The organism is Pedobacter frigiditerrae (assembly GCF_004331645.1).
Classification (GTDB): domain Bacteria; phylum Bacteroidota; class Bacteroidia; order Sphingobacteriales; family Sphingobacteriaceae; genus Pedobacter; species Pedobacter frigiditerrae.
In genome coordinates this window covers 230,687-346,029 of the sequence record NZ_SJSK01000003.1, presented here as the reverse complement: position 1 = coordinate 346,029, position 115,343 = coordinate 230,687, and the positions used below count along the sequence as shown (strand labels likewise).

Annotated in this window: 72 protein-coding genes (2 of these 72 running past the window's edge); 13 read left to right on the top strand and 59 right to left on the bottom strand. The window is 37.1% G+C overall.

Features of this window, described 5'->3' with window-relative positions; all coding sequences use genetic code 11:
* On the bottom strand, positions 1-876 hold the 5' portion of the coding sequence (locus EZ428_RS13085) for a hybrid sensor histidine kinase/response regulator (RefSeq protein ID WP_131553616.1). The gene continues 366 nt to the left of window position 1, outside the view; the window shows 876 of its 1,242 coding nt (coding positions 1-876); its start codon is at positions 874-876; its stop codon lies off the left edge, out of view.
* 6 nt (positions 877-882) lie between these two features.
* On the bottom strand, positions 883-6,531 hold the full coding sequence (locus EZ428_RS13080; RefSeq protein WP_131553615.1) for a HAMP domain-containing protein: 5,649 nt from the start codon (positions 6,529-6,531) through the stop codon (positions 883-885).
* Between the two features lie 571 nt (positions 6,532-7,102).
* On the opposite strand from EZ428_RS13080, the gene EZ428_RS13075 reads away from it, so the two are divergent.
* The gene (locus EZ428_RS13075; protein ID WP_131553614.1) at positions 7,103-7,894 is read left to right on the top strand and encodes a hypothetical protein; all 792 of its coding nucleotides are present in this window, start codon (positions 7,103-7,105) and stop codon (positions 7,892-7,894) included.
* 514 nt (positions 7,895-8,408) lie between these two features.
* Here EZ428_RS13075 and EZ428_RS13070 read toward each other — a convergent pair.
* On the bottom strand, positions 8,409-9,059 hold the full coding sequence (locus tag EZ428_RS13070) for a hypothetical protein (protein ID WP_131553613.1): 651 nt from the start codon (positions 9,057-9,059) through the stop codon (positions 8,409-8,411).
* A 229-nt stretch (positions 9,060-9,288) separates the two neighbouring features.
* On the opposite strand from EZ428_RS13070, the gene EZ428_RS13065 reads away from it, so the two are divergent.
* Entirely contained in the window at positions 9,289-10,710 is a 1,422-nt protein-coding gene (locus EZ428_RS13065; RefSeq protein ID WP_131553612.1) for a sensor histidine kinase, read from the top strand.
* Positions 10,707-11,459, top strand: a complete 753-nt coding sequence (locus tag EZ428_RS13060; protein ID WP_131553611.1) for a LytR/AlgR family response regulator transcription factor — start codon at positions 10,707-10,709, stop codon at positions 11,457-11,459. Before EZ428_RS13065 ends, EZ428_RS13060 begins: the two co-directional genes overlap by 4 nt.
* Positions 11,460-11,681: 222 nt before the next feature.
* On the opposite strand, the gene EZ428_RS13055 is transcribed toward EZ428_RS13060, so the two are convergent.
* The 27 genes from EZ428_RS13055 to EZ428_RS12925 form a co-directional block, all read right to left on the bottom strand.
* On the bottom strand, positions 11,682-11,876 hold the full coding sequence (locus tag EZ428_RS13055; RefSeq protein WP_131553610.1) for a YtxH domain-containing protein: 195 nt from the start codon (positions 11,874-11,876) through the stop codon (positions 11,682-11,684).
* A 258-nt stretch (positions 11,877-12,134) separates the two neighbouring features.
* Entirely contained in the window at positions 12,135-15,056 is a 2,922-nt protein-coding gene (locus EZ428_RS13050) for a DEAD/DEAH box helicase (RefSeq protein WP_131553609.1), read from the bottom strand.
* Between the two features lie 738 nt (positions 15,057-15,794).
* On the bottom strand, positions 15,795-17,291 hold the full coding sequence (locus EZ428_RS13045) for a pectate lyase family protein (RefSeq protein WP_131553608.1): 1,497 nt from the start codon (positions 17,289-17,291) through the stop codon (positions 15,795-15,797).
* Positions 17,292-17,308: 17 nt separating this feature from the next.
* Positions 17,309-19,939 carry a glycoside hydrolase family 3 C-terminal domain-containing protein gene (locus EZ428_RS13040; protein WP_131553607.1) on the bottom strand — a complete coding sequence of 877 codons (2,631 nt, stop codon included), beginning with the start codon at positions 19,937-19,939 and terminating at the stop codon, positions 17,309-17,311.
* Positions 19,940-20,101: 162 nt separating this feature from the next.
* Positions 20,102-21,118 carry a LacI family DNA-binding transcriptional regulator gene (locus EZ428_RS13035; protein ID WP_131553606.1) on the bottom strand — a complete coding sequence of 339 codons (1,017 nt, stop codon included), beginning with the start codon at positions 21,116-21,118 and terminating at the stop codon, positions 20,102-20,104.
* Positions 21,111-25,490, bottom strand: a complete 4,380-nt coding sequence (locus EZ428_RS13030) for a hybrid sensor histidine kinase/response regulator transcription factor (protein ID WP_131553605.1) — start codon at positions 25,488-25,490, stop codon at positions 21,111-21,113. The genes EZ428_RS13035 and EZ428_RS13030 overlap by 8 nt, the downstream gene beginning before the upstream one ends.
* Before the next feature lie 316 nt (positions 25,491-25,806).
* On the bottom strand, positions 25,807-27,447 hold the full coding sequence (locus tag EZ428_RS13025; RefSeq protein ID WP_165501771.1) for a DUF4957 domain-containing protein: 1,641 nt from the start codon (positions 27,445-27,447) through the stop codon (positions 25,807-25,809).
* 10 nt (positions 27,448-27,457) lie between these two features.
* Positions 27,458-29,284 (bottom strand): RagB/SusD family nutrient uptake outer membrane protein, encoded by a 1,827-nt coding sequence (locus tag EZ428_RS13020; protein ID WP_131553603.1) that lies wholly within the window; start codon positions 29,282-29,284, stop codon positions 27,458-27,460.
* A gap of 18 nt (positions 29,285-29,302) precedes the next feature.
* Entirely contained in the window at positions 29,303-32,542 is a 3,240-nt protein-coding gene (locus tag EZ428_RS13015; RefSeq protein WP_131553602.1) for a SusC/RagA family TonB-linked outer membrane protein, read from the bottom strand.
* Between the two features lie 622 nt (positions 32,543-33,164).
* Positions 33,165-34,808: a glycoside hydrolase family 28 protein gene (locus EZ428_RS13010; protein ID WP_131553601.1), complete on the bottom strand. Its 1,644-nt coding sequence runs from the start codon at positions 34,806-34,808 to the stop codon at positions 33,165-33,167.
* A gap of 18 nt (positions 34,809-34,826) precedes the next feature.
* Positions 34,827-35,744, bottom strand: a complete 918-nt coding sequence (locus tag EZ428_RS13005) for an alpha/beta hydrolase (protein ID WP_131553600.1) — start codon at positions 35,742-35,744, stop codon at positions 34,827-34,829.
* A gap of 15 nt (positions 35,745-35,759) precedes the next feature.
* Positions 35,760-36,749 carry a pectinesterase family protein gene (locus tag EZ428_RS13000; protein ID WP_205945701.1) on the bottom strand — a complete coding sequence of 330 codons (990 nt, stop codon included), beginning with the start codon at positions 36,747-36,749 and terminating at the stop codon, positions 35,760-35,762.
* 56 nt (positions 36,750-36,805) lie between these two features.
* Positions 36,806-37,783 carry an alpha/beta hydrolase gene (locus tag EZ428_RS12995; protein WP_131553599.1) on the bottom strand — a complete coding sequence of 326 codons (978 nt, stop codon included), beginning with the start codon at positions 37,781-37,783 and terminating at the stop codon, positions 36,806-36,808.
* Between the two features lie 97 nt (positions 37,784-37,880).
* Positions 37,881-39,230 (bottom strand): TolB-like translocation protein, encoded by a 1,350-nt coding sequence (locus EZ428_RS12990; protein ID WP_165501770.1) that lies wholly within the window; start codon positions 39,228-39,230, stop codon positions 37,881-37,883.
* Positions 39,231-39,515: 285 nt separating this feature from the next.
* Positions 39,516-42,383: a glycoside hydrolase family 2 protein gene (locus EZ428_RS12985; RefSeq protein WP_131553598.1), complete on the bottom strand. Its 2,868-nt coding sequence runs from the start codon at positions 42,381-42,383 to the stop codon at positions 39,516-39,518.
* 36 nt (positions 42,384-42,419) lie between these two features.
* On the bottom strand, positions 42,420-43,868 hold the full coding sequence (locus EZ428_RS12980) for a glycoside hydrolase family 88/105 protein (protein ID WP_225871061.1): 1,449 nt from the start codon (positions 43,866-43,868) through the stop codon (positions 42,420-42,422).
* Positions 43,869-44,526: 658 nt separating this feature from the next.
* Positions 44,527-44,787 (bottom strand): hypothetical protein, encoded by a 261-nt coding sequence (locus EZ428_RS12975; protein ID WP_131553597.1) that lies wholly within the window; start codon positions 44,785-44,787, stop codon positions 44,527-44,529.
* A gap of 26 nt (positions 44,788-44,813) precedes the next feature.
* Complete coding sequence (locus EZ428_RS12970) at positions 44,814-45,305, bottom strand: hypothetical protein (RefSeq protein WP_131553596.1); 492 nt, start codon at positions 45,303-45,305, stop codon at positions 44,814-44,816.
* 709 nt (positions 45,306-46,014) lie between these two features.
* Complete coding sequence (locus tag EZ428_RS12965; RefSeq protein ID WP_131553595.1) at positions 46,015-48,078, bottom strand: glycoside hydrolase family 2 protein; 2,064 nt, start codon at positions 48,076-48,078, stop codon at positions 46,015-46,017.
* A gap of 24 nt (positions 48,079-48,102) precedes the next feature.
* A complete protein-coding gene (locus EZ428_RS12960) occupies positions 48,103-49,545 on the bottom strand; it encodes a sulfatase family protein (RefSeq protein ID WP_205945699.1) in 1,443 nt (480 codons plus the stop codon).
* The gene (locus EZ428_RS12955) at positions 49,546-51,027 is read right to left on the bottom strand and encodes an alpha-L-fucosidase (RefSeq protein ID WP_131553594.1); all 1,482 of its coding nucleotides are present in this window, start codon (positions 51,025-51,027) and stop codon (positions 49,546-49,548) included.
* A 45-nt stretch (positions 51,028-51,072) separates the two neighbouring features.
* Positions 51,073-52,266, bottom strand: coding sequence for a glycoside hydrolase family 88 protein (locus EZ428_RS12950; RefSeq protein ID WP_225871060.1), 1,194 nt, complete (start codon positions 52,264-52,266; stop codon positions 51,073-51,075).
* Position 52,267: 1 nt separating this feature from the next.
* The gene (locus EZ428_RS12945; protein WP_131553592.1) at positions 52,268-53,875 is read right to left on the bottom strand and encodes a beta-N-acetylhexosaminidase; all 1,608 of its coding nucleotides are present in this window, start codon (positions 53,873-53,875) and stop codon (positions 52,268-52,270) included.
* Positions 53,876-54,030: 155 nt separating this feature from the next.
* Positions 54,031-55,779: a RagB/SusD family nutrient uptake outer membrane protein gene (locus EZ428_RS12940; RefSeq protein ID WP_131553591.1), complete on the bottom strand. Its 1,749-nt coding sequence runs from the start codon at positions 55,777-55,779 to the stop codon at positions 54,031-54,033.
* A 20-nt stretch (positions 55,780-55,799) separates the two neighbouring features.
* A complete protein-coding gene (locus tag EZ428_RS12935) occupies positions 55,800-58,874 on the bottom strand; it encodes a SusC/RagA family TonB-linked outer membrane protein (protein ID WP_131553590.1) in 3,075 nt (1,024 codons plus the stop codon).
* Positions 58,875-58,895: 21 nt separating this feature from the next.
* Positions 58,896-60,527, bottom strand: a complete 1,632-nt coding sequence (locus EZ428_RS12930; protein ID WP_131553589.1) for a RagB/SusD family nutrient uptake outer membrane protein — start codon at positions 60,525-60,527, stop codon at positions 58,896-58,898.
* A 9-nt stretch (positions 60,528-60,536) separates the two neighbouring features.
* Positions 60,537-63,443 carry a SusC/RagA family TonB-linked outer membrane protein gene (locus EZ428_RS12925; RefSeq protein WP_131553588.1) on the bottom strand — a complete coding sequence of 969 codons (2,907 nt, stop codon included), beginning with the start codon at positions 63,441-63,443 and terminating at the stop codon, positions 60,537-60,539.
* A 568-nt stretch (positions 63,444-64,011) separates the two neighbouring features.
* Here EZ428_RS12925 and EZ428_RS12920 point away from each other — a divergent pair.
* The 3 genes from EZ428_RS12920 to EZ428_RS12910 all read left to right on the top strand — a co-directional run bounded on the left by EZ428_RS12920 (position 64,012) and on the right by EZ428_RS12910 (position 70,898).
* Positions 64,012-68,106, top strand: a complete 4,095-nt coding sequence (locus tag EZ428_RS12920; protein ID WP_131553587.1) for a hybrid sensor histidine kinase/response regulator transcription factor — start codon at positions 64,012-64,014, stop codon at positions 68,104-68,106.
* Positions 68,107-68,227: 121 nt separating this feature from the next.
* The gene (locus tag EZ428_RS12915) at positions 68,228-68,449 is read left to right on the top strand and encodes a DNA-directed RNA polymerase subunit alpha C-terminal domain-containing protein (protein WP_131553586.1); all 222 of its coding nucleotides are present in this window, start codon (positions 68,228-68,230) and stop codon (positions 68,447-68,449) included.
* A 250-nt stretch (positions 68,450-68,699) separates the two neighbouring features.
* A complete protein-coding gene (locus EZ428_RS12910; protein WP_165501769.1) occupies positions 68,700-70,898 on the top strand; it encodes a PAS domain-containing sensor histidine kinase in 2,199 nt (732 codons plus the stop codon).
* 57 nt (positions 70,899-70,955) lie between these two features.
* Here the strand turns inward: EZ428_RS12910 and EZ428_RS12905 are convergent, their stop codons facing one another.
* Genes EZ428_RS12905 through EZ428_RS12895 form a run of 3 tightly spaced genes read right to left on the bottom strand, consistent with a single transcriptional unit; the run spans position 70,956 to position 73,582 of the window.
* Entirely contained in the window at positions 70,956-71,549 is a 594-nt protein-coding gene (locus EZ428_RS12905; protein WP_131553584.1) for a YceI family protein, read from the bottom strand.
* Between the two features lie 54 nt (positions 71,550-71,603).
* Entirely contained in the window at positions 71,604-72,926 is a 1,323-nt protein-coding gene (locus EZ428_RS12900) for a hypothetical protein (RefSeq protein WP_225871059.1), read from the bottom strand.
* 29 nt (positions 72,927-72,955) lie between these two features.
* Complete coding sequence (locus EZ428_RS12895; RefSeq protein WP_131553583.1) at positions 72,956-73,582, bottom strand: YceI family protein; 627 nt, start codon at positions 73,580-73,582, stop codon at positions 72,956-72,958.
* 211 nt (positions 73,583-73,793) lie between these two features.
* Here EZ428_RS12895 and EZ428_RS12890 point away from each other — a divergent pair, with 211 nt between their 5' ends.
* The gene (locus EZ428_RS12890) at positions 73,794-74,666 is read left to right on the top strand and encodes a universal stress protein (protein ID WP_131553582.1); all 873 of its coding nucleotides are present in this window, start codon (positions 73,794-73,796) and stop codon (positions 74,664-74,666) included.
* 78 nt (positions 74,667-74,744) lie between these two features.
* Here the strand turns inward: EZ428_RS12890 and EZ428_RS12885 are convergent, their stop codons facing one another.
* The 16 genes from EZ428_RS12885 to EZ428_RS12810 all read right to left on the bottom strand — a co-directional run bounded on the left by EZ428_RS12885 (position 74,745) and on the right by EZ428_RS12810 (position 92,197).
* Entirely contained in the window at positions 74,745-75,143 is a 399-nt protein-coding gene (locus EZ428_RS12885; protein ID WP_131553581.1) for a hypothetical protein, read from the bottom strand.
* Between the two features lie 21 nt (positions 75,144-75,164).
* Positions 75,165-76,199 (bottom strand): alcohol dehydrogenase AdhP, encoded by a 1,035-nt coding sequence (adhP, locus tag EZ428_RS12880; RefSeq protein WP_131553580.1) that lies wholly within the window; start codon positions 76,197-76,199, stop codon positions 75,165-75,167.
* A gap of 30 nt (positions 76,200-76,229) precedes the next feature.
* Complete coding sequence (locus EZ428_RS12875; protein WP_131553579.1) at positions 76,230-77,507, bottom strand: acetyl-CoA hydrolase/transferase family protein; 1,278 nt, start codon at positions 77,505-77,507, stop codon at positions 76,230-76,232.
* Positions 77,508-77,626: 119 nt separating this feature from the next.
* Complete coding sequence (locus EZ428_RS12870; RefSeq protein ID WP_131553578.1) at positions 77,627-78,328, bottom strand: sulfite exporter TauE/SafE family protein; 702 nt, start codon at positions 78,326-78,328, stop codon at positions 77,627-77,629.
* Positions 78,325-78,753, bottom strand: a complete 429-nt coding sequence (locus EZ428_RS12865; protein ID WP_131553577.1) for a FixH family protein — start codon at positions 78,751-78,753, stop codon at positions 78,325-78,327. The genes EZ428_RS12870 and EZ428_RS12865 overlap by 4 nt, the downstream gene beginning before the upstream one ends.
* Positions 78,754-78,840: 87 nt before the next feature.
* Positions 78,841-80,208, bottom strand: coding sequence for a cytochrome c oxidase accessory protein CcoG (gene ccoG, locus EZ428_RS12860; protein WP_131553576.1), 1,368 nt, complete (start codon positions 80,206-80,208; stop codon positions 78,841-78,843).
* Positions 80,186-81,115, bottom strand: coding sequence for a cbb3-type cytochrome c oxidase N-terminal domain-containing protein (locus tag EZ428_RS12855; protein WP_225871058.1), 930 nt, complete (start codon positions 81,113-81,115; stop codon positions 80,186-80,188). The genes ccoG and EZ428_RS12855 overlap by 23 nt, the downstream gene beginning before the upstream one ends.
* Entirely contained in the window at positions 81,102-81,284 is a 183-nt protein-coding gene (locus EZ428_RS12850; RefSeq protein WP_131553575.1) for a hypothetical protein, read from the bottom strand. Before EZ428_RS12850 ends, EZ428_RS12855 begins: the two co-directional genes overlap by 14 nt.
* Positions 81,285-81,286: 2 nt before the next feature.
* The gene (gene ccoN / locus EZ428_RS12845; RefSeq protein ID WP_131553574.1) at positions 81,287-83,425 is read right to left on the bottom strand and encodes a cytochrome-c oxidase, cbb3-type subunit I; all 2,139 of its coding nucleotides are present in this window, start codon (positions 83,423-83,425) and stop codon (positions 81,287-81,289) included.
* Positions 83,426-83,606: 181 nt separating this feature from the next.
* Positions 83,607-83,759: a cbb3-type cytochrome oxidase assembly protein CcoS gene (gene ccoS / locus EZ428_RS12840; RefSeq protein WP_131553573.1), complete on the bottom strand. Its 153-nt coding sequence runs from the start codon at positions 83,757-83,759 to the stop codon at positions 83,607-83,609.
* Positions 83,756-86,137, bottom strand: a complete 2,382-nt coding sequence (locus tag EZ428_RS12835) for a heavy metal translocating P-type ATPase (RefSeq protein ID WP_131553572.1) — start codon at positions 86,135-86,137, stop codon at positions 83,756-83,758. The genes ccoS and EZ428_RS12835 overlap by 4 nt, the downstream gene beginning before the upstream one ends.
* Positions 86,138-86,145: 8 nt before the next feature.
* A complete protein-coding gene (gene hemN / locus EZ428_RS12830; protein ID WP_131553571.1) occupies positions 86,146-87,486 on the bottom strand; it encodes an oxygen-independent coproporphyrinogen III oxidase in 1,341 nt (446 codons plus the stop codon).
* Positions 87,473-87,910, bottom strand: coding sequence for a Rossmann-fold NAD(P)-binding domain-containing protein (locus tag EZ428_RS12825; RefSeq protein WP_131553570.1), 438 nt, complete (start codon positions 87,908-87,910; stop codon positions 87,473-87,475). Before EZ428_RS12825 ends, hemN begins: the two co-directional genes overlap by 14 nt.
* A gap of 252 nt (positions 87,911-88,162) precedes the next feature.
* The gene (locus EZ428_RS12820) at positions 88,163-89,191 is read right to left on the bottom strand and encodes a response regulator (RefSeq protein ID WP_131553569.1); all 1,029 of its coding nucleotides are present in this window, start codon (positions 89,189-89,191) and stop codon (positions 88,163-88,165) included.
* A gap of 5 nt (positions 89,192-89,196) precedes the next feature.
* Complete coding sequence (locus tag EZ428_RS12815; protein ID WP_131554019.1) at positions 89,197-90,384, bottom strand: PAS domain-containing sensor histidine kinase; 1,188 nt, start codon at positions 90,382-90,384, stop codon at positions 89,197-89,199.
* Positions 90,385-90,421: 37 nt separating this feature from the next.
* Complete coding sequence (locus tag EZ428_RS12810) at positions 90,422-92,197, bottom strand: hypothetical protein (RefSeq protein ID WP_131553568.1); 1,776 nt, start codon at positions 92,195-92,197, stop codon at positions 90,422-90,424.
* A 365-nt stretch (positions 92,198-92,562) separates the two neighbouring features.
* Here EZ428_RS12810 and EZ428_RS12805 point away from each other — a divergent pair, with 365 nt between their 5' ends.
* Complete coding sequence (locus tag EZ428_RS12805) at positions 92,563-93,330, top strand: DUF6920 family protein (protein ID WP_131553567.1); 768 nt, start codon at positions 92,563-92,565, stop codon at positions 93,328-93,330.
* 11 nt (positions 93,331-93,341) lie between these two features.
* On the opposite strand, the gene EZ428_RS12800 is transcribed toward EZ428_RS12805, so the two are convergent.
* Positions 93,342-93,854, bottom strand: coding sequence for a hypothetical protein (locus tag EZ428_RS12800; protein WP_131553566.1), 513 nt, complete (start codon positions 93,852-93,854; stop codon positions 93,342-93,344).
* A gap of 138 nt (positions 93,855-93,992) precedes the next feature.
* On the opposite strand from EZ428_RS12800, the gene EZ428_RS12795 reads away from it, so the two are divergent.
* Positions 93,993-94,250: a hypothetical protein gene (locus tag EZ428_RS12795; RefSeq protein ID WP_131553565.1), complete on the top strand. Its 258-nt coding sequence runs from the start codon at positions 93,993-93,995 to the stop codon at positions 94,248-94,250.
* 116 nt (positions 94,251-94,366) lie between these two features.
* Here the strand turns inward: EZ428_RS12795 and EZ428_RS12790 are convergent, their stop codons facing one another.
* The 4 genes from EZ428_RS12790 to EZ428_RS12775 are packed head-to-tail and all read right to left on the bottom strand — an operon-like array spanning position 94,367 to position 101,454.
* Positions 94,367-96,739, bottom strand: coding sequence for a hypothetical protein (locus EZ428_RS12790; protein ID WP_131553564.1), 2,373 nt, complete (start codon positions 96,737-96,739; stop codon positions 94,367-94,369).
* An 11-nt stretch (positions 96,740-96,750) separates the two neighbouring features.
* Positions 96,751-97,941 carry a DUF4249 domain-containing protein gene (locus EZ428_RS12785; protein WP_131553563.1) on the bottom strand — a complete coding sequence of 397 codons (1,191 nt, stop codon included), beginning with the start codon at positions 97,939-97,941 and terminating at the stop codon, positions 96,751-96,753.
* 2 nt (positions 97,942-97,943) lie between these two features.
* Positions 97,944-100,703, bottom strand: coding sequence for a TonB-dependent receptor (locus EZ428_RS12780; RefSeq protein ID WP_131553562.1), 2,760 nt, complete (start codon positions 100,701-100,703; stop codon positions 97,944-97,946).
* Position 100,704: 1 nt separating this feature from the next.
* Complete coding sequence (locus EZ428_RS12775; RefSeq protein ID WP_131553561.1) at positions 100,705-101,454, bottom strand: hypothetical protein; 750 nt, start codon at positions 101,452-101,454, stop codon at positions 100,705-100,707.
* Positions 101,455-101,611: 157 nt separating this feature from the next.
* Between EZ428_RS12775 and EZ428_RS12770 the strand changes: the two genes are divergently transcribed.
* On the top strand, positions 101,612-103,459 hold the full coding sequence (locus tag EZ428_RS12770) for a Xaa-Pro dipeptidyl-peptidase (RefSeq protein ID WP_131553560.1): 1,848 nt from the start codon (positions 101,612-101,614) through the stop codon (positions 103,457-103,459).
* 70 nt (positions 103,460-103,529) lie between these two features.
* On the top strand, positions 103,530-104,669 hold the full coding sequence (locus EZ428_RS12765) for a hypothetical protein (RefSeq protein WP_205945697.1): 1,140 nt from the start codon (positions 103,530-103,532) through the stop codon (positions 104,667-104,669).
* Between the two features lie 268 nt (positions 104,670-104,937).
* Here EZ428_RS12765 and EZ428_RS12760 read toward each other — a convergent pair whose 3' ends face one another.
* On the bottom strand, positions 104,938-105,684 hold the full coding sequence (locus tag EZ428_RS12760; RefSeq protein ID WP_131553559.1) for an alpha/beta fold hydrolase: 747 nt from the start codon (positions 105,682-105,684) through the stop codon (positions 104,938-104,940).
* Positions 105,685-105,999: 315 nt separating this feature from the next.
* Here EZ428_RS12760 and EZ428_RS12755 point away from each other — a divergent pair, with 315 nt between their 5' ends.
* Complete coding sequence (locus tag EZ428_RS12755) at positions 106,000-107,181, top strand: erythromycin esterase family protein (protein WP_131553558.1); 1,182 nt, start codon at positions 106,000-106,002, stop codon at positions 107,179-107,181.
* A 564-nt stretch (positions 107,182-107,745) separates the two neighbouring features.
* On the opposite strand, the gene EZ428_RS12745 is transcribed toward EZ428_RS12755, so the two are convergent.
* Positions 107,746-108,885: a PepSY-associated TM helix domain-containing protein gene (locus tag EZ428_RS12745; RefSeq protein ID WP_131553556.1), complete on the bottom strand. Its 1,140-nt coding sequence runs from the start codon at positions 108,883-108,885 to the stop codon at positions 107,746-107,748.
* A 3-nt stretch (positions 108,886-108,888) separates the two neighbouring features.
* The gene (locus EZ428_RS12740) at positions 108,889-111,348 is read right to left on the bottom strand and encodes a TonB-dependent receptor (RefSeq protein WP_131553555.1); all 2,460 of its coding nucleotides are present in this window, start codon (positions 111,346-111,348) and stop codon (positions 108,889-108,891) included.
* A gap of 883 nt (positions 111,349-112,231) precedes the next feature.
* Here EZ428_RS12740 and EZ428_RS12735 point away from each other — a divergent pair.
* On the top strand, positions 112,232-113,224 hold the full coding sequence (locus tag EZ428_RS12735; protein ID WP_131553554.1) for a S41 family peptidase: 993 nt from the start codon (positions 112,232-112,234) through the stop codon (positions 113,222-113,224).
* Between the two features lie 61 nt (positions 113,225-113,285).
* Here the strand turns inward: EZ428_RS12735 and EZ428_RS12730 are convergent, their stop codons facing one another.
* Together EZ428_RS12730 and EZ428_RS12725 are read right to left on the bottom strand one after the other, a co-directional pair.
* Positions 113,286-114,614, bottom strand: a complete 1,329-nt coding sequence (locus tag EZ428_RS12730; protein WP_131553553.1) for a TlpA family protein disulfide reductase — start codon at positions 114,612-114,614, stop codon at positions 113,286-113,288.
* Between the two features lie 547 nt (positions 114,615-115,161).
* A protein-coding gene (locus EZ428_RS12725; protein WP_131553552.1) for a PA2169 family four-helix-bundle protein crosses the window boundary here: on the bottom strand, positions 115,162-115,343 show its end. 277 nt of this gene lie beyond the right edge of the window; 182 of the gene's 459 nt are visible here — the last part of the coding sequence; its start codon lies off the right edge, out of view; the stop codon is at positions 115,162-115,164.

The window sequence follows — 115,343 nt, the reverse complement described above, 5'->3', positions numbered from 1 at the left end:
ATTTACGCAGATATCTGCTTTTACATCATTAATTAAATTGATCTTTTTTTGATTTGCAAAGGAGTTTAACAATTCGAATGATTGGTCTATTACATTTCCGAGATCTAGCTTGCATGGAGTAAATTTAGACTTTTCTCGTTGCTTTAAGGCCCAATCTACTAAATCGTTCAATTGTTGGAGAATCTCTTTTGCTGTTTTGTGTATAATGCCTGATAGGCTAAGTATTTGCTTTTCAGTAATCTTTTCTGCCTGTTTATTCATAAATTCAGCAGAAATGAGAATGCTACTTAATGGGTTTCTCAAGTCATGAGAGATTACTGAAAGAAACCTATCTTTAGAGAGATTCAGCGCCCTCAATTCTGTATTTAGGTCTTGGAGTTCGGCCGTACGTTCCATTACCCTGTTTTCTAGCTCCGCATTTAACATTACTAGTTTTTCATTACTCGCTTTTAATCGCTCTTCTTGTTTTTTAAGCAGCTGGTTTTTTCTAAAAATCTCTGCAAACACAGCTACTTTAGTCCTTAACATCTCTGGATTAAAAGGTTTACGGATAAAATCAACCGCACCAGCGCTATAACCTTTAAACATGGCTGCCTCTTCGTAGTCATGCGCAGTAATAAAAATGATGGGAATATCCTTAAGGCTATCTCGCTCATAGATTAGTTCCGCAGTTTCGTAACCATCCATGATTGGCATTTTTACATCTAAAAGAATTAGAGAAAAGTCTTGATCATGAAGTAACACTCTTAAAGCCTCACGCCCAGACAATGCACGTGAAAAGCTATAACCCCCACCTTCCAATGCTACTTCAATAGACAATAAATTGTTCTCGTTGTCGTCTACGATCAGAATTTTAATATTTTTATCAACGTTCATCCTTAATTACTTAATCAACCATATTTTCATTAATGATTGTAACTGGTCTGTTTTTACTGGTTTGGTAATATAGTCTGACGCACCAGAAGCAATACATTTTTGTCTATCGCCAATCATTGCCTTTGCAGTAACGGCAATAATTGGAAGGTTTTTATGCTTTGGATCTTTCCTAATCATCTGAATAGTTTCGTATCCATCCATTTCTGGCATCATGATGTCCATGAGCACAATATCTATTTTCTTACTACCCTTTAATATTTCGATGGCATCTCTACCACTTTCTGCTGTTAGCACATCGATATTTGATCTTTCAAATGCAGCAGTCAGCGCAAAGAGGTTTCTTACATCATCATCTACCACTAAAACCCTTTTTGCATTTAGAATATCACTTCCGGTCTGTAGTTTCTGGATGAGCTTAATTTTTTGCTCATTGAGTTGATTCTTGTTGATATGCAACAGGGTCAACATGGCTTCCAATAGATCTATGTTAGAATTAGGTGTCTTAGTAATTATCCTATGATTAAGCCTTTTGAGTTGTGTAAGTTCATCATGGGTAAACTCCCTGGCAGAATGGATAATGATGGTGGTTTGCGGACGTTTCAATAGGTTAATTTTGTTCAGCAATTCCATTCCTTTCACATCTGGTAACATGTAATCTAAAATGATACAGTCGAATATTTCATCCTTGAGCATAGAAAGTCCCTTTTTCGCCGTACTTGAGGAGTAAATTACCGTCCCATCATTTTTCAATAGCTCCGTAATCCTATCCAGCTCAGCTTCATTATCCTCTATAACCAACACCTTTCTAAGCTTCTGTTCGCTAAAAGCGATAATTCCAGAAATGAGATCATCCAATGTCTTATTCGATAATGGTTTGAGGCTAAAACTCTTAGCACCTAATTTTAGTGCAAAGGCTTTGTTATCCTCTCCAGAAATCAAGTGAACTGGGATATGTCTTAATGAAATATCACTTTTAAGTAGTTTTAATATTTTCCATCCATTTGAATCAGGCATGTTAACATCTAAGGTGATGGCAATTGGATTGTATTTCTGGATACTTTCAAAAATTTCAAAATAACCTATGGCTACTACTACCTTTAGATTCATGTCATGTGCCTTATCCATTACAATTTTTGTAAATCGAATATCATCCTCAATTACAATAATTACTTTGTCTTCTGCTACAATATGATGACGGTCATCTTCTACTTGGTGTTCAGCAACATCAATTAGATTAGTGCGAGGATGGTTAGTATTAAAGATTTCTTTCACCAAACCCTCAGGTGCCACTGAGGCACCCTCTTTGTACTTCATTGGAAGCAATAACGTAAATACACTTCCTTTTCCAAGCTCACTGCCAACCGTAATTGTTCCACCTAATAATTCGGCAAAACCCTTGCTAATGGATAGCCCAAGTCCGGTACCGCCATATTTCCTACTCGTAGAGCCCTCAGCTTGCTGAAAAGCCTCAAAGATAATCCCTTGGGTATTTCTGGAAATGCCTATCCCAGTATCTTCGATTGAAAAGGCGATAACTTCCTCATTCTTTTTCAAAGTACCATCAGCAGTGATAAACTGCTTAAAGATATTTAACTTTACACTACCTTTTTCGGTAAACTTAAATGCATTTGATAATAAGTTTTTCAAAATCTGGTTCAAACGTTGTATATCTGTTTCAATCATTTCAGGCAAACCATTTTCTATATTGATTTCGAATTTTAGGTTTTTAGTTTCTGAGATTGGTTTAAAGGTAGATTCAACGAACGAGGCTATTTCCTTAAAGCTTACAGGAAGTACATCTGCTGAAATTACGCCAGATTCGATTTTTGAAAGATCGAGGATATCATTGATCAGTTGAATCAAATCGTCTCCACATGAGTGGATCGTTTTTGCATATTTGATTTGCTTTTCGGTTAAATTGCCATCATGGTTTTCAAAGAGTTGTTGCGCTAGAATCAGTAAGCTATTGAGTGGTGTCCTCAACTCATGAGACATGTTCGCCAAAAACTCTGATTTATATTTAGAGGTAAGTGTTAATTGTTCTGCTTTTTCCTCTAATGACCTTCCTTTATCATGTAATTCATCATTTGCCCTTCTTAATTCTTCTTGTTGTGCCGAAAGTTCTCCTGCTAAAGATTGCGATTGGGTTAACAATTCTTCTGTACGTGTATTAGTCTCAATATTATTTAGTACAATACCAATACTCTCTGTTAATTGATCTAAGAAATCGATGTGAGTATCACTAAAAGTATCAAAAGAGGCCAATTCGATTACTGCCTTCACATTGTTCTCAAATAATACAGGAAGGATCACGAGATCTAATGGTGTAGCACTACCAATTCCTGAGCTGATTTGTAGGTTATCATTGGGGAAATTAGTGATCCTAATTTGTTCTTTGTCTATGGCGCACTGCCCAACAAGCCCTTCGCTTAATGAAAATTCTTGGTTAATCTTCTTTGTAGTTTTATGGGCGTAACCCGCAAACAATTTAAGTTTAGGCTCATCTAAAGGCTCTAACTGTTCTAAGATATAAAAAGCACCATATCGGGCATTTACAAGCTCGGCCAATTCAGATAATACTTTATTGGCTACTGCATTTCGATCACGCTGTCCTTGCAACATCTGTGCAAATTTGGCCAAGTTAGATTTTAACCAATCTTGCTCATGGTTCCTCAAGGTAGTGCCTTTTAGGTTGGCAATCATTTGGTTAATGGTATCCTTTAATGCCTCCAATTCCCCTTTTGCGTCTACCCTAATGGTTCGTGTTAAATCTCCTTTTGTTACTGCAGATGCTACCTCAGAAATAGAACGTACTTGCGTAGTTAGATTTTGTGCTAGCTGATTTACATTTTCCGTTAAATCTTTCCAAGTTCCAGAAGCCCCTGGTACACTAGCCTGCCCCCCTAATCTTCCTTGTACACCCACCTCACGTGCCACGGTGGTTACCTGATCGGCAAATACGGCAAGTGTATCAATCATCTCATTAATGGTGTCTGTTAATTGAGCAACCTCACCTAATGCATTAATGGATAATCGTTGCTTCAAATTCCCCTTTGCAATGCCTGTTGCTACTTTTGCAATACCACGTATCTGTCCGGTAAGGTTAGATGCCATCTGATTTACTGAATCGGTAAGATCCTTCCATGTTCCACCTACACCTTTTACTTGTGCTTGTCCACCAAGCTTACCTTCGGTTCCTACCTCTCTTGCCACACGGGTTACCTCAGATGCAAATGAATTGAGCTGATCTACCATCGTATTGATGGTATTCTTCAAATCCATCATTTCTCCCTTTACGTCGATGATAACCGTTTTGGATAAATCTCCACTGGCAACAGCCTTGGTTACCTCGGCAATGTTTCGTACCTGAGAAGTAAGGTTACTAGACATTTGATTTACAGAGTCAGTTAAATCTTTCCACGTTCCGGCAACCCCAGGTACAAAGGCCTGTCCACCAAGGTTACCATCGGTTCCCACCTCACGTGCCACACGAGTTACCTCAGATGCAAATCCCCTCAACTGATCTACCATCGTGTTGATGGTTTCTTTTAATTGCAAAATTTCTCCCCTTACATCTACCGTAATTTTTTTAGATAAATCTCCATTAGCTACCGCGATAGCCACATCAGCTATATTTCTTAGTTGGGCGGTTAAGTTACCCGCCATTTTGTTTACACTATCGGTTAAATCTTTCCATGTACCATCTACGCCTGGTACATTTGCCTGACCACCCAATTGTCCTTCAGAACCTACCTCCCTTGCCACACGGGTTACCTCAGATGCAAATCCCCTCAACTGATCTACCATCGTATTAATGGTGTTTTTCAGTTCCAAAAGTTCACCCTTTGCATTTACGGTAATCTTCCTAGAAAGATCACCTTTGGCTACAGCTGTGGTTACCTCTGCAATGTTACGCACCTGAGAGGTCAGGTTATCTGCCATCTTATTTACAGAATCTGTTAAATCTTTCCAAGTACCACCTACACCAGGCACGTTCGCCTGCCCACCTAACTGACCCTCTGAACCAACCTCACGAGCCACACGTGTTACCTCCGAACCAAACGAATTCAATTGATCTACCATCGTGTTAATGGTGATTTTGAGTTCTAACATCTCTCCCTGTACATCTACTGTGATTTTTTTAGAAAGGTCTCCCTTGGCCACAGCAGTAGTTACTTCTGCAATATTTCTTACTTGTCCGGTTAGGTTACCCGCCATTTGGTTTACCGAATCCGTTAAATCTTTCCAAGTACCACCCACACCAGGAACATTGGCTTGTCCACCTAATTGCCCTTCAGACCCTACCTCTCTAGCTACCCGGGTTACCTCAGAAGAAAATGAATTTAACTGATCTACCATTGTATTAATGGTGTTCTTTAATTCCAATAGCTCGCCTTTTGCGTCTACCGTTATTTTTCTAGATAAATCTCCCTTAGCTACCGCAGTAGTTACCCCTGCAATATTCCTCACCTGATCGGTCAGGTTACTACCCATTTGATTTACCGAATCAGTTAAATCTTTCCAAACCCCTCCAACACCTTTTACCTTTGCTTGCCCTCCTAATTTACCCTCGGTACCTACCTCCAAAGCTACACGTGTTACCTCTGAGGCAAATGAATTCAGCTGATCTACCATGGTGTTAATGGTTTTCTTCAGCTCTAACATCTCTCCTTTTACATCTACTGTGATTTTTTTAGAAAGGTCACCGTTGGCCACCGCCGTGGTTACCCCTGCGATGTTCCTTACCTGCGAGGTAAGGTTCCCAGCCATCCTATTCACCGAATCTGTTAAATCTTTCCATGTTCCTGCAACCCCAGGTACTTCGGCCTGTCCGCCCAGTTTACCTTCTGTTCCTACCTCTAGGGCTACACGAGTTACTTCAGAAGAAAAAGAGTTGAGCTGATCTACCATCGTATTGATTGTATTTTTAAGCTCTAAGATCTCGCCCTTCGCCTCCACCGTGATTTTCCTTGATAAATCTCCTTTGGCTACCGCTGTTGTTACTGCTGCAACATTCCTTACTTGAGCAGTTAAGTTACCTGCCATTTGGTTTACAGAGTCGGTCAATTCGGCCCAAACCCCAGCAACTCCTTTAATCTTAGCCTGTTCACCTAGCTTACCTTCAGAACCTACCTGACGAGCAACCCGGGTAACTTCCATTGAAAAAAGCCTCAGTTTAGATAACATCTGATTTGACTCCTTTGCAATTCGAAGAAATTCGCCCTTCAATGGTTGTCCATTTATTTCTAAGGGAATATGTTTAGAAAGATCACCATTGGCAACGGAGTTAATCATGTTGGCGATTTCCAATGTTGGCGAAGTAAGATCGGTAATTAAGGTATTTAATGAACTTACACCATCTGCCCACTCTCCCTTTGCTTCGGGAAGTTCTATCCTTTTAGAAAGATTTCCTTTCTTTCCAATGTTTTTTTCAGCAGAAGACAATTCAGCCACAAGTCGCTGGTTCATGTCTATGATATCATTGAGTACCTCACAAATTCTACCTTCAATACCTGCTTGCGTAACCGGCATCCGAATGTTCAATCTGCCACTCTTTACAGAGGATAGTACGTTTAACAATTCTTTTAGGTCGAGAGACCCATTAATGGTTTTTTTTGAATTTGGTACTGCAACTGTGAGCTCTTTGCTGTTCATTGGTTAATTAGATAAAGATCGCGTTGCTCAAGAGCAACCAATTGGAAAACATATAGGAAAATTATAAAGAAATTTTTATTAAATCAATAGCTTGCCTCCAAATTTTATATTGCTTACTTTATCAAAAAAGTGGTTTTCCTTCATCTACGGCTATTTTACCTTAGTGAGGATCAGTTAGTACAATGCTTTTTTTTATAAGGGCTTGCATATGCGTTAGCTAAAGAAAGGATGGCACAATTCTATTAAATAATTTACTTAACAAAAAAGAGGTCCTCTTTTATCTTTTCAAACTATTTTATTTCACTAAATCATCGGAATTTATTCATACCAACATCGCTTCTGGGTCGTATCAGAATCGTATCTGCGTCGTAACAGAAATGCAATGAGTCCAATATGAGTCCAATATAAGTCCAATATGTGTCCAAGTATTTCAATAAAAACTTGGACTTTTTATGTTTATGTATTACATTTACTATTGTAACACTACAACTCTGATACGACGTTGGTACGATGCTGTACATAAGCAGTAGCGACGACGTCACGACTGGATAACGAACAAAAGACAAAGGATATGGGAACAATTAAGGGAAAATTTATAAAGGGCAAGGCTGGCAGCCTGGTATTTCGTGAGTACAGGGGCACCCAAGTTGTTTCAGGCTTGCCAAAGGTTATCAAGAGCCACCGTACCGAGGGCACAAAAAAAGCGGCAACGCTCTTCGGTAAATCGAGCAAGCTAGCCGGGGGAATCAGGCGGGGGCTTGGCTATATCTGTGGAAAGTTCTATGACGGGACAATGATCTATAGGTCCAATACCGAAATACTGCGTTGTTTAACAGCTGCGAGGGATCCAGAAAAGCAATTTGATTTTAATGCCGACAGTTTCCGTACACTTGCTGGTTTTGAGTTCAATGTTGGCTCTATGGTCAAGAATCATTTTTATGTGCAGCCCCAAGTTACTATTGAAGGCAACACCCTGAAGGTTACCGTACCCGAGATAAAGATACCCACCGACCTTAAGTGGCCAATTGACCGACTTAAAACCTGCAAGCTATTGATTGCCACCATTGGCATAGACCTGAAAAGGGGAAGCACAAAATTTGCCGAACCACAGGTGATGGATATCCCCTACACCTATAAGCCCAGCCTTGTGGCCTCCCAGACCTTTGAGTTTGAGATGATACCGGGATGCTTGTACGTTACAGCCATCTCGCTTCAGTATGTGGAGGAGACCTTTATCGGTGAGACCACCATTAATACCAAGGACTTTAATCCGGCGGCCATATTGCATGCCCACATAGCGGATGGAATTACTGACCCAGCGCTTACCAAGGGATGGCATCAATTTGATGAAAAGGGGTATTAGTACGTTGAGCGTTGAGCGTTTTTCGTTGGGATGACGTAACCAGAAATGATTCGTCATGCTCAGCTTGTCCCGATAGCTATCGGGAGGGCATCCTAATGCTGTAGCAGGCAGAGTAAGCATTCATAATGCCGTAGGATTCCCACCTGCGTGGGAATGACGTAACGAGAAATGATTCGTCATGCTCAGCTTGTCCCGATAGCTATCGGGAGGGCATCCTAATGCTGTAGCAGGCAGAGTAGGCATACATAACGCCTTAGGATTCCCACCTGCCTGGGAATGACGTAACCAGAAATGATTCGTCATTGCCAGCTTGACTGGCAATCTTAATGCTATAGCAGGCAGAGTAAGCATTCATAATGCCTTAAGATTCCCACCTGCGTGGGAATGACGTAACGAGAAAAGATTCGTCATGCTCAGCTTGACTGGGCATCCTAATGCTTTAGCAGGCAGAGTAGGCATACATAACGCCTTAGGATTCCCACCTGCCTGGGAATGACGGCCGATTTCAAATCATCTACTTCCCCAAACAATCTTTATTTCCCTTATCCTTAAAAGACACCAAAGCATCAAAATCTTTCAATAATCCATTTACCGGTTTACAGTTTACAACCTTGTTGGGCACATTCTCCGCTTTAGGGTTATCCTTGGCGTTTTTTCTGATTGTGAATTTCTTCTCTAAACAAAGTATAGCGTGGTTATCTACCACATACAACCGTGATTCTGTAATGTCATCTTTGGTAGCTCCATCCCCTTCTCCAGCAACAAAACTCCATACTAAGCTATTCAAATGTGCAAAATACAGCTGATTGTCATTTACAAAATACTGGTCTGTGGCCTCAAAATGGCTGTACTCATTGTAGCTGTGTTTTATCATCATTAATTTACCGTTTTTCGAGAAATAGACAATCTTACCGCTTCGCTCCTGTTGGCAATTGTAATTATAGGATACCGAATCAAGTTGACCTGATTGAATTAGGTTTACGGAAGTAGCATAAGCTTGTTTGATGGCGGCTACAGAATTTGGGTTTGTAGTTTCTGGTTCTTGGCTATTTTCAGCTGCAGCAGCTTGCTTCGTAGTGTCTTTTTCAGTTTTTGTTTCAGTTCTTTCGCCTTGTCCACAGGCAAGCAACAAAAGGCAGATCAATAAACAGCTTATATTTTTCATAATCATCCATTAAGATTATGGTTAACAATTGGAAAGGCTATTAGTTTATTCAAAACTTAACACATCCAAATTCACATCCATAGCTCCTATCCTCACAGTGTTGTTATTTTTTGTGTTGATGGCGTTGTAATTTTGGTTTCAATAAAGCTTTAGAAATTCAATGGCTATATGCTACGATTGCCATTGTTAAAACAATAATTACCCCATAATCTATATATTAGCTACTATTATGATTTCATATTCAACACTTTTTTCAGCAAAAGTCGGTCGGTTTGTAACCGTAATTTTATTGCTCTTGGTGGCAGGGACTAATAGTCGGGCTCAGCAAGCTAATGATTATCTTAGGTTTAATCCTGCTGGCATAGAAGGTAACCAGATTAAAGTTATTCATCAGGGTAAAACGGTAAAGGTTTTAGCAACAGGCGGCTACATAGAAATTGAAGTTAATGAAGCCCTTAAAATAGCAGAAGGGATATTTGTGCGTGCATACTTCAAGAATGGATCGGTTGAAAAAAAAATTGAGAATCCATTTGATGCTGCCATTTATTTAACCCCTGGCAATGATTTTTATATCGATTTACATGACATCAGGTCAAAAAATTTAATCAAAAGGTATATCCTGCAAAGGCCCAAGTTGTTTCCAATCATTTCGTTTTACGACGAAAATGATCATCATCTCTACACTTCAAAAGAAGAGGGAAAAGCAGGCGTTTTTAGATCGCCGCCCGGTAAAAAAGTAACATTAACATTTAAGCAACGTTTGGATTATGAAGCGATGGATATAGAATATACTTTACGCGACTTAAAAACTGGAAGAACGCAACAAGGAACAGACAAATACGCCATAAAAGATTTAGATTTCGAATCCAATACCTATTACGAACTTCGTTTGAATTACGTTGACCAGCGCGAAAGTACGGCTGTAATGTCCATCTATGCAGAGCCCTATTGGTATCAGTCTAGGAACACCCTTGCTTTGCTCATGTTTGCTATATTTGCTTTTTCGATTATTTCATTCGTTAGGAAAATTAATACTTCCAGGAAAGAACAGCGCAAGTTAGAACAGGCAGCTATTCGCTTACAATCCTTACTTAATCCGCATTTTACCTTTAATGCCTTGAGTTCTATACAGGGCTTAATGAATACCGATCGCATAGATGAAGCTAACCAGTACCTGGAAGAATTTAGTTCTTTATTGAGGCAAACACTGGCTACCAGCCAACAAGTTTATACCACGTTGGATAAGGACTTAGAGATGATGCGCTTATACATCAAACTAGAAGCCTTTAGGTTTAATTTTTCTTGGGCCATAGAAATTGCTGATGAGTTAAACCTTTCGCTGATAGAAATACCAACTTTGTTGTTGCAACCATTGATTGAGAATGCCATTAAACACGGAATTGGCAATTTGGGAGATCAAGGCAGATTGTTGATTATATGCAAGGAAGGCACTAAAGAAGATACTTTTGTAATTGTGATAAAAGATAATGGCACATGGGTGGATGATAAACAGAATGATGGTTATGGTCTTTCTTTAACCGCAGAGCGAATACAAACCATTAATAAAATGGAAAAAGAACGATCTATTGTGTTAACTTTTAATAAGGTAGCCGGTACAGAAGCCATTTTAACATTTAAAAACTGGATATGATTACGGCTATACTTGTAGATGATGAGCTGATCAATAACAGCAACCTAAAGGCCTTGCTTAATAGGCATTGCACATCAATTAATGTATTAGCTACAGCCACCAATGCTGATGAGGCTAAAATTCAAATTATCGAATTAAAGCCTGATGTGGTGTTTTTAGATATCGAGATACCAGGTAAAAATGGTTTCGATTTATTAAAATCTATAAATGAACCAGATTTTGACGTGGTTTTTGTAACGGCATACGACAGTTATGGAATCATGGCCATTAAATTTTCGGCATTAGATTATTTACTGAAACCCATTAACATTACAGAACTCACAAGAACTGTAGAGAGAATTGAACAATCAGTTCAAGCTAAAAAGCAAAATGCTCGACTAGATAATCTCCTCCAACTATTAGATAAAAAGCAAAATAATGATAGTCAAAAAATAGCTTTGCCTACACAAAAAGAAACCTATTTAGTTCCCGTTAAAGATATAGTTAGGTGCGAGTCTTCTAATAATTACACCACATTTTTTTTGATTAATGGCTCATCACACCTCATTTCCAAGCCGCTTTATGAATATGATGAATTATTAAGTCCGTATGGTTTTGTGCGTTGCCACCAATCTCATTTGGTAAATAAAACACATGTTACCAGTATTTTAAATGAAGATGCTGGTTATTTGATTTTGGATCATACTGCACAAAAGATACCCATTGCTAAACAACGAAAAAGCGAGGTTAAGTCTTTGCTGAAATTGTAATTTATGTTGTTTCGGTTGGTGAAAATTGGTTCAATTTGCGCTTTAACCCTATCTATTCAGCCTTCTATCGCTTTAAGATTGCCAGTCAAGCTGGCAATGACGTATATTTTCAAAGAAAATCCTGCTTTTGAAGCATTTCATTTCCCTGTTCCTATATATGTTTGTTTTATGGCACAAAAAAAGAGGTTGCTTTCACAACCTCTTTTATCTTTTTAAGCTAGCTTATCTCGCTAAATCATCATTCATGTACTTAGCTTCTAGATCGTCTTTATAGGCTTTTGCTTTGTCCATCCATTCTGGTGCTTTTTCTTTCAAATCATCTACAATTGATTTTCCAGTTATTTCATCAGGTTTAGTGATGTATTTATAGGCGCCATAGATGGCCGCTCCAATTATTGCTGTTCTTAGTAATCCCATGGTTTCTGTTTTTTTAGGTTTAACATTTATGTTATTAAAATGTTTGGAGCATGAGAATTTATTTTTGTTACAGGTAATTAAGCAATTAGGTACTCATAAAAAAAGAGATACCAGTTGGGTATCTCTTTTTTTAATTTACGTCATTTCGACTTTAGGAGAAATCTATAAGTTATTTACTATCTGTTTATTTAGTAAGAGATCTCTCGTCGCTAGCTGTCTGCCGGACAGACAAGCGCCCTGTCGAGGTGACGGATTTCCTTATATCAACTCCAACAAATCCTTCTTGGTTAACGATTTGAAGATAGATTCTTCGGTTTTAATTAAATCACTGGCTAAGTCTTTTTTGGTTTCTTGCATCAGCATGATCTTTTCTTCGATGGTATCTGGACAAATTAATCGCACTGCCATTACATTTTGATGTTGCCCAATTCTGTAAGCTCTGTCTATGGCTTGGTTTTCAACTGCAGGATTCCACCAAGGATCGATGAGGTAAACATAATCGGCTTTGGTTAGGTTTAGGCCTACCCCACCCGCTTTTAAGCTAATTAAAAACACCCTAACTTCTGAGTCATTTTGAAAAGAATCTACAACGCTCTCTCTATTTTTCGTTTGTCCGGTTAAATAAGCAAATTGAATTTGACGTTGTTCTAGTGCTGCCTTTACCAATTCTAGCATGCTTACAAACTGAGAAAAGACCAATATTTTATGATGTGGTGATTTAGTTTCAATTTGTTCTAACAGCACATCCATTTTGGCCGAAGCATCACCATAATACTTCTCCTTACTTAAAATGGCTGGGGAATTACAGATTTGCCTCAATTTGGTAATGCCTTGCAGTACGTGCATGCTACTTCGTTTAAGTTCGTCTTCGGCTGTGCCCATTAAATAATCCCTGATCTCTGTGCGACAACTTTCGTAAATTTCACGCTGTTGCGTACCCATTTCGCAATAGATGACCATTTCGGTTTTATCTGGCAATTCTTGTGCTACCTGTTCTTTGGTGCGCCTTAATAAAAAAGGATTAATGCGTTTTTGTAGTTCGGCAGCACGTTTGGCATCTTTAAACTGATCTATGGGAACAGAATAAATCTGCCTAAAATGTTCTCTACTGCCTAATAAACCTGGACAGGCGAAAGATAACTGTCCGTATAAATCGAAAGTATTGTTCTCTATTGGCGTTCCGGTCATCACTACCTTATTTCTCGATTGTAATAATCGCACTGCCTTGTAACGTTGTGAATCGGGGTTTTTAATGGTTTGCGATTCATCTAAAAAGATATAGTTGAAACGGTAATCTTTTAAGAACCTTACATCAGCCAATAATGTTCCGTAAGAAGTTAGGATCACTTCATATTGATCAAAATCGGCTACAATCCTTGCTCGGTCGGCACCATAAATAGTTAGCACCTTTAACGTTGGGGCAAACTTCTTAATCTCTTGTTGCCAGTTAAACACCAAAGAAGCTGGCACCACCACCAAATTGGTATTGTGTCCCATTTTTTCCTTTTGAGAAAGGATGAATGCCAGTACTTGAACCGTTTTGCCCAAGCCCATGTCATCTGCTAAACAACCTCCAAAGTTGAAACCGTCTAAGAAGTTGAGCCAGTTTAAGCCTTCTTTTTGGTAACCACGTAAGGTTGCGTTTAACGCAGCAGGTACTTGGATCTCTTCTATATTCTCGAATGCCGAAAGTTTAGCGCGATACAATTCCAGTCGTTGCTTGGTTTCGATATCTAACAATTCATCTTCGTACAATTCTTCAACCGTTGCATAATTGATGTTGGGTGTATGTAAGCTCTCCCTTACAACTTCTGCTGCGCCAAAATAACCTTCAAACTTTTGCAACCATTCATCGGGCAAGATGCCCATGGTTCCATCGTCTAATTGCACAAACTTATTTTTGTTTCTAATGGATTTGTGCAAGTGTTTAAGGGAAACGGTTTGTTTGTTGAATTTAACCCTAATGGCTGTTTCAAACCAATCTATCCCACTTATTACGTTAATGGCTATTTCGGCTTTATATTGACTGATTTTATTATCCTTTAACTCATTGAAACCTAGAATGGCAATCCCTTTACTTCGCCAAGATTCGAAAGCCTCTAGAAACCAGCCTGGTTCTAAGAAATGTTTGCGATGCATCCAAAAACAATCGGCGTGGCGTTGATCGCCAAACTCTTTTGCTTGCTCCATGAAATAAGGATGCATTTTAGCGATGTTGGTAATGAACTGCAGCTCCTTTTCATCATCCCGATCAAGGGTAAAAATCTTTCCTCTTTTATCTTTTGCCTGAATTTGTTTTTGAGAGATGACAGGAATTTCTAGTCCGCCATAACGCATGACCGGTGTAAGCAATACAAAATCTTCAGACTCTGTTAAATAAATGATTTGCTCATTCTCTAAATCAAAACCTTGCTCTTCTATTTGTTTTTTGGTAGCAGGTTTGAGGTAGGCATAGTTGATTTTGATTTTCTCTTCTATCTTCGATAAAATATCCTCTTGGAATACCTCATATTCAGCACGCTCAATCACCAAGTTATTTTGATGTTGCTTAAAGAAGTCGATCACACTGAGCACATAAGGATTAGCTATCAAATGCAGTTGATCCTTAATCTCCACAAAATAATGGAAACGAAGTTTGATATCTTCTAAATCGTAGGTTTTACCGTTAAGGTGTAATAAACCAGAAATCGCAAAGCTATCACCTCTTTCATCTACACTCAGCTCCAAATTTACTTTGAGGATAGAGAGTTTGATTTTTATTACCGAACTGGCATTTACGATGGAATTTATCTTTTCATCATGCAGGTAAAACTCTAAATGAAGTGGGTTTGTAGCAATTGCTTTTAGCGCTTCTAAATCAGAGCCGTTTCTACTTTCGTTGTAATTGTTCTTGAAACGAGAAATACCCGTATAAAACTTAAGTTCAGTTTGTTTTTCTGTTTTCCAAACCAGGTCTAGTGGATCGAGAACTTGAATGGGATTTTTGAGTTTACCATTTTTGCTTACTTCTACATTCGCCAGTTCTACCACCAAATGCCTATAGTACTTATGGCGACTGAAAATAACGACCATTTTCTTGGGAAGATGAGCTGATAGGTTTAACTGCGAAGTTTTGTCGGCCTTTAATATTGGCGCCAGTTTTCCATAGTCAAGCTTATTTGAATCTTCTTTATCGGTCATAGAGTGGGTTAAAGATAAGAGAAAATGGAGAGATATTGATGTTTAAAAACCTTTTACCATCTAAGACAGCTTAGAAAATCTAAGATTTTGAACCACATAAGAAACAAAAGAAATGCTAAAGAGGTAAGGGACTTTAACAGTTCGTTTAGGGCGTCATTGCCAGCTTCCCGAAGATCCCGATAGCTTTCGGGACGGGACAGGCATCTGGCAATCCTAATGCGATAAGAAGGCCAGATAGCTATGCATAACGCTTTAAGGTTCCCTCCCGATAGCTATCGGAATAAGGCCAGTCCTCGTGCTTAGGGAAGGATTGTAAGATTTTGAGGGGTTGCAAGCTGCCTAGCAAACCACGTACGTCATTGCCAGCTCGACTGGCAATCGTAATGCGGTGGGTCGGTTATACAAGCATGCTTAACGCATTAAGATTCTCGTTTGCATGAGAATGATGCATATTCTACATCATAAACAGCATACACTACCATCCAACTGTGGGACTTTGAGGGGTTGCAAGCTGCCTAGCAAACCACGTCCGTCATTGCCAGCTCGACTGGCAATCGTAATGCGATAAGAAGGCCAGATAGCTATGCATAATGCTTTAAGGTTCCCTCCCAATAGCTATCTGGATGCAAGGGAATGACGCCCGTTTTATATCATAATAGCAAAGGCTACCCATCCAGGTAGCCTTTAACCAAATATATGTTACCTGTATGAAAGAGTAACAAGATCTTATAGAATTATCTATTTTTTGTACTGTTGTGCTGTAAGCTGCTTAACCAAAGAATTTACATAAACCTCAATATTATCATAACCCGTACTTAAATCCCTTCCATTTGCATTGGCTTTATTTGGATCGAGTTTATTGGCTTTCTCCCAATCATCAGGTATCCCATCCAAATCTGTATCTGTTAAAACGGTTCCAGTATTTAAAAATGGCCAGCCACCAACATCACTCTGCTTATCTATAATTCCATTGGTACTGTTAGTCTCTCCACTAGATCCATTTGCAGTGAAAGTTCCCTTTCTGGTGTGCTCAATTATACGATGATCTATGGCATCTCTTTTTAGGGATGCTCCTGCAAAATCAAGCACCACTTGATACGCCATTATTGCGGTATGAGTGGTTACATTGTTATTTATTTCTAGCGGATTGGCTAGTTTCATCGCGTCTTTATCCGCTTGCGAAACTGTTCCATAGCTGCCATGAAACTGATTGTAAACTCCATGATTCCAATTGTCATTTGTTGGCGCAGTTCTTCCATCTACATGGTTACCCGCAATGTAAAACTTACCCCATTGGTTATAAATTGGCGAGGCAGTTGACTTCATGTATTTGTCAATGGAAAAGATGCGATCCTTATTTTTAGTTGCTGGTCCGGGTTTGTAATAATTGTTAATGAGATTGATGTTCATCGCTTCGCCACCATAAGCACTATTACTGCCCCAGTTATAGAAAACATTATTTCTTACATCAACCAAATCTGTTAATGCATAAGCTGTGCCTTCTCGCTCTCCAAACCTTGGATTGCGACTATCATGGTTTGCCATTAAGTTATGATGAAAGGAGGCATTCTTCCCACCCCAAATGCCGCCATAACCATGAGCACCTTTGCCATGGGCAGAAACTCTTAGGCTTTCTGAAATGATACACCACTGCAGCGTGAGATTATCATTGTTATAAAATGAAACACATTCGTCTGTAGACCAACTCATGGAGCAATGGTCTACCATGATATCCCTCGATTCGAAACCCCCTATCGCATCTGCCTCTACCGCTTTTTCATCGCCCATCCTAAACCTCATGAAGCGAATAATCACATTGGCCGTTTTCACATTCAGTGGATAGTTTTTTAAGGTAATCCCATCTCCAGGTGCAGTTTGTCCGGCAATGCTGATGTCTTTATTTTTTAATTCTATGGCGCTGTTTAGTTCAATTGTTCCTGATACATCAAATACGATAATTCTTGCTCCAGTTGCATCAACTGCTGCTCTAAAACTACCGATACCATTATCATTCAGATTGGTAACCTTAATTACCTTACCACCTCTCCCGCCAGTTACTTCTTTTCCAAAACCCTCTGCACCCGGAAAAGCAATCGCTGTTTCATTCACTTGAACAGGCTTTTCCGTATTGGTTTTTACCTCTTCAGTTTGAACAGTTTTTGTTTTTTTACAATTGATGGCGAGAAAGGCTAATGAAATTATCATTGTACTTCTCCAAAAGGTATTTTCAATCATCTTTAAATGAGATTAAGCTAGTTAATATTGATGATGCTTTTTAATACGTTGCCACTTGTTTGGTTTGGTTCATCTGGCTGACTACCGCCTATGGTGATTTGCAGGTTTCCTTTAAATCGTTGTTTCAAACCATTAGCATCTACGTATGATAAATCGTCTGGCGTTAATAGAAACTTAACCACTTTACTTTCGCCAGCTTTTAAGTTAATTCTCTCGAAACCCTTTAAAGCCTTAATAGCTGTTTTAATGGATTTATTCTGATTAACGATGTAAAGTTGGGTCACTTCATCACCCGCCATTTTACCATTATTGGTTACCGTTACGGCAATAGGTACATTTTTGCCTCTCACAACTGTTGCAGGAATACTTTGTTTAGCATAGCTGAAACTGGTATAACTTAATCCGTAGCCAAAGCCATAAAGTGGTTTATTCTTGAAATAACGATAAGTACGATTTTCCATGTTGTAGTCGTTAAAATCGGCTAAATCGCTATCGCTTTTATAAAATGTAATTGGCAATCGCCCTGATGGGTTATAATCGCCAAAAAGAATATCGGCAGCTGCCTTACCTGCAGATTGACCACCATACCAAGTATTAAGAATGGCAGGAATGTTTTCAGACTCCCAAGGTGTTGCAATGGCGCTACCTGTCATCATGACAAATACAACAGGTTTACCACTCGTTTTTAAAGCTTTCATTAACGCGGTTTGCACTGCTGGCAATAATATTGAAGTACGGTCTCCCCCAGTAAATCCAGGTTCATCAACTTTCATTTGTTCGCCTTCTAGCTGTGGCGAAATACCACCCACAAATATGAAAGCATCAGCATCCTTATGTTTGGCAACTAGGGCATTAAAATCAGTTTGTACGTAATTGCCCACGTCCATCCTCACATTAGACTGACCGTCTCCTTGCCAAAACTCTACAACCAAGTTATAAATGGTATCTTTTTTTGTCTCCAGCTCGAAACGTTTAATCTCTTTTTTCTTATTTACCCATTCATCTAAAACTATTTTGCCGTTTAAGATTAAACGATAGCCATTATCGGCTTCTAGTTCAAAAGCCAATTTCTGACTTGCCTTTGCTTTAAAATTAGTGGTATAGCGGGCAGAAAAGTCGTTTGCGGCTAAATTGCCAATTACATTTTCTCCTTCTTGCCAAGCGTGGTTAACTTTTGTTTCTTGACGAATGGCTACCGGTTTACCCGTTAAGGCAATATTATTGAAATATTCAGCTTTAAAGCCTTGTTTGCCTTCAAATGTACATTGGCTTTCTACATCTTGAAAAACCAACATGTTGGCATTGGTAAAGTTGATGGCTTTTTCATAAACCACTTGGGTGCCTTTGCCAACCTTTTGCTTGATACCATCTAACACAGTACTCAACTCTGTTGGATTGCAATTATAGTTACCCAGTATAGAAACTGAATTGGCTGCATTTGGCCCTAGTACAACTATCTTTTTTAAGTCTTTACGAAGCGGAAGTGTATTGTTTTCATTTTTAAGCAACACCATGGATTGTTGTGCCATTTTTAAGGCATGGGCTTTATGTGCCGCACTTTCTAATACCGAAGCAGGCGTTTGCGCATATTTAACCATTTCTTTTGGATCAAACAAACCAAGCTGAAAGCGAATCATGAATAATCGATGTAAAGAAACATCCAGCTGTTTTTCGGTGATGTTGCCATTTTTAACTGCTTGTACCAAGGCAAAATAAGCTTCCTTGCCACAATCTACATCTGTGCCATGAAATACAGCATCAACAGCTGCAGATTCTGCATCCTTATGGGTTTTGTGTTTTTTATAAAAATCGTCTATTGCACCACAATCCGATGTCACATAACCTTTAAAGCCCCATTGTTTTCTTAATATATCTGTTAAAAGCACATCGCTTGCACAACAAGGTTGAGTTCTAAATGCATTATAAGCACACATAACTCCTGCAACCTTAGAATCAACTACCAGTTTTTGGAACGCAGGTAAATAGGTATCCCAAAGGTCGTAAGCACTCACATCTACATTAAAAACATGACGAAGCGGTTCTGGACCACTATGTACAGCAAAATGTTTAGCACAAGCGGCAGCTTTTAGGTATTTCGGATCATTGCCTTGCAAACCTTTTACAAAAGCATCGCCAAGCATGGCTGTTAAAAAAGGATCTTCACCATAAGTTTCTTGCCCTCTTCCCCAGCGTGGATCACGGAAGATATTTACATTGGGTGTCCAATAAGTTAAACCCACATATTTAGATCCTTCTTTTCCATCTTGCACCGCCTTGTTATAAACAGCCCTCCCTTCTAGTGCCGAATAATCGGCCATTTTATACAGCGAATTCTTATCAAAACCAGCTGCCATTGCAATTGCCTGCGGAAATACGGTAACTTTATATGGTGTTCTGGCAACGCCATGTAATACTTCGTTCCACCAATCATGCGCAGGTACACCTAGCCTTGGAATTGCAGGTGCGGAATTTAGCATTTGTGCTACTTTTTCTTCAACGGTTAATCTACTCACCAAATCCTTAACCCTAACTTCAAAGCTTAATTTATAATCTTGAAAAGGATATTTTTGAACTTGACTGTAGGTAGGTTGTGAGATAAAACATACAATAGCTAGTGCAATGATATAAGTGGTCTTTTTAATGTTCATACAAAGAGATGGACGAATCCTTGGTTTATAATATTTGGTTTATTGGTTGTAGTAACACAACAAACATAGGTAGCAACTCACATTTAGAGGTCTAAAAATTAATCGAACTGGTTTAAAATACGGTATATATAGAAGGCTATGCTCTTATTTTGGCAGATTAGCTCAAGGTTTGTAATTAGAAGAGGCTCTAATCACTAATTCAGACTTCATGGTAATGAGTGGAGACGAATGTAGGTCTGATTTATGACTCAAATGATCAAGCAATTTAGCTGCGATGACCTTCCCCATTTCGAAACCAGGATAATTAATGGTGGTAAGGGCTGGATCGATATTTCTTGAGATCAGGTCATTATTAAATCCTGCAAATTTTACGTCTTGGGGTATCTTAAAACCCTGCAATTTTAACTCATTCATACAAGTTGCGGCACAACTATCATTAGCTGCAAAAACACCATCGCCTTTTAGTTCTGCTATTAATTTTGCAGCAGCTATTCCAGCCTTTTCACTTAAATCGGTAACAATAAGCTGATTTTCATTAAAAGGTAAGCCAGCAGCCAGAAGTGCCCTTTTAAAACCGCTAGTTCGCTCCTTATAAACACTAACAGATTGGTGCCCTGTAATGTGAAAGATGTTTTTTGCACCCATCTCAATTAAATGTTGAGTAATTAAAAAGGCAGCATTTTCGTTATCAATAGTAACCGATGGAACGGTTAATCCATGTGGTGCACGATCAAAAAAAAGAACAGGTATTTTACGGTCTCTAAAAATATCAAAACCCGTTAAGCCATTACTGCCAGCAGCAACCGATACCAATAAACCATCAACCCTGTTGTTAAACATTGTTTTGAGGTTACTGATTTCTTTATCTACATTTTCCATGGATTGGCTAATGATTAAATTATAGCCTGCATCGTTTGTTACGCTTTCTATCCCTGAAATAACCTCAGACATGAAATAGCTATTTAACCGTGGCACAATTAAACCTATTGTATTGCTCCGTTGCATGCGCAAGTTTGCCGCAAAGGTATTGCTACGATACCCCATTGAAGTTGCCATTGCAATTATCTTTTGCTGTGTCTTTTTACTAACAAGCGAGTTTGCATTTAATGCTCTACTAACCGTTGAAGCGGAAATAGAAAGCTTTTCGGCAATGTCATATATGGTAACTTCTTTATGCATTATCTTTCTCGTCTAGATGAATTGATTTCAGGTAGTCTGATGGCGATATACCATATAGGGTCCTAAAACAGGTACTGAAATATTTTGCACTACTAAAACCAACGGTGTAAGCAATTTCGGTAATGTTACCCATACCTGCATCAAGGTATTGTTTTGCTCGTTTTAACCTCATGTCTCTAATAAATTCTACTGGGGCTTGTTGTGTAAGGCTTTTGAACTTTTTAAAGAAAGTAGCCCTAGCCATGTTTACGGTTTCGGCAACCGCATCTATATTAAATTTTGGATCGGTCATGTGCTCTTCTACAATTGTTATAATCTTTTGCAGGAAGAGTTCATCTTTAGAGGTTACCACAATTTGGCTAGGACCAAGATCCATTACCTTTTGCTTGGAAACAAACTGACCAAATACACGCTTGCGCTGATCGAGTATGTTTTCCATTGCAGCAAATAACAATTCATTATCAAAAGGTTTACTGATGTAATAGTCGGCGCCATATTTTAATCCTGTGATCTGACTTTCTAAGGCACTTTTAGCAGAAAGTAAAATCACTGGGATATGGCTAGTTTCTTGGTCATTTTTTAATTGATCTAACATTTCTATACCATCCATTTTTGGCATCATGATGTCACTTAAAATAAGGTCTGGTTGTATTTTCTTAGCCATTGCCAAGCCTTGCAAACCATCCTCAGCTGTTTTTACCCTATAAGTAGAACTGAGGTTAATGGCCAAAAACGAACGCATGTCTTCATTATCTTCTACTAAAAGGATGAGCTGTTTCTCATTTTCCTTTATCTCCTCTGCAGGTTCATTGTTGTTTTGAACTTGTAATCCAATGCTTGTTGTAGTAGATATTTTGACCTTCTCTTTTTCTGCTTTCGCCACATGGCTTGCTATCAATGGTAAACTAATAGTGATAGAAAGTCCTTGTTGCTCGCGATTTACAGCGCTAATGGTTCCATTATGGAGTTCTACCAACTCTTTTGCTAAAGCCAGACCAATTCCAGATCCTTTAAGCTGTTGCGTGTCTGGATGTTCGCTTTCATGATACAATAAGAAAATGTTTTCTAAATCATCCTCATTTACGCCACAGCCTTCATCGTTAACTACAATTTGAATGGCATTGGCCGCTTTAACCATGTTTACCTCAATTCGTTTTCCTGCCGGTGAAAACTTAAAAGAATTGCTCAACAGGTTGTAAATCACTGTCTCCATCTTATCAGCATCTGCTAAAACTTCAATTGACTCATCGCTAATTACCTCAAGCGTGATATGGTTAGCCCTAGCGGCTTCTTGAAAGTTTTCAGCCACTTCTTGTATAAAACTTTTCAGTTCAATTTTACTCAAGTTAAGTTTCGACTGTCCACTTTGTGCTTTTCTGAGGTCTAACAACTGATTTACAAAACGAACCATTCTTGTGGCATTTCTACTTACAATGGTTGCATATTCCCTACCCTGTTCAGTTAATTTTTCTTGTTGCAACAACTCTTCAATCGGATTTACAATTAAGGTAAGTGGGGTACGTAATTCATGAGATACGTTGGTAAAAAAAGTCATCTTTAAGGCCGTCATTTTTTGCTCAATGGCAATGCCTTGCCTTAAACGCAACATGGTAAACACAATTCTTCTGGTTACTGCTATAGCAATACAGAAAAGCAAGAAATAAATTAGGTAGGCCCACCATGTTTTCCAAGGTGGTGGTAATATGGTAATTTTTAATTCCTTGGCAGGAATGGTAGTATAGTTATCTAAATCGGGGCTTTTTACTTCTAAAAGATACTCTCCTGGTGGAAGATTGGTATAAGTTGCCCTTCTTTGGTTTTTGTTATCGTGCCAAGTGGTATCTAAACCCTTCATCCTGTACATGTAACTCTGCCTGTCTACTGAGCGAAAATCTAGAACTGTATAATCTACACTGATGGTATTTTCATTATATCTTAGTTTCAGTTCTTTGGTGTAATTGATGTTTTTTTGAAGTAAGCTTTCCTCACCTCCGATAGTTACATCTTCATTATTAACCTGTAAACCTGTAAAAGCAAGATTTGCATGAATGGCATGGTATTTAATTTGCGTCGGATCAAAACTGAGTATGCCTTTAATTGTTCCAAAAACAAGTTTACCATCTCTTGTTAGTTGACATGAAGCCTCTGAGAAACCATCTGTTGGCACCCCATCATAAGAATTGAAATTATCAAATTTACCTTTTGTGGGATCAAACCTGGTTAATGTACTTTTGGTAGCTATCCAAATTCTATTCTGGTTATCTTCTATACAACTTAAAATGTAATTGTTTCCTAAACCATTTTTGGTCGAATAAACGTTAAATTTAAGCGATTGTGAACCAGTCTTTTCAATAGCAAGATTTAAACCTCCACCTGATGTGGCTAACCACATTCTGTTTAAATGATCTTTAAGGATAAATTGGATGTCATTGTTGCCTAGGCTGTGCAAATCATCAGATTGTTTGGTATAGGTACTGAACTTCATGTTGTTTGTACCAACGGGTGTACCAATCACTAAGCCATCTGTTGAGCCAATCCACAACCTACCTCTTGCATCAAAAGCTAAATGCCTAATTTTATGAAAGAGAGTCGGATAACCATTTGACTTATCGTAAAACCTTTTAAAAATACGATCTCCTTTTTGAGGATCAATCATGTTTAATCCATAGTCAAAGGTACCTACCCATATTTTTCCCTGGTTGTCTTCGGCAATTGAATAAACTTGATTACTGCTAATTGAATTTGGGTTATTTTGTTCGGTTGCATAGTGCGTAAGGCGATAATTGGTATGCGAAGCATTCAAAGGTTCGGCCTTAAAAAGCCCATTTTCTTTAGTTCCAAGCCATATTACACCATTTCTTGCCTGGATAACCGTATACACCATTCCAATGCGATCTTTTGATCCATTTTCGAAAGTAATATTGGCAGGCATACCATTTTCATAAATGTAAAGCAGACCACTTTTTGCACCAACCCATAACCTATTGTGGTTATCACTCAACAATCCCCTAACCTCATTTTGAGATTTAAATAGACCTGGGTTAACTACTAAACTTTGCTTAAAATCATTTGGATGAAAGATTATTTTTTCTAGTCCACGTTGATCGGTATGTAGCCATATAATTCCGGCCGAGTCGTAAAAAGAACCAAAAGTAATGTTAGAGATGCGACGTTGAGCAGTCCCGGGCTCGTTATAGAAGTAATTGAACTTATTTGTTTTATGATCGAAATAACCAAAACCGCCATCTCTTAAAATAGACCAAACTGTTCCATTTTTATCTTCAAAAACCCTGTAATGATTATTGGGGATTGTACTGTTAAAAGTATCATTTCTCTGCAAAAACGTACTAAAGGTCTTATTTTGAATATCAAAACGAATTACTCCTTTTTGCTGAGGCTCAATCCACAAATCGCCTCTTCTATCTTCAAAAATGGAGAACAACCCCACTTGTTGACCATAATTATAACTACTCATCGACCCATGCCTAGGATCAAAGCTGATTAATTCTCCTAAGGCTGTGGTAACATGAACATCGCCAGTCTTTTTTGCCAGTAACATTCCATTGATTCTGCCATTGCTTACCCTTACACGATGATGGCTACCCGATCTTTTATCTAATACAACCAAATCTCCATTCGCAGTACCAAAATAAAGCTCCCCTTGGTTGGCCGCTACTGCAGAAAATTCTTCACCAGGTTTACCTCCAGTGTTCATTACTTGGGAACTAAACCTGGTGTTTCCCTTGCTAAAAATATGCAATAAGCCGTTCGAAGATCCAACCCAATAACTCAATTTATTTTCCCTAAAAATGAATTTAATCTTATCTGACGAAAGCCGTGTTTTAGGATCAATAACATTTGCAAAAATTTGACAAGTTGAATAAGCTAGGCTTACATCATCTACAACTAAAACACCTTTATTAATCGTACTCACCCAAAGTTTGCCATCCGCTACCATTAAAATTCGATCGAAGATCATCTTCTTTTGAAGTGACAGAATACTAGATAAAGAGGTAAAACGTTCTGTTCCTTTATCAAATCGATAAACCTCGCCATCATAAGATTTAACCCAAAGGTGATTTGCCTGATCTTCAAAAATCTGTTCTATCCTAACATTCTTGATTTGGGAAACTTGACCGGGAGAAGAAGTAAAAGAAGTAAAGTTATGTCCGTCAAAACGATTAATCCCGTTCCAAGTGCCAAACCACATGTAACCTTGACTATCCTTGTACATACAGGTAATGATGTCATGAGAAAGGCCATCTTCTGTAGAATAATGTTCTATCTTAACTGGGGGTTGAGCAAAGGCCTCGCCCATCAACATCAATAAGATCAAAGTAAACTTTAGCTTAAGAAAATATTTTAGTTTCATTCGATTCTTCTTCAATCAGGTAGGCATTACTTTAATCTTGCGTTAAAATAGCATTAAATTCTTCATCAGACACTATTATCTTCATTATGCAACGAACAGAAAATCATCATATAAATTCAAGTATATATGATTTACAGGTGCGTTAGGATGCCCTCCCGATAGCTATCGGGACAAGCTGAGCATGACGTGCCACTAAAGGTTTATTAGTCCAAAATTAATAAACCCATCCTTAATAGATAGGTTTTTATGAGTTCTTGTCTACAATTTTTATAATAAGATAGGCTCAACATCGGCCGAGCCTAATCTTATTATTATTTTAATAGGTCCATCTTGGATCGCCTATTGGTGCACTTGCACTACTTGCAGTCCTTAAAGGGGAATTAACAGGAAGTGTAAAAACATTCGTTGTTGCTGTCCAATCTAAAACTATAGCCAGATTACCCGCTTGAGAAGTATTGGTAGTTGGCAATGTAAGCGCAGTACCTGTTCCATTGGTAAAATTAAACGTATTGTTATAACTAAACACCATTGTTGTGCCTGCTCCGTTCGCCCTCATGACCACACCATTTACAGTACCAGCTGGTCTTGGCACATTGGCTATAATGCTATTTGTCATAGCAAACTTAACCGGGTTGGCATTGGCATCCATGAAAATATAATTGTTACTTGCACCAAAATTATTCAAGGTGCAATAATCTACGGTAATGGTTGGAGGCGTACTTGCAATTACGGTAGAACAAGTTAAAAAAGCCCTACCGATATTGTAAAAGGTAGATTTGGTTACCGTAAGCGAATTAAATTGCAACTTGTCTAAGTGGAAAAATGTATAACCCAGTGTAGAAGCCATATCATATACAATAGTGTTTTTTACTACAATTTGGTCCATCTTATAATCACTTGCTGCAGCCCCCCTATTTGCTCTCATGAAACTTGTGGTTGCACCATGAATAATACAGTTATTGATTTTCACATTTGCAAAATCTGCCTTTTCTGCATCTGCAGCAACACCTGTTGGATTAATGAAATACAATGACCCAGAAGCTGTTCCATCTAATTCTATACCATCAAGGCTGATGCCGGCGCCAGTTCCTCTTAAGGTAAACTCCCTAAAATTAACCTTGGTGTTTAATGGGTTGCCAGAAGTAGATTTTAAGGTAACCGATTTTTGCAAGAGCGTAAATACTGCCGAACCAGCGCTATATGTACCCGGATTAAGACCTATTATGGAATTGTTGGCAGCTGAATTAATTGCGGCAACCAAGTCGGCACCTGAATTAAGGATAACCGAATAAACGGTTACTGCCAGTGTAGAAATCTCCAATAATCCTTTGCTTTTTGCCCCAAGAAATAGCTCTGTACTGTACTTTACATCTGGTGTTAGGCCAGTAATTACTTTTACGCCAGCCAATGCATCTGCTACCGAAAGGCTAACCACAATTGGAGCACCCGTGGTAGGTGTTAAAGTGATTTTATCTAATCCAACAGTAGGTTTCCAACGAACGGTGATTTGAGTCTCCATGATTTCCAATTCGCGAACCGGTAAAAACAATTGCTCACCTGTTACGGTAAAACCATTACTTCTTTGCCATTGAGATTCAGGCTGATCTGCCGTAGCCAATGCCTTAACACGAGCATAATACTTTTTACGAACGGTTAGTTTCTCATCGGTTACGGTAACGCCCATTGTATCTGTTTTAACAGCAAATTCTGTAGTGGCAAAAGTAGTATCCTGAGAGAATTCTGTTAAATAAGAAAGTTTAAGATTTGAACTTAAAATTGGTGCTGCCCAAGTTAATTTTGCAGAAGTTTGATCTGTTTTAATTGATATAGCTCCCGGTTTAAACAAGCGAGGTGCCGCTAGTCCTTCATTTGGATCTTCTTTCTGGCAAGCCAGTATGGTAAACAACATGACCATTATCGGTAATACTGCTTTTAATGAAAATTTTGTTGTTTTCATGTTGATAGGTTTAATAGCCATAGTTCTGAACAATTTTAGTATTGTAGAGCCTTACATCGTTATGGAAAGGAAATACTTCTGCTCTATTTGATTCAAAATAGGTAGCAAAACCTGATGATTTTCCCGTGATGTACTCTTCGTTAATTGATGCTCTCCAATTTTTGGTGGTATAACCCGTTGGCGCACCTGATGTACCTAATCCTGGTTGAAATAAGGTAACAGAAGGAGAACCTCCGTAAGTATCTAACGTGTTAAACTCTTGTTGAGAAGGTATTACATTATAAACTGCCGGTTTTGCATAAACATATTTAGGCACATTTACATAAGCACCTTCACCGCTCATCAACTGACGAAGCTTAATACGAACTTCTGCGAACTTAGCGCCCATGATATTCCATCTGATCAAGTCATATTTACGAACTGCTTCTCCACCAAACTCTAACAAACGTTCTTTAACGATGGCATCAAAAAAGCCAGCATAATCTGTAGGCATTATAGGTATACGGCTTTCAAAACCCACAAAAGCACGACTTCTTACCTCTAAGAGTGCGGCTTGCGCTGCAGCAGAAGGGCCACTATTCAATTCATTATCTGCTTCTGCAAACATCAATAATACATCTGCAAAGCGAAGCACCGGCCAGTTTACCGCTAGGGTTTGTGTTGTACCAGCGATATTGGTCCATGACCTTCTAAATTTCGCATCAGTCATGTTATTAAGCGTATTCATTACTTTCTGAGAGTTTGCATCAATTTCATAAGACCCAATTGTTACATCTCTACGGCAATCTCCTAACTGATCAAATTCATAGAAGTAAGTTGCAATGGCAGTAACACCACCGCCTGTGCCACCAAAACGCGAAGAAGCATTAAATCTCATTCCGTCGTAGTAGCCAAGTTTGGTATCTGTTCTTGAGCCAGCACCAAAAGCACCAACTTCAAACATCAGCTCGTAGGTTGGATCAAAACGTGTACTGGTATGCAATGATTTAAATACATTCTCATACACTGGATTAAGGTTATGCTCTCCTCTTTTAGCCATGATGTCTTTACATTCATCCAAAGCAATTTGATAGTATTTTTTATAATCAGCACTGCGCACCATGGTATGACTTTCTTTATCCATCATGTAACCCCCACGGAAAAGCGCTATCCTAGCTCTAAGGGCTTTAACGGCTCCTTTAGTCCATCTTGTGCTGCCATAACCAGACTCGCTACGCCAAGGCACTAAATCCTCTGCTAGTTTTAGGTCTGCTAATAGTCTATCAAGGATAGCTGTTCCTGCTGTAACCGGAGCATCTAATTCTTTCACATCAAGAGAAGGTTCCCATTGTGCAACAACACTACCCCAGTTTCTTACCAAGGTAAAATAGAATAATGCCCTTAATGTCATCGCCTCTCCTAGATACTTACCCATTGTTGCTTTACTAGCGCCAGCATTAACATAAATAGGCGAATTATTAATGCCTTTGATACAGATGTTTGCTCTTTCTATTCCTGTATAAAGCTGGTTAAACGCTCCTAAAAGCTCGCCATTTGCACTACTGGCTAAGTGCATGCTGATACCTCTGCGGTCTTCGGGGCTATAACTTCCAGAAGTCTTAAAATCGTCTGTTGATAAGGACCAGATGGTACCTTCCTTGGTTAAGCCATTGTCTCCAGGTAAGAGGTTATATACCCCAATAAGGGCAGTATTTGCATATGAGGTGCTTTCAAAGGCTACTTCTTGTGAGATAGTTGAAGGGTTTTCAATATCTAAATATTTTTTACACGAACTACCAGCAAGGATAAAAGCCCCTATGCTTAACAGTACGATTGATTTTTTATATGTTGATTTCATTTTCAAATGAGCTAATGGTTAAAAACTGATATCTAGACCTGCCAATACATAACGGCTTCTAGGATAAGCTGCATAATCTACTCCTGGAGTTAATGGCCCTCTACGAGTATTCGCTTCTGGATCGTAACCAGTATATTTTGTGAAAGTATACAAGTTGTTAACTGTAGCGTAAATTCTGAATTTTGAGAACACTTTCGTTTTACTCAATAAAGATTGAGGAAGCGAATAACCAAGGGTGATGTTACTTACACGAAGGAAAGATCCATCTTCAATTGCATAAGAAGTTAAAATATATTGACCTCCTGCTGGCGTCCAAAACGTTGTATTTTGATTCATTGCAGCTAGTTGTGTAGGGTCAGTAACCCTGTTTCCATTGTCATCAAAAGATTTCCAACGATTGGCCACTACAGCTAACATGTTGTTGTCTTTATAAAGATATTGCCCAGTAAACTCAGTTTTGTTGGCATTGTAAGTTTTATTACCAACCGAGAAGTTCATGAAAACACTGGCATCAAAGTTTTTGTAGCTAAACTGTTGATTAATACCACCGGCAAACTTTGGAAACGCATTACCTAATACGGTTCTGTCATCTGTAGAAATGGGATCACCAGGATTTCCTGTCAGTTTTTTCAATTTCATGTCTCCAGGTTGTGGGTCTCTATTACCCAGTGCAATTGCCCTAGCACTCGGAATACCAGCTTTTAGAACGTACGAGTAAGTATTTGCCGTGGCATTAAAGGTGACGTCGAAATCACTTAATTCATAACGACCATCACTAACATATCCATAAAACTGGCCAATTGGCCCACCCACTTGTGCTAAGAAATCGAAGCCATTAATTCCGCCCGATGCAACAGCGTAAGAACTGTTAGGATTACCATACTGGTCGTTACCTAAACTAACAATCCTGTTTTTGTTGGTGTAAATATTGAAATTAATATTATAGCTAAAGTTTTTGGTATTAGCCACCACACCACTTAATTGCAATTCTATACCTTTATTTGAGGTTTTACCAATATTCTGTTGTTGATCTGTCCACCCAGAAGTAACTGGAACTTTCGCTAATAATAAGAGATCGTCTGTTGTGTTGTTATAGATATCTAAAGTCGCATTAAGCCTGCTATTGAAAAAAGCAAGGTCTAATCCAAGGTTTCTTGACACTGTAGTTTCCCATCTAATGTTTGGATTAGCCAATGCATTTGGGGCAAAACCTGGCGTTACAGATTCGTCAATTGCATAACCATAATTACTTCCTCCTAAGTACAATACTTTCCAAAGATCAGTTGCAATACGGTTATTTCCACCTGCACCATAACTAGCTCTAATTTTTGCACTACCCAACCATTTAAGATCAAGGTTTTTCATGAACTCTTCTTCACTTAAACGCCAAGCCAATTGCCCTGAAGGGAACAGCGCATTGCGATTTTCTGGGGCAAAAAGAGAAGATGCATCATTACGAACAATAAATGAAGCAAGGTACTTTCCTTTGTAGTTGTAAGAAGCACGACCAAACAAAGAGAAAAGCCTGTTCTGACCTTCTGAAGTAGTTGGGGCATCTTGCACACCTCCAGTTGGTGGTGTTGCTTTTTGTATACCTGCAAAAGCTTGTTCTGCTGTTAAATCTACTGGCAACCACTTCGTGGTACTTGCTGCATTACGTGTTCTACTTTGGTTAATTTCCTGACCAGCTAACAAACCTATTTTATGTGATTTACCTAAGACAAAATCATAGGTAACAGTATTGGTGTTGATTAAAGTAAGTGTAGAGGCATTACTTAAATTTACTACAGGTAAATTAGCATTTTGCCTTGCAATACCCGTAACCGCACTATTAAATTGATCTGTTCTACGTTCGGCATTGGTAACCCCAAAAAGAGATTTAATAGTTAACCCTTTAATTGGTGTAAACTGAGCATTCCCACTGGTAACCAATTGATTATTGTAATCGTTTTTAGTAACCGAATAGGCACTTAAAACTGGACTTGTTAAATTAGTTAAGTTAGCATAGTCTGGATCGAACTCATCAATATCTGTGCTTTGACCCGGTTCATCATAAGGACGGTAACGTACGCCGTTTCTTAAGCTGTTGTTACTTTGGCTACCCGTATTGGATGTTCCTGCACCGTACACCTTCTGACGGCTATACCTAGCATTAAAGCCAAAACGAAACTTATCAGAACTAGAGTTATCAAAACGGAAAGAAACAAAAGTACGAGCAGCTCCTGAGTTGAGCATGATACCATCTTCTTTGTAGTTATTAACGTTTAAGTTGTAACTCGAAGTTTTTGTACCTCCATTGATGGTCATGTTTTCTGTATGAGAAAAAGCCTCACGACCAAATACCCTATCTTGCCAATCTGTAAAAGGAACATTTTTATAAATATCTAAATCTGAGTAAGCACCAAATCTCTTTACAAACGCTTCTCTATCGGCTATGCTACCATTATAAAGTTGGTATTGATACATCACATAATCATAAGGTTTCATTACGTCTAACACATTGGTAATCTGACGAACACCAGCATAGCTACTTAAAGAAACAACAGTACGCGAGTTTCTACCCGATTTAGTAGTGATTAAAACAACACCGTTAGCACCCCTTGCACCATAAATTGCGGTAGAGGCCACATCTTTTAATACATCTATCGACTCAATCTCTTGTGGAGATACAACTGAAAGCGCATTTTCTAGTTGTACACCATCTACAATGTATAGTGGAGAGTTGTCTTGCGTAATAGAACTACCCGCTCTTACACGTACCGTAATCTCAGCACCTGGTTTTCCTTCTGAAGTAACCACAGAAACACCAGCTAATTTTCCGGCAAGGGCTTCGGCTGCTGTTGCTACGGGGAAATCTTTTAAGTCTTTGGCGCTTACTGACGATACCGCTCCAGTGATGGCGTCTTTTGAGACTTTGCCATAACCAATGTTAATCACTTGAACTTCGGCAAGTGTACTTTCATCATCTTGGTTCATTTCAAAAAGAAGTTCTTTTTTGTCGCCAACACTAAGCTCTACAGATTTAGAGCCAATGTAACTTGCAACCAATGTGGTATTGCCTGTTGTTGGGATGTTGATCTTGAATTTTCCACCGGCATCTGTGATAACTTGGGTTTGAGTGCCTTTAATGGTAATGGTTACGCCGACCAGGATTTGATCATCTTTGTCGACCACCTTTCCTGTTACCGTTCGAGTTTGGGCCCATACAGACGCACAACAGCACAACAGCAACAGTGTTTGAAGTAAAATTTTTTTCATATTTGGTTGGTTGTTTTTCTTGACCATTTGTGGTTTTGGCTTCCACAAGTGACCGATTATAAATATTTGGTTATTGTATCTTGGTCATCCTTTTAATTCTTGCGCTTGAATTTCGGGATGAATGATTTAGATACCATACAAACTTAGTTCATGGCACCATAAATGAGGGTTCACTAATTGATATAATAGGTTCAAATATTGATTTAGAAGCGCATTTAACGCTACGTTCAACCGATTGCATTAATATTGCATTTTTTAGCGTGATTAGCTAAAATAGCAGTGATTTTCAGTAAATATGGGCGTCATTGCCAACTCGTCCGCTAACTATCAGAAGGTAATCCTATTGCTTTGCAACGCAGAATAGCTAATTGCAGTTTTTTGAAAATATACGGCGTCATTGCCAGCTTGACTGGCAATCCTAATGCTTTGGAAGGCAGGAAGAGCTATTCGTAGTGCTTTACGATACCTCCCTTATCGGGAGCGAGGAGATATCTGTTCGCCAATAAACTACTGACCTCAGCATCGCACAGGCTAATTCAGTGTCCAAGAAAAATAGAGACTTCTCCTCAATGAAGAATTGAGTTCGAAGTAACGGTAATTATATACTTAACAAGAAAACTTACTACTTATAAATAACCGCACTCTCACTAGCACCCCCTTTAAGTTCAAGCGTTTTACCTGTAGATTTTAAATCCGTACCCTGAACTTGAATGCGCTCATTCCCTACTCCATTTACCTGCAATAAACTAGGAAGGCCATTGTTATATTGCACCTTATTTATACTGATATCCTTACTGCCAGTAAGTGAGAAAACTGGCACCTGATTTTTAACAACGAAACGAACATTATCAAATTTAATCTGAGTGGCATCCGTCAATTCAACACCCTTATCGGCAGCGATGGTAGAGTTGCTAAGCGTAATATTTTGCACATTCATTTCAGACAAACCCCTTATAAAAACCGCAATCTTAGCGCCGTTGCAAATGATGTTATCGAAAACCATGTTACGGAATATTGGGGTTCCTTCATTCACTACAGGCGTTTCATCACGTTTGCCGTCGGTAGCAAACTTTACAAAATAAAACATGTCAAAAAAGATAGCTTCTTGAAGAATATCTTTCATTGTTAAGTTCCTGGCATAAATATTTTCTACCACTCCGCCTCTTCCTCTAGTCGATTTAAACCTTAAACCCTTATCTGTTCCCATAAAAGTACAGTTCTCGATAAAGATGTTATTCGCACCTCCACTCATCTCGCTACCAATTACCACAGCACCATGGCCGCTATAAACCAGATTACCCCTAATGATTCCTTGAGCAGAAGGAATGCCTCTTTTCCTACCCTCTTCATCTTTTCCAGATTTAATGCAAATGGCATCATCTCCCACATCTAACACGCTATTTTCTACGATAAAACGAGTACATGATTCGATATCAATACCATCGCCGTTTTGCGCATAATGCGGATTTTTAACCCTAATACCAGAAATAGTTAAATCTTCACACATCAATGGATGAAGGCACCAAGCCGGAGAATTTTGAAAGGTAATGCCTTCAATTAATACCTTTTTACAGTTTTTAAGCACTAAAAGGTTTGGTCTAAGGAAATCTTTCATGTCAGCAAATGCACTCAAATCCATTCCTGGCTGTATGAGCATGCTTTTGCCTTTTACTTGCGCTTGCTTAAACTGTTCGCTCGGATACCAAGTCTTTCCGTCATCGCTTAACACACCTCCAGAAGCTATTTTTTCTTTCCATTGCGATGCGGTAAGTGGCCCTTGACCAACAGCACGCCATACATCACCACTGCCATCAATAACACCTTTACCTGTTATGGCTATGTTTTGTAGATTTTTTCCATTAATGGGCGATTCATTTCTTGCCGCACTTTTCCCTTCATAATCTCCTTCTACAATTTTATACTTGCTTTTATCAGTTGTAAAAACCAAATGTGCTCCTTGTTTAAGGTGCAAGTTCACTCCGCTTTTTAAATATATTGGTCCAGATAACCATAGCCCTGCTGGGATAAGCACCACACCACCACCTTTTTTGCTGCAATCGTTAATGGCGTTATTAATAGCTTCAGTATTTAAATAAATTCCGTCTGCAACTGCACTATATTTAACGATATTAAAAGTATCCTTCTTAAATACTGGTTTGCTGATTACAGGAAGGTTGTTCCAAGAAAATGTTTTTGTTTTAGCTGTTTGTCCGTAAACCAACGAAGAAACAGTTAACATGAAGGCAGTAAAAATTGTAGTTTTCATCTATAAATATTTGGAAGGTTATTTTTTTAAGGTTGAAGGAATAATAGACATTTCTACCATCCATTCTTCGCAGAGTTTTGTCCACATTTCTGTAGAACCTGGGTTATTACGTAAAGCGATAGCGTGACCACCTTGCGGAAATACGTGCAAAGTGCTAGTCACCTTATTTTCTAGCAACGCTTGATAAAACAACAGGCTATTGTGTGGGTCTACGGTTTTATCATCAAACGCATCAGCAATAAAACACATTGGTGTATTTTTAGTAACCTGCAATTGAGTAGAATACTGCTTTATGATTTCTGGTGTAGGGTTTTCGCCCAATAAATTTTTCTTACTTCCCTTGTGTGCATATGCGCCCATGTCAATTACAGGAGAAACCAATATCATGAAATTAGCAAGAGCAGAGACAGTATCTAACTGGTCGCCTATTTTAACGATATCGGCCGGTGCCGTACCCACTAAGCTTGCCAAATGCCCACCAGCAGACGAACCCTGTATGCCTATTTTATCGGGCTTGATACCCCATTTAACGGCATTATTACGAATTACTTTTATAGCACGTTGTGCATCTTGCAAAGGTGCTTTTTCTCGTTCTACTAAATCAGGGTCGTTTGGCAACCTATAGTTTAATACAAAAGCAGAAATACCCAGCGTATTAAACCATTTAGCTAACTGTGTACCACTAATCACATAAGCTAATCGTTCGTAACCACCACCCGGACAAATAACTACTGCAGCACCCTTATTTTCTTGTGTACCAGGAAAAAAGCAATACATTCCAGGTGTAGCCACTCTGTATACTCTCTCATTGGCAATACTGTCTTTTCGCTTGGTACCTTTTGAATTTGGAATTTTATTTACAGGGTACAGCGGCAAAAACTCTTGTGCTTTGGCAAAATACGTGGTAAACAATAAGAGGAAAAGTACTTTTTTCATGATTGATCCAGTGGTTTAGAATTCAGGATTCCAAGACCCGAAGATGTTTTTTAGGGTATAAGCTTTTGCCTGTTTACCTGTTAACTGTTTAGACCAAGGCACACGCTCCGTAGTTTTGGCTCCTTCTCCTGTATTTGCATATTCAGCGTAAAAGGCGGTTTTATCCTTATCAGCAAACATCGGGTCGCCTGCCCAGGCATTCCATCCAACTGGGATAATATGTGAGCCTAAATTGCACCTGATAAATACGGTTTTTGCAAATGGTCGCCATGGTCTGCCCAAGAAAACTTTGGTTGCTGTTGGCGCTGCAATTAAATCGCAATCTAAAAAGACGTAGCCAAAACGTTGTTCTTTTGTGGTAGATGCTGCCGTGATATAAGAATTAGATAAACTTTTGATGGTGCATTTACTAAACACCACAGTCGCCTCACCGAAAATAAAATCTGTTGTACCTACAATAAGGCAAGATTCAAAATAATTCCTTCCATCCTTAGAAGTATAAAGTGTATCCTGATTACCTAAAAAAGCACAATTTCTAGCGGCAAAACGATCAGCTTCCACTGTTAATGCAACTGCTTGACCTACTGTTCCAGCTGTATTTTCTATGGTTAAATTTTCTAATCTACAGTCGTTTCCCTGAACTAAAACGGTGTAAGAAGTGTAGGTGCTGTATTTCGCATTACCCGTAAAATCCTTTGTCGGAAAAACTTTACCAGAATAATCTGCATTGGTAATAATGGTGTTTTCCTTGCTTTCGCCAATGATGGTAATGTTCTTTTTCCAAGCTGGTATAACTAACTTTTCTTGGTACTTACCTGCTTTAACTTCAATGGTGATCCTTGTTTGCATGTGATCTCTAACGGAGTTTACGGCCTCTTGAATGGACTTGAAGTTACCAGTTCCATCTTGTGCTACAGTTATTTTTTTGATGTTAGCTTGTTGTGCAATGGCATTGGGTAGCGATAAAATGCTAATTAACATTGCAATAAGTATTCTTGATATCATGTGTTTTATTTAATATTTGGTCGTGTTAATATCTAATTAATGAGTGTAACCTGTTTTTATTTAAAAACCTTCTCTACAAAAGCAGTAATATGATTTACCGTCAAATCAAACCAAGGTTGGTATAAACAGAAGGAATGGGGCGAATCTTTAAAGCTTACAATTTCGGTATAAATTCCTTTGTTATCCATAAGTTTCTTAAAATCATCACGACCTGCATGCATTCTTTCTACCGAGCTATTCAAAAACAGGAATGGAACTTTATTCTCGTTTGCATAAGTAAAAGGTGACGCCTCCTTCCATACATCTAATCTTTCATTACCTGCATAACCAAGCCACATCGCAGAAGCACCGTTTTTATTGGTGTTAATGTTTTGTGCTTCAGAAGATGCTGGATGAACAAAGGAAAGTGTGCCATCAATATCTATCACGGCATTTACCTTACTTGAGTATTTGATGTTGCCGATATCACCCTCCAATTTTTCAACATTCTCTGTTACCCCAACCAAAGAAGCCAAGTGACCACCTGAAGAAAAACCAAGTAATGCAATTTTATTGGTATCTACATTAAATTTTTTAGCATTTGCTTTTAACCATCGCACAGCAGATTTAACATCAAAAACACTAGCTGGGTAAAGTGCTTCTGTTGATAAGCGATACTCAACAGTAAAAGATGCCACTCCTTTTGCAGCCAAATGTTGGGCCAAGGGAATATGCTGACTCCTATCTCCAGACCGCCAACCACCACCATGTATAATCAATATTGCAGCCGTTTTATTTTTTACCTTGGGGATAAAAGCATCTATAAGCAAGCTACGTTTACCGAGATTTACATAAGTTAGATTGCGTTTCTCGGTCACACTGGGCATTTGTTGCTCGCTAACGAGTTTTATGAAAGGATATTTTTTAAGGTTATTGCGAAAATCACGTTGACTGTTATAGCTGGTGTCTCGAACTCCCGTAAGCCACTCTTTATGCTGTTCTTGCGCATTTGCGACACTTGAAATTGCAAGAATAAAAAGCAGGTACTTGAGCATAATTGGTTTGATAAATCACAAACTTAATTGAAACCAAACAATAAGTTGGTTCAGAAATCGGTATAATAGGTTCAAAGACTGGTCTTTTTAAGCGCAACTACTTCGCATTAATCCATTCTTGAGGAATATTGATCACACAAATATTCATAGACCTATTATCTGCAGCTAACATTGCCGATTGGATTTGGATTTTTGTGCCATCAGGATTCATTGTAGGGTGAGGGTGATCAGAAGCGGTTTGTTTGTGACCAGCAGACAACAACCTCATCTCGTGTGTATTTCTATCAATCAGGTAAATACTTCTCGAAAAATCATCTCCCACTGCCCATCTGCCATCTGACGATCCGCTTACATGCCAAAGACCACTACCGCTAGTCGTTTGTCCCACAATAGTCATTTGCCTGGTTCTTAAATTAACAATACCTAATCCTGTAGGTTTTTCACGAGTGCCAGATGGACCCCAAGCTGTTTCTTGCCCTGGATTGGCACCACCAACACCTGTTTGAGGAGCTGCAGTACCATCTGTTCCTGCTATTTTTCGATGCCCCATGATGGCTATCGCCACTTCATCACGAGAAATTACGGCTTCATGCGTAACCCATTCATGATCTGCCTCAGGATATAACGGTCGTAAGCCGGTACCATCTGCTAAAACGGTCCAAGTGCGTTGTGGAGACTTGCCTCCTGTTTCCCAACAGAAAACGATCTCTCCTGCCACCCAAGGATTGGTTTGAATATGACCAACTTGAAAAGGTACAGAAATAACATATTTAATTTCACCAGTATTGATATTCATTGCTGCAATACCTGATGGTCCTGCTCCCATTTTCCTTGGACCAAAACTTGGTTCTAACTTAGTGCCGGCTTTAAGATGTCGAGCTGCTTCCTCCTTACCTACTCTAAAATAAGCCCAATCTTCTGCTCCATCTAGTGCCATGTCTCCCCCAGCACCTATTGTCGCAGGCGTTGTACCGCAAATACGCTGATAAGAGCTAGCGGCTTTCATTTTGCCAGCTTTGCTATCGACAAACACCTTAGCTAAATCTACTTCAATGATTTGTACTGCACCGCCACGTTTGGTTGTATCTACATTTCTCATGAAATACAGCTTCATCGACTTTCTAGCAATATTTAACATTCCAGTATAACCACCTTCAGTTACTTGAACCATCTCTCCTGTTTGCTCATTTACCGCCATTGCCTCGCCACGAACCCTGCCAGAACGAAATATTAACCATTGCCCATCTGCAGTCCACTGGTTATGTGTTTGATAAATCTTCGAATCGCCAACAGGTGTGCTGGTTAAAAACACAAGCTCAACTCCTGTTAAGGGGTCTTTAATTACCTTTCGCTCTGAAGGAAAACGCCTACCAATTTGAGCATTAGCTATATTAGCAATCAGCACAACTAAAGCTGTAACAAGAAATAAATAGGGTTTACGTTTCATGGTTTATTGAAATTAATTTATCTATTCTCCCGCTGATTTTGCAGATTGCGCAGATCATATCCATTCTTTATCTGCCTAATCTCCGTTATCTGCGGGAAGTTATTTTTATCATCCATTTCCCCGCTGATTTGGCAGATTGCACAGATCATATCCATTCTTTATCTGCGTAATTCCCGTTATCTGCGGGAGTTATTTTGGTCATCCATTTCTCCCGCTGATTTAGCAGATTGCACAGATCATATCCATTCTTTATCTGCCTAATCCCCGTTATCTGCGGGAAATATTTTAGTTGGTTAAAATGTTCTCTTTAGGCATGGCAAACTGTTGTGGTGCATCAGATTTCGGCAAACCAAAATAAAACAGTAACGTTCTTTTCTTTGTGGTATTGATGTGGTTTAACTCTCCCAACGGACCTAAATTCTTCGCATCAGGTGTTACATTTAAAGCCAGTTTACTTCCAATTGGAGGTATTGCATCTAAAAAGGAAATATCGCCCAATGGCAAAGCCGGATAAGAAGCAACGCCACTTAAACCATAAAAATTAAACAGCCTTACATATAAATCATTCTCTGGCGAAGCGATGGTAAACTTACCTTGTACCGTATTCATCTCTAACCAAACCACATCAGAAAAATAGCCTTTAAACTCTGGATAGATCCAAGGTGCGCTTCCTGTATGTGTATTGTTATTCCTGTTTTCCCAAACATTATAAACCCCACCCTGTGTACGGTTTTTCCATACTCTTGATGGACCTTTACCCAACCATTTTGCACCTAGCACAAAGTTCTCAGGATAGTTAAAACTAATTCCCGCAAACCTATAGTCGCCATTAAGTGCATATTCATAAGTCATTTCTAACCAGCCATTAGCATTCATTTTCCATTTAACAGATTTCATATCGCCGGTATAACTTGATTCTACCACATAGCCATCTCCCTCTTTGTATGCTTTCAAATCCGTAAACGTTGCATTTCCAGAAACGAGAACTGGACCATTATTGAAAGATAGGGCTGCACTGGTTTCATTGGCCAATTGGATTAATTTACCTGATTTTTTGCTTAATGTTACTGATATTCCGCTTGCTTTCATGGTTATCGTTGTATCACCTTCGGTGGTTACTACGCCTGTTGCGTTTGCAGGTTTTCTATCTAATGATTTTATAAATAAGGCTGTATTAGATTTTATTTTCCAAACCCATCTATAAACTTCGTTTCCAGTAGGATCATAAGCCATTAAAGCTAAGCCATCATGGTTTTTCCAATCTTGAGGTAAATCTATTTTTAACTTCCCTTTAGCTACTGGAGCTATTGATGGTGCCGTAGCGCTTCCTTGTTTTACAACAACATAGCCATTGTTTCTATCTTCTTGCCCTTTAAAATTAATTAATTCCCATTTAAACCTACACTGATTGATATTGGTAAAATGGTATCTGTTTTCTACTTCAATCTCACCATTAAACGCTGTTGGTAAAACTTTTAGATCTATTTTAACGGGGCTATAAATTTCGCGAATGGCATAAGCACTGCCTTCTTTTTCTCGGTGCGGACCAACCAATCCGTCTGGTGCGTTAACTCCATTTACATCTATGATGTTATTTTGATCTGTGCGAACAATACCTTCATCAGCTAAATCCCAAATAAAACCACCTGCTCCTTTTTTTTCATTCCAATGCAAATCCCAAAAGTCAGCTAAAGAGGCAGCTCCACCACCATCATCCTGTGCATGTAAAAACTCTGTTGGCATATAGATATTCGTATCTGCCAGTATTTTCTTAGAACTGTAAAAATCCTCGTAATGGTTACAATCTATGCCGTTAAAAGCATTACCTGGTTTATGGTGAGCGTGAATTACAGTTCGTTTTGACAGGTCGTATTTTCCGTATTCGGCATCTAAATCAAAATTATGCCCACCTTCGTTTCCATTGCTCCAAAAAATAATTGATGGATGGTTTACATCTCTGATCACCATTTCTTTTACCAAAGGGATACCTGCTTTTGTGCTGTATGCCTTTTGCCAGCCTGCCAATTCATCCAAAACATAAAGTCCAAGCGAATCACATAAATTTAAAAAACTCTGATCTGGCGGATAATGAGAACAACGTACCGCATTCATGTTCATTTCCTTAATTAGTTTTACATCCATTAAATCTATAGCCGGATTAATGGCTCTCCCAGTTTCTGGCCACCAAACATGTCGGTTAACACCCTTCATTTTTATTTTGGTTCCGTTCAGGTAAATACCATCGCTTTTTCTAATCTCCAAGGTTCTAAAGCCAAATTTTTCTTTAGTCTGATAAATACTTTGACCAGCATTTTGAACCGAAATATTAACCTGGTAACGATTTGGTGTTTCAGCTGTCCACAGCTTTGGATTTTTAACAGTGGCTTTTACATTAGCTAAAGAATCTGATGTGGTGGTTGTTTTTCCAGTTGCTACAACTTTACCTTTATCGTCTACAATTTCAGCCAAGATAGTACGACCAGCCTTTACATTTTTTAGATGGACATTCATGTTGAATGTGCCATCGGCCTTGGCATCAATAGCTATCCATTCGATGTGTTCTTTCGGGAAAGCTTCTAGATATACAGGTCTAAATATGCCACCAAAAATCCAGTAATCGGCCAAACGTTCTGCATTGTTAACCGAATTATCGGATGACATTTTACTAACGGTAGCTTCTAGTTGATTGAGTTTACCAAAGTTTAGCTTATCACTAATGTTGTATCTAAATCTATAAAATGCACCCTTATGAGTTGGTCCGGCAGATTTACCATTAATCTTCAATTCCGTATCAGTCATCGAGCCCTCAAAAACAATGAAAACATCTTTGCCCTTCCAACTTAAGGGAATATTAAAACTATGTCTGTAAATTCCTTTCTCGTCTGCAAAGCGAAAGTTTTTTCCGTAGGTTACATAATCACGACCGTAATTGTACGAACCAAAGCCTTGTTGTTCCCAGTGTGAGGGCACTTCTATTTTAGACCAAACACCGCTTTTCCTGCCACCAGTAGCCCAAAAATCCCAGGTTTTAGTGTGTATATTATCTGTACCCGAAAGATATTGAACTTGTTTTACAGGTTTAGTTTGTGAAAAAGCTTGTAAGTTGATTAACATGAATACGGCTAAGCCAAAACCGCTTATTTTTAAATTCATATGATGATATTAGAAATTGAAATTTGATAAAAAAGATTATTTATACATCTGAACAGCACTGTCGTTTATTTCGAAAGGATGTTGTTGCAACATTCTATAAGTTTCTGCACCTGCCAACAATACTGGTCCATAACTATGGGCGGCAAATACGTTAATTGGTCGGTAGTAGTAAAACGCAGGATCAAAGCCCATTCCTGTACCCACGCAAGTACCTTCTACCTGTCCATTTGCGTTAATCTTAGTGCTTACAGCATTCCACGCCAATAAGGCCATTGGCCCATACGCTTTAGCGTCTAACCAGCCTTTGTTAACAGCTCGAGCAATGCAATAAGTATAAATCGCAGTAGCGGAAGTTTCTAAGTAAGAATCATTGCGATCTAAGAGCTGATGCCAAAAACCTGTTCCATCTTGTAAGGCAGCTAAGCCCTTTACATGGGCTTTTAACATTTTTAGAATAATCGGTCTACCAGGATGATTGGCTGGTAAAGCATCCAACAATTCTATTTTAGTCATTAAACCCCAGCCATTTGCCCTTGCCCAATGAAACTGCGGATGTGGGTCCATATCTTGTACCCAACCATGCATATATAATCCTTTTTCGGTATTAAACATTCTGTCTGCAAATAATTGATATTGTTTTACCGCTTCATCAAAATACTTTGTATCGCCTGTTAAAACACCCATTTGCACAACAGCGGGTAAACTCATGTATAAATCATCTAACCAAAGGGTATTGGGTTGAGGCCTGTTTCTTGCCAATGTTCCGTCTTTTAAACGAAACTCCTTTGTCATGATGTAGTTTAAATAGTTATCTATAATTGGCCGAAGGTTCGATTTGATCTCTCCTGTTTTTTGCGCCTTGATCATTGATGCAGCTATAGAACCTGCATCATCTAAAGCGTGAGGATCTAAAACCGAACGTACTGGCGTTACGGCACCAGTGTTTGTTTTTAAATAATTTTGGTAGGCATTCACCACATCGGCCAAAAAATTGAAACGTTTAACGGTATAATCACTATACTTTTTATCGCCGGTGGCAGCGGCAACTTCAAGCATACCGGTATAGGTAACGCCCCATTCGTAACTGGTTAGGCGATAATCGCCAGGTTTAAATATCGAATTTGAATTGGCTTTTTTTAAATCTAAAATTACCTCATTGCTTGTTTTATCAACCAATTGCGCTGGCGTAGTTTGATCTAGGTATTTAAAAACCCGATCTAAAGAAACTTTAATATCTGCGGGTTTTGTTTGACCATAAGGTGTAACATAAGCTGGTTTTAATAAGTGCAGCGGCGTAGTTACATCATTACCCTTATGCTCTACGTATTGCGCAAATGATGTTGTTGCGATAAGTACAAGTCCGCAGATACAAAATGTCCTAAAGCCAGAAATTCTTATAGATTGAGTGGAAACAAACATAAATAACAAGGTAAGATACATTATCTTATCTCTTTGAATTAGAGCAAAATATATGTACGGGTTCATAAATGGTTTTAATCTACCTAAACTAATACATTATATATCTTCGGGCAACCTGTGCCGTCCTGCTTTTGGCGTAAAGAAGTCATTACAATTGGAGCCAATAATCCCGTAATCTCGAGTGAGCATAGCAACAACCCTTTACGTCATTTCGACGCAGCGCCTGCCTACCGCAGGCAGGCAGCGAGGAGAAATCTGTTAGTTAATCTAATTCTTAGATCTCTCCTATCGTCGAGATGACGTAACTTTACAAAACTCGTTATAGCGAGCTTTTCGCGAGGAGATATCTCCTATCGTCGAATAACCTATGCTCGTCCTTTCGAACGAACGCAGTGAGGAGAAATCTATAAGGAGAAGTAACTAGCAGATCTCTTACCGATAAATCGGTACAGGCTCTGTCGTCGAGATGACGTGACTTCCTAATCAAACTTGTCATTTCGACGCAGCGCACCTGCCCAGACTTCTTCGGGAGCGAGGAAATCTTTAACTTATTAATAAAGCAAATAGGTTTAAAGAAATGGGTTAGAAAATGAGGAGACAGTGCCAAAGGCTAATGCAGCCCCGCCAACGTTTCAATCTTTTTTGTTTATCACAATGAAATACAAAAACAAAAAACGATTTCCACTAATGTCGGGTTTAGGGAACAGAGGCTTGTCATAAATATTTAATAGGAATCTATATTATCTCTTGTAAGTGTTAGAAATGCAACTGGATCGTTTCCATATATTCCACATTCTATATCATTTCTTTCTGAGATAATTGATTTGGCAAATTTTATAGCAGAATCTATATTATCAAAAACTGTATATACCTCCTGAACTTCCGTTGTCGCATAGATATAATCTTTATCCAATACAATACCCGTATTAATATCTGCTCTCAACAAAGCAACCTGTTCATTTTTCAAATGTGGAAATTTCTCCATAACCTTATCAATTTATGGCTTTGGCATCATAAAAAAGCTATAAACTTCTTTTCAATTTCGAATTTAACACCTTTAATCTTAAAATCATTGGTCATTAATGAAGTAATAACAATACATGGATCATTTTTAAAATAAATTCTAAAATAAAAAAACTCATCAGTTGCTAACCAAGGGGTTCTATTTTCACCAATAGGATAAGAACAAACTTTTGTTATTTTTTCTATTTCGGAAATTTCAAAAACTTTAGTAAAACCCGATTTTTCAACTTTTATTTGATCTATTCTTTCGGTTAAAATTATAGTTGTTTTTTTATTGATCATCAAATATTGAAAACATAAGACCAATGATGGAAGAATAAATATTAAGCATATAATTAATACTCCAAAAATCATATCTCTTGCAATTGATCCTCTTGTTAGCATATCAAAAACAAAAAAAACAATAACACCAATTATTAAAAATAATGTGTGCGAGAAAGTCCGCTTAAAATCTACTTTATTCAAAAAAAAATTCTTCATTTAATATTTAATGGAGCCTGCTTGTGCCTACAACAGAAAACCAAAATACAATAATTAATCTAATTAGCTCAAGAGAAAATTCAGTGTATGTGGAATGATTATTCAACTCAATCACAAGTGGAACACTTGCGCTAGCTAGGGTGCTTTAGCTGACGGATCGAGTAAGGTTTAGTTTGGCGAGGGGTTTAGAGGCTCCAACTTACATTTATATTTCTTTTCTCATTCCCCATTTCCTATTCTCTATTTCCCCTCTTAATTAATGCAAAAGGTAAAGACAATGTAAAATTACTGGCCGGAAAGCTGAAGAATTGCAGGTGTTTTCTCCCACATTCCTCCCAGATTCCTTCGGAGAATTGGCCTTTAAAGCAACGTTTCTCGAACAACACTGGGAGAAGTCTCGAACAAACCACGCTCAAACTATCCAAAAGCAGTCTAACTCCGTCAAATGCATCAAGTTGCATTATTTAAGGTTTTCTTAGTATATTTAGTTCATTGGTTCATTGGTGTTTGCTTTAGCTGACGATTTTTTTAGAATTATTGGGACAGAAGGATTTTAGAGGCAGTAGCTTTTTAGTGGGGGACCTCTCCTCGCTTCGCTTCGTTCGAGGTGACGATAGTATGAAGGGAGCTGTGCAATAACTTTCGTTCTTCGTTTCTCGTTGTTCGAATCAGTCGGCTTCACAACTCAACAACTTAACACCTTACCCCACTACTTCAAATTCCAAGTAATCGTATCCGTATATTCTTGCTTGTTTTGGCTTGATATCACTTTTAGGATATTTTTTCCTTTTTTAAGTTGGATGTTTTCGAACACATAATGTACAGGAACATCTTTTACCAAAGGTTTAGCGGTTACTTTTTTGCCATTTAAATAAAGGGTTGGTTCTCCGACATTAGAGTAAACAGTTACTGGGGTAATGGCATTTACTCGATCTAAAGTTCTACGTTCGGTTAAATACAAAACAGGTTCTTTGCTCCAATTTGCTTTGTACCAGTAAAAGCCATCTTTTTTAAGTTTTCTATCAAAAGTGACCAAACCTTTCATGTTACGAGCGGGCATACTTCCCCTATTCCACATTGGTGTAGCAAAATCAAATGTATTCCAAATATAAGAGGCAGCAATGATAGGGTGTTTAGCGATGATTGGCCATTGCACTTCATGGGTTTTAGTTGCAAAGTTTTCTGGGTATTGAGGTAAAGTATAATTCCAGCTTTCCTTTAAAGTCGCTTGTTCTTGTTGTTGCAAAACATTGGCATCAGCACCATATTCTGCCAGCATCATTAAATTGTTAGGGTATTTTTGCGTTAAGCCATTTGCCCACTTCTCTATGTCTCCTATTTTCCCTTCATACCAACCATAATAACGATTCATCCCTTGTATGTCTGCATTTAAATTGGTTGGCCTATCCATTTCTCCATAACCACTTACTGATGCCGTATAACGATAGGGATCTAAGGTTTTGGCTAGATCATTTAAGTCGCGGGTAAGTACCGCTGGAAAATCTGCAGGTGTTTTTCCATAAACCTCGTTGTGTAAACCCCATACATAAATAGAGGGGTGATTATAGTTTTGTTTAACCAATTCTTCCAACTGTTGTTTGGCATTATCGCCTTCTTCTCCTGAAAAAGTATTTACAAAAGGGATTTCTGCCCAAATTACAAAACCCATGGTATCACATTGCGAGTACAAATATTCTGATTGCTGGTAATGCGCAAAACGGATGGTAGTTGCCCCCATTTCTTTAATGATATCTAAATCTTCTTTGTGTTGTGCATTGCTCAAGGCACTACCATAACCCCATCTATCTTGATGACGAGCAACACCATACATGTGATAAGGTTTGCCATTTAGCATCATTCCTTTGCCAGCCACTAACTCAAATTTCCTTAAACCTAAAGATTGTGTCACTTCATCAATCACCATGTTATCTTTTAAGATCCTCGTAACCACCTTGTAGAGGTATGGATTATTAAAACCATCCCAAAGTGTGGGATTAGTGATATTTATATCTTGCACAAATTGTTGGCGGCCTTGTGTAGTGAGATGATGTGGGCTCTTTTTTTCTACTATACTTTTACCTGATTTATCATAAACAGTACTGTTAATCACTATATCTTCTGCTTGTGGACTGCTATTTTCAACCTTAACAGCGATACTTAAATCGGCATTTGTTGCACTTACATTTTTTTGAGAAATGTAAATACCAGGAGAAGCATAATCTGTTGTGGTAATGTTAATTTTGTTGGTTACAATTAAGCTAACAGGCCTGTAAATACCTCCGTAAACACCAAAAAGAAAATGATTGATGGGAATAATATCTTTCCTTGCCTTGTTATTGGCTTTTACCAAGATGGTATTTGAACTACCTAATTTAACGGCATAAGTGATATCAAAACAAAAAGCACTGTATCCTCCTTTGTGTGTACCTACCAGTTTATCGTTCACATAAACTTGGGCAACTTGCCCTACCCCTTCAAAACGCAGAAATAGACGTTTATCTTTATATTCATTACCAAAGGTAATTTCCTTTTTATACTGTCCTTCTCCTTCGTAAAAATGCTTGGTTAGTTGCATATCTGTTGCATTCCAAGTATGGGGTAAGGTAACTTTCTCCCAATCTTTTTTGCTTGCAGTTGTATCATTTGTTTTCTTAAATATCCACCCCGTGTTAAAACTGGATACCATACGTGAGGTTTGTGCTTTGGTAAATTGATTAAGGCTTAATAGTAAAATGGTATAAATTATAACTTCAATTGTTTTTGGGCTTCTCATTGTGTGTTTTTAGTAATTGTTTTTTTATTTGTTAACCACTGCGGGTTTTCTTCTATTAGCTCCTTTATTCTTTGTCAGGTCATCACCCAGATCTGCTCTCGCTTCTTCTACATATACCATGATCTTTTTAACCATTGCTGGGTATTGATTTTGTACATCATAAACCTCTCCTGGATCATGGGCTAAATCGTATAATGCCATTGGTGCATTTACTGTAAGCGTTGTTCCATTCTGACCATCTTTTCCTAATACCCCTGCTGCGTATGATTGTGTTGGGTGTGGCAATACCAATTTCCAGTTCTGGTAACGTACTGCCTTGAGGTTGTTTGTGTCATAATAGTAATAAAAGACTTCTCTAGGGCTTTTAAGGGTTTTCCCCAATAAAACCGAACTAAAATCTATTCCATCTATTCGTTCTTTTGGCAAAGTGCTACCACTTAATTTCATTACAGTAGGTAAAATATCCATATTGGTTAACAAGCCGCTAAAAATACTACCTGCTTGTACTTTACCCTTCCATCTAATTAAGCATGGCACACGAGTACCGCCCTCCCAAGCAGTTCCTTTTCCTTCTCTAAATCCGCCAGAAGAACCTGCATGATTGCCGAAACGAACCCAGGGTCCGTTATCACTTGTAACTATTAAGATGGTATTTTCTGATAGTTTATACTGGTCTAGGGTTTTAATGATCTCGCCAATTGTCCAATCCAATTCCATGATCACATCGCCAAATAGACCCAAACTACTTTTACCCTTAAACTTTGCAGACACTGCCAAGGGAACATGCGGCATAGGTTGTGCAAAATACAAGAAGAAAGGTTTTTGCTGATTTTTAGTGATAAATTCTACGGCTCTTTTGGTCAACTTGCCACCCAATTCTCCCTGGTCAGCTAATGTTTGAATATTTGCTACCGTACGATCTCCTTCCAATATCGGCAAAATGGGATATTTGATTTGTGGTGTTCCAGCTTTAGCAGGATTTCCATCATAATCTACTGGCCACATGTCATGTGAATACGGAATACCATAAAAGCTATCAAAGCCATAATTTGTGGGGAAGTAAGGTGCTTTTGAACCTAAATGCCATTTACCTAACATTCCTGTAACGTATCCATTCTTTTTTAAGAGCGAGGCAATGGTTTCTTCGGCGGGATTCAAAGCTACCTCTGACCAAGGCATTAGCGCACCCGCCAAGCCCAATCTATTTGGATATGTACCAGTTAACAATGCAGCCCTTGAAGGGCTACAAACCGCTTGCGCCACATTAAAATGGGTTAACCGCATTCCTTCTTGCGCCATTTTATTAAAATTTGGCGTAGCAATGCCTGTCATTCCATAAGGCTCAGTATCGCCATAGCCCATGTCATCCATATTAATGATGATGATGTTAGGTTTTGTAGCTGAGCGTTGGGCTAAAGCGACCTGTGCAAACAAGCATAAAAAGATGACCAAATATTTCATTTTCATTTAGGTTTTAGCATCGCCAAAAGACTTACCATTAGTTTTGGTTTCATTCAATTCTATGGTAACTACAAAAGGACTAGTTGTATTTAAACTAACTGGCAATTGGATGTCGAAATAAACATTCGCATCTCCACTCATTCCCATATCTACCGTTGTGATTTGAAGTTGGCTTTTACCATTTAACAAGAATGCACTGGTTGGTTTCTGCTTGAAACTATTTGGAATGGTAAGCCTTAAGACGTTATTTACGGGCTTATTGAGTATCGTGAGATAGAGTTTGTTGTCTTTTTTGGTATAATAGCCATAGTCTGGTTTTGGCAAGCCTGAATACCTTACCCCATAAATTGCTTCGCCGTTTAGTTTAGTCCACTCGCCAAGTTTAGCGGCTGTATGGGCTTCTTCTGAGCGGATATTTCCATTACCATCTGGACCGAAGTTAACGACCAAATTGCCGTTCATAGATACCGCATTTAACAACATATCTGTTAAATCATTGGCTGTTTTAATGTATGATGATTTCCAATCTGAATTATATCCCCACTGGTTAGGTGGAATAGTCATTACGCAATCCCAATCGCGACCATTTAACACTTCAATATTAGTTGGCAATTTACGTTCCCAACCTTGTTCGTAATCGCCCATCATTTTACCATTGCTATCAAAATGGCGTTTCCCATTTTCATCTGCACGAAAACGGCTTCCTATAATTAATCCAGGATGTAATGCCCTTAACTCTTTTTCTAGGTCATCGGCAAATTTGCTTTGTTTAACCCAGGCAGCATCCCAAGTACCATCGAACCATAGACCTTTAGCTTTTGGATAGTTTTTTAATAATTCTATCAATTGGTTTCTGGTAAATTGCTTAAAATCTTCATAAGCAACACTATCTGCTTCTGTTTTTGGTACAGCACTTACATAACCTTTATGGTTCCAATCTATGATAGAAAAATAGAGATAAACATCAATTCCTTGGGCATCATAAGCATCAACCACTTGTTTTACGATATCTTTTTTATATGGTGTGTTGGCGATGTTATAATCGGTATATTTACTAGGCCATAAGGAGAAGCCATCATGATGTTTGGTGGTAAAAATTACATATTTTGCACCCATGTCTTTAGCTTGGCTAGCCCATTTGTTGGCATCAAAATCTGTGGGATTAAACTGTTTGTACAGGTTATCATAAGTTGTTCTCCAGTTTGCAGGAGCTGAGACACCAGACCATGAACGAATCCATTCTGCTGCACCATTATAACTCTTTCCCTCCCAATGTCCGCCAGGAATGGCATAAACACCCCAATGTATAAACTGACCAAGACCATAACTGCGCCAACGTTCCATATCTGCATCAGTTCGGTTACCTGTTCTATGTGAACCATATTTTAAGGGGATGGTATCGGTTTTACTTTTTGTTGCTTGTTGTGCATAAGTAGAAATTGATGTAATTGTTATCAAAATTCCAAGTAGCAAGTTTCTCTTTTTCATGGTTTGTATTTAGGGATAATCATTTGTGGCTGCTGTTAAATAGGACTACAAGTACCATTTTTTATATCTCAACAAAGCTTCAAGAAAATAGTAATCTGCATAAGTTAAAGGCACATCTACTTCAGATTTCCCCGGTAAGGAACCTGTGCTGTGCATTAATAAAAAGCCACCATTTTCGCCAAGTTTTGCTCTATAATTTGGGGTAGAGAGTGATTTTAACATCTGCCCTGCTGCAGCTACATAGGTTGTTTGCTCTTTTTTTGTGCTGTATTGCCCTAATTCTAGCAAGGCTGATGCGATTAAACTTGCCGAAGAAGCATCTCTAATCTCATTAGGGATTTGAGGCGCATTAAAATCCCAATAAGGAACCTTATCTTTTGGAAGGTTTGGATGGTTTAAAATAAACTGTGCAATGTTTTTTGCTTGGTCTAAATAACGTTTGTCTTTAGTAAAGCGATACATCATGGCATAACCATACAATGCCCAACCTTGTCCTCGGCTCCAAGCAGATTCATTTGCAGCACCTTGAGCGGTTTCTCTTTTAATTACACGCCCATCAGCCATGTTATAATCTACTACGTGGTAAGAACTATAATCTGCGCGAAAATGATTTTTAAGTGTTTGGTCTGCGTGTGAAATGGCAATTTGTTTATAAAGCTGATTTGTACCGTTTGCGCTTACCCAATTTAACAATTCCAAATTCATCATGTTATCGATGATCACTGGACCTGCCCATTTCTTACTCGAATTCCACGATTGAATTACTTTGGCGTTTGGACGATAACGTGTGCTTAAGGATGCCGCAGCAGTATCGATAGTTGTTTTATAACTGGGATCTTTTAGCAACCTGTAGGCATTGCCGAAACTACAGTACATCATGAAACCTAAATCATGATTGCCTTTGTAGTGTTTCTCCTTTTCTAAAATAGCTAATCTGCTTTTCGCTTCATTTAATATTTCTTGATCACCTGTGTATTCGTAGATATAAAGTAAAGTACCGGGAAAAAAACCACTGCACCACCATTTCGTATCACTAGTTTCTACCTTTTTACTGTCGTCATGATAAGTTTTGGGCATTACATTAGGCGCTACATTTTTTGCCAAGATTTTATACTGTTGTGCCGCAAATTGAAACTGTTGTTCAATTAACAACTTCATTTCTTTCTTCGAAGTATTTTGAGCATTTGTTGTATTAAAAGCCATGCAAAGTAAAATTGCAGCGATTATGGTCTTCATCATTTTAATCTATATAACTAATTGGTTGTTTTCTTTCTGTTGGTGGTTCAGGCGTTTTTATTGGTGCAAACGGATCATAATAATATACCCCTGTTTGTTTGTATAGCGGTAAGTGAATTTTCATTCGTTCCATGAAAGCATTTGTATTTTTGTTAGCGGTTGTTGTCCACGCGGCTTCTGCTAAGGCACTTATACGAGGAAACAGAAGATAATCTAATCTTTGAATGGTTGGTACTGTCTCGGTCCACAGATTTGCTTGTATACCCAATATGTTTTTAGCTTGTTCTGCATTTTCAGCTAGTTTGCTAGCATCAAATTCATATACATTTTGGATTGGGTTATAGAGCTTGCTCCATTTACGACCATATTGATGGGTACTGTCTTGTACAAAATCAAAATACAATGGTAAACGAGGGCACAAAACTGTTTGGTATTTATTACTTAATGCTGTTTGAAGCTGTTTAGGTTGATCATGTCTCCACCAGAAAACAATAGTCTTATAGGCAGGCAAACCAGCATCAGCCATTTCATCCCATACCAAAACCTTGGCATTCATTTGATAAACTGAATCGGCCATTCTTTTCATGAAATACAGCTCAACAGCCTTATCATCTTTTAAATTCTCTTTTTGTTTTAAGCTGGAAATCTCAGGATCCGTTTTCCATTGTTCATTTCCGTAACTCACTTCATCACCTCCTAAGTGTATCAATCCTGCGGGGAAAAGCACATTTGTTTCTTTTACGATATTGGTTAAATATTGATACGTACTTTCTTTACCAGGATTAAATGTAAACTCTGGATGAGCCTTTGAACCACCACCAGAATAAGCTGGATATGCCATGTTAGCTGCAGTAGCGTGTCCGGGCATGTCAATTTCTGGGATTACTGTAATGTACCTTTCGGCTGCGTAAGAAATGATTTCCTTCACATCGTTTTGCGTATAATATTGTGCAGGTGCATTAGGGTTTAAATAATTACCAATACCGCCTACTAATGTTAGTTTAGGATACTTTTTTATCTCTAAACGCCAAGCTGGTTCATCTGTTAAATGCCAATGGAAACGATTAAGTTTATAAAATGCCATCCAATCTAAAATGGCTTTTACTTTCACCTTACCATAAAATGCTCGAGATTCGTCTAACATGATACCACGCCAAGCATAAGCAGGTTGATCTTCGATTACTAAATTTGGGATTGATAAAGCATAATTTGTCGTTTTAGCCGTTCTAACCAATTGCAAAAAGGTAGTTATTCCATAAAAAAGACCACTTTCTGTTGCTGCTGAAATTGTTATTTTGTTGGTATTGATGGTTAAAGTGTAGGCCTCATCACTTACCTTATTTTTACCCTTATTTGTTAACTGCAGATAAATACTTGGTTTATCTGATTGATTAACTGCAACTAAACTTGATTTGGTAAAGGTTAACAATTCATTTTTTAAGTACCAACTTAGTTTTTGTAATTGCTGGTTTGCAACAATTAATGTCGTTTGACTTAAAGTAAAACTACCCTCCTTTTGTACCAACGAATTAGGCATAGGTATGAGTGATGGCTGCTGTTGAGCCACAGCGTTAATTGCAATAAAGAGCAACAGGAATAAAATCTTCTTCATATACTAATTTAGTGCAATTACTTTTGTAGATGAAACTTTGTTGTTAAATGTATACGAAAGGCTAATTGATGAATATTTTCCATTGATTAGTTGTTGGCATCCCAAATAGGGATAACCAACACTAACCAAATTATTAATCAACACAAACATTATTTTTACCAACCTGGGTTTTGTATCAGCACTTGGCTCTTATTAATTTCTGATTGCGGTATAGGGAAATAATACATTTGAGGGTTTGTAAACTTTCTTGTTTCAAAAGTAAAACGAGCTCCCGTGGTAGTAGACCCATTACGTGTCCACCTCATTCCAGTTGCAGGTCCATTGATTAGGGTTTCTGCCAATTTCCATCTTTTGATATCGAAAAATCTTGTAGCTTCTTCATAGGTTAATTCTACTCTTCTTTCATTTCTAATTACTTCTCTCATTTGCTCTTTAGTTAGCAATAAAGGCAACTTGAACGGATTTAAACCTGCTCTTTCTCTAATTTGCTCTACTGCTTGATAAACTTCTGCGCTTGGCCCGCCAAATTCATTAAGTGCTTCTGCATAGTTGAGCAATATTTCTGCATATCTTATTGCTACTAAACCAATGTTATTTGATATACCAAAATTCCCACCCGAACCTTCATGGCAAAACTTCCGATATAAATAGCCAGTTTTAGTAGAGCCAGAAGTACCTAAACCGTCACCTGGAGCATTTGCGTAAAGGTTAACTACTGTTTTGGTGTTGGTGGTATTATTTAACCACAAACTTCCATCATATAATATCGAATAATAAAAGCGGGGATCTCTGTCTTTGTACATATTTGCCTCAACGTAACCAGAGCCTGCTTCATTGATATTCTTTCCATTTTTCATCGCATAAGTATCTACCAATTCTTGAGTTGGATAAGAGTAGGCTTGTCCGCCTCTAGAAACCGGCAAGAGATAAGTCTCGTACCATCTATTAGTAGATTTCATCACTTGAAAAATATGTTCTTCTGTATTTCTAGTAATCATCATTTGGTAATAACCATAACCAGGCGCTGTGGTATTATCTTTAACCAAATTGTAAGTTCCTAAATCCATTACGGCTTTTGCGGCATCAGCGGCAACTTTCCATCTGTTATTGTCTAAATTATCATAACCGGCCAAGCTTTTATTTGAACCTGTACCAGGGTTCTGCCCATTAAACAATGGACTTGCCGCTAATAACAGCACTTTAGATTTTAGGCCCATTGCAGCACCCTGCGTAGGGCGACCAAAATCTTCAATCTTTGTAGTTTTTGGCAAGGCAGCACAAGCATCTAATTCAGCAACAATATAATTTACAGTTTCAGCGAATGTAGATCGTGGTAAACCAAAATCATCAGTTATGGCATAAACTTTATCACCAATAATTGGAACACCACTGTAATTCCTTAATAAATGCCAGTAATAATAGGCTCTTAAAAATCGAGCTTCTAACTTTAAACTTGCTCTTCTTGCGGCAGAAATTGGAGACCTATCTACATTGGCTAAAAAAACATTTGCCCTCCTTATGTTATTGTAACAATTGTTCCAATGATTTTTGAATCTTGAAAAGTCTGCCAGAGACGCAAATGTTGCTGAATTAAAAGCAGGCGCTGCTTGTGCGGTTGCTCCGCCCCAAACAATATCTGAATCGTCCGATGCATCACTATATGACCATAAGCCACCCCCAGTTAATCCGTTGTCTAAATAATAGGTTGTTGCCAAACCAGTGTAAACACCAGTTAAAAACCTAAAGGTTAATAAGCTATCTGCAAAAACTGTAGCTTCATTTAACTGGCCAACGTCTGTTTTGTCCAAAAAACTACTGTCATCAACCTTTTTACAGGCACCCAATCCTATGGCAAGAAGGACGATTAATGCTAAAGTTTTAAAATGGTTTATATTTTTCATCATTATATGATTTGTGTTATTTATTAAAATGTTACCTGTAAGCCAAAATTTACAATCTTCTGTTGAGGGTAAGATGAATAAGCTTCTACAGTTCCTGTAGAGTTGATTGATTCTGGATCGATATCGTAAATCTTCAATTTAAACCATGTAACTAGGTTAGCAGCATTGGTATAAATCCTTGCATTTTTTAATCCGATTTTACTGACCAGTTTGTTGTTAAAATTGTAACCTAACTCAATATTCTTTAACCTTAAATAATCAGTTGGACGTAACCAAAAGGTAGACATGTCAAAGTTGGGACCACCCAATCGTGGCAATTCTGCGATGTCTTTTGTCTCTGGTGTCCACCTTTTTAAATGTATTTCTGATGGGATACCATTTACGTTACCAATTTGAAACATGGTTGATGCACTTAAACTACCTTTCGCCGCACCTTGAAATAGAACAGAAACATCAAATCCCCTGTAATTTGCACCTAGAGAAAAACCATAATTTATTTGAGGAATATTCGGATTGCCAATTGGACCAACATCACCCTGATCAATCTTTCCATCATTATTAATGTCGGCATATTTTAAGTCCCCAGGCTTAACGCTTCTGCCAACAGAAACTGGACTATTAGCGATATCATTGGCATCATTATAATAACCTATATTGGTATAACCATAAATTTGTCCAATAGGTCTTCCTGTTCTCATTAACAACGGATTACCTTGATTATAAGGTTCGTCTCTTTCGATAATTTTATTTTTGTAAAGCGATATGTTGCCTCTAAAAAAGTAAGAGAAATTTTTAGAGAAATTATCCTGATAAGATAGATCTACTTCGAAACCTTTATTGTTTACGATACCCAAATTAACAGGCGGCAAAGTGATGCCAGAGAAATTAGGAACAGTTTCCCTAACGGTTAAGATATCATACCTCCTATGATCGAAGTAATCAAAAGTAATCCCCAATTTACTATTCAATAATTTGATGTCGGTACCAATATCTAACTTTCTTTCCTGTTCCCATTTAACGTCTGAATTTGCCAAGGCACCAGGCGTTATTCCGTATTGCAAAGTATTGTTATCGCCAAACCAATAGGAGTTAGCAGCAGTTGCAGGTGCATTATAAATTTCTTCATAAATATACCTGTAAGCACTAGGGAAATCATCTGATCCTACTGTACCTAATGAGCCTCTAATCTTCCAGTAATTGATAAAAGGAATAGCTTTTTTAAAGAAAGGTTCTTCGCTGATATTCCATGCCGCACTTACTGCTGGGAACAAACCATTTCTTTTACTGGCTTTAAATCTATCAGTACCATTATAAGCACCATTTAACTCAATTATATACTTAGATTTATAATTATAACCAGCTCTTAATGAATAACCTCTGAAGTTGGCAGGTACAGTTGCACCAGAAATATCTGTTAATTGATTGTAAACCACTAAACCATATAAATTATGATTCCCTAATTGGCGGTTGTAATCGATTATACCCTGTGTATTAATTTTTCTAAACGGAACACCATAGCTGGTTGCTAGTGTTAATGGTTCTATCCTACTTAATTCTGGGAACACTGGATCTAAAACATCAGACCCTGTTAAATAAGCAAAGGTTGGAAAGCGACCCCTAGTTAGCGACCTGCTAAACTCCACATTATTAGTATAAGCTAAAATTACTCTTGCGGCTAAGCCTTTGGTTACAAAATCTAGATTTTGGTTTGCTTTAATATTGGCATTTAAGTTATTGCTATAATCTCTATTGTAACCCGCATATTGCAAAATACCAACGGGATTTAAAGTTGCTGATTTTCTGCCTCCATAACTTCCATCTTCATTTTTCACTGGATAGTTCCAAGGTGTTAAAAGTCCGCTACTTAATCTTCTCCAAAATGAGATAGCGCCACCTGCAAGTACATCTGGCAAGTTTGGTTGATTAATTTCATTAAACCTGGCAGATAAGTCTAATTTTAAAGTAAGCGATTTAGTCACGTTTAAATCGATATTAGACCTGATGTTATATCTCTTTAAATAATAGTTGCTATTAAAGTTCTCTTCCTTCTCTATCTCTTTTAAAATACCGTTTTGAAAAACGCTACCAAGGGCTACAAAATATTTTAAGTTTTGATTACCACCAACAATATCAACGTTATTGCTTTGCTGCAAGGCACTCTTGCGCATCACCTCATCATACCATTTTACGCTTGGATAACGATAAGGATCATCACCCAATTTGAAATGATTTAATGCTTCTTCAGTAACTAAACCAGGATAAGTTAGATTTGGATCTCTACCCTCATTTACTTCTTGTTCCTTTAATAAAGTCAAAGCATCAAAAGCACCTAAAGGTTTCCTTCTAATTGTTGGCATTTGCATACCAAAATCACTTCTAAACGTAATTTTTGGTTCAGAAACCGTACCTCTTCTAGTGGTAATAGCTATAACTCCATTTGCACCCTTTATACCATAAATAGCTGTAGAGGATGCATCTTTTAATAGGGAAACACTCTCAATCTCATTAGAGCTTAATTGGCTCAATTGTTCGTATGGATATTCTACATCATCAACAATTACAAGTGGCCTATTTGATGCACCTGTATATGTACTTATACCCCTGATATAGATATTCGCAGCATCTGCCCCTGGTTGCCCGCTGGTTTGTTGTTGAAATAAACCCGGTAATCTGCCTGCCAGTGCATTCTGAAAACTTGCAGCGGGACTTTGCCTTAACTCTTTACCAGATACCGTACTGGTTGCACCAGCATTCGTAATCTTCTTTTGTGAAGTAAAACCAACTACTACTACCTCATTTAAGTTTGAATTGTCTTCTTTTAAAACAATTTTTAGGGCCTGATTGGTGATTGTTATCACCTTTTTGACATAGCCAATAGAACTAACAATTAAGCTGGTACTTCTATCCCCTACTTTGATGTTAAAATTACCATTGGCATCTGTAATGACAATGTTTTTGGGATTTTCTTGTTCTGTAATTGTTGTAGAAATTAGTGGTGAGCCATTGTCATCTACAACAACACCTCTTACCACCTTTGTTTGTGCATAAACCAAATTAGTTAACAGCACAAATAATATTATACTAAGTAATTTTTTCATTATTCTATTTTATGCTTGTAACTAATTAGACCATCCTGGGTTTTGAACCATTCTATTATTGGCCAACATTTCGGCCTGTGGTATAGGATACCAGTACATTTTAGAAGCATCAAAAGCAGCATTTACCACATTAAAATAATTGTAGGTAAATGCAGTTCCAGTTTTAACAATCTGTACACCTCTAATCGGCTTGTTCAATTCAACTTCTGCCAGTTTCCATCTTCTTAAATCCCATGTTCTATGTTCTTCAAAAGCAAACTCAATGCGGCGTTCATTCTGAATGATGGTTCGTAACTGATCCTTAGTTAAGGTTAAAGACAAGCCATAAAGATTATTCGCACCTGCTGTGATACCTGCTCTTTTTCTGATTAAAACCAGATTATTTACGATATCAGCGACTGCACCACCAGACTCGTTTAAGGCCTCGGCATGATTTAATAAGATTTCTGCATACCTTAATAAAATAACATGGTGGCCTTGGTTTGCGTAAGAAGTTGATGTTTCAAACTTACCCATGAACTTTCTAAGGTAATATCCAGTTCTTGTCTGTGTTCTGTTTCCTCCAGGTTTGTCTTGTCCACCATCAAATGTTTCTACTGGTCTACCTAACCAGTTTTTACCATTGTGCATGATAGTTGCCGTTAACCTTGGGTCTCTATTAGCATAAGGATTGTTTGGGTTATAAATAGAACCGGGATCAGAGATGGCTTTTCCATCAAGCATCAAAAAGGCATCAACCAAGTTTTGCGATGGACTAGTTAAGCCAACACCTTGTAAATATCCTATTGGGCCGTTGTTAACTTCGATACTTGTATTTAAAGCATTCTCTTTAATAAAAATAAACTCCGTGTTTTTTGTGGCGTTGAAATTTGCAATCCAATCCGTTACCAAAGTATAGCCTAAGGCTTTTACATCAGCTGCTGCTTGGGCTGCAAGTACCCATTTTTGGGTATTGTTTGTTGGATTACTTAATGGACTTGCTGCATATAAAAGCACCCTTGATTTTAATGCCAATGCAGCACCTAGGTTCGCTCTACCCCAATCGCCATCAGAAACTGCGTAAGGAAGTAGTAAAGTTTTAATTGCATCTAACTCACCAACTATATATGCGTAACATTCATCTAGTGAGTTTCTAGGGATGTTTATATCATCATCAATGGTATAAACCTTATCGCCGATTAACGGTACACCACCCCAACGCTTCACTAATTCGAAGTAAAAATAGGCTCTTAAGAATCTAGCTTCAGCTTTGAACTGAGTCTTTAATAAATCCGTTGTGGGTACTACATCTATTTTGCTTAAAAATAGATTTGCCTTTCTTATGCCTAAGTAGTTTCTACGCCAAACATCATCTGGTAATGTGCTAGATGAGATTCTTCCAGTACGATAAAAATCTGCTTGCGTTCCTATTCTAGATGGCACTGCATCATCCGTTCCAGCATCTAAAAAAGTACCATCAATTCTATTGTACCAATCTGGCAACAACAAGTAAGTACCATTTAAAAACTGTTTTGCATAATCAGCATTTTTATCTGCTGGATCAAAAATCAAATCCCCAGTTATCCTTTCTAAAGGTTCTGCTTCAAACTTTTTTGTGCAGCCAAGCGCCAAGAATAGGCAGGTGATTGCGAAATATTTTTTATAATTATTCATAGTTACGATTTAAAACTGAAGATTAACACCAAAATTGAATATCCTTTGATTAGGCACGCTTCCTAAGAGTACTTCTGGATCCACGTCCTTTAACTTGGTAGCAGTTAAAAGGTTAAGGCCATTAGCGAATAATCGGACATTAGAAAAGCCAATAAATTTGACCATGTTGCTTGGCAAGCTGTAGCCTACTTCTACATTTCTTAACCTTAAATAACTGCCATCTTTAATCCAGAAAGAAGAAGTTTGGTTATTGTTTGGATTACTGCCGACACTTAAACGTGGGTATTTGGCTTGTGCTGAAGTAGTCGGTGTCCATCTTAACAGGCTGCTTTCTAATGCTTGTCCGTAACCACCCGTTGAACCAGTTGCAGCAAAATTGGTGAAGTTGTAATAAACATTTCTGTTTGCCACGCCATTTAAGGTGAATGAAAAGTCGAACCCTTTATAATTGAACCCAGCAGTAAGTCCGTAATAAAACATGGGTTTAGTACTTCCAATAGCTGTTACATCATTGTTATTGATGATACCATCATTGTTCAAGTCTTTGTATCTTAAATCACCTGGAACAGGTGTATATCCATCTACCTTTGGTCCGTTGTTAATTTCTGTGGTGTTATTGTAAAAACCATCAGCTATGTAGCCAAAAGTTTGACCTATTGGCAAGCCAGTTCTGTATTCGTAAGCGTTATTTTTAAAAGGTTCATCGTTAAACACTACTTTACTAGCACTCCAACTACCATTTGCGGCAATGAAATACTTGAAATTGTTGATTTGGTTTTGATAACCAGCTCCAAGTTCAACACCAGCATATTGACTTTTTCCGATATTTTCTGATGGAAGCACAGCGCCAATTACTGCGCTAGCATTTGTCCTTCTGGTTTGTAGCAAATCATAAAAATTGTTTTTATAATAATCTGCCGTAAACCATAACTTATCATTTAACAATGTGGCATCAAATCCGATGTTAAATTTCTTTGCTTTTTCCCAAGTTATATTCGGGTTTGCAAGCGTTGATTCGTCTTTTGTATTTGAACTAGTTAATGGGTTTCTACTGTAAAAGGTATCTCCGTTTTCGAAATTTTGCAGGTATTGGAAATAACCAGCTGCTGCATTTGTAGCGGTTAAACCATAAGAAGCTCTTATTTTTAATGAGTTAACCGTCTTTTTCAGATTGCTAAAGAAACCTTCATTGGCGATATTCCATCCTAATCCAACTGATGGAAAAATTCCCCATTGGTCTCCTTTTTTATACCTATCATAACCCATGTAAGATGAGCTAAGCTCCAATAGGTATTTGTTATCATAATCGTAATTAAACCTACCACTTATAGATTGGTTAACTTGAGATAAAGCGCCCCCTAAAACATAACTGTCCCTAACATATAAGAGTTGAGCCTGAAACGTATTTTTATCAATAGTTTTATGGTAACCTAAATCGAAACGAGAGAATATCTGTCTATTTTGATCTGCAACGGTAGACGTATTTGCTTGTGTACCATCTCCACCAATGGTATTATAAGTGGTTACCCCTGTAGTTGCGTTAACTACTGGTGTGTATACAGCAAAAGTTTTACTCCTATTGATGCTTTCACTGTAATAAGAATTAAACGATACTGCCCCACTTGCATATAAACCTGTTATAAATTTGTCGAGCTTTTGCGTTAATGAAATGTCTGCTCCTAAATTCCTATTAACCGATGGCCTGTAACCCGATTTAATAGCCATGCCATAAAGGTTGTTTTGAAACTCTGTATTTCCGCCCAATGAGCCATTTTCATTCAACTTTGGATAGGCATTGTTTGGTGTAGTTAAAAAAGCATTATAAATACTAGCCACTGTAGAACCTGGTTGGTTACCATTTCTAATTCTGCCAAATAAGTTTAAGCTAAGTAAAGTGCTCTCCGTTAAATCCACGTCGATATTACTTCTAAAAGAAAATCTTTTGAAGCTATTGTTCGTTTCGTAAGTATTGATGGTTTTATCTGTGATTAAAAACCCATTTTGGTTCAAGTAGTCTAAATCAACAAAGTACCTCGTAGTTTTATTTCCTCCCCTAGCATTAATGTTTTGCCTACTTACGGCCGCTGAGTTCTTTAAAATCTCGTCTGCCCAATTCACATTAGGATGCGTAAATGGATTAGTGCCATTTTTATACTTGTCTAAATCTGACGCGGTATAAATGGGTTGCCTACCATCATTTACCATCGCTTCATTAAATAAGGTGGCGTAGTTAAATGCATCGAGAAACTTGGGTGTATTTATTTGTTGCTGTAAACCGTATTGGCTAGTGACCCTAATCTGCTTAGGTATAATTGCACCTCGTTTTGTGGTAATTAACAATACACCATCTGCGGCTTTCATACCATAAAGTGCTGTTCCAAGCGCATCCTTTATTACGGTTATGCTTTCTATTTGTTCTGGGTTAATACTCAAATACGAGCGAGGAACACCATCAATTACTACCAATGGCGAACGTCCTCTTAAGGAAAGATTTGGTTCATCAGCACCTGCTTGAAAGTTGTTTTGTACTATATACAAACCTGGCAGTTTGCCATAAAGCATTAGTCCAACTTGTGGAGTAGGAAAACTAGTCAATTCTTCGCCATTTACAATAGCCGACGATGAGATTCTTTTCGCATTTTTTTGCTTTCCAAATAATACTGGAACATCGTTGCTGGGTAAAGCTACCGCTACAGAATTCTTTAACTTATTTCTTAATGAATCCCTAACTTTTGATAATGAGTCATTTTGAACTTGTTTAGTTTGTTGTTGCAATGAAAATGTCTCTATATATTCTATCTTCTTTGAGGAAGAATTAATGTTTGAGAACGCCAAAGCATCAACACTATTTGTAAAAAGAAGTACCACTCCAAAAAAAGTGACCAATTTTACAACTGAAGTATATGTTCTATTCATTTAAATTAATTTATTTGGTGATAAATTTGTTTCTTTTTGGCATCTGCAGCTGTATCGAATAAATACATGGCAAGGCCAATGCAATACTTTTTAAGTACTGCCTTTTCCATAAAAATTAGATTTTAAGATTTTATTAATCCACCCTAAATCAACCTTAGATTAAAGGGCGATTAATTACAGGATACCTTATAAATGAATAAGATTTAATGTTAAGCTGAAGCTTTTGTTTAACATTAAGTAAAAATGTTTGATTGTTAAAAGCGGTACTTTTAATTGAAGTAAAATTGTTTTCATGTTTTGGTTAGTTTATGGTTTTGTTGGTTATTTGATTTTGCATTGCGTATAAACTAGTTAACAATAAATGTTGGTTTCATTCATTAACCAACACAATGCTTTCTACTTGTCAAAAATAGACGGGCCGTCTTTCAATAAGGTCGAAAATTGTAAAAGAAAGGGTAGAAAAACTGCAATGTTTCTTCATTTTTAATAAGTTCAAGCTATATTTAACCATTAACTCACGAAGACTCATTTATCTTAACCAAAAGATATGTTTGTCTAAACTTAAATTATGAAACACTGGTTCAAGGCCTTATTGCTTTTCATATTTGTACTGTTTTTTAAGGTAAGCCACGGGCAAAAAAGGATTTCCGTTAACCATTTATCAATGGAAAATGGCTTATCGCAAAATTCTGTCATGGCAATTACTCAGGACAAAAATCAGTTTTTATGGTTTGGTACACGCAGTGGTTTAAACAGGTACGATGGATATAGATTTAAGGTTTATACAAATACAGAAAGTCTCAATAGCATTTCAGACAATGTAATTACTTGTTTACTTACAAGTAGCAATGGATCTACTATAGTTGGAACAGAAAATGGTTTAAATTTCTATGATGAAAAAAATGATCAGTTTTTACGTGTAAACAAACAGTCCTCAGCAAATTCAATAAGCAGCAATGCCATAGAATGTTTATATGAGGATCCTCAAAAAAACATATGGGTTGGTACTTTAGATGGGCTTAATTTACTAGTCGACAAAAAAACACAAAAGTTTAAGACCTTCTATTTTGCCAAAGCTAACTCAGGCAATAGCTTAAACAGCATCATCTCTATATTTAAAGACAATAAACAAAATTTGTGGTTAGGCACGCAAAACGGTGGATTAATAAGAATGTTTGCCAAAAATGGTAAGTATAATCATGAGCTATATAAACATGATGCTAAAAATGCAAACAGTATAAGTTCTAATTACATCACAAGTATTACCAACGACAAGCTGCAGAATTTATGGTTAGGTACAGACAATGGCTTAAACATATTTAACTATAAAGACAAAACCTTTAGTCGGTTACAGAAGAATACATCCAATCAAAATTCGCTTGTAAATAATGACATCAGAAAAATCATTTGTGATAATGCTGGCAATTTATGGATTGGTACACAAGAAGGAATTAGCATTTTAAATCCTTCAACAAAGCAATTTGATAATTACAAACATAACCCAGAGGTAAAAAGTACGCTCAGTCAAAATTCTACCCATAGTATTTTTCAAGATAAACATGGCTCCATCTATATTGGCTCTTATTATAAAGGATTGAGTGTTGTTTACCCCTATTCTACCAATTTTAATATTTACAAAAACACTACATCTGCCAATAGCATCAGTAGCAATATCATTAGTGTAATGATAGAAGATAAAAACAATAACTTATGGATTGGAACTGAGGGAGGTGGACTGAATTATTTCAACAGAAGCAATAACACCTTTAACCATTATTTCGCTAACCCAAACAATCCAACAGCTTTAAAAACAAACTTGATTAAAACACTCTACTTAGACAAGGCTGGGCAGTTAATTGTAGGTACACATAGAGGTGGATTATATGTCTTTAATGAGCTTACGAAGCAATTCAAAAAGATAGCCAATGTTAAAGACGATAAGAACAACATAGGCACAGCCGAAATTATCGCCATTACACAAGATAGTTATGGTACGGTTTGGGTGGGCTCAAAAAATGGACTTTCAACGCTGGTTAAACAAAATGGAGAATACCTCGATAAAACCATTAAAAGCCCGTTAGAAAAGAAGCTGAAGAACAAATACATTCAGGTTATATTTGAAGACCAATCTAAAAATCTTTGGATTGGAACCACTGCTGGTCTTTATACCTACTTACCTCAAACTGGAAAAGTCAACTCCTATTATAAAAACACAGATTCGAACAGTTTAAAATCTGATCGTATCAATTGCATTATACAAACAAAAACCGGAAGTATTTGTATGGGAACCTATTTGGGTGGTTTAAGTATTTTTAATCCAAAGAGCAGAACTTTTAAAACCTATACTCAAAAAGATGGCCTGCCTAACAATAACATTTTAGGCATTATTGAGGATGACAATAACAACCTTTGGATAAGTACCGATAAAGGACTATCCAAAATGGAAATCTCCACTAAAAAATTCAATAACTATACTAAAAGTGATGGTTTAGCTGGCAACGATTTTAATTTAAGGTCTTTTCTTAAGGATCGTAATGGCAAACTGTTTTTTGGTGGGTATGATGGCATCACCTCATTTTATGCTAACCAAATAGAAGTTAACCCCAACGTTGCTAAAATCAGTTTTACCGGTTTAAGACTGTTTAACGAACCTGTATTGGTAAATGGCGTAGACAAATTACTAAGTCAAGATATTAAAGAAACAAAACAACTGGTATTTAAGCATAGCGATAATAACTTCAGTTTAGAATTTGCATTGTTAAACTATATTAAGCCAGAGAAAAACAATTATAGTTACAAACTAATAGGTTACCATAAAAACTGGGTAAACACTAATGTGCCAATTGCAACATACGCCAATCTAACACCTGGCAATTACACATTTGTTGTAAAAGGGATTAATAATGATGGTAAACCTGGTGGAGAACCAGTACAGTTAGACATTAAGATCCTCCCTCCATTTTGGGCAACTTGGTGGGCTTATTTATTATATACTTCACTTTTTTCTGGCATACTATTCTTAATTATACGTTATCTTTTTGTACGTGAGCGATTGAAACAAACTGAAGAGGTACAAAGAATGAAATTGAATTTCTTTACCTACATTGCTCATGAGATTAGAACGCCACTTACGCTAATTATTGGCCCCTTAGAAAACCTATTAAGTAATTCTCATCACAATCCAGAACTTCATAAACAGGTGGTTCCTATTAAACACAATGCTGATCGCTTAATAAGATTGATTACCGAGTTGATGGATTTTAGAAAAGCCGAAACCCACCATCTTAAACTTCACGTTAGTGAAGAAAACATAATTGATTTTGTGAATGAAATTTTTCTTTCATTTGCCCACATTGCTCAGGATAAAAACATTAAATATGAATTTGTTCATCAGGTAAACAAGATCAACTTGTTCTTCGACAAAATTCAGCTAGAAAAAGTAATGTTTAATCTGCTTTCAAATGCCTTTAAATTTAGTGCTTATGGTGGGGAAATTACCTTAACTGTAATTGAAAATGAGAAAGAAATTGAAATTAGCGTTGTAGATAATGGCAAAGGCATACCATTGGAAAGCCAGAAAAATCTTTTTAGCGATTTCTTTCAGGTAGATGAACAAGATACCAGTCAAATTGGTTCTGGCATTGGTTTAGCTTTATCTAAAATGATCATTAAGGCGCATCATGGAGAAATTGGCTTTGTGAGTAATCCTACACAAAATGGACAAGAAGGATTTACCAAATTTACCATTCAGCTAAAAAAGGGAAAATCTCATTTTAAACAAGAAGAATTTGAGAACGTTAAAGATCATAAACAACTGGCCAATACCTATGCTTATAATTATGATGAAAGTCAAGTAAACGAACTCATCAAAACTGAGCATACAACCGCTAAAGAAACCATCTTATTAGTTGAAGACAATACCGAGATCATACAATTTATTTCAAAGCTCGTTTCCAATCATTATCAGGTAAAAGAGAGTCTAGATGGACTTAGTGGATGGGAAACAGCTGTTAAAATACTACCAGATTTAATTATTTGCGATGTGATGATGCCCAAAATAGATGGTTTAGAGCTTTGTCGTCGACTTAAAGCAGATGAGCGCACCAGTCATATCCCAATTATTATTCTTACTGCTCGTTCTTCACATATACACCATGTTGATGGGCTTGAAACTGGTGCAGATTTATACATCACAAAACCATTTAGTCCAGAATTGTTATTATTAAGCGTTCGTAATTTATTGTCATCAAGAGCAGCAGTTAGACAACGTTATTTAAAGTATTCGAACCTAGAACCAGGAGATGTCGTTTTAAACTCTACTGATGAAGTCTTTATGTCGAAGTTATTAAATTATATAGATGAGCATATTGCTGATGAAAATTTTGGTGTATCAGAATTAGCTTCAAAAATTGGCATGAGTCGTCCGGTTTTATATAAAAAAATTAGAATGTTGACAGACTTATCCGTTAATGATTTTGTGAAATCTGTTCGTTTAAAAAAAGCTAGGCAATTGTTTTTACAAAATAGGTATACCATCTATGAAGTTGCCTACCAAGTGGGCTTTAACGATCCGAAATACTTTAGCAGAGAGTTTAAAAAACAATTTGGCGAAAGCCCCCGTGAAGTAATGAACAATACCACAGATAGTGGCAAATTGGAGTAATTATCGATAAATACAGTCCTATTAGCGCAAAGATTGCGAATTTTCTACCTCTTCTTTTACAATAATCAACCCTGGTCTAGCTTATCTGAGCTTAAATTAGCTAAGCTGAAAAATATAGAAAATGGAAGATTATTTAATCGAGGATATTAAAGAATTTCAAGTTAGAACCAAGAATTCTTTAATAATGATAGGCATTACCCATATCAGTAATTTGGCTTGTTTAAGTCCAAGAGACTTACGATTTATTTATGGGATTGGCAAAAAGGGCAGAAAGACAATTTTAGAATTTTGCCTTAAAAACGGCATACAGCTTAGCGAAAAAGATTATTATTTGGATGTATAGTATTCATCAACAGGTTGTAGTATTCAAAAAAGCCATTTAATATTGGTGAATTCTCCTGGATCTCATTCATAGGTTACTTAATATCGTTACTTTAGAAAAACAACACATCCTTTTGCATAAAACAACTGGAAATAGATCATAATTATTCTTTCTGTTCTTTGCCTTTGGCACACTGCTTCACCCAATTGATTTTGCTATATTTGTTTCGAGCCAATATAATCCAATCCCTATGGAGCAACTTTCATCCCTAATGAAGAATATCATTTCCGTATCGCCTTTGCCAACAGCAATTGTAGATACGAACATGTGTTACTTAGCGGTATCAGAAAAATGGATCTCTTTTTATAATCTTCAAAACTTTCCATTAATTGGCAGGTCGCATTATGATGTTTTCCCAGAGATTAATGATACTTGGAAGGAAATACACGCATCATGTTTAAAAGGAAATGATCAAACCTGTGATAACGATAGATTTGAACGTGCAGATGGCACTGTAATGTATATTAAATGGGAAGTAAGGCATTTTTTAGGAAGTGATGGCAACATTGCAGGGATGATGATGACAAGTGAAGATGTGACGAAAAGTACAGGCACATTGATCAACGAAAATCGTTTCCAACTTTTCATGGAGAATTTCCCTGGGCTTTGTTGGATATCTGGAGAAGACCTAACGCTTAAATATGCAAATAAATGTTTTTACGAAACGCTACACCTTACCGAAGAGATTATAGGAAAGAATAGTGAGGTAATATTTGGCCATGGCATTGCTGTAATTGCAAGCGAACAGAATAAACAAGTATTATCAAGCGGTAAAGTAATTGAGTTTCAGCAAACGCTTAGGAACGAACAAGGACACCCACAAGTTTACAAAGTATATAAATTTCCTTTCTCAGACTTAAAATGGGAAGGAAGAATGGTAGGTGCTATTGCATTTGATATCACTAAGAGTACCTTACTTCGTCAGGAACTAGATAAGAGTGAAGCGCAGTTCAAGCTCGCCTTTGAATATTCTCTTATCGGCATGGCTTTAATTAATCCAGATGGACGCTTAAAACGAGTAAATAGAAGCCTTTGTCAAATGTTAGGCTATACAGAAAAGGAGATAAAAAAACTTTCGGTACAAGAACTTACTCATCCTGACGACCAAGAAAAGACTTTTTCTATGCTTGAAGATTTTGCTAGTGGTAAAATGGAGCAAATCAAATATGAAAAACGCTATATTCATAGAAATGGAAATATCATTTGGGTTATTATTGCCGCAACCATGCTCCATGATCACAATGGATTACCATTATACTATGTTTCGCAGATTGAAGACATCACCAAAAGAAAAGAAATAGAAAACGACTTAGTACTTAGCGAGAAAAAATACCGAACCATCTTTGAGAATGTACAAGATGTATTCTATCAAACCGATCATCAAGGATTGGTAATTGAAATAAGTCCTTCCATAGAACAATATTCAGGCTATTTACGTAGTGAAATTATTGGTAAACCTGTATCTAATTTCTATTTCTATCCACAAGACAGGGAACGTATCATGGAAAGCCTAAGTACAAATGGCTTTGTAATTGACTTTGAAGTTAGACTAAAAACAAAAGACCATGAACTTCGCTATGCCTCCATCAATGCAAGATTGGTTATAGAAAACGGCTCTGTAGTGGCCACTGAAGGCAGCATAAGAGATGTAACGACGAGAAAATATCAAGAAAATGCGCTAAAAGCATTAAATTCTGAGCTTACTGCATCCAATCAACAAAAGAACAAGCTACTCTCTATTATTGGCCATGATTTACGCAATCCAATATCGGGCAGTTTACAATTGCTTGGTTTAACAATCGATAGCTTATCGGAAATAAATACTGATGAACTTAAGGAGTACCTTTCAGCGATGAAACAAGGCCTCTCTAGTGCCAATAACTTGTTAGAAGATTTATTGGACTGGGCAAAATCTCAATTTAATGCAGCAATCTTTACCCCAGTAGTGATTAATGATGTAAGGGATCTATTGGATAGGGCTATACAAACTATTGGCCCCTTAGCTGCTAAAAAGAGTATTGAGCTTAAGATCGACCTTGGTGAACCTATTTCTTTAAAGGCTGACAGAGCCATGCTCGAAACCATTATTCGTAATTTACTTACCAATGCTATTAAATTCACATCCCCCAATGGCATCGTAACGCTAAGTGTTACCTCCCAAGAGCTTGCTACTAAATTTTGTATTAGTGATACTGGCATTGGAATTCCGAAAGAAAGAATTTCATTGCTCTTTGGTCAAACTACCTTTAGTACATTTGGTACTGCCGACGAAAAAGGAACAGGGATGGGTTTAGGTCTCTGTTATGATTTCGTTACTAGACACAAGGGACAGATTTGGGCAGAAAGTGAAATAGGAAAAGGAAGCTGTTTCTGTTTCACTATTCCGAAAATTGAAGATTTCGATGAATAATTTTTTAAATGAACTCTTTAGAAGGAATAAAGAATGAGTTGAAGGGATAATTTCATATTAACTAACCAATTCCATCTTCAATAAGAAAGCAACAATTAACTGGTCTTTTGCCTGTATTAATTTACCTATTTTTTTTGGCGGTATTAGATTAAAATCTGAGAAATTAATAGGTTGATGCCCAATTAATTCCAAAGAGTTGTTCTTCATTTTTATCTGATAGCATATTTCAAACCTTTTGGTTACTCCTGCTATTACTATTTCTACATTACCTTTTATATAACTCTTACCTTGATCTAAACTTGGTGTTTCTTTTAGTGATAAAAACTTGATTCGGAGCATTGGAAACTTATCATCCTGAAGGGTTTTTCGCAATTGTTTAGTCATCATCATGCTATTGCAATCGAAGTTTTTCACTTCAATATTCAGCAAACCAGAAAGCATAATCTTATTGGTTTTGTCTTGAGAAACAATAACGGTATCTGTTTTGGGATACTGTAAAATAGCACAGGAAAACTTATTGATATTGGTACTGCCATTTACAATTAGGCTACTATTTTCACTAATAACCCATCTAGAAGCACGATAATATGAAGTGTTAGTTTTGAAACTAGTTAATAGAAAGAAAAAAAGAAGGGCTAATAGCGTTTTCATAATTTATAAAAAAAGGCAGAAACGAAATTGTTTCTGCCCATGGTTTTTTACTGGTTAAAATCCTACTACTGCTTGGATTACATATCCTTTAAATTTCCCTGCACTGCGGTAATCTGCTGTTGGAAAATCTTTGTATTTCTGAGTTACATATTCGCCTTTTAACAAGATGTTTTTTGTCATGAACCATCCCGCAGCAAAAGCAATACGATCTACTTTTACGTCGCCTGTATAAACAATTGCAGGTGTAGTTCCCACTGCTGCAACATTAGCCATTGCAGCTGTAACCACATTATATTTAGCGCCTATGAAGAAGTTTTCTGTTTCTCCAAATCTGTAAACACCATCTATTGCCATTTGCTCTGCTCCTCTTACACTGGTTTCAGTTTTAGATCTTCCCTTTGCATTTTCATAGGTTGCAAATAGTTCTAATCCTTGTAATTTTACAAAAGCATTTAATTGCAGTGCATTTACTTTTTTGCTAAAACCAGGGTTAAATCGTCCTGAAAAGGCATTTGCTGCTGTTGTACCACCAGCTTTCTCTATCACCATGAAATAGTTTGAACCGGTACGGTCGCCACCATATAAGGTTTGTCCACCAGAGCTGTTATTGCTATAATATGAAGCTGCAACACGAAATCTTAAGTCTTTGTTTAGTTGTTTATCGAACCCACCTTTTAAATAAATGGCTGGAGATTTATGCACATTTGCATCTTGTTTGGTTGCAATTAAACTATCAATGTTACCTTTGATCATTCCGTTAGAAACACCAACCATACCAAACAGATTGTTTTTTCTCACCAATATCTCTCCACCTATTTCTGTAGTAAAACCATCCATGATGTAATTTTCTATAAATGGATTATAAAGTGTTTGTCCACCATCTGATCTACGAAAATGCTGATCGCCATAATTAATTTCCATGTGGCCAATTTTAATGGTTGTTACCGACATGATATCTTCCCATAACTGACCTTTGAATGGTAATTTATCAAACTGGATGTAACCACCTTTTACCCATGTTTCGTTATGGTGACGAGAAGAAAGATAACTAGTTAAGTTTAATCTAATTCCATCAGCTAGTTGCACATCCATAAATAAATTGGCATTTGCTGTGTTAAAACCAGGAGTTATTTTATATAATCCACCGGATGTATTTTCATGTTTTAAACCTTGGAAAGACTGTGTAAAACCAGCACCAAAATTCACCTTCAATTTATCGAATACGGCATTGCTGTCTTTTGGCGCTTCAAATACATTGATACCGGATTTATCGTATGGACGGAGGTTTGAAACTTGAGCATTGGTACTTAAGCTAAAGAGAACGATTAATGCAGTAGCGATTAAAGATACTCGCATATTTGTAAATGTATTTTTCATGATTTCTATTTTTTAGAGATGTGTATTTATTATTTAGCTAGGGTTGTTTTACCGTAGGTTAAATCAAATTGAATGGTTAAATCGTTACCTACTTTCATGGCACCTAGCATAAAACTTGGTGGCTCGATACCATAATCAGTTAGCATTAATTTTTCGGTACCATGACAGCTGATAGAGCGGTCTGCATTAACCAAAGCCATTACTTTCATTGCTATGCTTTGTGTTTTACCTGCTATAGTTAGCGTTCCAGTTGTTTGTATTGAATACTTATTGGCCTGTATCATTGTAACTGTGGCAAATGTGAGTTGATAGCTTATTTTTGGAAATTCACTTTCTCTAATGCTCTTGTAAGTACGAGTATCCATTGAAGATTTTCCGCTTTTTAAACTTTTTGCTACCACTGTAAATTTGAGTGAGGTTAAATCAATAAGTTCCTCACGACTATTAAACTTAAAAGTGCCAGTGCTTTCTAAATCTTTTGCAGTCATTGTCCAATCATGAACATTAGATGTGCCCGAAACCTTAATGTTATTGTCTTTTGAAGAAGCTAACTTATATGTAGTTTGAGCCATAGTCACCTGTGGTGAAAGTATGAACATTACGATAGCGATTTTTAAAATGTTCCAGCCGTACTGGAGTTTTTGATTTGTTTTCATGGGTGTGATTGTTGAGTTTTAATTGTTAATCAAATGTAGCTTGATAGTTAGCTTGCGATAATGATTAGCAATAGGCATAAAACTGATACTCATCACTTTTTAAACACATAATTATTTGAAAATCAATATGTAATGACAATCATTTTTTAATATGCTTTAACTCATAATTAGCACTAAAGTCACCTCTTAATTTTGAGCAAAACAATTACCAATGAAAAAGATTCTTATACCTGTAGATTTTTCTGTTTGCGCAGATAACGCAGTTCATTATGCCATTCAGTTAGCAAGAGTAGCAAAAGCTGATATTCATATTTGCCACGCCATTGTTCCTATAGAAAGTAACATCATGTACGGCATCGCTATTTCTACACAAAGTGAAAATCAAGACTTCGCTGCTAAAACCGAGCAATACCTTAAAACATATGCAGATAAAATTATTCAGGAGGAAAACCTTAATACCATTGACTCCCCTACTTTAACTCACAGTTTTGCTAATGGTACTGTAAAAGATGTTATTAATCATTTGATAGATCACCATGATATAGACTTAATTATAATGGGCTTATCTGGGGCTGGCGAGATTAAACGATTCATGATGGGAAGTAATAGCAGAGACCTAATTGAACAGACTAAAGTTCCAATTCTATTGATTCCTAGAAAAGCACATTTTTCAGCTATTAAAAAAATTGCATTTGCAACAGACCTTAATTTAGGCGATATCAATTCAATCCAAAATATTGCTAGGCTTTTCTGTAGGTTTGAACCCGAAATTTTACTGACACATATTGATGGCTTAGGCTCAGATATCCATAATCCAGATAGCCCATCGAACAAATTTTTGAAAAGTGTAACTGGAAAAATAAATTATTCTAAGATCTATTATCGCCACGTGCAGCAGAAAAAAATCAACGATGGATTAATGTGGCTTGTAGAAAAAGGGCAAATAGAAATCCTGGCAATGATTCATCGCCATAAAGGTATGTTTGCAGAATTTGCTTATGGCAGTCACACGCAACAGATGTCAAAAAGCATAACATTACCACTTTTAGTATTGCCTGAAGAAAATGAAATTAATGGTTGGTAGTAAACAAATTATAAAAAACTAACCCCTTATCTCAAAAAGATAAGGGGTTTCTGTTTTCTATTAGTAAATGATTCTTTTCTAGTTTCCCTCAACCATCATAAAAAGCTTGCTCTTCATTAACCTATCAGCTAATAAAAGTTCTTGCACTTCTGCTGTAATAGTTGCATGTTCTTCAATTAAATTAAGTCCTATTGTATGCTCAGCATCTTTTAAAATATCCTCCAGCAAATGCTGATGCTTGATTATTAAGTTTTTTAATTTAACAGTTCTTTCATATAAACTCGCTAGGCTTTCACTAATTAGGTTAATTTGTCTTGTAGTGTGGCTTTTTCCGATTATAAATAATTTTTGGCCAAAAAGCTTTTGGAAGAACCTGTTTTCATCCTCCAAAAAAGACACGTGAGACATCCATTCTTTATTTTGCAAGTAAAGCTCTTGCAATTCTGTTGATAATCGTGATTCTGATAAAACGTCCATTTCTTTAAATTTAAGTAAGTATTAAGGGTTTGAAATTTCAAGTACAATACGGCCTTCAATTTCTCCCTTTTTCATTTGTTCTAAAATTTCATTGATATCCTCTAGTTTTGCAGCATGCACTGTGGCTTTTACTTTTCCTTCTACTGCAAAGCCAATTGCTTCTTGCATGTCTTTTCTTGTACCAACTATCGAACCCCTAACTGTATAACGATTTAATACGGTGTCAAAAATCGGCAAGTCGAAACTACCTGGAGGTAATCCATTTAAAGAGATAGTACCTTTTCTTCTCAAGGCAGTTAACGCTTGTTTAAAAGCAATTGGAGAAACTGCAGTAACCAAAACACCGTGCATACCACCAGTTTGCTTTTTTAAGTAACTACCTGGATCATCATTTAAAGCATTAACTGTTAAATCAGCTCCTAATTTTTTAGCAAGCGCTAGTTTATCATCTGACACATCTATTGCGGCCACATGCAAACCCATCGCTTTTGCGTACTGAACGGCTAAATGCCCTAGTCCTCCAATACCTGATATGGCTACCCACTCACCTGGTTTAGCTTCAGTTTCTTTTAAACCTTTATAAACTGTAACACCTGCACAGGTAATTGGAGCCATCTCCAAAAAGTTTATTCCTTTTGGGAAATGAGCTACATACCTAGCATCAGCCACTACATATTCTGCATAACCACCATCAACACTGTAACCACCATTTTGCTGACTCTCACATAGGGTTTCCCAACCGGTAATACAAAATTCACAATGCCCACAAGCACTAAATAGCCAAGGTGCACCAACTACGTCGCCCTCTTTTACATTTTCTACACCTCTGCCCAATGCTACCACATAACCTACAGCTTCGTGGCCAGGAATTAATGGCAATTTTGGCTTAACAGGCCAGTCGCCCATGCAAGCATGCAAATCTGTATGGCAAACGCCACTTGTTACAACTTTAATTAAAACCTGATTTTCGCCAGGCATTTTTACGGGTACTTGTTCTATGGTAAGTGGCTTGCCGAATTCACGCAGCACAGCGGCTTTCATTGTTTTTGGTATCATATTATTTATTTTAACAGTATGAAAATTCTATTATTTGAACCTCTTTTGATAAGCCATTTCTAACATTTCTTTATGGTTTGGATGAGCAATGCTGATTAGCGCTTTGGCTCTTTGCTTTAAACTCAAACCAAATAAGTTTACTTTACCATATTCGGTAACTATCCAATGCACATGGCCTCTTGTAGTTACTACTCCAGCGCCTTCTTTTAGAAATGGAACTATCCTACTTATCCCTTTATTGGTTTGCGATGGAATAGCGATGATGGGTTTACCACCTTCAGAAAGGGATGCACCATGAATAAAATCCATTTGACCACCAATACCCGAATATTGAAGCGTACCAATAGAATCTGAGCAAACTTGTCCAGTAATATCTATTTCTATTGCGCTGTTAATGGCAGTAACTTTGGGGTTTTGCCTAATGATGCTCGTATCGTTTACATAAGCAATATCCATAACCCTAATTGCAGGATTATCGTTTACAAAGTCATAAAGCTTACGTGTTCCCGTAATAAATGAAGTAACTGACCTACCAATATTTAATTTCTTTTTACTATTGTTAATAACACCACTTTCAAGTAAAGGAATGATCCCATCAGAAAACATTTCTGTATGAATACCTAAGTTCTGATGTGTAGTTAGGTTTTTAAGCACCTGGTCTGGAATACTGCCAATTCCCATTTGCAAAGTTGCTCCATCTTCAATTAAAGAAGCCACGTTATAACCTATTTTTTGAACAACTTCATTTACCTGACCAGCATAGTTTACTTCTGGCAGGTCTGTATTATACCAAACCATTGAGTCTATTTGGTTAACATGAACAAATCCATCACCATGTGTTCTTGGCATTAAAGGATTTACTTGTGCAATTACATGCCTTGCTACCTCTACCGCCGATTTAGCAATATCAACCGATGTACCCAATGAGCAATAACCATGTAAATCTGGTGGCGAAACCTGTATCAAAGCTACATCTATAGGTAAAATGCTTTTGCGAAATAGTTGAGGAATTTGACTTAAAAATATCGGCACATAATCGCCATTTTCGCTGTTTACGATATTTCTGGTTGTAGATGAAACAAAAAGTGAATTGAAATAAAATGCGTCCCTTAACTCTGGTGCATCAAAATTCACATTACCCAAAGTTGTTATGCTTACCAGTTCAACTGCTTTAAGTTGATGATGCCTTCTTTGTAGCGCATTAACCAAACAAATTGGAGTCGCTGCACCACCGTGTATAAATACCCTATCACCAGATTTTACAATGGCTAAGGCTTGGTCTTCATTAATGTAAGTATGTAATGTCATTATGCTTTGTCTAGTATTCAAAAATACCCTACATCGCTAGTTAAATTAATGACAACCAAAAGGTTAAAAACTGATATTAATCAGTTTCTGAAATAAAACTAAACAAGAAAGATGTTAAGCTATAAACACTCAGCAACGTGGCTATTGTTTTGCAAATGATTGGCTGGAGATATAAATGGAATACCCAATTCTGCGCTTCGCATGATAAACAAAACTCCTAAAAATAGCATAAACCAGGGAATAAGCTTATTTGGATTAAAACGAATGTATTTCTTCAGGTAAATTCCGCCTAAGGATATCATTAACATTAAAGGAGTTGTTCCTAAACCAAACAAAAACATAAAACTTGCAGCATCTTTTATTGAGGCCGTATTTAAAGCAGTTGCCAAGGCCAGGTATACCATTCCACAGGGAATTAATCCATTAAGTATTCCGGCAAAAAATCCCCAAAAAGGTAAGCCGTAAATTTTGCCCATTAGTTTGCTTATGGGTGCTATGAGTTTAGATTGAAAGTTGCTAAAAACCTTTAGGTATCGTTTACTAAAATACAATACCGTAAAAAGTATCATCAACACACCAACTATTAAACTTAAAGTTTGCTGGCTCACCATCAAACTAATGCTATTGCCTATTAGGCCAACTAAAAGTCCAAGGATCGTGTAAACTAAAACCCTACCAAATTGGTAGAGCAATAATTGTAAAGCAGCTTTAAAATAGTTTTGCTTTGGTAAAGGCAAACTCAGCATTAATGGTCCGCACATGACAGCACAATGCAAGCTGCCCAATAGGCCAAGTAAAAATGCTAAAGGTAATCCGTTCACAATGTGATGCTTTTTTTAAATTGATATTCCTTACCATTACTTTTCCACTTTAGCTCTAAAAACCAAAGACCTATATGCATGTTTTTTGTGTTTACCAAAATGAGGTGATCATCACTTACAGTAAAACCTTTATCCTTAATATCGTCTTTAACAGTAGAAGGCCTCATGAGCTTTAGTTCATAAGTAGCACTGTCTTTTAAGTCGATGATCAGTTGACCGTCTTTTAAGGTTATTTTTGGCTCAGCATGATCTATAACCATATTTTTTGTGGCATTATACTCCTGATTATAATTGATTCCCTTTTCATAATAATCCTCATCAACCAAAGCATCGTTACCATGTACACTAAACATGTAAACCACCATTGCCACAATGAAAAGCATAAAGGCAACCATTCCCAAGACTATTTTTGTTCCCCAATTCATTTTGTTAGTATTTAGTAATTAGTATATAGTAGTTAGATAGTATTGATAAATTGCTAACCGTACAGGTAAACTGAAACTGTTAACTGACTAATGTTGCGAAAAAAATGAGGTAGTAGCAGTGCTGATTACCTTTCCGTCGGCCACAATTTCAAAAACGACATCAGATTTATATTCCTGAATATTTACTGGATTTTTTATCAGGAAAAAAGTAAGATGAGTGGTTCCTTCTTTTGGTAATACTTCTGGTGCCTGTATAAACTTGATTTTGTCTTTTTGATCACTAGACCTAAATTTAAACTTAATAGCCTTATTGGTTTTATTAATTAGCTCTGCGTTGTAAAGATTACTTATTGTACCATCATCATTATTTTGATATAATGTACCACTTGCCCTCAAAACTGTGGTTTGCACATCTTGTCTTTTATATATTAAACTCGAGAAAACGAGCATCACCACAAATAATACCGCTGCATAACCATAAGCTTTTATGCCAAGTTTATAGGGCTTTTGTTGTTGGATGAAATCTTGAGTGTAAAAACCAATGAGGTTTTTAGGTTTATTTATCTTCAGCATAACCTCGTTACAGCTATCTATGCAAGCTGTGCAGTTTACACATTCCAACTGTGTGCCTTTGCGAATATCAATTCCTGTTGGACAAACCTGTACACATAAACCACAATCTATGCAATCACCGTTGGTTAAGTCGATATTGTTTTTTTGGAGATGCGCCCTTGGCTCACCTCGTTTTTCATTATAGGCAACAATTAAACTCTGGTTATCTAACAATACGCCTTGTAAACGACCATAAGGACAAATTACCGTACAAACTACCTCACGTACATAAGCAAAAACACCATAAAAAATAAACGTAAATAACCAGATAGATAAAAATCCCGAAACGTGTTGGCTAATTGGCTCTGTAATTATTTTATACAATACATCAGACCCAATTAAATAAGCTAAAAAGGTATTGGCAATTGCAAAAGAGATTAACAGAAACAAGAAATGTTTGAAGCTTTTTTTAATGATTTTTTCTCTTGTCCATTCCTGTGCATCTAGTTTTTTCTGCTGATTGGCATCACCTTCAATCCAATATTCAATTCGCCTAAAAACCATTTCCATAAAAATAGTTTGCGGACAAACCCAACCACACCATAACCTACCTAAAACCACTGTAAAACAAACAATGAAAATGAGCATGATTAACATGGCCAGCGCAAAAAGATAGAAATCTTGTGGAGTAAAGATTAATCCGAAAAAGACAAACTTGCGCGCTATAAAATTCAATAAAACTAACTGTTCGTCATTATATTTAACAAAAGGAAAAGAGAAAAGACAGGCAAGCAAAACATAACTTACCCATTTCCGGTAATTATATAATTTGCCAGAAGGTTTTTTTGGATAGAGAAAATCCCTACCCTTTTTTACTTCGTTAACCTTTTGGAGTATTTTCATTTTTTACGGTATCGGTTTCCTTAGCTACATATTTTTCTCCTTGTGGAGCTTTTGCATTAGCAGGATTAGTTCCTTTTAACGACTCGATAAAATTTACAACCTCAGCAATATTTTTAGCGCTTAGGTTTTTCTCCCAACTTGCCATCCCTTTCGCAGGGACACCATATTTAACAGTCTTGAAAACATCATTAACGCTTCCTCCATGTAACCAATATTCGTCTGCTAAATTTGGCCCAACAATACCCTGCCCCTTTTCGCCATGGCAAGCCACACAATTAGCCAAAAACACAGCTTTCCCATTTGCAACTAGTGTAGCATCAACTTTTATAGAGTTCTCATCAAACTTCTCTCCTGCCTTAGCCAAAAACAATCTTTTATCTTCCGTGGCTTTTACCATTTCGGTTTCATATTCCTGGTCTTGTCTTGGCCCATCAGCAAAATGATAGTAATAGATATACCCCACAGCAAAAATTACGCTTCCATAGAAAAGTACATTGAACCATCTCGGCACTGGATTATCTAGTTCATGAATCCCATCATAAGCGTGTGGAATAATCATATCAGCCTCTTGCTCTATTGGTTTTAGACTGAGTAATTTTGTCCAAATATTCGGTTTGGTATTTTTCTGCTTTAACCACTCTTCATAATCCAAGGCTTCTGGGGCTTCATATTTTTTAAAGAGCGATGGATCTGCCTGAACTTTTATCATTACTTTAAAAGCATTAAAAAGTATAACGGTAACCAAAAGCAAAACAGCAGCAAATAACAATAAAGCTATAATCAATACCTCGGTAGTACTTAATCCTATTGAAGGACTAGGAATTACAGGTACCACCTTTTCAGCTGCGCTTCCAAACACTTGCATGCTGATTATTAAAATTCCAATAGTTAAGTTAAGCTTTCTCATCTCCTTGTATTTGATTGTCTTCAATTGGTAAATTGCTCATTAAGCCGATGTAGTTTTTATTTAGCTTAAGTAGATATACACCTACTAGAATAAAGAAAACCATAAATATGAATAATGAGGTAATCAGGTATATTTCACCTCCAGCTAGGTCTTTAATTTGTTTAAACATGATTATTGATTTGATGGAATAGTTGATTTATTTGCTTTGATATCTGTACCCAGTCTTTGTAGATAGGCTATTACTGCTATGATTTCCTTATCGCTAGTTACCTTGATGTTATTCTGCCTAAGGTCTTTGGCTATGGTATCTGCTTGTTTTTTCAATGAGCTATTTGCAATTTGATCAAAGCCCTCCTCATAAGGCACACCGAGTGTTTGCATTGCCCTAATCTTGCTAGCTGTTGTTGTGGTATCCAGTTTCTGACTAATTAACCATTGATAAGAAGGCATGATACTACCAGGCGACATTGAGGTAGGATCAAGTAGGTGATTAAAATGCCAAGCATTACTGTATTTACCACCAATCCTGTGCAAATCTGGTCCGGTACGTTTGCTACCCCATAAAAATGGATGGTCGTATACAAATTCTCCAGCCTTACTATATTCGCCATAACGTTCTGTTTCTGAGCGAAAAGGACGAACTGTTTGAGAGTGACAGTTTACACAACCCTCACGGATATAAACATCTCTACCTTGTAGCTCAAGTGCCGAATATGGTTTTACACTTGCAATGGTTGGTATATTAGATTGAATGGTAAAAGTTGGCATCATCTCTACCATGCCACCAATTAAAATAACAATGAGCGCCAATACCATGAATTTGATAGGTTTACGTTCTAACTTTCTATGCCATTTTTTATCTGAGGTATGCTCTACCATTACTTCAGCTAAAGGCATTGCCTCGGCTGGTTCATTGGCTACCAACTTTGCCCTTAGCATGGTTTTGGCAAGGTTTATCGTCATTACAATTACACCAGCTAAATAAAGTGCCCCACCAATTCCCCTCAATACATGCATTGGAATAATTTGCAAGGTTGTGGTTAGAAAATTAGGGTATTTCAGTAAGCCTTCTGGTGTAAACTCTTTCCACATTAAACCTTGTGTAAAACCAGCCCAATACATCGGCACTGCATAAAACAGAATACCTAAGGTGCCAATCCAGAAATGGAATGAGGCCATTTTTTTAGAGTAAAGTTCTGTTTTATAAATACGAGGGATGATCCAATACAGCACTCCAAAAGTTAAGAAACCATTCCATCCTAACGCACCAACATGAACATGGGCTACAATCCAATCGGTAAAATGGGCTACACCATTAATTTGCTTTAAAGAAAGTAAGGGCCCTTCAAAAGTGGCCATACCATAAGCTGTTAAGGCAACAACCATGAACTTTAAGGTCACATCTTCACGAACTTTATCCCAAGCACCACGTAAGGTTAACAAACCATTAATCATACCTCCCCAGCTTGGTGCAATAAGCATAATTGAAAAAGCAACACCTAAAGATTGCGCCCATCCTGGTAAGGAAGTATATAACAAATGGTGCGGACCAGCCCAGATATAAATAAAGATTAACGACCAAAAATGCAGGATACTTAACTTATAAGAATATACTGGCCTGTTTGCCATTTTTGGCAAAAAGTAATACATCATTCCCAAATACGGCGTAGTTAAGAAAAATGCAACCGCATTGTGCCCATACCACCACTGCACCAAGGCATCTTGTACCCCTGCATACACATAATAACTTTTAAAAGCTGAAATTGGTAACTCGAAAGAGTTAACAATGTGCAACACTGCAATGGTTACAAACGTGGCAATGTAAAACCAAATGGCTACATACAAATGCCTTTCTCTGCGTTTAATAATTGTACCAAACATATTGATACCAAAAACCACCCAAATTAAGGTAATGGCAATATCTATTGGCCATTCTAGTTCGGCATATTCATGTGATGTAGTTAAACCAAGTGGCAATGTGATTACAGCAGAAACAATGATCAATTGCCACCCCCAAAAGTGAATTTTGCTCAATACATCGCTAAACATTCTTGCTTTTAAAAGGCGTTGCAAGGAATAATAAACACCCATAAAAATGGCGTTGCCTACAAAGGCGAAGATAACCGCATTGGTATGCAGTGGTCTAATCCTGCCAAATGTGGTGTATTGGTTACCTAAATTCATCGCCGGTTTAAACAATTGCATGGCAACGAGTAAACCAACCGTCATTCCGATGATGCCCCAAACTATGGTGGCAAGCCCAAAATTCCGGACAATCTTGTTATCGTAAGTAAATTTTTCTAACTGCATAAAAAATAGAAATTATTTGTTTTGTGATACAACAAAAGTATTTACTGAGCCAAGCTTGTAGGATGATAAGGCTTAGTTGAAAAAGTGATGTTCGTCAGAAAATCGTTGTGCGTTATCCGTTGGACGAAAGACGATAAATGAAAAACGATGGACTAGAAACGATAGACGAAAAACGAAAAAACTAACTCTCCACTTCCTCTTCATCAAACAACATTCTCATTGCTGGCGTAACCACATCATCATGTTGGCCACTTTTGAGCGACCAAATAAATGCACCCAAGAATATCAGCGCCATTACAACGCTGCAACCCACCAGAAAATATAGTATGTTCATCTCAAGTTGTTTTTACGTGCAAAAAATCTAGTGGCTATGGTTGTAAAACTGATAATAGTAATTGTACTTAATGGCATCAGCACTGCTGCAACTAGTGGATAAAGAGTGCCTTGCACTGCATAATATAAACCAACGCAATTGTAAGCAATGGCTATAGCAAAGCTGATTTTAATGATCTTTAATCCATCTTTACTTAATTGATGAAAGTTGGGAAGTAAACCCATTGAAGTTCCTTTTAAAATAGCATCGCATCCTGGTGTAAAATTGTTAATGTTGTCTGTAATGGCAATTCCAAAATCACTCTGTTTCAATGCACCGGCATCATTTAACCCATCGCCAAGCATCATTACCTTTTCTCCGTTCTGTTGCTGTTGCAAGATGGCGGCTAACTTTTGCTGCGGACTTTGCTCAAACTTTAGTGTGGTTAATGTTGGAAAAAGTGATTGTAAAGCTTTTTCATCTTTGTTGGTATCGCCAGATAAAACTTTTAAACTAAACTGCTTGCCTAAGGCTGCAATGAGCCAAGGTAAATTTGAACGCCATTGTTGAGACACCATAAAAGTACCTTTGTAGGTACTGTTAATTACAATATGTACACCTGAAACTTGATCTGGCTTAATCTCAAAAGGTAAAACAGATTGATTACCTGCATAAACCATTTGGTTATTTATCAAACCTCTAATTCCCTTACCCGGTATTTCCTTATAGTTTGAAATTGGGTAGAATTTACCATAAGATAAATTGTTTAAAATTTGCCTGCTTAATGGGTGTGAAGAATGATTGAGTAACGAAACCAGCAATTTCTTCTCCTCATCTGTAAGTGTTCCCGTAAAACTGATTCTTGCATTTTCTGTAGTGGTTAACGTTCCAGTCTTATCAAAAACAATCGAATTACAGTGTGCTAATTCTTCAACAGCATCTGTATTTTTCACATAGAAACCCTTCTTATCAAATACAGATAAAATAGCCGATAAGGTAAAAGGTGTACTTAAAGCCAATACGCAAGGACAAGCCACAATAATCACGGCAGTAAATGCTGCCCATGCCTTTGTAGAATCGTTATTAAAAAACCAATAAGCCAAGGCGCCAAAAGCAATTACAAAAACAGCTATGCTGAAATATTTGGCTACGCTATCATTAAAATTCTGTTTGAAATTGCTGGTGTAATTTTCCTTATTCCACAACCCAGTAAGGTAACTTTGGGAAGCATTTTTTACCACTTCTATTTCAATGCCCTCTCCCATTTGTTTACCGCCTGCATAAATGATTTCGCCCAATACTTTTTGCTGAGGTTCTGTTTCGCCAGTCACAAAACTCATGTCTAACCACGCATCTCCTCTCATTAAAATAGAATCTGCCGGTACCAATTCGCCATTTCTAATCCATAAGCGGTCGCCAATTGCCAATTCATTTATGGCCTTTTGCTTTTCTTGTCTATTTTGTAAAGTAGTAATGGCTATTGGAAAATAAGAGCGGTAATCTCTATCAAAAGAAATATGATGATAAGTGCGTTGTTGAACCCACTTGCCCATTAGCAACAGAAAAACCAATCCCGTTAAGGTATCGGCAAAGCCTACTCCACTATTAAAAACTACAGCAAATGCTGTTCTTAAAAACAGTACTGCAATAATTAATGCCAAAGGTGTATCTAAATTAATGTGTTTGTGTTTTAAACTGGCAAAGGCCGATAAAAAGTAATCCTTACCACAATACAACACCACAGGAATAGAGAATGTTAAGTTTAACCAGCCAAACAATGCCTTAAACTGAGGTTCTAGATTAGACAAGCCGAAATATTCTGGAAAGCTGAATAACATCACATTTCCCATGCAAAAACCTGCAACACCAATTTTTAAAATGAGACTTTTATGTATGGTATTGCTATTCTCCTTCACCACATCTTGCAAATTAATAGCAGGCTCATAACCAATTTGCGTTAGGATTTCTACAACTTGTTTTAAAGAAATCTCTTGGTGTTTAAAGCTGATGGTAACTTCCCTTTTTAAAAAATCTATCCTTGAACTATAAATAGCGGCATTAATTTTATATAAATGTTCTAAAAGCCAAATGCATGAACTACAATGGATAGCGGGAATATAAAAGGTTATGATACAGTTGTTTTTATCTTGGTAACTAACCAATTGTTTAACAATGTTTGGTTCCTCTAAGTATTCAAAGTGTGTATTTGTCTCATTTCTTTTTCCAGGGGCTTCATTGTAAGCATAATAAGCGCACATGTTATTGGCTGATAATATCTGGTAAACGCCTTTGCAACCTGCACAACAAAAATGTTTATCTGCTATAACCAAATCAATGCCCGAAATTCCTTCACCACAATGGTAGCATAAGTTAGCACTCCATATTTTTTGCTGTTCCATAAACGTAATTAAACTGTGTTGCTAAATAGATTTGTTTCAGGTTGGCGCTCCCATAAATGTTCATCAAATGCCATACATACATTCCTCAAAAAAGATTTCCCAATCTCAGTTACACCCACTTGTCTTCCTGTAATTTGCACTAAGCGATCAGCCACTAAAGGCATTAGCCTTTGCTTAATTAATAAAGGGATTTCAGTATTAAAATAGGTAAAGTCTTTACACATTAAATTAGATATATGTTTACTGATAATGAGATCCATATCACTTAACAAATGACCTTTTTCTACAGCAAAAGAATCATTATTAATCTGGGCTACATAACCTTCAAGTGTTTTGTTATTTTGTGCAAATGCTGTTTCGCAATCGCTGATAGAAGAAACACCCAAACCAATTAATATTTTGGTATGCTGATCGGTATAACCCATGAAATTTCTGTGCAATTCTTGGTTTTCACTTGCCTTAAATAGGCTATCTTTTTGTAGCGCAAAATGGTCCATTCCTATTTCATGGTAGCCAGCACTAAGCAACAAATCTTTACCAATTTGATAGAGCGCAAACTTTTCATTACCCTGCGGAATGTCCTTTTCAGCATAATGCCTTTGCCCTGGTTTCATCCAAGGCACATGTGCATAACTATAAAAAGCGATTCTTTCTGGCCACATGTTAATTACCTCCATTATGGTCTGTTTCAATCCTTTTAGAGTTTGCCCCGGTAAGCCATAAATTAAATCGAAATTGATCGAATCATATCCCAGTTCTCTTGCTTCTTTAGTAATGTGTGCAACTTGTTCGGGTGTCTGGAAACGATTGATCATCAGTTGTACTTTCGAATCAAAATCCTGGATCCCCAAGCTTAAACGTTTAAAACCCAATTGATATAGTACCTGTAAATGGGCTGTGGTTGTGTTATCAGGGTGACCTTCAAACGAACAGGCTATTGCATCATTATCTTCCCCAATTATTGCGGTAATTAAATACTTTAAATTTTGTGGACTAAAAAAAGTTGGTGTTCCGCCTCCTAAATGCAACTCTTTAATCTTAGGTTTTTCGCCTAGTACTTTACAATACATTGCCCATTCCTTAATTAATGCAGTGATGTAAGGAATTTCTACACCGTGGTTTTTAGTAATACGAGTATTACAGCCACAATACGTACAAAGGCTTTCGCAAAACGGCAAATGGATATAAATGCTTATCCCATCTTCTTTATTCGTTGCGTAACTTTTAATTAGAGAATTTAACCATTGTCCTGTTGAAAATTTATCAACTTTCCAATAAGGAACAGTGGGATAACTGGTATAACGTGGCGCTGCTACATTGTACTTTTTAAGCAGTTTAGTGCTGTCCATTTTCTTTCTGAACTAATTTAACAGCACAATTACTTTGGCAACAACACGCCTCACCAATACATTTACCAGCAGCCCAGTTATCAAGATTGGTTATTACTTGCTGCATATTTTCTAAAGCACCGCCATCCTTAAATGGGATGTTTGCAATTTTTATTCCCGATACTTTAGCAGCAGCTAAATCAATATGTTTATAATCGAATGATGAATTGGCGATGTATTTAATGCCCAAATCTTCCAAGCCCTTAATGATAGTTGCATTTATTGGGTCCTCATTAAAAACAATCAATGCCTCCTTACCAGCAGCAAAATTTAACGTATCAATTGTTAAGCTGTTAGCAATAATGGTGATGTCATGTTTTTTATAGTTGGCCAAAATGAGCCATTCTTTTTCTTTCGGATTGATGTTATAGGCGATAGCTTTCATTCTGCATAATTTATATACACAAAACTAGCTTGATTAGACCGGTATGCGGGTGAGATGGATTAGGGGAAAATGTGATATTCGTCAGAAAAGAAGGAAGTAAAATATTGCCGTCATTTCGAAATGAGCTTTTTGCGATTGAGAAATCTCTAAGTTTTTCAATTATCGGGTTAACTAAAAACGGTACTATCCACCAACAGATTTCTCGTCGCTGCGCTCTGTCGAAATGACGTGGTTTATTAAACTGAAAACCGCCTATTGTTTAACGTTCCTCAATTTTTCAATGGAAAGAATATGAATGGCGTTGCCGTTTTTTTCTATTAGTTTTTCTTCTTTAAAATCTGCCAGCATTCTACTTACGGTTTCACTCGCTGTGCCTACCAAAGCAGCTAAATCATCTCGAGAAATCTTTAAGATGCAAGAATCTGCATTGGCTTCACCAAATTTACCTGCCACTTGAACAAGGGCATCAGCAACACGTTTACGTACAGAAAAATAGGCCAACCTTAACATTTGTTCTTCCTTTTCTTGCACACTTCCAGAAAGCAGGCCTATAAAAGCACCCGCTATTTCTTGGTGATTGAGTAGATAGTCCATAAAATCTGCCTTCGCAATCAAGGTAATTTCACAATCACTTAAAGTAGCTGCGTTATCAGTATAGTTAGAGGCTTTACATAAACTTTCATAACCAAAAAAATCGCCATTATGGTACAAAGTAGAGGATAGTTCTCTCCCATCCTTTGCTATTTTATAGCTTTTAACCTGTCCTTTTTTGATGAAATATAAATAAGAAGGTTCATCATTTTCTACGTATATAATTTGTTTATTGGCAAAAGACCTTGTTTTACCTTTGGCTTTCAGCGCTTCAAACAAGGTCGCTTTATCACCACCAGCAGATTTAAAACCTGCAGTTTTATTCCTTTTCTTAAGCCTACTTTCTATGGCGTTAAATAATTCTACATCATCAAAAGGCTTGGTCAAATAATCATCGGCCCCCATTTCCATTCCCTTACGCATATCGGCACGTTCTGCTTTAGCAGTCATGAATATAAATGGGATGTTTGCTGTTTGTGGGTTCTTTTGCAAAAGGTACAATACCCCATAACCATCTAATTCGGGCATCATGATATCGCAAAGAATAATATCTGGCAAATGTTTAATGGCCAAATCAACTCCAATTCTGCCATTTTTTGCGGTAAAAGTTTCGTAACCAGCTAAATCTAATATTTCGGCAGTACCTTCTCTAATATCATCATTATCTTCAATGATCAATGCTTTTTTCATATGATTTAGAATGTAAATTGAAGTCTAAATGTAGTACCAACATTTTGCTCACTCTCGCAGGTACAGCTTCCTTCCATTAGGTCTACGTAACGTTTCACAATGTTTAAGCCTAATCCAGTTCCAGGAATATCGCCAGTATTGTGCGCCCTAAAAAAAGGTTCAAATAAACTATTCATTTCTGTTGCTGGAATGCCTATGCCATTATCTTTAACATCAATGATCAGCTCATGCTCACTAACAGTGCTATTAAACTGGATCATGGTATTTTCGCCAGAATATTTAATGGCATTAGAAATGAGATTGATGATGCAATTTTTAAGCAAGTTCGGATCAATACATACTTGAGCCGTGTTACCACTATGTTCAAAAACAATCAATTGATTCTGTTTGCTCATTAACTGCATTTCACCTGCAATTTCTTCAGCAAAAGGAATAATGTCAAACCAAATGCAAGTAGCTTCTACCTTTCCAGCTTCTAATTTTTCTAGCGATAGAAAGTCATTTAAGATGGTGGTTAGGTTATTAATTGCATTTTTGATCTTGCCAGTATGTTTCTCCACGCTCTCCACATCCTGCTTCTCTACGTACTTGTTAATTAGCGAAGCTGATAATTGGATAGAACTTAAAGGCGTTCTAAACTCGTGAGATGCCATGGAAACAAACCTGGTTTTTAATTGATTAAGTTCCTTTTCTTTTTCGAAGAGCAAACTCATATTTTCTTTAGCCGTTTCTACCTCATTAATTGTTTTAATGAGTTCTTTAGTTCGCTCTTTTATTTTTACCTCTAACTCTTCAGTATAGCTTTTAATTTTAATCTCGTCTTCTTTCTGCCTGCTTAGGTCATGAATAAACCCAGTATAAATTCTTCTATCGGCAAACTTTATTTCACTTACACCAAGCCTAAAAGGGAAAGTAGATCCATCTTTTCGTTGCCCAGTTACTTCACGTCCAATGCCAATGATTTTTTTCTTTCCAGTATGTTCATAGTTTGAAAGGTAACTATCATGCCTGTGTTTATCTGGTTCCGGCATTAATACCGAAACATTTTTTCCTAACAAATCTTCCCTACGCTCAAATCCAAAAAGCTCTAAAGCCGCAGGATTTATATTTTCTATTAGCCCTCTATCATCTATCGTTATAATTCCATCAATAGCATTTTCTATAATGGCAATCAGTAACTTCTCTCTTTCCATACTTAAGTTTTCCATTCAAATATAGTCTAATTTATATTTAAATAATGATGCCATTTAGCTTAGCCTCGGCTAGCATCAATGGTTTATAGAACTTAGTCTTGAAAAGGTTATTTTGACTAGAAAATTGAGCGCATAAGTACTTATAATAGTCGATTCCGTTTAAAAGTTGTGTTTTAAATTTGATCAGCTGTAGCTGTTTTTTTGCATTAACATCTTCTAAAAAAGTTTTTATTTCAGCATTCAAATAATTGATATACAAATCTAACTCCTTAATAAAAAAGTTTGGTCTTTTTACTTTTTCTAATAAATCTACTTTGCCATAAATGTGCCCTACCATTTCATCTAATGAATATATCCTAGAGAAATAAGCTAAATTTGGACCAGGGCAAATGGCCACAGCCTTGCTTTCTTTTGGTTTTAAAATGCCAATTTTTTGATAGGTTGAACTACATAAACCTTCGCACAAGCATACTTTTTCGGTTACTTGCCCTAACCTTCTTTCAAACTCTTCAATAGACAATTCCTTGCCTTTTAACTCGTTTATTTTAAATCTTTGGTATTTCCTAGAAGCTGTACAAATTGGTTCGGCAGTAAATTCTGTATTAGTACAAAGGTATTTTTTAGTGCATGGGCTTCCGGGTTTCCCCTTTTTAACCCTTTCCAATCTTTCAATATCAATCCCGCTATTTCTAAAATTATTAAATAGAATACCCAGTGGCGACGAATTACTTAAAAAGAACGACTCTTCATTTGCATTAGTTAACTTTTGTAGCGTTTCCTTGTCAACATTTGTGGTCTCTGGAACTAATAAAAACGGACTGCCCCAACCAGTTGAATCTAATTTATAATGCTGAAGCAAAAACTCATTCTCCTGGGCTGTTCCAATACCTCCTTGTACGCTCAATTTCTGAGGTTGCATCTTAGTATTCTTAATTCCCCGAGCATTTAAGGCGGTTACATACAAGGTAAAAAGTTCTTCAAGCATATTTCTTTTCATTTGCTTAAACTCTTCCAAAATTGGACCAAGTAAATATCCAGCAGTTGCAAAAGCATGCCCACCACAATTTAAACCACTCTCTACCCTAAATTCTGAAACCCAAATTCCCTTTTTGGCTAAAAACTTAGCCTGTATAAATGCTGATCTGAAATCGCTTACCTTTAAAATTATCTTCTTCTTCAATACATTATTTTCATCGGGATAGAAATCAGCAAACTCTTCAAGGTAACTATACAAGCGTGGGTTCATGCCTGCCGAAAGCACCAAAGATGATTTTAACCTGCTCTTGGCAAAACCACGTAATGCTGCCAATGCATCACTATTTTCATCTCCCGTAAAACCCATTCCTCTCTCATGATTAACTCGGTCTACCTTAGCCATGATATTTACATCAATCGCACCTTTTTCCATTCTTTTAAGGAGGATATTCTGGAAGATTGTTTTGCGCTCGCCATCTGGATATTCCATCATCAACTCATAACCTTGCTTCAATTGAGAATCATCAGGGAGCATTTCGAAATAACGGCAAAGCTCATTACCTTCTACAAAAGGCAGCTTCTTCATATTTTCGAAATCATAGTCAACCATTTTATCTAACATATTTAAGTAACAGGTAATTCTTCTAGCCCTACTATCTTCTGCTTTTTTTGGTATCGGAATATATTCAATTTCCTTACAATGATATTCACGCATCCGTTCAATCAATTCATCATCAACAACTGAAACAACCGACGAAATACCATATTTAGCCACTTTTAATGGAGTGTCTATCGAAAAGCCTAAACCTAAAACCGGAATGTGAAATTTATGAATCATAATAACCCTTTGATTTTTTTATATTTCAAAAGTATTGTGATCAAGAATTTTAGACACTTAGGCAAATCACCTAAAAAAATGATTTTAGTCACTTTTTAAAAGTCTATACTTAGAAAAGCTATCAATTTTCAATGTAAGGCAAGGTTTAATTATTGTTGATCATCAATTCATAAAGTGACAGGCATCAATCTTTACTTAAACAGATTCATGGAAATTTGGCTCATCAAAACAAATACGATGAAAACCCAAAACAAAGCATTGCCAGTTAGTAAGGCAGACAATACCAAACCGATAATCATTATTGGATTCTCGATCATATTGCTACAAGTTATTTATCACCTAACAATTGGTTGGTAATATTTAAGATGGGAAACTTGAAGCATTATTTTTCTACTGAGCTAAGAAGGGCCAGGGCATTGGTTAAAAAGATATATACCGGTAAACGAGCTGTTTCAGATCTACCTACTGCCCTACAACATTTCGTATTACAATCTGGTTGTTTGTCCTTAGGCAATATCCATCAAGTAAAAATTGAATGGAAAAATGCAAGGCTAAAACTTTCAAAAAAGGGCAGTTGGAAATCTATTACCTGTGTACAACATAATTTTTTGCCAGACCCTATTCGATTGGTTTACATGAGCACCAAAGTTTTTGGTTTAATTGGTATCGAAGCTTTAGATAGCTTTCGGCATGGTAATGGAAACATGATGGTTAAGGCAGCAGGCTTATTTAAACTGGTTGATGCAAAAGGTTATCAAATGGATAAAGCAGAATTAGTTACACTACTTGCAGAAACCATGATTATCCCCGATTATGCATTACAAACCTATACCCAATGGGAAGAAATAGATTTATATACAGTTAGAGGTACCATTAACTACCATGGGTTAAAGGCTGTTGGCCTATTTTATTTCAATGAAAACTTTCAGGTTATAAAGTTCGAAACTAATGATAGGTATTACACCCAAAGCAATGGCAATTTTCTGGAAACAAAATGGACGGCCGAATGTAAAACCTACATCAAACATAATGACATTACCTTCCCTTCCGCATTTTCTGCCACTTGGAATTTCCCACAAGGTGATTTAACCTACTTTAAGGGAGAGATTAATAACATCATTTTTAGCAACTGATTATTAGGTTATTATAAATCATCTTTTCCGTCATGAAAATCCTTAGATGAACTTCCAGTTCTGCTCTGGTATTCACCGGGATGTTCTGCTGGTTTTTTAGAAGATCCAGTAAAAGCATCATCGGTTAACGAATCATAACCTTGTGTACCCGTATTATCTAAACCATCTTTTGGAGCTGTACTTGGTAACACAACTTCCTCTTTTGGCTCAATAGGGCTTTGTTTAATCCATTGTACACCTGCAGCTTCCAATTCTTCAATTTTTGCCTCAATAGGTTTAAAATAGGCTTCAGGATCTAAATGAGCGCCTTTAGGCTGGGTATGACGAGTAATTGTTCCATCATCAGCTTTAACGTAATAACCCAAGTCTTCACCATCAAGGTTGATGTGATAATCCCCATTATCTTTAATTACGATTACGTGGGCTAACTTTTCCTTGATCAGGGTATCAAAAATTATTTTATCCCCTCTCCTCTCATTTTCCTTAATCACAATTGAGTTCTCTAATTTATGCTCGTCTTTCATAACTGTTGCTTAATTATCTTAAATAACATCAGCAATAAAGACTTTGTTTCACTATTTATGGCAATAAGTAATTACAATGAACGAATATGTTTGCATTTAAGGCCATTTTTCATAATTTAGCCAAGCACAAACGCTCAAATGAAATATCACTACCAATACGTATCAAAAACTACTGTAAGAATAGAGCTTATACCAGAAGACAGGAAAGAAATTGCACTAATTAAAGCGTTATCCACTGGCGATGAAAATAATGAGCAATTAATAGAACTTTTTAGTACTGGATTAGCTAGCTATGCTGTGGGTACTACCCTTGTTAAGGCAAAGTTCATGAATTTCCCAACGGTGGCGCTTTGTAATTATATAAAATCTGTACAAGCCATAGATAACGTAGCCTAAACCGGCAAATTATGCTTGCGTAAAAATTAAGATAGACAATCATCATTGATTTATTTACAGGAAGAGATTCTTTAACCTTGATTCAAATGGCAGATATGGCTTGTTAATCTTTGAAATCAATTGATTTTCTCATTGACCTTAAAAGTAAAATGGGCATTCCCAACGTTACCATTATTTGACAAGCCGTTTATTATGCCGATATATGTTCCAGCAACATCTGAAGTATAAAAAGTTATTTTACCCTCCCCTTTATCGTTAATACTAATATTTGGCGACCAATAAAGCACATTTCTAAAGTCTGGTAATCGATTATTCATCTGGGATTCAGAATCGTATGATGGATTATAAAACTCTCTTTTTAATTGTAGTCCATCATAATCCAATACTACTGAGTTTGGATTAATCTCAATATTTGCCAAATTACTTTTGAAACTAAAAAAACTCAATATTCCATCAAACTTCGATGAGCCATAATGATAAGATTCTGGAACGATTTCCAATCTTTCAATTTTATTAGGATCAATCGCCATAACCTTATCCATATTAAAATAGGGCAATCCATCTAAAAGCACTAGAGGATCATCGTCTAATGGCACATCCTTGGCCAATAACTTAATGCGATAACCATCTTCACTTTTTGATATAAAAGTTTCCTTAACTACTTCTCTTAAGCTTTCTTCCATGGTATTAAAGCGATCATAATCGTTAAATTTATAACTTTTAAAAGCTTTACCATAAAAGGTAACACTATCAGTTACCAAACCATTTGAACTATTAAATTTGTTAGGATTATAAGTATGCTGAACCTGAGTGTACATATTGTAGTTTTCGAACTGATCAATTAAATGCTGACTAAACTTGAAATCAGTTACATTAAATATGCTATATTTTTCAAAAAATGGGCTTTGAATAGTAATTATAGCTGAAGTATCTTTTTGATTTGTTTGAACAACGATTTCATTTAATCCATAAAAATCTTTAGTATTAAATGTAAAATTACCAGCAGTATCACTTAAAGCCTCATAAAACTGACCAATTTTTCCGGCACTGCCTAAATACACATTGGCATAATTAAGTGTTTTTCCATTCTTCTCCTTTACTTTACCCTTAATCAAGTGCCCATTATACTCTGGCAAGAATTTAAATTCAGGTTTTTTGGACTGCATTACATCACTCCAATTAAACCTGCGCCAGCCTTGTGTAATTAGCAAATTATTTAAATCTGAATACGCTTCTTCGCTATTTGTAAAATAATATGAAGGGCTTTCTACATACCCTTTCAATTCAGAAACCAGCCAAAAGTAACTCATGATATCACTTTCATCGATCCCTTGCAATGAATCTATTTTATGTACACTTACTGAAAGATCAGCAGAATTAACAATACCTATTGGATTTTTTAACAATACATTTACATCTACTTTTTTGCGTAATGAATATTGCGATTGATCAGTTGTTAGCTGAATATCTAGCTTTTTATTTGGCAGTTTAAAAAATAATCGTTCACATATTGCGGTTCCGGCCTCATTAAAAATGGTAAAATGAGATACGCCTTCATCAAGCTTTGCTGTTTCAATAAAAAAAGATGCTTTCCCACCAATTACATCCGTAGCAATAACGTTGGAGATATTTTTGCCATGATGAGAAAGAAGATATACCTTTTCATTTTTCATACTCGAATTAAGGTCGACTATCAAATTACCATCTTTTTGCTTATTTACAGACATCACATAACCTATCTTTTTGGCCGTTAAAAACTCTTTTTCTATCTTCTCCTTACCTAAAGAAGTTATAATGGCCCTATAACTCATATTTGGTTCAGGAGTAAACGGGAACTTTCCAATGCCAAATCTTGATGGTTTAAATCTTACTATAGTATCGTTTTTTTGATTGACTATTGCCCCAGCTAAATCTAAACCTCTTCCATTTTCACCAACTGCCTTAAAACCTACATTGCTTTTCAATCCCTCAACTAAATCTCCACCTTCAGCAAAAAATTGAATATTAAAATTTCTCTTAGCTAGATTTGAACCAGCAGGAGAAATTTGTGCGTTAAGTAAAGTGATTTTCTTTTCAAAAAATAACGCTACATCAAAATTTTTCATCCAGTTTGTATAACCCCTAAGCCTATATGAACCATTTTTTAAAGTTTTTGGAAGTTCAACTGCACCATTTCCACTTCCATTTTTAAGGGAAATTTTTAATTGTTTAACTGGTTGATTAAGTTGATCTAATAATTCGATGTAAGCAACTTTACTTAAGTCGGCAGGTTGATGCTGATTAGCATCAACAATATAAATCTTTAGCCATAATACTTCACCCGCTAAGTATTGCTCCTTATCGGTATGAATAAACATCTTTTCTTGAAAAACATTTTTTTGGTATGTTGTAAACGCATTCTGTACCTTCTCTAATACCTGAGCTTTAATGCTAGAATGAACATACATCAATAAGAAAACAACGGTTATTCTGCTAAATACTTTTCTCATCAAAACTATTTTTATTGCCAAAAGGCAGGTTTTTTATTTGTTCCCCTTAAAGTACAGTCTACACATTCCTTACTTGATGCCAATACGCCTGTGCCAACAAAAGCAATTGGCACCGTAAACCCTGATTGAAAATAAAGTGGAAAGTCAAGTGGTGTAGTAGGCTCTACAACAGCAGCATTACAATCGGCATTCAACGGTTTAGTAAAACCTGGCAATTCTCCTTTTGTGATGTATATCCTTTGTTTTTGAATTGTCCCGGCGCTTATAAATCCTATAACTGGTTCTAGAGGATTAGCCTGATTATGAATATTCCCAGTCAATTGTGAGGGTTGTGCATCAAAAATAGAACCTAAGGATTCTGTATTCTTTTTAAGGTTTTGCCAAAAATCATAAGCTTCTTTGGTTAGTGTATACTGTTTAACCAAAATGCTATACTTCTCTGTAAATTTTTCTGATGTTGAAGGATTAAGTATTATTGGTTGTTTAAAAATCACATCCTTATCAAGTTTTACAGAAGATCCAAGCACTATCGTACTAGATTTTGTATTACCCCAACATTGGTAAATAGAATTAGCAGAACTTCTACCCACTACATCCTTTCCATCCCACATTAAAAGAGATTGGTAAGCCGAATAGAATATCCATGTCTCTTCATATTCCCATCTATAATAGCGAGATTTATTGGTTTGGTCTTTGGTATTTACATAAATCTGTAGTCCCTTAGTAACATCTGCATCATAACCTACCAGATCAATTACAGGAGATACTTTAGTCTCTACAAAATCAGATAAATAAATAGTCCCATTGGCAGTTCTAATTCTAAGTCTATATTTTTTGCTAGGATCCAAATTTAAGGGTAAGCTTCCGTAAGTCCCTTTTTTTGTTGTCAATTCTGATAACGGATAAGCCTGATTAGATTCGCTTTCTACTGTTAATGTTGCACCAATTTCTGGTTTTGTAGTTGTTTTTTCTGAAACTAAAACAGTTCTGCTCAAGTTTATTATAGTAGAATCTGCACCTGCATTAATCATACCTTCTACCACCAAAATATTAGTATTTATTGGGGCTACAACAGGGTTAAAATTCTCTTTGCAACCGCTTAATAACAAAAGTAAAGCAACTATAGAAAGGTATGTTTTCCGCATAGACAAATTGTTTGTCCAGCTTTCATTTATAGGTAAATCAATGTTAGTCTTCTGCATAGCTAAAATTTAATATTGTAACTTATAAATGGCAAAATATTAGCAAAAATAGACAGTTTATATCCTGTTATCACGCCATTTTCCTTAACAAAATAAGTAGAATAAGCATTTTTTCTTCCTGTTAAATTATACAATCCCAGGGTAAAAGAATTATGAAAGGTTTGGTCTATTTTATGATTCCCCTCAATATTAAATGCCAAATCAGTTCTAAAATAATCTGGAATTCTATAGGCATTTCTATCAGTATAAAATACACGCTCACTACCAGCATAATAATACTTAGCTATTGGAAGTGTAATTGGTCTGCCAGTACTATAGGTTACATTTAATGAAAGGCTATAACGTTGTTTAAATGCATAGTTACCTGTAAAATTAAAGGCATGAGGCTTATCATGATTTGCTGGATAATATTCTCCCCTATTAATGGGTTCGCCAATTAATTCATTGTCCATTTTTAACATTGTTCTGGAATAAGCATAACTCATCCATCCAGTTAATTTACCTGCATTTTTCTTTATGAAAAATTCTATGCCATATGCTTTTCCTTTGGTACTAACAATATCAGTTTCAATATGATGGTTCATTATTAAGCTTGCCCCACTTTTATAGTCTAAATAGTCTTTTATTTTTTTATAATAAACCTCTATTGAGGTTTCTATTGCTTTACTATTGTAGTTTTTATACAGGCCTAATGAGACTTGGTTTCCAAATTGCGGTTTAATATTCGGGTCACTTAGTTTATAAATATCAGTTGGCGAGATGGCTGTTGTATTGGAAAGCAAATGAATATATTGCCTAAGCGTATTATAGGCAGCTTTAATTGAAAAATCATCGGTAAAGTTATACCTAGCAGACATTCTTATTTCTGGCCCATGATAGGTTTTAATTGGTTTGTTTTTTCCGAAACTAGTTTGTGAGATCTGGTTTTCTTCTGTAATTGGCAAATTTGCAGCATAATTATTTATCGTATTAGGTCCCAAATAGTTATATAAAGAATACCTTAACCCAGCATTTATAGCAAAATTATCGCTTACTTTAAATTCATCTCCCAAATAAATTGCGCTTTCTAAAGCCTGTTCCTGCTGAACAATATCTTCAATTACCAATGATTCTGAACCTATCGGTTTAAACTCCCCTGGGTTCAATTTGTAATAAATAGCTGATAAACCAAATCTTAAACTATGTTTTTCACTTAATGTATAGTTAAAGTCGCTTTTAAAGTTTGATTGATTAATTTTAAACTTCAAATTATATGCATTAACCGGATTTATATCACTCATGATGCTATAATCATAAAAATCAGTTCCTAAATTAAATGAGACATTTAATTTACTATTGAAAATATGTTTCCACTTTATGGATGCATTTTTATTACTGTAATTGTAGCTGGTATCACTGTTTAACTTAAAATTATCCTTACTATAATATCCCGCAACAGATAGCTCATTATTTTGGTCAAATTGATGATTTATTCCTAAATTGAAATCATAAAATGAGGCCTTACTGTTTTCATAGGCATCTGGAAGCAGTTTCAATAACCAATTTGAGTAGGTTGCCCTGCCACCTAATATAAAAGATGTCTTGTTACTATCTATAGGCCCTTCTATACTAAACCTGCTTGTAATTATACCTATGCCCGCGGTACCTGTAATTTTTTTCTTATTTCCATCTCGGTTATTAACTTCCAAAACTGATGAAAGTCGACCGCCAAATTTCTCTGGAATTGTGCTTTTATACAATTGGATATCTTTTACAATATCGGGGTTAAAAGCAGAGAAAAAACCAAAGAAATGAGAAGGATTATAAATTGTGGCATCATTAAGTAAAATTAAATTTTGATCGGTAGAACCACCTCTAACATTAAAACCCGTACTAGCCTCTCCAACGGTTTGTACACCTGGCAAAGTTAATACCACTCTTAAAACGTCAGGCTCACCAAATAAAGAGGGTACTTTTTTGATGGTTTTTAAATCTAACCTGCTTACTCCCATTTCCAGATTTTTAACAACAGATAATTTATTTGCTAAAATCTGGACCTCTTTTAATGTTAAAACCCTCTCTTTTAAATCAATATTCAGTTTTCCATCACCATAAACCATAATCTGCCTATTAGCATCATTTTTATTAGGAGCTTTTATGAATAAGGTATGTTTTCCTAAAGGGACGTTTAGTGAATAAAAGCCATCTTGATTTGATATTGCTTTAATTTCAGAATTTTCTATCGAGATACTCGCACCTTTTACCAGCGCTTCTGTTGTAGGTTCACGAATTATACCACTTAGCAAGGCTGTGCCAGATTTAGGGTCATTCGTTTTAATTCCTATCTCATACAATTTATTAGCAGTTGTGGCGTACTGTATTTTTTCATTTGCCAGATAGCTGGTATCATTTTTTTTCACGCTAACAGGTTCCTTGCCTACCTTATTTACGTAATAAGCTTGTGCCAAATCTAAATCGATTGTTTTACCCTTAATTAAAAAGATATTTTTATTGTGAATGGCAAAATTGATATTGGTTCCCTCAAATACCTTGTTTAATAAATTAGTAATGGTAAGTTGATTTGCGCTGACCGTGATTCTTAAACTATCTAGTTGTAAAACATCATAATAAAAATGGTAGTTGCTTTTTGCTTCTAGATCTTTAACTACCTCATTTATGCTTGCTTGCTTAAAATCAACACTGTAAAGAATTTCCTTATCTTTTTGTGCAAAAACTGCAGATGAAAAGAATAGGCAAAATATAATCAGTAAAACTATACGCATATCAATTGGCTAAGCTGTCATGATATTTGGCAATTAAAAGAATTACTTTGATAGGATCATCCTTAAATCTGACGCTAGCCTCTTGCAATAATTTTTTCATTTCTTTTTTATTTTTGTCTAATAAGTTAATGAGTGATCCATCGTCACTAAATTTATAAAAATGATTGTCCTTTTCTAGCAGGTATACTGTTTTCGGTTTAAAATAGTAAGGAATATCTAATTTAGTAGAAAAGCCTAGCTTCTCATTATGTTTTGCTATTACCCTTATTTTTCCATCGTATAAAACCTCAAAAAAACCAGGTTCAAAAGGCGCTTTATTGGCAGAATTTTCAAAGTTAAGGTACCTAAAATGGTGATTAGCAATTTCAAATTCACTTACTTTTTCAGATATTAAACTATAAGCACTTCCAGCTACAACAGAAACTAACTTATCAATGTATAAATCATACATCAAAGGAACTTCGTTATACTTAATTCCTTCATAAAAAATTGTGCCTTTGATAAAGGTAGTGTCTAAAAATATAGCAGATCCATCAACGCCGCTGCCATAAGTGTAGTAAGTTGGGCCATTAAAAAGCCTCGACTGTTCTTTAACAGCTGTTATAAAAATACGTTTGGCATTTTCTAAAGATAAGTTTTCGGCATCCTCTACTTGGGTTGTCTGGGCAAAAACAGTTTTTACACCTAAAAAATTCAAAACCAGCACACAAAAAACTAAAACCAATTGCTTTTTCATAAAAAAGTGATTCATGATGCAATATATATAATTCGTTTTAAAACTTTAGTCCCTATCATACAGCAATAATGTCTATGCTATTAGTTTTAGTTAATTAGCTTTTTTAGTAAAAATTAAGATAGACAATCATCATTGATTTATTTACAGGAAGAGATTCTTTATATTAGTCGACATGATCAATCCGAACCTAACCGCAAGAAAGCCAGTGCTTTTTTCATTGACCTTATTCCTCACTTCTTTTTTGGCTATTGCCCAAGAGAAAGCCGTACCCGTATTTAAAGATGGCGAAGCCCAAATTGTGGCCGCATTTGAAACACCAGAAAAATGGATCCGTCATGACTTATGGGTAGAAACCACATTTGATACTGATGGCGATGGAAAACTAGATCGCATGCACGTAAGTGTAACCAGGCCCTTCCAAACTGAAACCGAAGGCTTAAAGCTTCCAGTTATTTATGAAACAAGTCCGTATTATGCTGGCACGGCAGGTACAGCACCAGGAACATTTTGGGATGTGAAACATGAAGTTGGCGTAAAACCACCAGTGGCACGTATTCACCCAACGGTAAAACGCACAGGGACCAGGCCTATCATTTCTAATTCGCTAATTAGAGAATGGGTTAGACGAGGTTATATCATTGTACATTCATCATCTCCCGGAACCGGACTTTCGCAAGGCTCGCCTACCGTTGGTGGCATTAACGAATCATTGGCACCAAAGGCAGTTATTGAGTGGTTATCTGGTAAAGACAATGGTTATACCACGCCAGATGGCAATGAAAAAGTAAAAGCATTTTGGAGCACTGGCAGTGTTGGCATGACAGGTACATCTTACAATGGCACACTCCCTGTTGCTGCTGCAACTACTGGTGTAGAAGGTTTAAAGGCAATTATCCCTGTTGCGCCAAATACTTCTTATTATAACTATTACCGCTCAAACGGCTTAATCAGAAATCCTGGTGGCTATTTAGGCGAAGACGTTGATGTATTGTATGATTATATCCATAGCGGTGCCGAAGACAAAAGAGCTTATGCTGATAAAACAGTAAGAGATGGAGAAATGGCAAAAGGAATGGATCGTGTTACAGGAGATTATAATAGTTTTTGGGCAGGAAGAGATTACCTAAATGCTGTAAAACCTTGGAAAGCCGCCTTATTAATGTCGCACGGGTTTAACGATTGGAACGTAATGCCAGAGCATAGCTATCGCATTTACAAAGCGGTTGAAGCAAAGGGAATTCCTGCAAAAATCTACTATCACCAAGGTGGTCATGGCGGTTCACCACCCTTAAAAATGATGAACAGGTGGTTTACCCGTTATTTATTTGGCATTGAAAATGGCGTAGAGAAAGAACCCAAAGCATACATCGTAAGAGAGAAAGAGCCTAACACCAACCCTACTGCCTATGCAGATTATCCAAATCCGGCAGCAGCAGATGTTAAACTTTACCTTGGTGTTGGCGGAACTAGCCATGGCACATTGTTAACTGACAAACCAGCAAATCAATCTTCAGAAAAATTAAGTGATGATGTTTCCTTTTCAGGAAGTGATCTAGCGAAGGCAGAAAAATCGACACATCGTTTATTATATGTTAGTCCTGTTTTAAAAGAAGCTGTTCACTTATCTGGCCTTGCCCAAGTTAGCGTTAAACTAGCCAGCAGTAAACCTGCAGCTAACTTTTCAGTTTGGTTAGTAGCCTTGCCTTGGAGCGAAGGAACTGGCGTAAAATTAATGGACAACGTGATTACACGTGGATGGGCAGATCCTCAAAACTATAAATCGATAACTAAAGGCACCCCGTTAACGCCTGGCAAATTTTACGATTTAAAGTTTAACCTGCAACCAGATGATCAGATTATCCCAGCAGGTAAACAAATTGCATTGATGATTTTCTCGAGCGACAAGGAATTTACACTTTGGCCTAAAGCGGGTACAGAAATCACTATCGATTTAAACGGCACTACACTTACCCTACCTGTTGTTGGTGGAAGCATTGCTTTAGAAAAAGCCATCAAATAATTCTTTTATCAAATCATTTTTTACTGAAGCGATAATTACCTTGTCGCTTCAGTTCATGAAACCATCTTAAATGAAAAAACTAGTTCTATTGCTCTTCTTCATTACCGCTTTATCCTCAAAATCTCAATCACAAACTGTTAAGCTACCAGATTCTATTTATTCTGGCAAACAAGGTGGATTACACGTACAGGGTGTAGTAATAGATAAAAAGAATGGCTTTGTTTATTTTTCTTTTACAGATAAGCTGTTAAAAATGGATTTAAAAGGTAATCTAATTGGCAGTGTTACTGGTTTTGTTGGCCATCTGGGCGATTTAGACCTTACTGCCGATGGTAAAATTTATGGTTCATTAGAATATAAAAACGATGCCATTGGCAAGGGCATTAAAAAAGAATTGGGTGTTAAAACCGTTAATGAAGATGGTTTTTACATCGCCATATTTGATGCATCACGCATTGTACGCCCTAACATGAATGCAGAAAAGGAAGATTTATTGCGTACGGTTTATATCAAGGAAGCAGTAGATGATTACATGGCAAATGTTAAAGTGGGCAATAAAGAGGTAGCGCATCGCTTTGCATGTTCTGGTATAGATGGTGTTGCATTTGCACCTGCAATAGGAAGTCCGAGTAGTTCTAAAAAATTCCTTTATGTAGCTTACGGTGTTTATGGAGATACAGCCAGAAATGACAACGACCATCAGGTAATTTTAAAGTACGATGTTGCTGATTGGGGGAAATACGCACAAAAGCTTTCGCAAGATAAACTACACCATTCAGGACCACAGAAACCAATGGAAAAGTATTTCGTAAAAACAGGCAATAGCCGTTATGGCATCCAGAACATGGCTTATGATCCTAATACTGGCAATTTGTTTGCGGCTGTTTATAAGGGAGCCAAACCTCAATTTCCAAACTATGATCTATTTGTTATTGATGGCAAGAAAAAACCAACCGACACTTATATCTTATCAGACAACCAAAAAACAAAGGTAAAATCACTGTCGTTATTAGCCGCAGGGCTAAAAGATGTAAAATCTGGTATCAGAGGCTGGGTGTTTCCTTATGGCGCTACAGGTTTGCTGCCATTGGGCGATGGTTTGTTTTACATCTCTCACAACAGTAAAGCTAAAGACGGGCAACAACAGACTACTATTTATAAATATAAATGGGTTGGTGATGAGAAAAATGCGTTTGTTTTAGTGAAATAGATTTTAACAACTAAAGAGAGGGGTTGCAATTCGCCTAACCCAACCAGCTTGTCATCCAGAGCGCAGCGAAGGATCTATTAGAGGAGTCCACATTATAGATTCCTCCAAAGTCGGAATGACAAGATTATATGCATCATGCTTCCCGATGTAAAATCGGGAGTCATCCTAATGCAACTTAATCATTTTTTAAAACTCAAACCTTCTATCGCTTTAAGATTGCCAGTCAAGCTGGCAATGACGCCTTACAGATTTCAACCTAAACGTTAAATTATTTAAGTTTATAAAGTAACTCCGCAAAGGGAACAATAGCGCTTACTTGTGGATTATGGTCTGCTGCTAACACTTCAACAGGTATGTTTCTTTTCCTTGCACGTTCTGCCTGTGAGGCGAAATCATCATTTTCAGGAAGGGTGCCTTTAGCCACGGTTAAAACATAATGCGCAGGAATAGTGGAAACTCCCCTTTTTAAATGAAGAATCTCTGTAAATGTTTTTAGCGATTGAGGTACATCTTTTGGTATCGGCTGACTTGCTTTAACCCAAGCTGGAACTAAAAAGCCATTTACCTGATTTTTAACCAAACCATCAACTTTACCACCAAATAACCCAACTACACTTTCACCATCATTGGGTAAAAAGGCATCAACATAAATCATTTTTTTAATCCGATCAGGAATGCTATCTACCACTCCCGTAATCACCATGCCTCCATAACTATGACCAACCAATACCACATCATCCAAATTTTCGTAAAGAATTTGGTTCACCACATCTTTAACATGTGTGCTAAGGTTCACATCGGCTGATGCCAAATGAGCCCTTTCTCCTTGCCCTGTTAAAGATGGTCTGTAAACCTTACAACCTTTAGCAGTTAAAATGGAATCTACTTTTTTAAAGGCATAACTTCCACCCCAAGCACCATGAACAATTACATACACTGTTTTTTTTGACTCCTGGGCAAATACTGGTAACGATAAACCAATTAACAGAATGGATAGCCAATTTTTAAGTTTCATTTTATACTTTTTGAATGATGGTGATTTTAAGGATTGGAAATCCAATATAAGGATTTAGAACAAACCAACAAAGATTATTGTGCTACATTTAGTACTTTGCTCCTTCGTTAACCGTCATATCGAACGCAGCGCAGCGAGGAGATATCCGGATTGGATGGTTAACTGTAGTAATCGGTTAATTGGTTAATTGTTGAAGTTGTTGATTGTTGTATCCCGATAGCTATCGGGAGGTTAATTGGTTAAAGTTGGAAGATTGCACCGTGTTAAATACTGTTAAAGTAAAATATTAAATTGTTTACATCCCTACCTTTAATTATGAAACATATTGAGTTAAAAAAACTATTTCCCTTCTTTTTTCTACTATTACTTTCTTCTGGCTCATTCGCTCAAGAAGCCGAAATAGTAACCAAGCTAAATACCATCATTAAGCCAATTCATACCCTATCGCCAGATGGCAGTTTTGATGATATTGATTTTTTAGGCGAGGTACTGCAGGAAAAGAAAATAGTTGCGCTTGGTGAAGCGACTCACGGTACTAGAGAAATATTTGATTACAAAGACAGGTTAGTCCGTTATTTGGTTGCGAAGTTAAACTATAAGGCGATTACTTTTGAAGCCGATTTTAGTGGATTGGAAGCCATAGATAATTACATCAATGGCAAAACAGATAGCGCTATCATCGGTAATAACCACAAACCCCTCTTTAACTGGCTTAAAGATTTTAACAAGGACAAAACTGAGCAAGATAAAGTGCATGTATATGGCCTGGAAATTCGGGAATTTAGTTTGGCCATTGATAGAATATTAAGTCTCAACTGGAACATCAGTCAACAAGATCAAACCATCTTATTAGGTATTCGAAACACGCCCTTCGAGAAAATTGATAAACAAAGCTTAGCCGATTTAAAGAAGGTTTGCACTCGTTTACCTGTTAACGTTTACACAAAAATGCTCCTCCAATTGATAGACAATTACCAAAATTTTATTGGCATTAAAAGTAAGATTGGGGTTAGGGATAAATTCATGGCAGAAAATGCAATTGCATTAGCAGAAGGCATACCCAACAGCAAGCTCATCATTTGGGCGCATAATGGTCATGTTGCAAAATCAGCCTTATACAACAAACCCACCATGGGCCAATATTTGTTTAAGCAATATGGGAGCCAATACCATGTCATGGCAACAGACATTAATAAGGGATATGTTAGTGTGAGAACAGTGGTGGCTAAAACCAAATCTTTTTCAAGTACGCAACCTTTATACCTTCCTGAAGTTTCTACAGACAAGGGTTATGAGTATTACTTTAGCCAATGCAAGTTTAAAAACTTCATCTTAGCTATAAATAAAGCCACGGTCGACTATCAATTACGCTCCTTTTTTACCCAACAAAAAGAAATGAGAATGATTGGCGGTACAAGCACTCCATTGAATAAAAAATTAGCCATTTCAACTCACTTCGATACGATTATCTTTTTTAATGAAACAAATAGCCTTTAGGGGTTGAGGTGTGGAGTTGGTTAGGCGTTGAGGTGTTATGGTTAATCGGTTAAAGTTGTAATAGGTTAATTGTTTATTCCTTCGCTCCTTGTTCGTCTCCGCTTCGTCGTTTGTTCGTCGTTTGTTCGTCTCCGCTTCGTCGTTCCTTCGTCGTTTGTTCGTCTCGGCGTCGTCGTTCCTTCGTCGTTTGTTCGTCTCGGCGTCGTATCTGGTTCGCCACAGAGTCGCTACTGCGTCGTAACAGCGTCGCCACTGCTTCGGTCCTGGAGCGAAGAAAAAACGACAAAGAGACGACCCAGTAAATAACTTGTTACCTCTCTGTTAGGTTGTTGGTATGATGCAGAAGCGAAGGAAAGACGATGGAGCGTGGAGCGCTGAGCGATGAGTTGTAGAGATGTTGAGTTGAGAAGGGTTAGGGTTGAGAGGTTAGGTGGTTGGTTGGGTGAGCTTTTCCTTTAGAACAGAGGGATTTTAGAAGCCAGTGCTTTCGGGTTAGAGATCACTTCTTCGGGGCGGGTGTAGCCTAGTTGCGTCATTCCAGTGCAGACGGGAACCTCGAAAGGCTCAGCTAAGCTTGATAAGATTGCCCGCGATGATCTTTGTTTTCTCCGATTTTTTCCCCTTTTTAATCCATATAATAAAACCTGTAATGGGTAGTCCCGCAGCAATAAGGCTAGCCAAAAAGGCTAATATTTTTCCGAACATTCCCAGAGCGCTTCCCGTATGCAAATCGTAATTGAGCGCTATAAGCTTTGGCGTAATTCCAGCTGCCGCCATAGGGTCTGCTTCCATTAATAGCTTGCCAGTATATTGGTCAAATCGGTATTGTCTGCGATCATATAAGTGCTCTTTAGACTGATAGGCAGAAATGTTTACGGTTCCGCTTTTTGCTGCCGGGAAATTATAGAGAAAATAGGCAGTTTTTGGTGATTTTTCTAATGACTGTTTTAAAATTTGGTTGGCAGATGCTTTGGTAGTTTGGGTAGTATCAGAAAGTACTTTTGATTTTTTATCTGTTGTGAGCTCGAATGACCAGGCTAAGCCAGTAAGCGCAATAACCAGCAATGGGATTAGCATATAAAACCCTAAAACATTATGAAGATCGTAATTGAGTCTTTTGAATTTCCCATTCCATTTAATGGCAAAGTTTTTCTTCAGCTGCTTTTGTTTCCATTTTTTTGGCCACCAAAGTACCAGTCCAGAAAGTAACAATATGCCAAAACAAACGGTAGACCATTTGACAATAAAATGCCCCAAACCATCTCCCAGCAATAGATTCATGTGAAGGGCAAGTACTACTGTAAAAAACTCTTTGCTGGCATCCTCTTTAAAAACAACCTTTCCTGTATAAGGATCAAGGTAAACCTTTAAATAATAGTCGTAATAATTCCAGTAGCCAGAACTTTTTTTGTTTATTTTAAAAGCACGAAACATATAGGTTCGCTCAGGATCTTGCGATAATTCGGCCCTGGTAATTTTATGTGTTTCGCCAAGCGACTGTTTAGCAATAGAAAGAAGTGTATCAAGCGATAACTTTTCGTTTTTTGGTACCACGCTAACATAGCGCCTATCTTTGTAAACGATATCTTTAATCTCATCAGAAAAGGTATAAATGGCACCACTTATACCTAAAATAACCACCACTAGCCCGGAGGTAAGTCCGAGCCAGAGGTGAATTTGCGCAATGAGTTTTTTTAGTGTCAATCCTTAAAACTTATAAGTTAAGCCTGCAGCTATGGTTCTTGGTAGTTGTGCGCTAAGTGTACCCTGTCCGGTAAAATAACGTTCGTCAGTCAAGTTATCTACTTTTATCCCAATGCGATATTTTGGTTGATCATAGAATAGCGTAGTAGTTATTAAGGTGTAGCTTGGTAAGGTAAATACGCCTGTAACTACCGAATTTCCACTTAAGTGCTTTCCAATGTAGTTTAATCCTGTTCCTAAACCTAGTCCCTTTAGGTTACCAGATGGGATGGCATAACTGATCCAAGAATTAATTAATGTCGCAGGTCCTGCTGATGCTGGTCGTCTTCCTTCTAGTGCTACGGTTGATTTTGTCAACTTACTATCGTTATAACTATAACCAGCAATGATGTTAAGACCATCAATAGGATTTGCAATTAGCTCCAACTCTACACCTTTGCTCTTCTGGGTTCCATTTTGCACGGTAACAATGTAATTTGTACCCCCAACATTCACTTCTTCAGTACGAGTCATGTTATCAACCTCAATATCATAGTAGCTTGCAGTAAAGCTAAGTCTACCTTGGAAAAGATCTGTTTTAACTCCACCTTCAAACTGATTGGCTTGCTGTGCTTTCAAAGTACCAGAAACATTAGAACCTGCTGGTTGAGTAACAGGTGGCACATTGGCAAAACCATTCATGTAATTCCCGAATACCGAAATACGATCAGGTAGTATTTGATATACAAGGCCTAACTTTGGAGATACTGCGGTTTGTTGGTACTTAGAATTAGCAACAATTTGATTAGTGGCTTGGTTTAAGGTACCACGGTTCTGAAAACGGTCGATGCGTAAACTTAGCATGGCGGTTAGTCTATCGGTCACACTCAATACATCAGAAGCATAAGCACTATAGATATTGCTCTTAGTGGCATTTTTTGTAGGTGCTGCTGTACTGGTAGCCAATCTTGCCTCAACTGCTGCACGAGAAATTTTTACATAATTTGCATCTGCTGGATTACGACCGCTAACATTATCAAATACGATATATGGAGAATTATCATTATTGATGGTTTGGTTTAAATAATCTAGCCCAGCTACCATCCTGTTACGAAGTCCAAGGATTTTGAAATCGCCAATAAAGTTTTGCTGAAGGTCTGTTGCAGTATTTACCGAATTTTGTAAGGAAACATTACGTTCCAACATCTCATCACTAGTGGCACCTCTTAAGAATGAATAGACGTAAAATCCATCAGAACGACGTGAGTTAGCAGAATATATAGTTTGCGAAGTCCAGCTATCAGATAATTTATAGGTAATCTGCCCCTTAATGTTCATCGTAGGATTTTTCATTACCAAATCATTGCTGGTAAAAGAGCGTTTCCAGTCGAAATTTAATTCTTCAGGTGTTTTTGCAATGTAAGGTCTAACCCTATTCAGGAATATAGTTGAAGGACTGGTACCCTCTAGCGAATAGAAACCTGCCGTTAAGCTAATGTTCAACTTTTCATTTGCACGATATTCTAACGTTGGAGCAACAAAGATAGAGCGTTTAAAACCTGCATCTTGAAAGCTTCCTTGGTTCTGATAGGCAGCATTTAAGCGGAAAAGTAGTTTTTTATCTGCTTTCACTGGCCCATAAATGTCTGCACTCAAACGATTAAGTCCATAACTACCAGTGGTGAAGTTTACCTCACCCCCTACTGTGTCTAATGGTTTTTTGGTTACTATGTTTATTAATCCACCAAAAGAAACTGCAGCTCCTCCAAACAATGTACCCGATGGGCCTTTGATAAGCTCTACACGTTCAATATTGGCAGGTTCAATTTCTCCATTAGTTTGTGATGGAACGCCATCTACAAAAGCCGCTTCGGTACGGAAACCTCTCATCGTATAAAAAGAAGCACCATCACTATTAATCCCTCTATTATTCTGGATTTTGTAAACACCTGGAGAATTTTTTAATGATAAACTGAACTCAGTAACCATCTGTTCTGTAAGTAGTGTTTTCGGAATAGTTGTATATACCTGCGGATTTTCAAGGTTGCCTAAGGGCATCTTGGAAGAGGTTGTAGTTTTCTTTACCGAGAATTTGTTCGTACTTCCACCGTTTACAACAACTTCCTCTAGCTGTTGATTGCTTTCTGAAAGTGTGAAATCTTGGGTAGATGTTTGCCCTTCGCTAATGGTCACCTCACGCTGCTGAGCTTCTAAACCAACATAACTGGCTATAATAGTATAATTTCCACCCTTAATATCTTTGATGGTATAATTTCCCTTTGCATCTACTTGGGCAGATTTCCCTCCCTTAATGGTTACGGTTACAAATTCTGCAGGCTTACCGTCTTTTGTTTTCACGGTTCCTTTAATAATAGCGCCAACCGTAACTTGTTGGGCAAAGCTAGTCAAGTAACTAAGCAATAGGAAGAAAGTAAAAAGGGTAATTAATGTGTGTTTTTTCTTTGAGGTACGAAGTTTGTACATACTTTTGTGATTGTTAATTGATTCTAAAATTGGTTGACAAAACTACCCGGTGTATTGGTTTGGCGACTAGGCACCGGGTTTATTGTTTTTAAGCTTATAAATTTCAAGTTTCGACAAAAGTATAAATATTAACTGGAATCAATCTAAATAAAAATAAATTATCTCATTTATCTTTTTAATCTTCACAATGGCGGGGTGTGGCATTAATCTTAACTATAGCTTGTAGCTATCTTTACTTCTACTGGAGCGAAAAATCTTGCATAAACTTCATTTAAAATGATTTGGTAAACTTTCCTTAATTTGTATAGGTTACACAATAAATAAGTTCTAAATTCCGTAGGGACAGTAAACTAACAACTACATCTGAGCTAACTTGTTGAAGCGGGTTAGACCTTAGTGTTTACATAAACTTCACCTTCATTTCCCTTGGCAAACAAACAGTCTTCACCTAGTCTTCCTATAGTCCCTATTCAGTCTCTATCCCATTCCTATTCAGTTGTACTATAGTAGTAGTATAGTAAAATATCGATTTAAGGGACCTATGCCGAACTCCTATAGGCAAACACTAGCATTTGACGGGTAATTATAGGGAGATTGGTTGTGAATTAGTTCATTGGTTCATTGGCGCCGTTAGTTTCCCGAAATCCCTATAGCTATCGGGACGGGACAGGTGCGCTCTGTCGAGGAGATGGCATGATGAAGGGTTAACGTAACACCTAGCGAACTTCGGACTTCTTCCGGTATTTGTTGCTCGTTTTTCGTCTTACGGACTTTCCGACTTCCCAACTCCACAACTCCACAACTCAACATCTTTTCTCTTCTTCCGGTCTTTCGGACTTTTCAAATAAGAATTTGTAATTTACCAACTCAAGCCTGTGCAATTATGAAGTTGAAATTTACATTGCTCCTATTTTTTTCTCTTGTAGCGAATAGGTTATTGGCGCAAGAAAATGTGCAGGTGTTACAAGCTGTAGTGCAAAACGTTTACGATAAGGCTAAAAAACATTCACTGTACCGTAAAAATGTAGATTGGGACATTTTACATCAGCAAGTTTTCGGCAGTGCCATACAGACAAGGGCTGATCTCGAAAAAAAAGTAGCCTTGATTTTCGAAACCCTAGGAGACAAGCATGCCACCCTGCTTTATCATGGCAAACGGGTAGTTTATTCAAAACCTGCCAGTTCATTTGTACCCAGGCCAGCACTAAAGATTGCTCCTGATTATGCTTCAAATGGCTTTAGCACCAAATTGTTGGAAGCCGGCTATGCATATATCGCTTTGCGGTCGCCAGTTAAAAGCGATACTCGGAGCTTACAAAGTTATCAAGACCAGCTTTGTGCGCTTAACCTAAAAAACATCAAGGGCATCATTGTAGATTTACGCTTGAATGAGGGCGGTAGCATCTTTCCGATAGCGGCATTTGGTCAGTTATATGGCGGTGAGCGCATCGGATACAATAGTACTCATGATGGGCTCTCAGGCGCTTGGAAAGTGAAGGCTGGAAAGTTCTATCAAAATAATTCGTTGGTGTCTGCTGTTAAGTCCCAGTGCAAGGGCAATGATCAAATTAAAATTGCTGTGCTAATCAGTCAAATAACGGCCAGTTCAGGAGAAATCATAGCAACAACATTTAAGGGGCGAGCGAATACAATTTTTATAGGCGAAAAAACTTATGGACTGCCCACGCTTAATATAGAATTTAATTTAGGCAATGGTTATTATTTGGGCATAGCAGCATCTTTTATTGCAGATCGCAACGGAAAAGTCTATCCTAATTACCTCTCTCCCGATCTTGAAATGATAAACGGCGATGATTTTGCAGACCTGAACCGTGATGTGAAGGTTAAAGCGGCAATGGAATGGCTGAAGAAGTAATGTGGGTCGTTTTTCGTTGTGGGTTGTTCGTTTATCGACACACGACAGACGAAAAACACAACTACAAATTTTTGTCAATCAACACCTTTAGCTTTTCTATATCCAAACCACCTGAGTAAAGCACTGTACCATTTTTGGCAAGCAGTACCACTTGCGGAAAAATTGCTATACCATAATCTTTATTGAGCTGTGGGTTATCTCCATAAAGAATTGAATAATTAACAGGGTGTTTATTTACAAAGGATGCAATATTGTTAAGGTTGTCTTCGGTATTAATACCTAGCAACTTAAAATTCTTTTTTGCATAAGTTTGATGAAGTGAATTAAGTTTATCTACCGCTTCTATACAAAATCCACAATTCTTAATCCAGAATTCAAGTAAAACGAGCTTACCCCGGTGTTGTGAAAGTGTTTCTTTGGTAGCAGACAGGTAGTTGGTGAGTTCCCAGTTCGGGGCGGTTGTGCCAACTTTAATGGGTACAAGTGGAACTTTTGGTGCCTGGAGTGTGTATTGATCTAGGTAATTGGAATAGAACCATGACTTTTCTAACACTTGCACTGGACTGGTTTCTATAGCTGTAAAGTCAGTTCGATTTAAATCCTGTGAATTAACCTTGGTTTGCAAAATTGTAACCGGCAAGAGCGTGGATTGATCTACAATAACAGTATAGTTAAAGGTAAGTTCTTTGGTAACCTTCGAATAATCGGTTCCCATGTAATTGATTAACTTATTGTGCAGTACAAATCGCAATTGATGATACCTTTTTTGATTAATCAAAGTGTCTGAAACTGATTTCTGAATACTTTGATCCTTAATAACCATTGGCAGTATATTTCTTAAGGTTACTATCGAATTGTATAGTGGTGATTTGCCTTCAAGATGTGTTGCAGATTTGATAGGATATAGGGTTAGGGTTTGGGTCTTTTTGTTACCATTAAACAGCTCGGCGTTATTAAATATAACCGTACTTCGGCTATCATCGTATTGGAACCTCATGCCAGCTAGATCATCTTCTTTGTTAAATTCTATATACATTTCTCCTTCATCCTTAGCCATGTAATCTTCTGATGGGTAGCTAAACATTCTGGCATAATGGTATTTTACCCTTTTTAGGCTGGCAAGTTGATCACTCAGCTGCTGGAAAATTAAAATGGGGTCGCTTTTAACATACTGTGAGTTTACCATGGCTGTTGCGCCCAAAGGCAAAAACAATGTCTTTAAATCGTTAGCTGTATAAGGCGATTTTATCGAGGCCCATCTGTTAACATACATTTGGTTGGACTTTCCACTAAGTTGATGATTAGGGTTTAAATGAGTTGTAGCCGCAAAAGAAGAAAGCGACGTGACGAAGTATAGCAGCGTGTTTAAAGCTTGTTTAAGATTGTTCATGATATTAATTTTAATCGAATTTAGCCTTTTTAAACTGCTGCCTTTTCTATTTTAGACTAAGGGCTCCTTAAATTCGACCGACATCAAAAAAGGACTTTAGTCGAAAAAAAATGCGTTTTAGTCGAAAGATAAATGGAAGGAAATTTCGATTGGCAAATAATTTTCACCTTGCCACGATCTTGAGGTTTATTTTTCAGTTTTTCGTTGCTCGTTGGGCGTTGTTCGCTGGGTAAACAGTTCCTTTAGGGCAGAAGGATTTAAGAGGCCAGTGCTTTTGGGTTAGAGACCTCTCGTCGCTCCCGAAGATCCCGATAGCTATCGGGACGGGACAGGTGCGCTCTGTCGAGGTGACGGTATGATGGAGAGACAGTGCATAATCGCCTACCGACTTTTCGTCTTTAGTTTTCGTTGGGTCTTGCGCTTTGTTCCTTACTCCTTTATCTTCCCGACTTTCGGAATTTCAACACCAGCTTAATTCGTCCCTAAACAAAAAGAGCGAGCGCCAAATGGGCTAACTCGCTTTTAAATACTGGTGCAAATAAAAGGGTTATTTATCCTTATATTTCTGTTCTAATACTTCTATTTCTTTTAAGGCTTCGGCAATGCCATTACGTTGTGTGGTTAGCAAGTCCAAATGGTCGCTATGCAGCTCATTATCTTTAATGGCCATATCGTATTTTTCTAGCGCAGCCTTTTCGCCTGTTACCACCGCACCTAAAACTGCAGTTT

Excerpts from the sequence above, each read along its gene's own strand:
- EZ428_RS12985 (WP_131553598.1), bottom strand. The coding sequence starts at position 42,383 with ATGAATTTAAAAATAAGCGGTTTTGGCTTAGCCGTATTCATGTTAATC.
- EZ428_RS12875 (WP_131553579.1), bottom strand. The coding sequence starts at position 77,507 with ATGACATTACATACTTACATTAATGAAGACCAAGCCTTAGCCATTGTA.
- EZ428_RS12740 (WP_131553555.1), bottom strand. The coding sequence starts at position 111,348 with ATGTACAAACTTCGTACCTCAAAGAAAAAACACACATTAATTACCCTT.
- ccoG (WP_131553576.1), bottom strand. The coding sequence starts at position 80,208 with ATGAAAATACTCCAAAAGGTTAACGAAGTAAAAAAGGGTAGGGATTTT.
- EZ428_RS12910 (WP_165501769.1), top strand. The coding sequence starts at position 68,700 with ATGAAGAATATCATTTCCGTATCGCCTTTGCCAACAGCAATTGTAGAT.
- EZ428_RS12850 (WP_131553575.1), bottom strand. The coding sequence starts at position 81,284 with ATGTTTAAACAAATTAAAGACCTAGCTGGAGGTGAAATATACCTGATT.
- EZ428_RS13055 (WP_131553610.1), bottom strand. The coding sequence starts at position 11,876 with ATGGGATTACTAAGAACAGCAATAATTGGAGCGGCCATCTATGGCGCC.
- EZ428_RS13010 (WP_131553601.1), bottom strand. The coding sequence starts at position 34,808 with ATGAAAACTACAATTTTTACTGCCTTCATGTTAACTGTTTCTTCGTTG.
- EZ428_RS13035 (WP_131553606.1), bottom strand. The coding sequence starts at position 21,118 with ATGCATAAAGAAGTTACCATATATGACATTGCCGAAAAGCTTTCTATT.
- adhP (WP_131553580.1), bottom strand. The coding sequence starts at position 76,199 with ATGATACCAAAAACAATGAAAGCCGCTGTGCTGCGTGAATTCGGCAAG.
- EZ428_RS13025 (WP_165501771.1), bottom strand. The coding sequence starts at position 27,447 with ATGAAAACAACAAAATTTTCATTAAAAGCAGTATTACCGATAATGGTC.
- EZ428_RS12810 (WP_131553568.1), bottom strand. The coding sequence starts at position 92,197 with ATGATTCATAAATTTCACATTCCGGTTTTAGGTTTAGGCTTTTCGATA.
- EZ428_RS12970 (WP_131553596.1), bottom strand. The coding sequence starts at position 45,305 with ATGAAGAATTTTTTTTTGAATAAAGTAGATTTTAAGCGGACTTTCTCG.
- EZ428_RS13040 (WP_131553607.1), bottom strand. The coding sequence starts at position 19,939 with ATGAACATTAAAAAGACCACTTATATCATTGCACTAGCTATTGTATGT.
- EZ428_RS12805 (WP_131553567.1), top strand. The coding sequence starts at position 92,563 with ATGGGAAACTTGAAGCATTATTTTTCTACTGAGCTAAGAAGGGCCAGG.
- EZ428_RS12960 (WP_205945699.1), bottom strand. The coding sequence starts at position 49,545 with ATGAAAATGAAATATTTGGTCATCTTTTTATGCTTGTTTGCACAGGTC.
- EZ428_RS12940 (WP_131553591.1), bottom strand. The coding sequence starts at position 55,779 with ATGATGAAAAATATAAACCATTTTAAAACTTTAGCATTAATCGTCCTT.
- ccoS (WP_131553573.1), bottom strand. The coding sequence starts at position 83,759 with ATGAACATACTATATTTTCTGGTGGGTTGCAGCGTTGTAATGGCGCTG.
- EZ428_RS13000 (WP_205945701.1), bottom strand. The coding sequence starts at position 36,749 with ATGATATCAAGAATACTTATTGCAATGTTAATTAGCATTTTATCGCTA.
- EZ428_RS12795 (WP_131553565.1), top strand. The coding sequence starts at position 93,993 with ATGAAATATCACTACCAATACGTATCAAAAACTACTGTAAGAATAGAG.
- EZ428_RS13005 (WP_131553600.1), bottom strand. The coding sequence starts at position 35,744 with ATGAAAAAAGTACTTTTCCTCTTATTGTTTACCACGTATTTTGCCAAA.
- EZ428_RS12895 (WP_131553583.1), bottom strand. The coding sequence starts at position 73,582 with ATGAAAACAAATCAAAAACTCCAGTACGGCTGGAACATTTTAAAAATC.
- EZ428_RS12945 (WP_131553592.1), bottom strand. The coding sequence starts at position 53,875 with ATGAAGAAGATTTTATTCCTGTTGCTCTTTATTGCAATTAACGCTGTG.
- EZ428_RS12930 (WP_131553589.1), bottom strand. The coding sequence starts at position 60,527 with ATGAATAATTATAAAAAATATTTCGCAATCACCTGCCTATTCTTGGCG.
- EZ428_RS12900 (WP_225871059.1), bottom strand. The coding sequence starts at position 72,926 with ATGAAAAATACATTTACAAATATGCGAGTATCTTTAATCGCTACTGCA.
- EZ428_RS12755 (WP_131553558.1), top strand. The coding sequence starts at position 106,000 with ATGAAACATATTGAGTTAAAAAAACTATTTCCCTTCTTTTTTCTACTA.
- EZ428_RS12995 (WP_131553599.1), bottom strand. The coding sequence starts at position 37,783 with ATGCTCAAGTACCTGCTTTTTATTCTTGCAATTTCAAGTGTCGCAAAT.
- EZ428_RS12925 (WP_131553588.1), bottom strand. The coding sequence starts at position 63,443 with ATGAATAGAACATATACTTCAGTTGTAAAATTGGTCACTTTTTTTGGA.
- EZ428_RS12915 (WP_131553586.1), top strand. The coding sequence starts at position 68,228 with ATGGAAGATTATTTAATCGAGGATATTAAAGAATTTCAAGTTAGAACC.
- EZ428_RS12760 (WP_131553559.1), bottom strand. The coding sequence starts at position 105,684 with ATGAAACTTAAAAATTGGCTATCCATTCTGTTAATTGGTTTATCGTTA.
- EZ428_RS13080 (WP_131553615.1), bottom strand. The coding sequence starts at position 6,531 with ATGAACAGCAAAGAGCTCACAGTTGCAGTACCAAATTCAAAAAAAACC.
- EZ428_RS12920 (WP_131553587.1), top strand. The coding sequence starts at position 64,012 with ATGAAACACTGGTTCAAGGCCTTATTGCTTTTCATATTTGTACTGTTT.
- EZ428_RS13070 (WP_131553613.1), bottom strand. The coding sequence starts at position 9,059 with ATGAAAAATATAAGCTGTTTATTGATCTGCCTTTTGTTGCTTGCCTGT.
- EZ428_RS12735 (WP_131553554.1), top strand. The coding sequence starts at position 112,232 with ATGAAGTTGAAATTTACATTGCTCCTATTTTTTTCTCTTGTAGCGAAT.
- hemN (WP_131553571.1), bottom strand. The coding sequence starts at position 87,486 with ATGGACAGCACTAAACTGCTTAAAAAGTACAATGTAGCAGCGCCACGT.
- EZ428_RS12990 (WP_165501770.1), bottom strand. The coding sequence starts at position 39,230 with ATGAAACGTAAACCCTATTTATTTCTTGTTACAGCTTTAGTTGTGCTG.
- EZ428_RS12905 (WP_131553584.1), bottom strand. The coding sequence starts at position 71,549 with ATGAAAACGCTATTAGCCCTTCTTTTTTTCTTTCTATTAACTAGTTTC.
- EZ428_RS12865 (WP_131553577.1), bottom strand. The coding sequence starts at position 78,753 with ATGAATTGGGGAACAAAAATAGTCTTGGGAATGGTTGCCTTTATGCTT.
- EZ428_RS13075 (WP_131553614.1), top strand. The coding sequence starts at position 7,103 with ATGGGAACAATTAAGGGAAAATTTATAAAGGGCAAGGCTGGCAGCCTG.
- EZ428_RS12730 (WP_131553553.1), bottom strand. The coding sequence starts at position 114,614 with ATGAACAATCTTAAACAAGCTTTAAACACGCTGCTATACTTCGTCACG.
- EZ428_RS13045 (WP_131553608.1), bottom strand. The coding sequence starts at position 17,291 with ATGATTGAAAATACCTTTTGGAGAAGTACAATGATAATTTCATTAGCC.
- EZ428_RS12785 (WP_131553563.1), bottom strand. The coding sequence starts at position 97,941 with ATGCAGAAGACTAACATTGATTTACCTATAAATGAAAGCTGGACAAAC.
- EZ428_RS12935 (WP_131553590.1), bottom strand. The coding sequence starts at position 58,874 with ATGAAAAAATTACTTAGTATAATATTATTTGTGCTGTTAACTAATTTG.
- EZ428_RS12835 (WP_131553572.1), bottom strand. The coding sequence starts at position 86,137 with ATGGAACAGCAAAAAATATGGAGTGCTAACTTATGCTACCATTGTGGT.
- EZ428_RS12780 (WP_131553562.1), bottom strand. The coding sequence starts at position 100,703 with ATGCGTATAGTTTTACTGATTATATTTTGCCTATTCTTTTCATCTGCA.
- EZ428_RS12775 (WP_131553561.1), bottom strand. The coding sequence starts at position 101,454 with ATGAATCACTTTTTTATGAAAAAGCAATTGGTTTTAGTTTTTTGTGTG.
- EZ428_RS12820 (WP_131553569.1), bottom strand. The coding sequence starts at position 89,191 with ATGAAAAAAGCATTGATCATTGAAGATAATGATGATATTAGAGAAGGT.
- EZ428_RS13050 (WP_131553609.1), bottom strand. The coding sequence starts at position 15,056 with ATGACCGATAAAGAAGATTCAAATAAGCTTGACTATGGAAAACTGGCG.
- EZ428_RS12790 (WP_131553564.1), bottom strand. The coding sequence starts at position 96,739 with ATGAGAAAAGTATTTAGCAGAATAACCGTTGTTTTCTTATTGATGTAT.
- EZ428_RS13060 (WP_131553611.1), top strand. The coding sequence starts at position 10,707 with ATGATTACGGCTATACTTGTAGATGATGAGCTGATCAATAACAGCAAC.
- EZ428_RS13015 (WP_131553602.1), bottom strand. The coding sequence starts at position 32,542 with ATGAAAAAAATTTTACTTCAAACACTGTTGCTGTTGTGCTGTTGTGCG.
- EZ428_RS12965 (WP_131553595.1), bottom strand. The coding sequence starts at position 48,078 with ATGAGAAGCCCAAAAACAATTGAAGTTATAATTTATACCATTTTACTA.
- EZ428_RS12955 (WP_131553594.1), bottom strand. The coding sequence starts at position 51,027 with ATGAAAAAGAGAAACTTGCTACTTGGAATTTTGATAACAATTACATCA.
- EZ428_RS12980 (WP_225871061.1), bottom strand. The coding sequence starts at position 43,868 with ATGAACCCGTACATATATTTTGCTCTAATTCAAAGAGATAAGATAATG.
- EZ428_RS12890 (WP_131553582.1), top strand. The coding sequence starts at position 73,794 with ATGAAAAAGATTCTTATACCTGTAGATTTTTCTGTTTGCGCAGATAAC.
- EZ428_RS12855 (WP_225871058.1), bottom strand. The coding sequence starts at position 81,115 with ATGAGAAAGCTTAACTTAACTATTGGAATTTTAATAATCAGCATGCAA.
- EZ428_RS12950 (WP_225871060.1), bottom strand. The coding sequence starts at position 52,266 with ATGATGAAGACCATAATCGCTGCAATTTTACTTTGCATGGCTTTTAAT.
- EZ428_RS12885 (WP_131553581.1), bottom strand. The coding sequence starts at position 75,143 with ATGGACGTTTTATCAGAATCACGATTATCAACAGAATTGCAAGAGCTT.
- EZ428_RS12975 (WP_131553597.1), bottom strand. The coding sequence starts at position 44,787 with ATGGAGAAATTTCCACATTTGAAAAATGAACAGGTTGCTTTGTTGAGA.
- EZ428_RS12800 (WP_131553566.1), bottom strand. The coding sequence starts at position 93,854 with ATGAAAGACGAGCATAAATTAGAGAACTCAATTGTGATTAAGGAAAAT.
- EZ428_RS12770 (WP_131553560.1), top strand. The coding sequence starts at position 101,612 with ATGATCAATCCGAACCTAACCGCAAGAAAGCCAGTGCTTTTTTCATTG.
- EZ428_RS13020 (WP_131553603.1), bottom strand. The coding sequence starts at position 29,284 with ATGAAATCAACATATAAAAAATCAATCGTACTGTTAAGCATAGGGGCT.
- EZ428_RS12825 (WP_131553570.1), bottom strand. The coding sequence starts at position 87,910 with ATGAAAGCTATCGCCTATAACATCAATCCGAAAGAAAAAGAATGGCTC.
- EZ428_RS12765 (WP_205945697.1), top strand. The coding sequence starts at position 103,530 with ATGAAAAAACTAGTTCTATTGCTCTTCTTCATTACCGCTTTATCCTCA.
- ccoN (WP_131553574.1), bottom strand. The coding sequence starts at position 83,425 with ATGCAGTTAGAAAAATTTACTTACGATAACAAGATTGTCCGGAATTTT.
- EZ428_RS13065 (WP_131553612.1), top strand. The coding sequence starts at position 9,289 with ATGATTTCATATTCAACACTTTTTTCAGCAAAAGTCGGTCGGTTTGTA.
- EZ428_RS13030 (WP_131553605.1), bottom strand. The coding sequence starts at position 25,490 with ATGAAACTAAAATATTTTCTTAAGCTAAAGTTTACTTTGATCTTATTG.
- EZ428_RS12815 (WP_131554019.1), bottom strand. The coding sequence starts at position 90,384 with ATGGAAAGAGAGAAGTTACTGATTGCCATTATAGAAAATGCTATTGAT.